This window comes from Microbacterium hydrocarbonoxydans, assembly GCF_900105205.1.
In the GTDB taxonomy this organism is placed as follows: Bacteria; Actinomycetota; Actinomycetes; order Actinomycetales; family Microbacteriaceae; genus Microbacterium; species Microbacterium hydrocarbonoxydans.
Window position 1 is genome coordinate 3336085 of record NZ_FNSQ01000005.1, and the last position, 111548, is coordinate 3447632.

108 protein-coding genes and 2 pseudogenes (2 of these 110 only partly in view) are annotated in these 111548 nt (G+C 69.4%); 44 read left to right on the top strand and 66 right to left on the bottom strand.

The features are described from left to right. Both purF and purM read right to left on the bottom strand, forming a co-directional pair. Positions 1–1174: the 5' portion of an amidophosphoribosyltransferase gene (purF, locus tag BLW44_RS16250; RefSeq protein WP_060927079.1), read on the bottom strand. The gene continues 299 nt to the left of window position 1, outside the view; 1174 of the gene's 1473 nt are visible here — the first part of the coding sequence; it begins with the start codon at positions 1172–1174; the stop codon falls past the left edge of the window. 6 nt (positions 1175–1180) lie between these two features. Beyond that, complete coding sequence (gene purM, locus BLW44_RS16255) at positions 1181–2311, bottom strand: phosphoribosylformylglycinamidine cyclo-ligase (RefSeq protein WP_060927078.1); 1131 nt, start codon at positions 2309–2311, stop codon at positions 1181–1183. A 62-nt stretch (positions 2312–2373) separates the two neighbouring features. Here purM and BLW44_RS16260 point away from each other — a divergent pair, with 62 nt between their 5' ends. Then, the gene (locus tag BLW44_RS16260) at positions 2374–3006 is read left to right on the top strand and encodes a hypothetical protein (protein ID WP_060927077.1); all 633 of its coding nucleotides are present in this window, start codon (positions 2374–2376) and stop codon (positions 3004–3006) included. A 15-nt stretch (positions 3007–3021) separates the two neighbouring features. On the opposite strand, the gene BLW44_RS16265 is transcribed toward BLW44_RS16260, so the two are convergent. Both BLW44_RS16265 and BLW44_RS16270 read right to left on the bottom strand, forming a co-directional pair. Then, entirely contained in the window at positions 3022–3336 is a 315-nt protein-coding gene (locus BLW44_RS16265) for a hypothetical protein (protein ID WP_060927076.1), read from the bottom strand. 98 nt (positions 3337–3434) lie between these two features. After that, on the bottom strand, positions 3435–6803 hold the full coding sequence (locus BLW44_RS16270; RefSeq protein ID WP_139305300.1) for an HtaA domain-containing protein: 3369 nt from the start codon (positions 6801–6803) through the stop codon (positions 3435–3437). Positions 6804–6964: 161 nt separating this feature from the next. Here BLW44_RS16270 and BLW44_RS16275 point away from each other — a divergent pair, with 161 nt between their 5' ends. The 3 genes from BLW44_RS16275 to BLW44_RS16285 are packed head-to-tail and all read left to right on the top strand — an operon-like array spanning position 6965 to position 10007. Then, positions 6965–8128 carry a heme/hemin ABC transporter substrate-binding protein gene (locus BLW44_RS16275; RefSeq protein WP_060927074.1) on the top strand — a complete coding sequence of 388 codons (1164 nt, stop codon included), beginning with the start codon at positions 6965–6967 and terminating at the stop codon, positions 8126–8128. Then, on the top strand, positions 8125–9198 hold the full coding sequence (locus BLW44_RS16280; protein WP_060927073.1) for a FecCD family ABC transporter permease: 1074 nt from the start codon (positions 8125–8127) through the stop codon (positions 9196–9198). Before BLW44_RS16275 ends, BLW44_RS16280 begins: the two co-directional genes overlap by 4 nt. A gap of 23 nt (positions 9199–9221) precedes the next feature. Continuing rightward, positions 9222–10007, top strand: a complete 786-nt coding sequence (locus BLW44_RS16285) for a heme ABC transporter ATP-binding protein (protein WP_060927107.1) — start codon at positions 9222–9224, stop codon at positions 10005–10007. A 127-nt stretch (positions 10008–10134) separates the two neighbouring features. Here BLW44_RS16285 and BLW44_RS16290 read toward each other — a convergent pair whose 3' ends face one another. Next, positions 10135–10506: a sterol carrier family protein gene (locus tag BLW44_RS16290; RefSeq protein ID WP_060927072.1), complete on the bottom strand. Its 372-nt coding sequence runs from the start codon at positions 10504–10506 to the stop codon at positions 10135–10137. 181 nt (positions 10507–10687) lie between these two features. Here BLW44_RS16290 and BLW44_RS16295 point away from each other — a divergent pair, with 181 nt between their 5' ends. Both BLW44_RS16295 and purD read left to right on the top strand, forming a co-directional pair. Further along, positions 10688–11368 carry an NUDIX hydrolase gene (locus tag BLW44_RS16295; protein WP_060927071.1) on the top strand — a complete coding sequence of 227 codons (681 nt, stop codon included), beginning with the start codon at positions 10688–10690 and terminating at the stop codon, positions 11366–11368. A gap of 468 nt (positions 11369–11836) precedes the next feature. Further along, positions 11837–13113 (top strand): annotated as a pseudogene (gene purD, locus BLW44_RS16300) (phosphoribosylamine--glycine ligase). 579 nt (positions 13114–13692) lie between these two features. Here the strand turns inward: purD and BLW44_RS16305 are convergent. From BLW44_RS16305 to BLW44_RS16335, 7 genes are all read right to left on the bottom strand, one after another. Next, entirely contained in the window at positions 13693–14421 is a 729-nt protein-coding gene (locus tag BLW44_RS16305; protein WP_060927069.1) for an amino acid ABC transporter ATP-binding protein, read from the bottom strand. Next, positions 14418–15833 (bottom strand): amino acid ABC transporter substrate-binding protein/permease, encoded by a 1416-nt coding sequence (locus tag BLW44_RS16310; RefSeq protein WP_420811383.1) that lies wholly within the window; start codon positions 15831–15833, stop codon positions 14418–14420. The genes BLW44_RS16305 and BLW44_RS16310 overlap by 4 nt, the downstream gene beginning before the upstream one ends. A 232-nt stretch (positions 15834–16065) precedes the next feature. Continuing rightward, a complete protein-coding gene (locus tag BLW44_RS16315; RefSeq protein ID WP_060927067.1) occupies positions 16066–16596 on the bottom strand; it encodes a GNAT family N-acetyltransferase in 531 nt (176 codons plus the stop codon). Between the two features lie 110 nt (positions 16597–16706). Beyond that, complete coding sequence (locus BLW44_RS16320; RefSeq protein ID WP_060927066.1) at positions 16707–18281, bottom strand: DHA2 family efflux MFS transporter permease subunit; 1575 nt, start codon at positions 18279–18281, stop codon at positions 16707–16709. Continuing rightward, positions 18278–18904, bottom strand: a complete 627-nt coding sequence (locus BLW44_RS16325) for a PadR family transcriptional regulator (protein ID WP_245647408.1) — start codon at positions 18902–18904, stop codon at positions 18278–18280. The genes BLW44_RS16320 and BLW44_RS16325 overlap by 4 nt, the downstream gene beginning before the upstream one ends. Before the next feature lie 81 nt (positions 18905–18985). Next, positions 18986–19489, bottom strand: a complete 504-nt coding sequence (locus BLW44_RS16330; RefSeq protein ID WP_139305301.1) for a GNAT family N-acetyltransferase — start codon at positions 19487–19489, stop codon at positions 18986–18988. 95 nt (positions 19490–19584) lie between these two features. Next, positions 19585–19800 (bottom strand): hypervirulence associated TUDOR domain-containing protein, encoded by a 216-nt coding sequence (locus tag BLW44_RS16335; RefSeq protein ID WP_060927063.1) that lies wholly within the window; start codon positions 19798–19800, stop codon positions 19585–19587. Positions 19801–19937: 137 nt separating this feature from the next. Between BLW44_RS16335 and BLW44_RS16340 the strand changes: the two genes are divergently transcribed. Both BLW44_RS16340 and BLW44_RS16345 read left to right on the top strand, forming a co-directional pair. Next, on the top strand, positions 19938–20816 hold the full coding sequence (locus BLW44_RS16340; protein ID WP_060927062.1) for a phosphoribosylaminoimidazolesuccinocarboxamide synthase: 879 nt from the start codon (positions 19938–19940) through the stop codon (positions 20814–20816). Positions 20817–20999: 183 nt separating this feature from the next. Beyond that, on the top strand, positions 21000–22355 hold the full coding sequence (locus BLW44_RS16345) for a uracil-xanthine permease family protein (protein ID WP_060927061.1): 1356 nt from the start codon (positions 21000–21002) through the stop codon (positions 22353–22355). 157 nt (positions 22356–22512) lie between these two features. On the opposite strand, the gene BLW44_RS16350 is transcribed toward BLW44_RS16345, so the two are convergent. From BLW44_RS16350 to BLW44_RS16370, 5 genes are read right to left on the bottom strand one after another with little or no spacing between them, the layout of a single operon-like run. After that, on the bottom strand, positions 22513–24225 hold the full coding sequence (locus tag BLW44_RS16350) for an acetyl/propionyl/methylcrotonyl-CoA carboxylase subunit alpha (RefSeq protein WP_060927060.1): 1713 nt from the start codon (positions 24223–24225) through the stop codon (positions 22513–22515). Then, complete coding sequence (locus BLW44_RS16355; protein WP_074731927.1) at positions 24222–25817, bottom strand: 5-oxoprolinase subunit B/C family protein; 1596 nt, start codon at positions 25815–25817, stop codon at positions 24222–24224. Before BLW44_RS16355 ends, BLW44_RS16350 begins: the two co-directional genes overlap by 4 nt. After that, positions 25817–26617, bottom strand: coding sequence for a putative hydro-lyase (locus BLW44_RS16360; RefSeq protein ID WP_060927602.1), 801 nt, complete (start codon positions 26615–26617; stop codon positions 25817–25819). Before BLW44_RS16360 ends, BLW44_RS16355 begins: the two co-directional genes overlap by 1 nt. Before the next feature lies 1 nt (position 26618). After that, entirely contained in the window at positions 26619–27383 is a 765-nt protein-coding gene (locus BLW44_RS16365; protein ID WP_060927603.1) for a LamB/YcsF family protein, read from the bottom strand. A 4-nt stretch (positions 27384–27387) separates the two neighbouring features. Further along, positions 27388–28665 carry an NRAMP family divalent metal transporter gene (locus BLW44_RS16370; RefSeq protein ID WP_060927604.1) on the bottom strand — a complete coding sequence of 426 codons (1278 nt, stop codon included), beginning with the start codon at positions 28663–28665 and terminating at the stop codon, positions 27388–27390. 173 nt (positions 28666–28838) lie between these two features. Between BLW44_RS16370 and BLW44_RS16375 the strand changes: the two genes are divergently transcribed. Then, positions 28839–29495, top strand: coding sequence for a GntR family transcriptional regulator (locus tag BLW44_RS16375; protein ID WP_060927642.1), 657 nt, complete (start codon positions 28839–28841; stop codon positions 29493–29495). Positions 29496–29529: 34 nt separating this feature from the next. Here BLW44_RS16375 and BLW44_RS16380 read toward each other — a convergent pair whose 3' ends face one another. Beyond that, positions 29530–30195, bottom strand: a complete 666-nt coding sequence (locus BLW44_RS16380) for a TetR/AcrR family transcriptional regulator (protein WP_060927605.1) — start codon at positions 30193–30195, stop codon at positions 29530–29532. A 117-nt stretch (positions 30196–30312) separates the two neighbouring features. Here BLW44_RS16380 and BLW44_RS16385 point away from each other — a divergent pair, with 117 nt between their 5' ends. Beyond that, positions 30313–31110: a DUF1266 domain-containing protein gene (locus BLW44_RS16385; protein ID WP_082724576.1), complete on the top strand. Its 798-nt coding sequence runs from the start codon at positions 30313–30315 to the stop codon at positions 31108–31110. Positions 31111–31203: 93 nt separating this feature from the next. Here the strand turns inward: BLW44_RS16385 and BLW44_RS16390 are convergent, their stop codons facing one another. The 5 genes from BLW44_RS16390 to BLW44_RS16410 form a co-directional block, all read right to left on the bottom strand. Then, complete coding sequence (locus BLW44_RS16390; RefSeq protein WP_060927607.1) at positions 31204–32199, bottom strand: LacI family DNA-binding transcriptional regulator; 996 nt, start codon at positions 32197–32199, stop codon at positions 31204–31206. Positions 32200–32254: 55 nt separating this feature from the next. Further along, positions 32255–33685 carry a glycoside hydrolase family 1 protein gene (locus tag BLW44_RS16395; protein ID WP_174521369.1) on the bottom strand — a complete coding sequence of 477 codons (1431 nt, stop codon included), beginning with the start codon at positions 33683–33685 and terminating at the stop codon, positions 32255–32257. 5 nt (positions 33686–33690) lie between these two features. Then, entirely contained in the window at positions 33691–34581 is an 891-nt protein-coding gene (locus tag BLW44_RS16400) for a carbohydrate ABC transporter permease (RefSeq protein ID WP_060927609.1), read from the bottom strand. Further along, on the bottom strand, positions 34578–35702 hold the full coding sequence (locus BLW44_RS16405; protein WP_060927610.1) for a carbohydrate ABC transporter permease: 1125 nt from the start codon (positions 35700–35702) through the stop codon (positions 34578–34580). Before BLW44_RS16405 ends, BLW44_RS16400 begins: the two co-directional genes overlap by 4 nt. A gap of 115 nt (positions 35703–35817) precedes the next feature. Further along, positions 35818–37134: an ABC transporter substrate-binding protein gene (locus tag BLW44_RS16410; RefSeq protein WP_060927611.1), complete on the bottom strand. Its 1317-nt coding sequence runs from the start codon at positions 37132–37134 to the stop codon at positions 35818–35820. A gap of 291 nt (positions 37135–37425) precedes the next feature. Between BLW44_RS16410 and BLW44_RS16415 the strand changes: the two genes are divergently transcribed. From BLW44_RS16415 to purQ, 3 genes are all read left to right on the top strand, one after another. Then, positions 37426–37956 (top strand): adenine phosphoribosyltransferase, encoded by a 531-nt coding sequence (locus tag BLW44_RS16415; RefSeq protein ID WP_060927612.1) that lies wholly within the window; start codon positions 37426–37428, stop codon positions 37954–37956. A gap of 81 nt (positions 37957–38037) precedes the next feature. Beyond that, positions 38038–38286 carry a phosphoribosylformylglycinamidine synthase subunit PurS gene (gene purS / locus BLW44_RS16420; protein ID WP_060927613.1) on the top strand — a complete coding sequence of 83 codons (249 nt, stop codon included), beginning with the start codon at positions 38038–38040 and terminating at the stop codon, positions 38284–38286. Beyond that, complete coding sequence (purQ, locus tag BLW44_RS16425) at positions 38283–38990, top strand: phosphoribosylformylglycinamidine synthase subunit PurQ (RefSeq protein ID WP_060927614.1); 708 nt, start codon at positions 38283–38285, stop codon at positions 38988–38990. Before purS ends, purQ begins: the two co-directional genes overlap by 4 nt. A 316-nt stretch (positions 38991–39306) precedes the next feature. Here the strand turns inward: purQ and BLW44_RS16430 are convergent, their stop codons facing one another. Further along, positions 39307–40572 carry a YyaL domain-containing protein gene (locus BLW44_RS16430; RefSeq protein WP_060927615.1) on the bottom strand — a complete coding sequence of 422 codons (1266 nt, stop codon included), beginning with the start codon at positions 40570–40572 and terminating at the stop codon, positions 39307–39309. Positions 40573–40740: 168 nt separating this feature from the next. Here BLW44_RS16430 and BLW44_RS16435 point away from each other — a divergent pair, with 168 nt between their 5' ends. After that, positions 40741–41187: a VOC family protein gene (locus tag BLW44_RS16435; RefSeq protein ID WP_060927643.1), complete on the top strand. Its 447-nt coding sequence runs from the start codon at positions 40741–40743 to the stop codon at positions 41185–41187. Here the strand turns inward: BLW44_RS16435 and BLW44_RS16440 are convergent. Further along, the gene (locus BLW44_RS16440; RefSeq protein ID WP_060927616.1) at positions 41184–41612 is read right to left on the bottom strand and encodes a DUF1761 domain-containing protein; all 429 of its coding nucleotides are present in this window, start codon (positions 41610–41612) and stop codon (positions 41184–41186) included. The two genes, BLW44_RS16435 and BLW44_RS16440, sit on opposite strands and share 4 nt — an antisense overlap. A gap of 139 nt (positions 41613–41751) precedes the next feature. Between BLW44_RS16440 and BLW44_RS16445 the strand changes: the two genes are divergently transcribed. From BLW44_RS16445 to BLW44_RS16455, 3 genes are all read left to right on the top strand, one after another. Next, positions 41752–43413: a glycoside hydrolase family 13 protein gene (locus BLW44_RS16445; protein ID WP_060927617.1), complete on the top strand. Its 1662-nt coding sequence runs from the start codon at positions 41752–41754 to the stop codon at positions 43411–43413. Between the two features lie 67 nt (positions 43414–43480). Continuing rightward, on the top strand, positions 43481–44488 hold the full coding sequence (locus BLW44_RS16450) for a LacI family DNA-binding transcriptional regulator (RefSeq protein WP_060927618.1): 1008 nt from the start codon (positions 43481–43483) through the stop codon (positions 44486–44488). A 46-nt stretch (positions 44489–44534) separates the two neighbouring features. Beyond that, positions 44535–46007, top strand: a complete 1473-nt coding sequence (locus BLW44_RS16455; protein ID WP_060927619.1) for an alanine/glycine:cation symporter family protein — start codon at positions 44535–44537, stop codon at positions 46005–46007. A gap of 39 nt (positions 46008–46046) precedes the next feature. Here BLW44_RS16455 and nhaA read toward each other — a convergent pair whose 3' ends face one another. The 3 genes from nhaA to BLW44_RS16465 all read right to left on the bottom strand — a co-directional run bounded on the left by nhaA (position 46047) and on the right by BLW44_RS16465 (position 47940). After that, the gene (gene nhaA / locus BLW44_RS16460; RefSeq protein ID WP_060927620.1) at positions 46047–47327 is read right to left on the bottom strand and encodes a Na+/H+ antiporter NhaA; all 1281 of its coding nucleotides are present in this window, start codon (positions 47325–47327) and stop codon (positions 46047–46049) included. Between the two features lie 62 nt (positions 47328–47389). After that, positions 47390–47563, bottom strand: a complete 174-nt coding sequence (locus tag BLW44_RS18045; protein ID WP_167347480.1) for a hypothetical protein — start codon at positions 47561–47563, stop codon at positions 47390–47392. A gap of 35 nt (positions 47564–47598) precedes the next feature. Continuing rightward, positions 47599–47940, bottom strand: a complete 342-nt coding sequence (locus BLW44_RS16465; RefSeq protein ID WP_060927621.1) for an ArsR/SmtB family transcription factor — start codon at positions 47938–47940, stop codon at positions 47599–47601. 84 nt (positions 47941–48024) lie between these two features. On the opposite strand from BLW44_RS16465, the gene BLW44_RS16470 reads away from it, so the two are divergent. Together BLW44_RS16470 and BLW44_RS16475 are read left to right on the top strand one after the other, a co-directional pair. Further along, complete coding sequence (locus BLW44_RS16470) at positions 48025–49359, top strand: FAD-dependent oxidoreductase (protein ID WP_060927622.1); 1335 nt, start codon at positions 48025–48027, stop codon at positions 49357–49359. Continuing rightward, positions 49356–49760, top strand: coding sequence for an arsenate reductase ArsC (locus tag BLW44_RS16475; protein ID WP_060927623.1), 405 nt, complete (start codon positions 49356–49358; stop codon positions 49758–49760). Before BLW44_RS16470 ends, BLW44_RS16475 begins: the two co-directional genes overlap by 4 nt. A 154-nt stretch (positions 49761–49914) precedes the next feature. On the opposite strand, the gene BLW44_RS16480 is transcribed toward BLW44_RS16475, so the two are convergent. The 5 genes from BLW44_RS16480 to fdxA all read right to left on the bottom strand — a co-directional run bounded on the left by BLW44_RS16480 (position 49915) and on the right by fdxA (position 52420). Next, a complete protein-coding gene (locus BLW44_RS16480) occupies positions 49915–50343 on the bottom strand; it encodes a DUF6855 family protein (RefSeq protein ID WP_060927644.1) in 429 nt (142 codons plus the stop codon). A gap of 15 nt (positions 50344–50358) precedes the next feature. Continuing rightward, entirely contained in the window at positions 50359–50673 is a 315-nt protein-coding gene (locus tag BLW44_RS16485) for a YciI family protein (RefSeq protein WP_175473397.1), read from the bottom strand. Between the two features lie 259 nt (positions 50674–50932). Next, the gene (locus BLW44_RS16490) at positions 50933–51562 is read right to left on the bottom strand and encodes a superoxide dismutase (protein WP_053098575.1); all 630 of its coding nucleotides are present in this window, start codon (positions 51560–51562) and stop codon (positions 50933–50935) included. Between the two features lie 10 nt (positions 51563–51572). Further along, positions 51573–52097: a flavin reductase family protein gene (locus tag BLW44_RS16495; RefSeq protein ID WP_060927625.1), complete on the bottom strand. Its 525-nt coding sequence runs from the start codon at positions 52095–52097 to the stop codon at positions 51573–51575. After that, positions 52094–52420, bottom strand: a complete 327-nt coding sequence (gene fdxA / locus BLW44_RS16500; RefSeq protein WP_060927626.1) for a ferredoxin — start codon at positions 52418–52420, stop codon at positions 52094–52096. Before fdxA ends, BLW44_RS16495 begins: the two co-directional genes overlap by 4 nt. A 79-nt stretch (positions 52421–52499) precedes the next feature. On the opposite strand from fdxA, the gene soxR reads away from it, so the two are divergent. Beyond that, complete coding sequence (soxR, locus tag BLW44_RS16505) at positions 52500–52982, top strand: redox-sensitive transcriptional activator SoxR (RefSeq protein ID WP_060927627.1); 483 nt, start codon at positions 52500–52502, stop codon at positions 52980–52982. A 36-nt stretch (positions 52983–53018) separates the two neighbouring features. Here the strand turns inward: soxR and BLW44_RS16510 are convergent, their stop codons facing one another. The 6 genes from BLW44_RS16510 to BLW44_RS16535 all read right to left on the bottom strand — a co-directional run bounded on the left by BLW44_RS16510 (position 53019) and on the right by BLW44_RS16535 (position 60861). Beyond that, positions 53019–55265 carry an exo-beta-d-1,3/1,6-glucosidase gene (locus BLW44_RS16510; RefSeq protein WP_060927628.1) on the bottom strand — a complete coding sequence of 749 codons (2247 nt, stop codon included), beginning with the start codon at positions 55263–55265 and terminating at the stop codon, positions 53019–53021. Beyond that, complete coding sequence (locus BLW44_RS16515; protein WP_060927629.1) at positions 55265–56404, bottom strand: ABC transporter permease; 1140 nt, start codon at positions 56402–56404, stop codon at positions 55265–55267. The genes BLW44_RS16510 and BLW44_RS16515 overlap by 1 nt, the downstream gene beginning before the upstream one ends. 1 nt (position 56405) lies before the next feature. Next, complete coding sequence (locus BLW44_RS16520) at positions 56406–57494, bottom strand: ABC transporter permease (protein ID WP_060927630.1); 1089 nt, start codon at positions 57492–57494, stop codon at positions 56406–56408. Next, a complete protein-coding gene (locus BLW44_RS16525) occupies positions 57491–58297 on the bottom strand; it encodes an ABC transporter ATP-binding protein (protein WP_060927631.1) in 807 nt (268 codons plus the stop codon). The genes BLW44_RS16520 and BLW44_RS16525 overlap by 4 nt, the downstream gene beginning before the upstream one ends. Continuing rightward, positions 58294–59118 carry an ABC transporter ATP-binding protein gene (locus BLW44_RS16530; RefSeq protein ID WP_060927632.1) on the bottom strand — a complete coding sequence of 275 codons (825 nt, stop codon included), beginning with the start codon at positions 59116–59118 and terminating at the stop codon, positions 58294–58296. Before BLW44_RS16530 ends, BLW44_RS16525 begins: the two co-directional genes overlap by 4 nt. Before the next feature lie 72 nt (positions 59119–59190). After that, positions 59191–60861 carry an ABC transporter substrate-binding protein gene (locus BLW44_RS16535; protein ID WP_060927633.1) on the bottom strand — a complete coding sequence of 557 codons (1671 nt, stop codon included), beginning with the start codon at positions 60859–60861 and terminating at the stop codon, positions 59191–59193. Positions 60862–61028: 167 nt separating this feature from the next. On the opposite strand from BLW44_RS16535, the gene BLW44_RS16540 reads away from it, so the two are divergent. Together BLW44_RS16540 and BLW44_RS16545 are read left to right on the top strand one after the other, a co-directional pair. Further along, positions 61029–61676 (top strand): TetR/AcrR family transcriptional regulator, encoded by a 648-nt coding sequence (locus tag BLW44_RS16540; RefSeq protein ID WP_060927634.1) that lies wholly within the window; start codon positions 61029–61031, stop codon positions 61674–61676. Positions 61677–61686: 10 nt separating this feature from the next. Further along, positions 61687–62901 carry an amidohydrolase gene (locus tag BLW44_RS16545; RefSeq protein ID WP_060927635.1) on the top strand — a complete coding sequence of 405 codons (1215 nt, stop codon included), beginning with the start codon at positions 61687–61689 and terminating at the stop codon, positions 62899–62901. A 256-nt stretch (positions 62902–63157) separates the two neighbouring features. Here the strand turns inward: BLW44_RS16545 and moaA are convergent, their stop codons facing one another. The 5 genes from moaA to BLW44_RS16570 form a co-directional block, all read right to left on the bottom strand. Then, positions 63158–64243: a GTP 3',8-cyclase MoaA gene (gene moaA / locus BLW44_RS16550; protein WP_060927636.1), complete on the bottom strand. Its 1086-nt coding sequence runs from the start codon at positions 64241–64243 to the stop codon at positions 63158–63160. Positions 64244–64447: 204 nt separating this feature from the next. Then, entirely contained in the window at positions 64448–65488 is a 1041-nt protein-coding gene (locus BLW44_RS16555; protein ID WP_060927637.1) for a sulfate/molybdate ABC transporter ATP-binding protein, read from the bottom strand. Then, the gene (gene modB / locus BLW44_RS16560) at positions 65485–66273 is read right to left on the bottom strand and encodes a molybdate ABC transporter permease subunit (protein WP_060927638.1); all 789 of its coding nucleotides are present in this window, start codon (positions 66271–66273) and stop codon (positions 65485–65487) included. Before modB ends, BLW44_RS16555 begins: the two co-directional genes overlap by 4 nt. Continuing rightward, the gene (gene modA, locus BLW44_RS16565; protein WP_060927639.1) at positions 66270–67049 is read right to left on the bottom strand and encodes a molybdate ABC transporter substrate-binding protein; all 780 of its coding nucleotides are present in this window, start codon (positions 67047–67049) and stop codon (positions 66270–66272) included. The genes modB and modA overlap by 4 nt, the downstream gene beginning before the upstream one ends. Position 67050: 1 nt before the next feature. Further along, the gene (locus tag BLW44_RS16570) at positions 67051–67443 is read right to left on the bottom strand and encodes a TOBE domain-containing protein (RefSeq protein ID WP_060927640.1); all 393 of its coding nucleotides are present in this window, start codon (positions 67441–67443) and stop codon (positions 67051–67053) included. 149 nt (positions 67444–67592) lie between these two features. Between BLW44_RS16570 and BLW44_RS16575 the strand changes: the two genes are divergently transcribed. The 4 genes from BLW44_RS16575 to BLW44_RS16590 are packed head-to-tail and all read left to right on the top strand — an operon-like array spanning position 67593 to position 70316. Then, a complete protein-coding gene (locus tag BLW44_RS16575) occupies positions 67593–68363 on the top strand; it encodes a HesA/MoeB/ThiF family protein (protein WP_060927641.1) in 771 nt (256 codons plus the stop codon). Next, positions 68360–69607: a molybdopterin molybdotransferase MoeA gene (locus BLW44_RS16580; RefSeq protein WP_074731934.1), complete on the top strand. Its 1248-nt coding sequence runs from the start codon at positions 68360–68362 to the stop codon at positions 69605–69607. The genes BLW44_RS16575 and BLW44_RS16580 overlap by 4 nt, the downstream gene beginning before the upstream one ends. Continuing rightward, positions 69604–70080, top strand: a complete 477-nt coding sequence (gene moaC, locus BLW44_RS16585) for a cyclic pyranopterin monophosphate synthase MoaC (RefSeq protein WP_060928272.1) — start codon at positions 69604–69606, stop codon at positions 70078–70080. Before BLW44_RS16580 ends, moaC begins: the two co-directional genes overlap by 4 nt. Continuing rightward, positions 70080–70316, top strand: a complete 237-nt coding sequence (locus BLW44_RS16590) for a MoaD/ThiS family protein (RefSeq protein WP_060928273.1) — start codon at positions 70080–70082, stop codon at positions 70314–70316. The genes moaC and BLW44_RS16590 overlap by 1 nt, the downstream gene beginning before the upstream one ends. Positions 70317–70681: 365 nt before the next feature. On the opposite strand, the gene BLW44_RS16595 is transcribed toward BLW44_RS16590, so the two are convergent. The 5 genes from BLW44_RS16595 to BLW44_RS16615 form a co-directional block, all read right to left on the bottom strand. Continuing rightward, a complete protein-coding gene (locus tag BLW44_RS16595; RefSeq protein ID WP_060928274.1) occupies positions 70682–71122 on the bottom strand; it encodes a molybdenum cofactor biosynthesis protein MoaE in 441 nt (146 codons plus the stop codon). Further along, a complete protein-coding gene (locus tag BLW44_RS16600) occupies positions 71119–71607 on the bottom strand; it encodes a MogA/MoaB family molybdenum cofactor biosynthesis protein (RefSeq protein WP_060928275.1) in 489 nt (162 codons plus the stop codon). The genes BLW44_RS16595 and BLW44_RS16600 overlap by 4 nt, the downstream gene beginning before the upstream one ends. Positions 71608–71647: 40 nt before the next feature. Further along, on the bottom strand, positions 71648–73297 hold the full coding sequence (locus BLW44_RS16605) for a molybdopterin-dependent oxidoreductase (RefSeq protein ID WP_060928276.1): 1650 nt from the start codon (positions 73295–73297) through the stop codon (positions 71648–71650). Between the two features lie 115 nt (positions 73298–73412). Further along, on the bottom strand, positions 73413–73682 hold the full coding sequence (locus BLW44_RS16610; protein WP_060928277.1) for a hypothetical protein: 270 nt from the start codon (positions 73680–73682) through the stop codon (positions 73413–73415). A 376-nt stretch (positions 73683–74058) separates the two neighbouring features. Continuing rightward, positions 74059–74757 carry a GTP pyrophosphokinase gene (locus BLW44_RS16615; RefSeq protein WP_060928278.1) on the bottom strand — a complete coding sequence of 233 codons (699 nt, stop codon included), beginning with the start codon at positions 74755–74757 and terminating at the stop codon, positions 74059–74061. A 105-nt stretch (positions 74758–74862) separates the two neighbouring features. Between BLW44_RS16615 and BLW44_RS16620 the strand changes: the two genes are divergently transcribed. Beyond that, positions 74863–75222: a nuclear transport factor 2 family protein gene (locus BLW44_RS16620; RefSeq protein WP_060928279.1), complete on the top strand. Its 360-nt coding sequence runs from the start codon at positions 74863–74865 to the stop codon at positions 75220–75222. Between the two features lie 33 nt (positions 75223–75255). On the opposite strand, the gene BLW44_RS16625 is transcribed toward BLW44_RS16620, so the two are convergent. Continuing rightward, entirely contained in the window at positions 75256–76353 is a 1098-nt protein-coding gene (locus tag BLW44_RS16625; protein WP_060928280.1) for a VanZ family protein, read from the bottom strand. A gap of 225 nt (positions 76354–76578) precedes the next feature. Here BLW44_RS16625 and BLW44_RS16630 point away from each other — a divergent pair, with 225 nt between their 5' ends. After that, complete coding sequence (locus BLW44_RS16630) at positions 76579–78543, top strand: APC family permease (RefSeq protein WP_245647473.1); 1965 nt, start codon at positions 76579–76581, stop codon at positions 78541–78543. Between the two features lie 7 nt (positions 78544–78550). On the opposite strand, the gene BLW44_RS16635 is transcribed toward BLW44_RS16630, so the two are convergent. Further along, entirely contained in the window at positions 78551–79954 is a 1404-nt protein-coding gene (locus tag BLW44_RS16635) for an aminotransferase-like domain-containing protein (protein ID WP_060928282.1), read from the bottom strand. On the opposite strand from BLW44_RS16635, the gene BLW44_RS16640 reads away from it, so the two are divergent. From BLW44_RS16640 to BLW44_RS16650, 3 genes are all read left to right on the top strand, one after another. Beyond that, the gene (locus BLW44_RS16640; RefSeq protein WP_074731937.1) at positions 79953–80903 is read left to right on the top strand and encodes a DMT family transporter; all 951 of its coding nucleotides are present in this window, start codon (positions 79953–79955) and stop codon (positions 80901–80903) included. The genes BLW44_RS16635 and BLW44_RS16640 overlap by 2 nt on opposite strands. Next, a complete protein-coding gene (locus BLW44_RS16645) occupies positions 80903–81496 on the top strand; it encodes an FMN-binding negative transcriptional regulator (RefSeq protein ID WP_060928284.1) in 594 nt (197 codons plus the stop codon). The genes BLW44_RS16640 and BLW44_RS16645 overlap by 1 nt, the downstream gene beginning before the upstream one ends. A gap of 358 nt (positions 81497–81854) precedes the next feature. Then, positions 81855–82445 carry a GNAT family N-acetyltransferase gene (locus BLW44_RS16650; RefSeq protein ID WP_060928285.1) on the top strand — a complete coding sequence of 197 codons (591 nt, stop codon included), beginning with the start codon at positions 81855–81857 and terminating at the stop codon, positions 82443–82445. A 49-nt stretch (positions 82446–82494) separates the two neighbouring features. Here the strand turns inward: BLW44_RS16650 and BLW44_RS16655 are convergent, their stop codons facing one another. After that, positions 82495–82851 (bottom strand): YciI family protein, encoded by a 357-nt coding sequence (locus tag BLW44_RS16655; RefSeq protein WP_060928286.1) that lies wholly within the window; start codon positions 82849–82851, stop codon positions 82495–82497. Next, a complete protein-coding gene (locus BLW44_RS16660; protein ID WP_082724632.1) occupies positions 82848–84218 on the bottom strand; it encodes an RNA polymerase sigma factor in 1371 nt (456 codons plus the stop codon). Before BLW44_RS16660 ends, BLW44_RS16655 begins: the two co-directional genes overlap by 4 nt. Positions 84219–84304: 86 nt before the next feature. Between BLW44_RS16660 and BLW44_RS17825 the strand changes: the two genes are divergently transcribed. The 7 genes and pseudogenes from BLW44_RS17825 (at position 84305) to BLW44_RS16690 (ending at position 92473) form a co-directional block, all read left to right on the top strand. Continuing rightward, on the top strand, positions 84305–84520 hold the full coding sequence (locus BLW44_RS17825) for a hypothetical protein (protein WP_139305303.1): 216 nt from the start codon (positions 84305–84307) through the stop codon (positions 84518–84520). A gap of 166 nt (positions 84521–84686) precedes the next feature. Next, entirely contained in the window at positions 84687–84776 is a 90-nt protein-coding gene (locus tag BLW44_RS16665) for a potassium-transporting ATPase subunit F (protein WP_056276367.1), read from the top strand. Then, positions 84776–86460, top strand: a pseudogene (gene kdpA, locus BLW44_RS16670) (potassium-transporting ATPase subunit KdpA). The gene BLW44_RS16665 and the pseudogene kdpA overlap by 1 nt, the downstream one beginning before the upstream one ends. A gap of 1 nt (position 86461) precedes the next feature. Next, positions 86462–88606, top strand: a complete 2145-nt coding sequence (kdpB, locus tag BLW44_RS16675; RefSeq protein WP_060928288.1) for a potassium-transporting ATPase subunit KdpB — start codon at positions 86462–86464, stop codon at positions 88604–88606. A gap of 41 nt (positions 88607–88647) precedes the next feature. Then, on the top strand, positions 88648–89247 hold the full coding sequence (kdpC, locus tag BLW44_RS16680; protein WP_060928289.1) for a potassium-transporting ATPase subunit KdpC: 600 nt from the start codon (positions 88648–88650) through the stop codon (positions 89245–89247). A gap of 14 nt (positions 89248–89261) precedes the next feature. Next, a complete protein-coding gene (locus BLW44_RS16685) occupies positions 89262–91805 on the top strand; it encodes an ATP-binding protein (RefSeq protein WP_074732128.1) in 2544 nt (847 codons plus the stop codon). After that, a complete protein-coding gene (locus tag BLW44_RS16690; protein ID WP_060928666.1) occupies positions 91802–92473 on the top strand; it encodes a response regulator in 672 nt (223 codons plus the stop codon). Before BLW44_RS16685 ends, BLW44_RS16690 begins: the two co-directional genes overlap by 4 nt. 350 nt (positions 92474–92823) lie before the next feature. Here the strand turns inward: BLW44_RS16690 and BLW44_RS16695 are convergent, their stop codons facing one another. Both BLW44_RS16695 and BLW44_RS16700 read right to left on the bottom strand, forming a co-directional pair. Then, positions 92824–93618 carry a tryptophan-rich sensory protein gene (locus BLW44_RS16695; protein ID WP_060928665.1) on the bottom strand — a complete coding sequence of 265 codons (795 nt, stop codon included), beginning with the start codon at positions 93616–93618 and terminating at the stop codon, positions 92824–92826. A 277-nt stretch (positions 93619–93895) separates the two neighbouring features. Then, on the bottom strand, positions 93896–94459 hold the full coding sequence (locus BLW44_RS16700; RefSeq protein ID WP_060928664.1) for a TetR/AcrR family transcriptional regulator: 564 nt from the start codon (positions 94457–94459) through the stop codon (positions 93896–93898). A 94-nt stretch (positions 94460–94553) separates the two neighbouring features. Here BLW44_RS16700 and BLW44_RS16705 point away from each other — a divergent pair, with 94 nt between their 5' ends. Both BLW44_RS16705 and BLW44_RS16710 read left to right on the top strand, forming a co-directional pair. Continuing rightward, positions 94554–95396: an alpha/beta fold hydrolase gene (locus BLW44_RS16705; RefSeq protein WP_060928663.1), complete on the top strand. Its 843-nt coding sequence runs from the start codon at positions 94554–94556 to the stop codon at positions 95394–95396. Between the two features lie 241 nt (positions 95397–95637). After that, a complete protein-coding gene (locus BLW44_RS16710; protein WP_060928662.1) occupies positions 95638–96039 on the top strand; it encodes a hypothetical protein in 402 nt (133 codons plus the stop codon). A gap of 139 nt (positions 96040–96178) precedes the next feature. On the opposite strand, the gene BLW44_RS16715 is transcribed toward BLW44_RS16710, so the two are convergent. From BLW44_RS16715 to BLW44_RS16755, 9 genes are all read right to left on the bottom strand, one after another. Next, positions 96179–97135, bottom strand: coding sequence for a siderophore-interacting protein (locus BLW44_RS16715; protein WP_060928661.1), 957 nt, complete (start codon positions 97133–97135; stop codon positions 96179–96181). Next, positions 97125–97925 (bottom strand): ABC transporter ATP-binding protein, encoded by an 801-nt coding sequence (locus tag BLW44_RS16720; RefSeq protein WP_060928660.1) that lies wholly within the window; start codon positions 97923–97925, stop codon positions 97125–97127. The genes BLW44_RS16715 and BLW44_RS16720 overlap by 11 nt, the downstream gene beginning before the upstream one ends. After that, a complete protein-coding gene (locus BLW44_RS16725; RefSeq protein ID WP_060928667.1) occupies positions 97922–98998 on the bottom strand; it encodes a FecCD family ABC transporter permease in 1077 nt (358 codons plus the stop codon). Before BLW44_RS16725 ends, BLW44_RS16720 begins: the two co-directional genes overlap by 4 nt. A 5-nt stretch (positions 98999–99003) precedes the next feature. Beyond that, positions 99004–100047 carry a FecCD family ABC transporter permease gene (locus BLW44_RS16730; protein WP_060928659.1) on the bottom strand — a complete coding sequence of 348 codons (1044 nt, stop codon included), beginning with the start codon at positions 100045–100047 and terminating at the stop codon, positions 99004–99006. 32 nt (positions 100048–100079) lie between these two features. After that, complete coding sequence (locus BLW44_RS16735) at positions 100080–101114, bottom strand: iron-siderophore ABC transporter substrate-binding protein (protein WP_060928658.1); 1035 nt, start codon at positions 101112–101114, stop codon at positions 100080–100082. A 541-nt stretch (positions 101115–101655) separates the two neighbouring features. Then, positions 101656–101859: a cold-shock protein gene (locus tag BLW44_RS16740; RefSeq protein ID WP_056310329.1), complete on the bottom strand. Its 204-nt coding sequence runs from the start codon at positions 101857–101859 to the stop codon at positions 101656–101658. Between the two features lie 76 nt (positions 101860–101935). Beyond that, positions 101936–104827: a helix-turn-helix transcriptional regulator gene (locus tag BLW44_RS16745; RefSeq protein WP_139305305.1), complete on the bottom strand. Its 2892-nt coding sequence runs from the start codon at positions 104825–104827 to the stop codon at positions 101936–101938. A gap of 68 nt (positions 104828–104895) precedes the next feature. Further along, positions 104896–105228 carry a hypothetical protein gene (locus BLW44_RS16750; protein ID WP_060928016.1) on the bottom strand — a complete coding sequence of 111 codons (333 nt, stop codon included), beginning with the start codon at positions 105226–105228 and terminating at the stop codon, positions 104896–104898. Between the two features lie 174 nt (positions 105229–105402). Beyond that, complete coding sequence (locus BLW44_RS16755; RefSeq protein WP_060928017.1) at positions 105403–105858, bottom strand: SRPBCC family protein; 456 nt, start codon at positions 105856–105858, stop codon at positions 105403–105405. Positions 105859–105977: 119 nt separating this feature from the next. Between BLW44_RS16755 and BLW44_RS16760 the strand changes: the two genes are divergently transcribed. After that, positions 105978–107012: an FUSC family protein gene (locus tag BLW44_RS16760; protein WP_060928018.1), complete on the top strand. Its 1035-nt coding sequence runs from the start codon at positions 105978–105980 to the stop codon at positions 107010–107012. A 275-nt stretch (positions 107013–107287) separates the two neighbouring features. Here the strand turns inward: BLW44_RS16760 and BLW44_RS16765 are convergent, their stop codons facing one another. Beyond that, positions 107288–107476, bottom strand: a complete 189-nt coding sequence (locus BLW44_RS16765) for a hypothetical protein (RefSeq protein WP_060928019.1) — start codon at positions 107474–107476, stop codon at positions 107288–107290. Between the two features lie 102 nt (positions 107477–107578). On the opposite strand from BLW44_RS16765, the gene BLW44_RS16770 reads away from it, so the two are divergent. Continuing rightward, a complete protein-coding gene (locus BLW44_RS16770; RefSeq protein ID WP_060928020.1) occupies positions 107579–108247 on the top strand; it encodes a DNA alkylation repair protein in 669 nt (222 codons plus the stop codon). A 46-nt stretch (positions 108248–108293) separates the two neighbouring features. On the opposite strand, the gene putP is transcribed toward BLW44_RS16770, so the two are convergent. Further along, entirely contained in the window at positions 108294–109808 is a 1515-nt protein-coding gene (gene putP, locus BLW44_RS16775; RefSeq protein WP_060928040.1) for a sodium/proline symporter PutP, read from the bottom strand. A 119-nt stretch (positions 109809–109927) separates the two neighbouring features. Here putP and deoD point away from each other — a divergent pair, with 119 nt between their 5' ends. After that, positions 109928–110641: a purine-nucleoside phosphorylase gene (gene deoD, locus BLW44_RS16780; RefSeq protein ID WP_060928021.1), complete on the top strand. Its 714-nt coding sequence runs from the start codon at positions 109928–109930 to the stop codon at positions 110639–110641. A 129-nt stretch (positions 110642–110770) separates the two neighbouring features. After that, a protein-coding gene (locus BLW44_RS16785; RefSeq protein WP_060928022.1) for a DEAD/DEAH box helicase crosses the window boundary here: on the top strand, positions 110771–111548 show its start. 1736 nt of this gene lie beyond the right edge of the window; only the first 778 of its 2514 coding nucleotides appear in the window; its start codon is at positions 110771–110773; its stop codon lies off the right edge, out of view.

Below are 111548 nucleotides of genomic sequence, written 5' to 3' on the forward strand. Positions count from 1 at the left end.
CATCCCTGGCCATCTGGATGATCTGCTTCGAGGTCGTGCCGCGCACGATCGAGTCGTCGATCAGGAGCACGTTCTTGCCCTGGAACTCGGTCGACATGGCGTTGAGCTTCTGGCGCACGCTCTTCTTGCGCACCGCCTGCCCCGGCATGATGAACGTGCGTCCCACGTAGCGGTTCTTATAGAAGCCCTCGCGGTACTCGATGCCCAGCTTGCGGGCGACCTCCATGGCCGCGGGGCGCGCGGAGTCCGGAATCGGCATGACGACGTCGATCTTGTCCATCGGCACGTGCTTGGCGATGGTGTCGGCGAGCCGGTCGCCCATGCGCAGCCGCGACTCGTACACGGAGACGCCGTTCATGACGGAGTCGGGACGAGCGAGGTAGACGTACTCGAACGCGCACGGCGCGAGCGTGGCATCCTTCGCGCACTGACGGCTGTGCAGCTCGCCCTCGTTCGTGATGAAGATCGCCTCGCCGGGCTCGACCTCGCGGACGACCTCGTAGTCGGCGTTCTCGAGCACGAGGGACTCGCTGGTCACGACCCACTCGTCACGGCCTTCGGCCCCGGCGACGGTCGAGGGGCGGCGCCCGAGGATCAGCGGACGGATGCCGAACGGATCCCGGAACGCGAGCAGACCGTAGCCGGCGATCACCGCGATGACCGCGTACGCGCCCTCGATGCGCTCGTGCGTGCGCTCGACGGCCTCGAAGATGCGCTCGGAGTCGAGGTCGACGGTCGAGGTGGTGTTCTGCAGCTCACCGGCGAGCACGTTCAGCAGCAGCTCGGTGTCGCTCGACGAGTTGAGGTGCCGACGGTCGCGCTTGGCCATGTCGGCCGTGAGCTCCCGCGTGTTGGTGAGGTTGCCGTTGTGGATGAGGATGATGCCGTAGGGCGCGTTCACGTAGAACGGCTGCATCTCCTCCTCGTTCGAGGCCGTGCCCTTGGTCGCGTAGCGCACATGACCGAGTCCGACGTTGCCGAGCAGCGCGCGCATGTCGCGGGTGCGGAACGCCTCGCGCACCATGCCCTGCGCCTTGGCGTTGTGCATCACACCGTTCGCCTCAGCGGTGGCGATGCCTGTCGCATCCTGACCGCGGTGCTGCAGCAGCAGGAGTGCGTCGTAGATGTCCTGATTGACCGGGGCAGAGCCCACCATTCCGACGATGCCGCACATGGACTCTTACTTCGCTCCGTCCGCGTAGGCGCCGACCAGGCGCACCGCTCCACCGTCGACGCCCTTGGCGCCCTGTTCGAACTCTCCGGCCGGACGTGCGCCGAAGCCCACCGTGCCGACCTGCCACGCCGGCATGCCCTCGGCCTCGAGGGCCGCGATCGCGGCATCCTTCGTCTCCGCCGAGATCACCGCGAGGAATCCGATGCCGAGGTTCCAGGTGCCCTCGGCGGATTCGAGCGTCGACCCGGCGATGTCGCTGAGCACGCGGAAGACCGGGCTCGGCGACCAGGTGCTGCGGTCGACCTCGGCCCAGCTGCCCTGTGGGAGCACACGGGCGAGGTTCGCCGCGATGCCGCCGCCGGTGACGTGGCTGAGCGAGTGGACGCCACCCGCCCCCGTCGCACCGCCGAGCTTCTCGATGAGACGCAGCAGCGGCAGCGTGTAGAGGCGCGTCGGCTCGAGAAGAGCCTCTCCCCAGGTCATGCCGAAGTCGGCGGCGTTGTCGCCGTAGCCGATGCCCGCGTTCGTGACGATGTGACGCACGAGCGAGTAGCCGTTGGAGTGCAGCCCGCTGGATGCGACCGCCAGCACGACGTCGCCGTCCTGCACCCGGTCGGCACCGAGGATGCCGTCGGCCTCGACCACGCCGGTCGCCGCACCGGCGACGTCGTAGTCGCGCGGGCCGAGCAGACCGGGGTGCTCTGCCGTCTCGCCGCCGACGAGGGCTGTGCCCGTGGCGGAGCACGCCTCGGCGATGCCCCGCACGATGTCGGCGATGCGCTGCGGGAAGACCTTGCCGCAGGCGATGTAGTCGGTCATGAAGAGCGGCTTCGCCCCCACGACGACGATGTCGTCGACGACCATGCCGACCAGATCCTGGCCGATCGTGTCGTGCTTGTCGATGGCCTGCGCGATGGCGACCTTCGTGCCGACGCCGTCGGTGCTCGTCGCCAGCAGTGGGCGACGGAAGTCGCGCAGCGCACTCGCGTCGAACAGTCCGGCGAATCCGCCGACACCGCCCAGCACTTCAGGGCCGTGCGTCGCGCGCACGGAGGACTTCATCAGCTCGACGGCGAGATCGCCTGCAGCGGTATCGACGCCGGCTTCGGAATAGGGATTGGTGGGGGAGGCAGCCACCCCTCCAGCCTACCGCGCGCCCGGGCCTCCTCTCCCCTCCCCGAATCTCCTACGATGGGGCCATGGCCGACAAGCCGCAGTGGTTGATCCGCGAAGACGCCAGCGTCCCGGTGCTCGTCGCGCTCGCGCTGCGCCAATCGCTCGGCATCCGGGCCCCCGAGGACCTGCCGAGCCTGCGAGACCTGCCGGTCAGAGCACCGGATGCCGCCGAGGTGACGCCCGAGCTCGAGAAGCAGTGGCGCGACTACTGGGACATGACGGTCGAGCCGCGAGCGCATCCGTCGGGGGTTCCGCTGGAGCTGATCGACGGCTTCGACACGCTGGTCGCGCTGCCGGCCACCGGAGCGGAGGAGCTGGCTCAGGCGATCGCGCCGCACGCGGCATCCGCCATGCACTTCGCCCGTGTCGCGCACGACCGCTACGTGTCGTCGATCCGCAGCTCGATGGCGAGCAGATCGGGTGGGGGGACGATCGGCGGCGAGGCCTATCGGGCCTACGCCAGCGCCATCGCCGAGTTCGAACGGGAGATCGGCCGGCGCGCGCACTCGTTCGAGCTGAACGTGCAGGTGCTGCCGTTCTCGCAGCGCGGCATCTGGTGGATCGGCGCCCTCACGGTCGCCGTCACCGACGGGCTGCGTCGCGATGTCGTGTCGTTCGACGCGGCGATCCGGCCGGTGATCGCCGAACTGGCGTGACGTCGGTCGGCGGGGTCAGTCGCGCTCGATGATGGTCTCGTGCTCGACCCTGACGACGTGGTCATGCCGGCGCGCGACCCGCTCGAGGATGAGAGCGACGACGCTCGCGAGGGCGAAGCCGATCGGCACGGTCCACAGCAGCAGGAACCCGAACACCTGACCGGGCGGGTAGACGACGTTGACGGCCTCGGACGGCTCGTAGCTGCCCACCATCGTCAGGATGCCGGCGGCGATGATCCCGAGCACGACGCCGATGGCCATGAACACGCCGAAGCGCGGCACGCGACGGACGGTCGCCTCGACCGTCTGGGAGGAATCGTGGGAGGACATGCATCCATTCTCCCACCGTTGGCCACAGGTCGCTCCCCTCGTCTGCACAGCGCACCGCCCTCCCCGCAGTTGCGAGGAGGGCGGTGCGGTCCAGCGCGTCAGACCTCCGTCGCGAGCTCGCTCGACTCGTCGCCCCGAGCGCCGCGTGCGGTGCGCCGGCCGATCAGCACGCCGCCTCCCACGCCCAGCGCCACGATCAGCAGTCCGCCGACGATCCACGGCCAGATCGGCGCGCCGTCCGGCACGGTCGCTGCCGTGACGGATGCCGCGGCCGCCGTACCCTCCGACTCATCGGGGACGTCCGCGGGCGCGGTCACGCCGCACTCGGAATCGACGGGGAGCACCGCGGTGAGGGGATCGAGCTCCTCGCCCGCGGCATAGGTGCCGAAGGCCGCTGCTCCCGCCTCGGTGAGAGAGGTCGGGACCTCGTCGAGCGAGAGGCTGCCGTCGACAACCACGGCATCCGCCAGGTCGAACTCGGCGAGACGCACGCCCTTCTGGTCGACGCTCTGGCCGTCCTGCGTGGTGCCGAGCACGTCGAAGACGATGTACCCGGTGTCGCCGGCGAGTTCGAGCCGCGCGTTCACGAGAGTGGTATCGAGTGCGCCGCCGTGACCGGTGAACCGGATGCTGCCGCCGAAGGTGACGAGACCCGTGCGCGTCTCGTCGTCGAAGGAGCCGGCGCCACCGGTCCACACGTAGTCCGGGTAGTCGTAGGTCACGTCGGTGAGAGTCCAGCCGCCCGCGGCGATGCCCTCGATGTAGGTGCGGAACGATTCCTTGTAGCCCCACTCGAGCGTCGCGCCCTCGACCGTGCAGGCGCCGAGTGCCGCGGTCTGCCTGGTCAGAGTGAACGCCAGTCCGCGGTCGACGGATCCCTGCAGGGTCAGCGTGTGGGCGCCGTCCTCGAGCCCTGCGGGCAGCGTGCCCGTCCAGGTCGCGACGCCTGCGGCATCCGCTGTCACGGTGTCGAGCAGCACCGGCGTGGAGTACACCACGACCCGGATGCCGGTCTCGTTCGGCTCGAACCCGGATGCCGTGAACGTCGCAGACCGCCCGGCCTGCAGTGCCGCGAGCTCGCCCTCGGCGATCTCGATGCCGTCGGTCGCCGGAGGCGTCGAGGGGATCTCCCGCTTGACCTTCACGACCGCGGCCGCGACCGTGCCGGTGGTGCCGGAGGGCGCTGCCGCGACCGACCCGATCGTGAACGAGACCGGGTCGAGGTTCGTCGAGAAGCCCGAGAGCACCGTGTCGCGACCGGCTGCCGTGAGGCTGGCCGGCGCCGCCGCGTATGTGACCGCTCCGTTGGACTTCACGACGGTGGCCTTCGACAGATCGAGCGTCGCGAACGGGACGGTCGCACCCGCGTGCGTCACGGAGAGGGTCGCCGACTGCGCGGAGGTGATGCGGATCTGCGGGTTCGAGACCGTGACGTCGAGCACGCCGCCGTGGCCGGTGAAGCGCACCGCCCCGCGGTAGACGACGCTGCCGAGTCCGCTCGCGCGGTCGTAGTCGCCGCCGACGGTCTGCCCGAACTGGAACCGTCCGCCCGACCGGGTCGCGCCGCCGGACACGTCGATCGCGCCCTTCGCGATGTCGCCGACCACATACTCCGTGAACGACGTCGAGATGCCCCACCGCAGGAGGCCGCCGGGCACGGTGGCCGCGGGCTTGGCGGGTGTCGTGGGCTTCGTCGGAGGCTTCGGAGTCTCCGGCTTCTTGCCCGTGATCGCATCCCACTGCGCGGGGGTGACGGCCACCGTCGATCGGGCGTAGATGGTGCCGGCATTCGGCATCGTGTGCTGCTGCCACGCGATGACCTCATAGGTCTTGGTGCGGTCGAGCGTGTCGGCCGGGGCCGTCAGGTCGACGCTGAAGGCGCCACCGGTGATACCGCGCACGTACTGCATCGCGAGGAACCCGCCCCCGGCGGTGACGTCCGCCTCCGTCCCCTTCTCGATCAGGGCGACGTAGGCGCCCGTGACGGCGCCGAGATCGGTGCCTGCCGCCGCGACCGTCAGCCCCTCGGCCGCGGTCGCGGACTTCACCGTCGTCGTGACGGCGGGTGCGGGGGCTGGCAGCAGAGCGTTCCATTGGGCGTCGCTGATCGCGACCGTCGAACGCGCGTAGATCGTGCCGGCATTCGGCATCGTGTGCTGCTGCCACGCGATGACCTCATAGGTCTTGGTGCGGTCGAGCGTGTCGGCCGGGGCCGTCAGGTCGACGCTGAAGGCGCCACCGGTGATACCGCGCACGTACTGCATCGCGAGGAACCCGCCCCCGGCGGTGACGTCCGCCTCCGTCCCCTTCTCGATCAGGGCGACGTACGCCCCGGTGACGCTGCCGAGCTTCGAGCCCGCCGCCGTGACGGTCAGGCCGTCGGCTGCGGTGGCCGCTGTGACGGTCGCGGTGAGGGTCGGGGTCGGGCCGTAGGCGAGCGGGACGCTCTTCTCCTGGGCGGCGTTGGTGACGCCGCCGGCACCGTACGTGTAGATGCCGTAGGAGCCGGGGGTGGCTGCGGCGTCCTTCAGCGTCAGCGTCGCCCGGAAGGTGCCGTCGGCCGCGATGTCGACCCACTGCCCGCGGATCGCGGCCTGGTACTGCGCCGGGACCTGGTTGAGCACGGTCTCGGACAGCGCCCATGCCTGCGCCCCGATCGAACGAGTCGAGCTCGCGGCCCCTGACGACGGCTGCCAGGTGGCGGCGAAGTTGCCGAACACGACGTACGTGCCCTGCGGGAGGTTCGCCGGGATCGGCACCCCTCGTCCGCCCACGTTCGCGGTCGGGTCGTAGCCGGAGCCCTTCACGACGACCTTGTCGCCCGCCTTCAGAGGGGTCGTGCCCACGGGCGTCGAGCCATCGGCCAGGAACACCGCGATCGACGGCTCGGTCGGCTGCTTCGTGCCTGGGTCAGTGCCGGGATCCGTGCCGGGATCGGTGCCTGGGTCCGTGCCGGGGTCGGTGCCGGGGTCGGTGCCGGGGTCCGTCGGTGCCGCGCCCAAGACCGAGTCCCACTGGGCGGCGGAGACCGCGACGTCGCCGCGGGCGTAGATCGTCTCCGCGTTCGGGATGGAGTGCTGCTGCCAGATCAGCACCTCGTACACCTGGGCGCGGTCGAGCGAGCCGGCCGGCGCAGTCAGGGTGAACGAGGTCGCTCCGGCGCTCACCGTCGGGAACGGCTGTGCGAACGCGGCGTATCCGCCACCCGGACCGGACAGCCCGCCCTCGGTGCCCTTCACGATGAGCGCCGCGTAGACGCTCGGGACTCCGGGGAGACCAGTCGCCTCGACCTGCACGGTGAGACCCGCGCTACCCGCCGAGGTCACCGAGGCCGTGACGGAGCCGTCGGCCGCGTGCGCCGGCGGGACGATCACCGCGCCGGCCGCGATCAGGAGGAACGAGAGGAAGGCGGCGAGCAGCACGCGTATGCGGCGACTCTCCGTGGGTGCTGAGGCTGTGGCGTTCACGATTCTCCAGGCACCGGGCACGCAGAGCAGACGCGCGCCGGCGGTGCCGCTGTGCAGTCGGGCGAGGGGGTGAGTGTTGGTTAGGCTTGGCTAAGTAAGCCGCCCTCTCGACCATAGGGGCGACGTCGAGAGCGCGTCAAGTTTTAGGATAGCCTTGCCTAATGCGTCGCCTTCCCGCCGTCCTCGTCTCCGCCGTGCTCGCGGTCGCCCTGGCCGGCTGCGCGGGGTCTGCCGCGACCGGATCACCCCCGGCAGCGAGTGCAGAGGAGAGCTGCCCGCAGGCATCCGTTCCCCTCTCCGACCTCGATCTCGTGGACGACGTCCGCGCCGTGACGGGCGGCTCCACGGCCTGCCTGTCGAGCCAGGCGATCGACCCCGTCGACGACGACAGCGCCCCCCAGCTGCCGGTCACCGTCACCGACAGCGAAGGCCGGACGGTCGAGATCAGCGACGTCGACCGCATCCTGCCCATCGACATCTCGGGCACCATCGCCTCGACCGTTTTCGCTCTCGGACTCGGCGATCAGGTGGTCGGACGCGATTCGTCGACCCGGTTCGCCGGGACAGAGGACCTGCCCGTGGTCACGAAGACCGGCCACACCCTCAACGCCGAGGCGATCCTCGAGCTCGCACCCACGGTCATCCTCACCGACACCACGATCGGGCCGAAGGAGATCCGCCAGCAGCTGCGCGACGCCGGCATCGCGATCGTCGTGATCTCGAGCGACCGACGCCTCGACACCACGGATGAGCTGGTGACCGAGATCGCCGCCGCACTGGGGGTCCCCCGCCGCGGTGCCGCACTGATCGAGCGCCTCGACACCGACCTCGAGGCGACGCGGGCCGAGATCGCCGAGGTCGTGCCGGCCGACGTCGACGACCGAGCGCGGATGCTCTTCCTCTATGTGCGCGGCAACGCCAACATCTACTACATGTTCGGCGAGGACTCCGGCGCTGATTCCCTCATCGACGCGGTCGGCGGAGTCGACGTCGCCGCTGAGATCGGGTGGGAGGGGATGAAGCCGATGACCGCCGAGGCGCTCGTCGCCGCGAAGCCCGATGTGCTCGTCATGATGACCGACGGGCTCGAGTCCGTCGACGGGATCGACGGTCTCATCGAGCGCATCCCGGCGATCGCCGAGACGCCGGCGGGCGCCCACCGTCGCGTCATCGACATGGAGGACAGCGAGATCCTGAGCTTCGGTCCGCGCTCGGCCGACGTGATCGCCGCCATCGCTCGCGCACTCTACGCCCCGGCATCCGGCTCGGCGTCCGGCTCTGCCTCCGACCCCGCGCCCTCCGAGCCCTCCGAGCCCGCGACGTGAGCGGCGAGGTCGTCACCCGCGTGCCGACCCGGCACCGCGGGCTCCGCTTCACGCTCGTCGTGGCCGGTCTGACTGTCGCGCTCCTCGCGACCTGCATCCTCTCGATCACGAGCGGGCAGTACTCGCTCTCCCCGACCGACCTGATCGGCGTGCTGCTGCGCGGGATCGGCATCGACACCGCCTGGGCTCCCGCCGAGGCGACCGATTACGGCGTGATCAACAACCTGCGCCTCCCCCGACTGGTGCTCGGCCTGCTCGTCGGCGTCGCTCTCGCCGTCTCGGGCGTGCTCATGCAGGCGATCTTCGGCAACCCGCTGGCGGATGCCGGGGTCGTCGGCGTCTCCTCGGGCGCGGCGCTCGGAGCGGCCGCGAGCATCACCCTCGGCCTGGCCTCGTTCGGCATGTGGACGACACCCGCCTTCGCATTCCTGGGCGGACTCGCCGCCGTGCTCGCTGTCTACTTCATCAGCCGATCCGGTGGACGCACCGAGGTCGTCACGCTGCTCCTGACGGGCATCGCGATCAATGCGATCGCCGGCGCCGGCATGGCGTTCCTGACCTTCCTCGGCACGACGTCGACCCGCGAGCAGATCGTGTTCTGGCAGCTCGGATCACTGAACGGAGCGCTCTGGTCGAACGTCGCGCTGGTCGCCCCGCTCGTCGCGATCGGCGTCGTCGTCGCCGTGGTCGTCTCCGCGCAGCTCGATCTCTTCGCCCTCGGCGAGCGCACCGCCCGACACCTCGGCGTTCGCGTCGAGCTGCTGCGGATGGCCGTGATCGTCACTGTCGCGGTGCTCGTCTGCGCGGCCGTCGCGTTCGCTGGGATCATCGGATTCGCCGGGCTCGTGGTGCCGCACCTCATGCGCATGCTCATCGGCCCCGCCCACCTGCCGCTCATGATCGCCTCGGCCCTCGGCGGAGCGCTCCTGATCGCGGTCGCCGACCTCGTCGCCCGCACTGCCGTGCCGCTCGCCGACCTGCCCATCGGCATGATCACCTCGCTGGTGGGCGGCCCGTTCTTCCTGTGGCTGCTGGTGCGCACGCGACGCAGGTCCGGAGGATGGGCATGAGCCGCGTGTCCGCCGCGACGCGGATGCAGGCGACCGGCGTGACCGTGCTCGTCGGCGGCGAGCGCGCGATCCTCCACGACGCGTCCATCGAGGTCAGGGCGGGCGAGGTCCATGCGCTCGTCGGACCCAACGGTGCCGGCAAGTCGACCCTGTTCGGGGTCTTGTCCGGCGACGTGATCCCTCGCTCGGGGGAGGTCGTGCTGGATGGGGTGCCGATCGGCGGCATCCGTCCCGCGGCACTGGCGCGCGCGCGGGCGGTGCTGCTGCAGGAGAATGCGGTGTCCTTCCCCTTCACCGTCGAGCAGGTCGTGCGCATGGGGCGCGCGCCGTGGGCGCGCACCGGTTCGGCGGCCGATGACGACGAGATCGTCGCGGCGGCGATGGAGGCGACCGAAGTGCAGGCACTGGCCTCCCGTGCGGTCACCTCGCTGTCCGGCGGCGAGCGGGCCAGGGGCGCGCTCGCGCGAGTGATCGCGCAGAGCACCGGCATTCTGCTGTTGGACGAGCCGACGGCCGCGCTCGACCTGAAGCACCATGAGGACGTCATGCGGCTGATCCGCGGCCGGGCGGATGCCGGCATGGCCGTCGCCATCGTGCTGCACGACCTCAACGCGGCGCTGGCCCACGCCGATCGGGTCACACTCCTGTCGGAGGGGCGGGTCGCCGCCACGGGGTCTCCGTCGGAGGTGCTCACCGCCGGGCGGATCGAAGCCGTCTACGGTCAGGCCGTCGACGTGTTCCCGCATCCGTCCACCGGGGTTCCGCTCATCGTGGCTCGGCGCGGCTCTGCTCTCGCACCGCTCGATTGATCCGATTCGGGGGCAGGGTGCGCCGTCCGACTGATCCGATCCCGGGTCGGCCTGCGTCGTCGCCGGCGAGCTGAAGTCCCAGAAGCGACAATGCAGGGACTGCGTCGTCCGCGAGCATCCCCCGGGGTCAGGGGCGCAGCGGCAGTACGGCGGCCAGATCGGCGCGGGTGCCGGAGGCGCTGACGCGGCCGGAGGTGGCGGCATCCGTCCAGTGCTCGGTTCCGGTGGCCACGGCGATCCAGGTCGCGGCATCCATCTCCACCACGTTCGGAGGAGTGCCACGGGTATGGCGGGGACCCTGGATCACCTGCACGGCACCGAACGGCGGCACGCGCACCTCGACGCTGTTGCCCGGAGCCTTCTCGTCGAGCAGCTGCAGCAGGTAGCGCACAGCGGTGGCGAGCGCGGTGCGCGGTGGCTTCTCGCCGGCGGCATCCGCTCGTCGCACCACGTCGAGAGCGGCCCGGCCGTCGACGATGTCGATCTTCCTCGGGGGCATGGGATCCAGGGTACGCGCGCCGGTCGCCGGCGGCGGGCGGTGTGGTGGGCGGTGCGGCGTGCGGCTGCGAAGGCGATGTGCTCTTGCGAAGGCCGAATCCCCCGCATCCTGCCTTCGCACGCGCATTTCGACTGCGCAGGCGCACGCCGCGCCCCCGGTTCGCAGGCATAGGCTCAGGGTGATGAGCCAGAATCCCGAGACACTGCACGGAGCGCGAGCCGAACTGCTCGCCGCCGCCGGGCGCCGCGAGAGGTGGGCGCGGCCATTCCCCCCGGTCGTCGGGACGGCACATGCGGCATCCGTCCTCGTCCTGTTCGGACGCCTCGACAGCAAGCCTGCTCAGACCGACGAGCTGACCGTCGCGGCCGACCTCGACGTGCTGCTGCAGCGCCGCGCGGCGACCCTGTCGTCGCATCCAGGACAGGTCTCCTTCCCCGGCGGCAGACGCGAGGATGCCGACGCGGATGCCGTCGCCACCGCCCTGCGCGAGGCCGAGGAGGAGACCGGGCTCGATCCGGCCGGAGTCGAGATCCTGGCGACGCTCGACGAGCTGCCTCTCGCGGCCAGCAATCACGTCGTGACTCCGGTGCTCGCCTGGTGGCGGTCGCCGTCTCGCGTCGCGGCGGTCGACCACGCCGAGACGGTCGACGTGTTCCGGGTGCCGGTGGCGCAACTGCTCGATCCCGACCGCCGGTTCACGTCGACGATCCACCGGATGGGTCGCACCTGGCGCGGCCCCGCCTTCGACATCGACGGCACGATCGTGTGGGGATTCACCGCGATGGTGCTTGACGCCCTGTTCGATGCGACCGGGTGGACGCTGCCGTGGGACCCGTCGATCGAGCGGCCGATCGAGCTCTGACCCAGTCGTCCGACCCCCGGCCCTCGTCAGCTTCCCGGCCTCCCGGTCTCCCCGACCCCCGGCCCCCCGGCCCTCGTCAGCTTCCCGGCCTCCCGGCCTCCCCGGTTTCCCGTTCACAACTCAGCACCGATGCGGCGCGCGTCCCGGAAGAAGCCCCAGAACCACCCCCCGGCGCGGTTCTGTGCTGAGTTCTGAACCCGCTCGGGTGCAGAACCCCCCAGCGACCACCCGTGGAGATCCGGCGACCGCCCCCACCCGCTTCCCGCAACCCGCCGAAACCCGTACCCGACTCTCCCCTGCTTCTGCTCCACAACTCCGGAGATCTGACCACGGATGGACGCGCAGCGCCCGATCTGCCCGCAAGCAGCCCAGTTCTCCGGAGTTATGAATCGCCGCGCGGCGAGAACCCGCCGGGAACCCACTCGCAACCCGCCGAAACCCGCGCCCGCGCGTCGGTAGTCTGGACACGTGAAGATCCTCGTCCTCGGTTCCGGTGCCCGTGAGCACGCGATCATCCTCGCCCTGCGGGCAGAGCAGGCGGAGCACGAGCTCATCGTCGCCCCCGGCAATGCCGGCATGGCGCAGGATGCCACTCCCGTCACTCTCGACATGCTCGACGGGGCCGCTGTCACCGCCTTCGCGAACGAGCATGCCGTCGACCTCGTCGTCGTCGGGCCCGAGGCTCCCCTCGTCGCCGGAGTGGCCGACGTGCTGCGCGCCCACGGCATCCCCGTGTTCGGCCCCGGCAAGGCGGCGGCGCAGCTCGAGGGATCCAAGTCGTTCGCCAAGCGCATCATGGATGCCGCGGGCGTACCCACTGGTCGCGCCGTGCGCGCCACCACCGTCGCCGAGGTCGAGGCCGCGTTCGACGAGCTCGGTGCCCCTCATGTGGTGAAGGCCGACGGACTCGCGGCGGGCAAGGGCGTCGTCGTGACCTCCGACCGCGCCGAGGCGCTCGCGCACGCCGAGCAGTACCTGCCCTCAGGTCCGGTGCTCATCGAGGAGTTCCTGTCCGGCCCCGAGGTGTCGCTGTTCTTCCTGAGCGACGGCGACACGGTCCGCGCCCTGAGCCCCGCCCAGGACTTCAAGCGCGCATTCGACGGCGACGAAGGACCCAACACCGGCGGCATGGGCGCCTACTCGCCGCTGCCGTGGCTCGCCGACCGGTTCGGCAGCGAGAAGGCGTTCGTCGACGAGGTCACCCGCGACGTCGCCCTGCCGGTGATCCGCCAGCTCGACGGTGAGGGCACCCCGTTCATCGGCCTGCTCTACGCGGGTCTCATCCTCACCCCCGCAGGTGTGCGCGTGATCGAGTTCAACGCCCGCTTCGGCGACCCCGAGACGCAGATCGTGCTGCCGCGCCTGGTGACCCCACTGTCGGAACTGCTGTTCGCCGCGGCATCCGGCACCCTCGAGGACCAGCCGGACCCGGTATTCAGCGACGACGTCGCCATCACGGTCGTGCTCGCCAGCGAGGGCTACCCCGAGGCGCCGCAGACCGGTCGTCCGATCGAGGGGCTCGCCGATGCGGCCGCGATCGAGGGCGTCCGTCTCGTGCATGCGGCGACGGCGAGTCCGGATGCTCCGGGGGCTCTCTCGTCGCCACGGGCGGGCGCGTGCTGAACGTCGTGGCCGTGGCATCCGACTTCCGCACCGCACGTGAGCGCGCCTATCAGGCCATCGGACGAATCACGCTCGAGGGGTCGCACTTCCGCACGGACATCGCCGCGCGCGTCGCCGAATAGCCCGCCGCCCCTTCCCCCGGCGTCTCCCGTTTCCCGGGCACCCCTTCACCGCCCCACCCTTCATCCGCACACCCCTTCACCGGGCACCCCTTCACCCGCACACCCCTTCACCGGGCACAGCTTCACCGGGCACGGCTTCGGATTCCGCGCGCGCCACGCCGCAGCATCCGCCCCTCACCCGGCGCGCCGCGCCGCATCTCCGAAGTTGCGCGCACCGGTCGGGACATCAGACCCGGCACACCAGACCCGACACCCCACACCCTTCACCCTTCACCGGGCACAGCTTCGGATGCGGGGCGCGCCGCGCCGCATCATCCGCCCCTCACCCGGCGCGCCGCGCCGCATCTCCGAAGCTGTCCCACCAGACCCGACACACCCAGACCCGACACACTCAGACCCGACACACATCGGACGGGACATCAGACCCGACACACCCAGACCCGACACACCCAGACCCGACACACCAGACCCGAGACACCACACCCGACACACCACACCCGACACACCACGCCGAACACACCATCCCGGCACGACGAAGGCCCCCACCCGACACCGGATGGGGGCCTTCGACACAACCCGTCAGAGCACCTTCGAGAGGAAGTCCTTGAGGCGCTCGTTCTTGGGGGCGCCGAACAGCTCGGCGGGCGGTGCCTCCTCGACGACGACGCCGCCGTCCATGAACACCGTGCGCCCGGAGACCTCGCGCGCGAAGCCCATCTCGTGCGTCACGAGCACCATCGTCATGCCGCCGGACGCGAGGTCGCGGATGACCTGCAGCACCTCGCCCACCATCTCGGGGTCGAGGGCGCTGGTGGCCTCGTCGAACAGCATGATCTCGGGATCCATGGCGAGGGCGCGGGCGATCGCGACGCGCTGCTTCTGACCACCGGAGAGGGATGCCGGCTTCGCGTCCGCCTTCTCGGCGAGGCCGACGCGATCGAGCAGCGCCAGCGCGCGCTCCTTCGCCTGAGCCTTCGACAGCTTGCCGAGTTCCACCGGGGCGAGCGTGATGTTCTCGAGCACGGTCATGTGCGGGAACAGGTTGAAGTGCTGGAACACCATGCCGATCCGCTGGCGCACCTCGTCGAGCTTCACGCTCTTGTCGGTGAGGTCGACGCCGTCGACGATCACATGGCCGGACGTCGGCTCCTCGAGCTTGTTGAGGCAGCGCAGCAGGGTCGACTTGCCGGAACCCGACGGGCCGATGACCGCGACGACCTCGCCGTCCTCGACCGTGAGATCGATGCCCTTGAGCACGTGGTTGTCGCCGAACGACTTGTGCAGGTCCCTGACCTCGATCTTGCTCATGCGTTGAACTTCCTCTCCAGGCGGTTCGCGAGCAGCGTCAGCAGCGTGATCACGACGAAGTAGATGATGGCGACGATCGTCAGCACCTGAGCCGACAGGTACGTTGAGGCGATGATCTGACGCGACACGAACGTGAGTTCGGCGAGGCCGATGACGCTGATCAGCGACGTGTCCTTGAGGGTGATGATGCCCTGGTTCACGAACGACGGGATCATGATGCGGAACGCCTGCGGCAGCACGACCTTGCGCATGGTCTTCCAGTGTCCGAGCCCCAGCGAGCGCGACGCCTCCGCCTGACCGGGGTCGACGGCCTGGATGCCACCGCGGATGATCTCGGTCATGTAGGCGCCGGTGTTCAGCGAGAGCGTGATCGCTCCGGCGACGAACGGGTTGAACGTCAGACCGGGGAACAGCTGCGGGATGGCGAAGAAGACGAAGAAGGCCTGCACCAGGATCGGGGTGCCGCGGAAGACGTAGACGTACGCCGTGGCGACCCAGCGGAACGGCGCGAAGGCCGAGACGCGTCCGAACCCGAAGATGAGGCCGAGGATGAACGCCGCGACGATCGCGACGAGCGTCGCGAGGATGGTGAGCCATAGACCCTCCATCAGTGCGGGCCAGTACTTGACCGCGACCGAGAAGATGTCCGTCGCCTGCGTCGACTCCTCGCCGCCGGACAGATAGCTGTCGACGATCTTGTCGTACTCGCCCGACTCCTGCAGGTTCGCGAGGCCCTCGTTGAACATCTCGACCAGCTCGGGGTTCTGCCCCTTGTTGACGGCGAAGCCGTACTCGCCGCCGAGCTCGGGGTCGCCGATCAGACGGAAGCCCGAGCCCTGCTGGATCCCGTAGGCGAGCACCGGGAAGTCCTCGAAGTAGCCGACGGCCTGGCCGGCCTTGACGGCATCCACCATGTCGGTGGTGTCCTGGTACGGGGTGATGCGGAACCCGAACTCGTCCTGGTTCTCTTCGGCGAACGTCTGGCCCTGGGTGCCGGTCTTGACGGCGACGGCCTCGCCGTCGAGGTCGTCGAGCGACTCGATGTCGCTGGACTCGAGCACGCCGAGCTGGATGCCGCTGGTGAAGTACGGGTCGCTGAAGTCGAACGTCTTCTGGCGCTCCTCGGTGATCGACATGCCCGCCATGACCGCGTCGACCTGGTTGGCCTGCAGCGCCTGCACGGCGGCGTCGAACCCGAGCTGACGGATCTCGACCTCGAAGCCCTGGTCCTTCGCGATCGCACGCAGCAGGTCCATGTCGATGCCGACGAGGTCGCCGTTCGCGTCGGTGAACTCGAACGGCGCGAACGTCGTGTCGGTGCCGATGACGTAGGTCTCGCTGTCGTCGGCCGCGGTGGCGGCGGATGCGCCGCCGAGCAGGCTGCCGGCCGCGACGAGCGCCGTGAGCGCCATCGCCCCGACGGTGCGTCCGAGCGTGCGCAGGCGCGCAGACGCAGAGGTGGGATGTGGGATCACGACGGATGCTCCTCGGATCGGATGGGCGGCAGGATGCTGCCACCGGGACGGTCGTCGACCATCCACCCTAACCGGCGGCGGCGTATCGGCCGTGCTCGGGCTGGGCCGGTCGGGCCGGCCCGAGCGGGCGGACAGGCCGGGCGACCGGAGGGGTCAGAGGGTCAGAGGGTCAGAGGGTGATCCAGTACCGGCGCAGCATCGCGTGGCCCCTGGCGGACTGATCGCTGACATCCTGCAGCACGCCGTCGGCCCCTTCGATGGTCCGGTACGAGCCGACGTTGTCGTCGTCGCAGGTGACCAGCACCCGGTCGAGTCCGATCTCGCGCGCGCGCTCGAGTCCGAGCCGCAGGGCCGCCGAGGCATACCCCCGACGTCGCCGCGATTCCCGCACCGAGTATCCGATGTGTCCGCCCGCTTCGCGCAGCCACTCGTTGAGGTCGTGGCGGAACGACAGGAATCCGACGACCTCGCCGTCGTCGACGACCCAGTAGAGGTCGTTGTGCACGGCGTCGTCAGGCAGGTCGGCGGTCGTGTCGGCGAGCAGCGTCGCCTTCTCGATCAGAGCGTCGAGTGTGGCGCGATCCGGGGTGACCGGCGCCTGCAGTCCCGACCCGTCGATGTGACTCTCGCCGAACTCGGCGACCGCCTCCGCCCAGCTGTCGAAGAGGTCGGTCGTGGGCCTGGTGAGCTCGATCGTCATCGCCCGATGAGATCACACCGACCGTCGCGGTCGCAAACCGGGCCTTCCGCACGGTCGTGCGGAAGGCCCGGCTCGCGTCGCGGTCCACGCGGCGGCGGGTCAGCGGCGGGTCACGCCGCGGGGGCCGGAGCCTCCGCGGGGGCGGATGCCGCGGCATCCGCCTTGTCGTACCGACCGAGGAAGAGCGATGCGACGAGCGCGACGACCATCACGCAGGCGGGAAGCAGGATCGCCTGCGACATGCCGGCGGCGAAGCCCTCCGCGACCTCCGGCGGCAGCGAGCCTCCGCTGATGCCGGACGGCGCGTCGGACAGCCCTGGCAGGTTCGCCTCGAGGCGCGACTGCATGAACGTCGCGATGGATGCCGAGCCGATGACCGATCCGATCGTGCGAGTGGTGTTGTAGATACCCGCGCCGGCGCCGGCCTGGCGAGGCGGCAGCTTGCGGGTGGCGGTGGTCGCCAGCGGCCCCCACATCCCCGCGTTTCCGATGCCCATGAGGGCCGAGGGGAGCAGGAACATCCAGATCGGGGTGTCCATGTTGATCAGCGCCGAGTACCAGATGAGGGCCACGACGACGCACAGGAGGCCGGGGATGAGGATGATGCGCGGGTCGACGCGGTCGAGCAGCTTGCCGGCGAAAGGGGCCAGCACGCCCGACAGCACGGCCATCGGGATGAGGAGCAGCGCCGCCTCGGTCGGAGTGAGGCCTCGCGCGGTCTGCAGGAAGAACATCATCGGCAGCGACATGCTCGTCACCGTGAAGCCGACGGCCGCGATAGCGACGTTCGCGCCGGAGAAGTTGCGGTCGCGGAAGAGTGCCAGCGGCACGAGCGCCTCGCTCCGGGTGCGCGCCTGCTGGACGATGAAGAGGGCGAGCACGACGAGTCCGGTGATGATGAGGCCCCACACCGAGATCGGCCCCCAGATCACGCCCCAGTCGAACTTCTCACCCTCCTGCAGTCCGAAGACCAGCAGGAACAGGGCGACGGCACTGAGGATGACGCCCAGGATGTCGAAGCGGTGCGGGCTGGTCTGCAGCTTCGGCACCAGCCGCCACGCGAGCACGAACGCGACGATCCCGACGGGGATGTTGACGAAGAAGATCCACTCCCAGCCGAACCCGTCGACGAGCAGACCGCCGACGAGCGGTCCGACCAGAGTCGCGACACCCGCGGTGGCACCCCAGAGCCCCATCGCCGCACCCCGACGCTCGGGCGGGAAGGTGCGGGTGATCACGGCCATCGTCTGCGGGGTCATGAACGCGGCGCCGAGGCCCTGCACGGCGCGGGCCGCGATCAGCATCTCGAGCGAGTTCGACAGACCGCACCAGAGGGAGGCGAGCGTGAAGATCGCGAGTCCGATGAGGTAGATGTTCTTCGGGCCGAAGCGGTCGCCGAGGCGGCCGGTGATCAGCAGCGGCACCGCGTAAGCGAGCAGGTACGCGCTGGTAACCCACACGACGTTGTCGAGGTTGTTGGTGGTCGGGTCGAGGGCGGCCTTGATCGCCGGGTTCGCCACCGAGACGATCGTCGTGTCGACGAGGATCATGAAGAACCCGATCACCAGCGCCCAGAGCGCCGGCCAGGGGCTCGCCGGGCGATGCCCTGCGGCGAAGGTCCCGGTCGATGGACCTGAGGAGGCGGATGCCGGGGGCCGGCCGTCCGTCCGAGAGGAATCGGTCATTGCTGTGCAGCCTTTCGCTGTGCGCGGTAGCGGTCTGAGTATTCGAAGGCGTCGGGCCCCCAGGGGAACGACTCGGATGCGAGGCGGTCGAGGAGCGAGTCGAGCCAGCGCAGCTCGGCCTCGAGCAGCACCTCCTGACGCTCGAACTCGACGAGCACCTGCTCGGGCACGTTCTTGTGCCGCGCGCCGGTCAGCCCGTCGCGGTGCGAGACGTGCGCCTCGGCGAGGGCGTCGCGACGCACCCGCAGATTCTCGATCACGTCGCGGCGTTCGAGATTGTGGGCCTCGGCGAGCGCGATCCGGAACTCCGTGGGCCGATCGATGCTCGACAGCTCGCGGCGTAGCCAGCGGAGCAGCGCATCCTTGCCGGCATCCGTCAGCGTGTAGGTGGTGCGCTCGGGGCGGTTGCCCTCGCGATCGGTGCCGACCTCTTCGAGGAGACCCGACCGCTGGAGGCGTCCGACCGTGTGATAGAGCGTGCCGTTGGTGATCGAGAGCAGGCGCTCGTCGCGGCGGGCGCGCATCAGCCGCACCATCTCATAGGGATGCATGTCGCCCTCGCTCAGCAGCGCGAGCACCATGACCCCCATCGGGGTCAGGCGGTCGGTGGTGTCGTTCGGCACGCGCATCCTCTCTCAAATAGTCCATGTGGACTATACGCCCGCGATGAGCGCTCCGACAACACCGCCGAGGTGTCCATTCGGCTACTGCAGGGTGGCCTGGAGCTGCGCCGGTGAGAGTGGCCGGTCTGCGTACACCAGCCGCATCGCAGCCGGGTCGGGATTGCCGACGTCCGGCGCCCGATGCACGAGCTCGAGTCCGAGCTTCTCGGCCACGCGCGCCGACCCGGTGTTGTGTTCGACCAGGTACGCGATCACCGGCCGGTCGGGGTCGATCTCGCGCGCCCGCGCGACACCGGCGCGGGCGAGCTCGGTCGCGAAACCGCTTCCGTGGTGGTCGGCGGCGATCCGGTAGCCCACGTTCCAGACCTCTCCGCCGAGCAGCGTGCATCCGCCGTTGCCGATCACCTCCCCGGTGTCCCGCAGCCGAGCGACCCGCGACCCGAGTCCAGCGGTGCTCCAGCTGCGCTCCCAGCGCTCCATCATTCGCACCGTCTCGTCGCGGGTCGTGTGGCGGAGGCTCGGATAGTGCGTCCAGACCCGCGGATCGCGCTGGATCGCGAAGACCTCGTCGAGGTCGGTCGGCACCGGTCGTGCCGTCGCAGGCGGTCGGTGAAGGTGTCGTCGGTCACGCGTCAAGGGTAGGGAGGGTCGCCGACACTGCGCGTCTCGGCACGGTCGAGTCAGCGGCGCAACTTCCGGAGGGCTGACCCCTTGTGCGCGGCCTCGTCGCCACTCTTCTCGGACTTCACGATGTACGCGGGCTCATCCTCGGATGCAGTGAAGCTCTGCCCGGCGAACCGGAAGTCCTTCGTGCGCTTCTCCTGCACCGTGCCCCTGGTCCGCCCCTGCGGGGTGTTCCAGCTCACACGGTCGCCTTCTGACAGCTCCGTCGCCATGTCTCCTCCACTCGATCGGGTCCAGCGTCGTCGATGACGGGTGAAAGGTGGCGGGCCTTGACACGGGCGGATGGGGGTGTGGGGGATGCTCCCGGCGATCGACACGGACGCTCACGAGGACCCGCGATAATGGGCGGGTGAGCACACCTTCCGAAAACAACGCGCAGACCATCCCCGGCTGGCGCCACATCTACTCGGGCAAGGTCCGCGACCTCTACGCCTCGGATGACGCCGACGACACCCGCATCCTCGTGGTCGCCTCCGACCGCGTGAGCGCGTTCGATTTCGTGCTCTCCCCCGGCATCCCCGACAAGGGTGCGCTGCTCACCCGCCTCAGCCGCTGGTGGTTCAGCCAACTCGGCGATGTCCCCAACCACCTCGCTGACGGAGAGCTGCCGGTGAGCGTCGCCGACCGCGCGATGCTCGCGCAGTCGCTCGACATGCTGCCGATCGAATGCGTCGTGCGCGGCTACATCACCGGATCCGGATGGGCGGAGTACACCGAGAGCGGCACCGTCTGCGGCATCCCGCTGCCTGCCGGATTGCAGAACGGCGACCGCCTGCCCGAACCGCTGTTCACCCCGGCCTACAAGGCGCCGATGGGCGAGCACGACGAGAACATCACCTTCGAACAGACCGTCGAGCTCGTCGGCGCCGAGCGCGCGGCCGAGCTCCGCGACGCCTCCCTCTCGCTCTACACACGCGCCGCCGCGATCGCCGAGGAGAAGGGCCTGATCCTCGCCGACACGAAGTTCGAGTTCGGGACGGATGCCGACGGCATCCTGCACCTGGCCGACGAGGTGCTCACCAGCGACTCCTCGCGGTACTGGGATGCCGAGGACTGGCGTACCGGTTCGACGCCGAGCGAGCGCATGGCGAGCTTCGACAAGCAGATCGTCCGCGACTGGCTGGCCGCGAACTGGGACAAGCAGGGCGAGCCGCCCGCATTGCCCGAGGATGTCGTCGAGCGGACCGCTGCCCGGTACCGCGAGCTGATCGAGCGCCTCGGGGCCTGACCAGCGCGATTCGTCACCCTGACTGGAGGAGAACTCCCTGTCGGGCGGAGTGAACCTCGGGTTTCGTCCGCCCAAAGCGGCGAAGTCCGCCCCGGAGGGCGACGCCCCGGAGCACCCAGGCAACACTCAGGAATCGGTAGTGTTGCTCCAGCACTCCCACTCCCCCGATCCTGAGGAGCCCGCATGCCCCTGTGGAAGACCCACGGCGACGGTCGGACCGTCGCACCCGGCGCCGTCGTCGCGCCCGACGAGCGCCTGAACTGGCCGGCCACGATCGCGATCGGCGCGCAGCACGTCGTCGCGATGTTCGGAGCCACGTTCCTGGTGCCGACGCTGACCGGCTTCCCGGTCTCGACCACGCTGCTGTTCAGCGGCCTCGGCACGCTGATCTTCCTGCTGATCACGAAGAACCAGCTGCCCAGCTACCTCGGGTCGTCGTTCGCGTTCATCGCTCCCATCACCGCCGCCGTCGCGGCGGGCGGCACCGGTTCGGCCCTGGCCGGAGTCGTCGCGGTGGGCCTCCTGCTCACCGTCGTCGGCCTGGTCGTGCAGTTCGCCGGCCTCCGCTGGGTCGACGCGCTGATGCCCCCGGTGGTCGCGGGCGCGATCGTCGCGCTGATCGGCTTCAACCTGGCCCCCACCGCCTGGAACAACTTCAAGATCGACCCGGTGACGGCGACCATCACGCTCGTCGCGATCATCCTGTTCGCGGTCCTGTTCCGCGGATTCCTCGGACGCATCTCGATCTTCCTCGGCGTCGCGGTGGGCTTCATCTACGCCGCGTTCACCGGCTCGTTCGACGTGCCCAACGCCCTGCGCGGAGGCAAGACTCCCGCTGAGCTCATCGCCGACGCCCCCTGGGTCGGACTGCCGACGTTCCAGCTTCCCGACTTCATCGCCCCCGGCACCTGGTCGACCATCGCGATGTTCCTGCCGGTCGTGCTGGTGCTCGTCGCCGAGAACGTCGGCCACGTGCGCGGCGTCGCGACGATGACCGAGGACCCGGCCATCAACAAGCACACCGGGCGCGCGCTCATCGCGGACGGTGTCGCCACGACGATCGCGGGTGGCTTCGGCGGCTCGGGCACGACGACCTACGGCGAGAACATCGGCGTCATGGCCGCCACCCGCGTCTACTCGACCGCGGTCTACTGGGTGGCCGGACTCTTCGCGATCCTGCTGGCCTTCTCGCCCAAGGTCGGCGAGGTCTTCAACTCGATCCCCGCCGGCGTGCTGGGCGGCGCGACCACCGCGCTCTACGGCCTGATCGGCATCATCGGCATCAAGATCTGGGTCGACAGCAAGGTCGACTTCTCCCGTCCGGTGAACCAGTACACCGCAGCCGTCTCACTCGTGATCGGCATCGCCGGCTTCTCGATGCAGCTCGGCGACTTCTCGTTCGGCGGCATCGTGCTCGGCACGGTCGCAGCTCTCCTGATCTACCACCTGGGCAACCTCATCGCCCGGGCGCGCAAGACCGGCGCCGACGACCCTCGCCCGCTCGAGCCCGTGGGACCGCTGGGCGGCGACCCGGCGTAGAGACCGACGCCAGCCGTGCACAACTCAGCATGGACTCACCCGATCTCGGCCGCAGGGGCAGCCTGCGCCTGATCTGTCCGGTTCGTGCTGAGTTGTGCACCGCGCCGCGGGCTGACCGCGCGGCGCTGACCGCCTCGCGCCGCGACGGTGACGGCCTTCAGACGATGACGGCGAGCACCCCGTCGGCCGCGATCGTGGCCGAGAGCTCGGCCCGGTGTGACAGGATGCCGGCGCGGTGAGCTGTGACCGTCGTCTCCATCTTCATCGCGTCGAGCGCGGCGACCGGATCGCCCTCCGCCACGCTCGCCCCGTCGTCGACCAGCCACCGCACGATCGTCCCCGGGGTCGGAGAGCGCAGCTCGGTCGGGTCGGACACGGATGCCGCGGCACCGCCCTCCGCCAGCCCGCCGAGTCCCGCGAGCAGGGCCATCGGCAGTCCGAGCACGACCCGACGCCCGTCGATCTCGACCGGGAAGCGCTGCAGCGCCGCATCCGGTGCGGGGGCGGGCCGCAGCTGCGGTTCCAGCCGAGGCAGCAGGGTGCTCTCGATCCACTGCGTGTGCACCGCGAAGGTCTCGGTGGCGAACGCCTCGTCGTCGAGTGCGAGCAGGTCGAACGGGATGACGGTGGCCGGGCCCCCGACGGAGAGCTCGCGCAGCGCTCGCCGCGCCCGCACGAGCGCCGCGTCACGATCGTCCGCGCGCACGATGAGCTTCGCGATCATCGAGTCGAAGGCCGGCTGCACGACGTCGCCAGCCTCGATGCCGCTGTCCCAGCGCACGCCTGGTCCGCCGGGGATCCGCAGCGCGTCGACGCGGCCCGGACTCGGCAGGAAGCCGCGGCCCGGATCCTCCGCGTTGAGACGGAACTCGAACGCGTGCCCCTTCGGGGCCGGAGTCGCCGAGAACGAGATCCCCTCCCCGAACGCGATGCGGAACTGCTCGCGCACGAGATCGATGCCGGTGACCTCCTCCGTCACGGGATGCTCCACCTGCAGCCGGGTGTTCACCTCGAGGAAGGAGATCGTCCCGTCGGCCGCGAGGAGGAACTCCACCGTGCCCGCCCCGCGATACTGCACCTCGGCGCAGATCGCCCTGGCCGCATCATGGAAGCGCGTGCGCTGATCGCCTGTGAGTCCCGGCGCCGGCGCCTCCTCGATGAGCTTCTGGTTGCGTCGCTGCATCGAGCAGTCGCGGTCTCCGACGACCACGATGCCGCCCTGACCGTCGCCCAGCACCTGCACCTCGATGTGGCGCGGGCTCTCGAGGAACCGCTCGACGAAGCACTCGCCCCGGCCGAAGGCGGCGATGGCCTCGCGGGTCGCGGCGTCGAACGCATCCGCGACCTCGGAGAGCGCTCGCACGACCTTCAGGCCTCGACCGCCTCCGCCGAACGCGGCCTTGATGGCGATCGGGAGCCCGTGCTCCTCCGCGAACGCGACGGCCTCCTCGGGGCCGCTCAGCGGCTCGTCCGTACCGGCGGCCAAGGGCGCTCCCACGCGCTGCGCGATGCGGCGGGCGGTCATCTTGTCGCCCAGCGCGTCGATGCTGTCGGGCGACGGGCCGATCCAGATGAGACCGGCGGCCTCGACGGCACGCGCGAACTCGGCGCTCTCCGAGAGGAATCCGTAGCCGGGGTGCACGGCATCCGCTCCGCTCGTCCGAGCCGCTTCGAGTAGCGCGTCGATCGAGAGGTATGTCGTCGCAGCCGTGTCGCCGCCGAGCCCCACGGCCTGATCCGCGAGCCTTACATGCAATGCATCGGCATCCTGGTCGGCGTAGACCGCGACCGAGGTGTACCCGGCTTCCGCGCAGGCGCGGATGACGCGCACGGCGATCTCCCCGCGATTGGCGATCAGCACCGTGGTCATGAGGTCTCCTTGATGGTGAAGCGGATGCGCGCGCCCGGCGGCAGCTGGCCCGCGAGGTCGAGACTGCGATCCGTGAGGGCGCCGATGATCGGGTATCCGCCGGTGAGGGGGTGGTCGGGGAGAAACAGCACGGGCTGGCCGTCCGGAGGCACCTGGATGGCGCCCGTGACCGCGCCCTCGCTCGGCAGTTCTCCGCTGATCGACCGCTCCAGAGGCACGTCGCCTTCGAGTCGGATGCCGACCCGATCGGAGCGGGGCGTCACCGTCCAGTCCTGAGAGGTGAGGGTGTCGAGCGCCGTCGCCGTGAACCAGTCGTCACGGGGGCCGAGCGTGAGCTCGAGGTCGACGAGATCGCCGGGCTCCGGGAGGGTGCGCGGAGACACCTCGGGCTCGACCGGATGCGGCGCGACGTTCCCCACTCGGAGCACGTCGCCGGTCGCCAGCGGCGCAGGTCCCAGCCCGGCGAGGGTGTCGCTCGCACGGCTGTCGAGCGCCGATTCCGTCGCCACGCCGCCTCGGACGGCGATGACGTAGCGCAGCCCGCTGACCGGATGCGCGAGAGTGAGTTCGTCGCCGTCCACCGTCGCGAAGGGCGCGCCGTGCGCGATGCGCCGACTGACGCCGTCGGCGTCGACCAGGTCGAGAGAGCCGACAGCGCCCGTGACGGCGGCGACCCCGGCTCCGCGGAAGCGCAGCACCGCACCGCCGACGCTCTCGAGCACGGCCGCGCCCGTCGCGTTGCCCACGGCGCGGTTCGCGTCGCGCATGGCCCGTCGATCGGCCGCCCCGGACGCCGAGACGCCGAGCGCCGCGAAGCCCGGCCGACCGGCATCCTGCACCAGCAACTGCATCGACGGACGCACGACCTCGATCGCAGCCTCAGCGGCAGTCGAAGAACCCGGGTCCGTCGCGCTCGCGCCGGCGTGCCGCTCGGTGACGCGCCGTGCGTCGGCGCGGTCATCTGCGCTCTCCGCCATCACGGCCTGCGCCCGCACCTGCTCGAACCGGACCGTCGTGCCGGGCGACAGCAGCGCCGGCGGGTCACGGTCGATGTCCCACATCAGAGCATCCGTGCGTCCGATGAGCTGCCATCCACCCGGGCTCTCGCGCGGATACACGCCGGTGAAAGGACCGGCGAGCGCGACGGATCCGGCCGGCACGCGCGTGCGGGGCGACGAGCGGCGGGGCACGTCGAACAGCGGATCGCTGCTCACCACATAGCCGAATCCCGGGGCGAAGCCCGAGAAGGCGACCTTCCAGTCCGCCGCGAGGTGGCGGCTGACGAGCTCGTCCGCAGAAACCCCGAGCAAGGATGCCGCCTCGTCGAGGTCCTCGCCGTCGTACCGCACCGGCACGGTGACCTCGCCGGTGGCCGGCAGCTGCGCGGCGTCGATCTCGGTCGCGGCGAGCGCGTGGGCCAGCTCGGCCGCCGACACCACCAGGGGATCGAAGCGCACGAGCACGGTGCGGGCGCCGGGAATCCGCTCGACCACGCCGCGCACGCCGTCCCAGGCGAGGTTCAGACGCATCGCCTCGTCGAGGTCGGCCGCCTCGACGAGAAGTGCGCGGTCGGATGCCGTGAGGATGCGCATCAGACGAGGTACTCCGCATCCGGCACATCGGTGATGAACATGTACCCGGGAGCGTGCGTGATGGCGAACGGCGGCCTCGACGCCATGATCGCGGCCTGCGGGGTGACGCCGCACGCCCAGAACACCGGCACCTCACCCTCGCGCACCTCTGGAGCATCGCCGAAATCGGGACGAGCCAGGTCGGCGATACCGAGGGAGGCAGGATCGCCGATGTGCACCGGGGCGCCGTGCACGGCGGGGGTGCGCCCCGAGATCTGCACGGCATCCGCCACCCGGTCCGCCGGGATCGGCCGCATGGACACGACCATCTCGCCGCTCAGGCGGCCGGCCGGAGTGCAGGCCACGGCGGTGCGGTACATCGGCACATTGCGACCGAGCTCCTGGTGGCGGATCGGGATGCCGGCCTGCACGAGTCCGGATTCGAAGGTGAAGCTGCATCCGATGAGGAAGGAGACGAGGTCCGGATGCACCGCCCATGCCGCCGTCGCGTCGGAGACCTCCTCGACCAGTTCGCCGTCGCGCCAGATGCGGTACCGGCCGATGTCGGTGCGGATATCGCTGCCCGGCGCGAGCGCCGACTCCACCTGACCCTGCTCGATGACCTCGAGCACGGGGCACGGCTTCGGGTTGCGCTGCGCGAAGAGCAGGGTCTCGAAGGCCCAGTCCGCCGGCACCGAGATGAGGTTCGCCTGCGTCAGCCCGGCGGCGACACCGCTGGTCGGCTCGGCGTGCCCCGCCCGGATGGCGGCACGGGCCGCACGCGAGGCGGCCAGCTGGTCGGGGGTGGCGAGCACGGTCATGTCAGACTCCCGCGAACGGCGCGATCGTGATGCCGGCTTCCTGCAGCAGCCGCTTCGTCTCCGCCGCCATCGCGACGGATCCGGGGCTGTCTCCGTGCACGCAGATCGACTGCGCGCTGACGGGCACGTCGGTGCCGTCGATCGCCTGGATCACGCCGTCTGCGGCGAGGCGCACCATGCGCTCGGCGACGGCGGTCGGGTCGTGCAGCACCGACCCCGGCTCGGTGCGCGAGACGAGCTGGCCGTCGGGCTGATACGCGCGATCGGCGAAGGCCTCCGCCGCGGTCTGGAGCCCGGCGCGCTCGGCGACGGCGAGCACGACGCCTCCGGCCAGGCCCAGGAGCACCAGGTTCGGATCGATCGCGCGGATCGCCGCCACGACATCCTTCGACTGCCGCTCGTCGCGCGCGATGGTGTTGTAGAGCGCCCCATGCGGCTTGACGTACGAGACCGTGCCCCCGACGGCCGCGGCGAGACCCATCAGCGCTCCGAGCTGGTACTCGACGTGCGCCTGCAGAGTGGCCGAGTCGATGTCGACCTTCGTACGACCGAAGTTCTCGTAGTCGCGGTAGCCGGGGTGCGCGCCGATCACGACGCCTCCGGCCACGGCGCTGGCGAGCGTCGAGCGGATGCCCTCCGGACTCCCCGCGTGGAACCCGCATGCCACATTCGCGCTCGTCACGAGACGGAGCATGCTCTCGTCGTCGCTGACGATGCGGTCGGGGACGTTCTCGCCGAGATCGGAGTTCAGATCGATCGATGTCATGGGGTCACGCTCCGATTCCGAGGAAGGCGAAGATGGGGCCGACCGAGACGATCCCCATGTACCAGGTCAGCAGCGTCACGAGCGTACCGGCGATGAGCAGCACCAGCGGGTACTTCTTCGTGCCGAGCAGGTCGCGACGGAACCAGCCGATGTACATGAAGACCGTGAGGCCGATCGGAAGGATGAGTCCGTTGAATCCGCCGACGAAGACGAGGATGGCGGCCGGTGCGGTGCCGATCGACAGGTAGACGATCAGCGACACGACGATGAAGGCGACGGTGGCGAGCTGCAGAGGCCATCCGCCCCGGAGCTTCTTCGTGAAGGTCGAGAGGAAGGTCGCCGAGGTGTAGGCGGCACCGATGACGGAGCTGATCGCCGCGGCCCAGAAGATCGCGCCGAAGATGCGCAGCCCCGCGTCGCCGAGGACGGCGCCGAAGGCCTGCCCTGCGGGGTTCGCTGCCTGGCTCGACAGGTCGAGCGAGACTCCGGAGGCGACCACGCCGAGGATCGCCAGGAACAGCACGTACCGCATCACACCCGTGACGAGGATGCCGTTCGCCGCGGCGCGCATCACGGGACCGGCCTGCTCGGGACCGGTGTGACCGGAGTCGAGGTACCGGTGGGCGCCGGAGTAGGTGATGTATCCGCCGACCGTTCCGCCGACGATCGTGGTGATGGTGGCGAAGTTGAGCTCGTCGGGCACGAAGGTCTGTCGCAGCGCTTCGCCGATCGGCGGCTGCGCGATCACCGCGACGACCACGGTCATCACGATCATGCCGACACCGAGCACGACGAGCACGATGTCCATGACCGGCCCGGCCTTCTTGATGAGGAAGATGATGATCGCGAGGCCCGCGGTGAGCGCACCGCCGAGCTTGGGGTCGATGCCGAGCAGCGCGTTCATCCCCAGTCCGCCACCGGCGATGTTGCCGATATTGAAGGCCAGACCGCCGATGACGACGAGCACGGCGATGACGTGGCCGGAGAACGGGATGGCCCTGTTCGCGAGTTCCCCGGCGCGCATGCCGGAGGAGGTGATCATCCGCCACACGTTCAGCTGCACGGCGATGTCGACGAGGATCGAGACGAGGATCGCGAAGGCGAACGCCGCCCCCATCGTCGCGGTGAAGGTGGCGGTCTGGGTGATGAATCCGGGGCCGATGGCGCTGGTAGCCATCAGGAAGATGGCGCCGATCACGGCGCTGCGGCCGGCGCGTCTCTTCGCGGCGGAGAGCCGGACTTCGTCTTCGGCGGACAGCGGGGCTGCGGTGTTCTCTGACATTGCGGGGGATTTCCCATCGTCGTTGGTGGGTGTCGAGTGACCCCCAGTGTAGAACGGAATGAGCAACATTGTTCAACAACTTTGTTTCCGCTGTGCTACGGAGACGTTGCTTTCACATGTTCGGAACGCCCGATCCTCGAACGATCCGCCGCTCCGCGACCTACGATGAAGGCATGAACCAGCAGGGCATGCTCGCCGACGCGCTCCGTCAGCAGATCATCGACGGCGCCTTCGCCCCCGGTTCGCGACTGTCGGAATCCGCGATCGCCGAGCACTTCGGCGTCGCCAGGAACACGCTGCGCGAGGCGTTCCGGGCCCTCTCCGAGCAGGGGCTTCTCGAGCACATCCCGCACCGCGGCGTCTCGGTCGCCTCCCCGTCGATCGCCGACGTCATCGACATCTACCGCGCGAGGCGGATCATCGAATGCACCGCGCTCCTGCAGTCGGAGCCGGAGCACCCTGCCGTCCAGCGCATGCAGGAGGCGGTCCTCGCCGCAGAGGCCGCCGCTCGGGATGCACTCCTCGACGACACCGAGACGTGGCGCGCGGTCGGCAGCGCCAACATGGCGTTCCACGTCGCCCTGGTCGACCTCGCCGATAGTCCTCGGCTCGCGCGCACGTATCGCGACCTGGCGGCGGAGCTGAGACTCGCCTTCCTGAAGATCGACGACCCTCGATCGCTGCACGAGCCGTTCGTCCGCAAGAACCGCGCCGTGCTCGACACCTTCCTCGCCCGCGGTGCACAGGCGGGTGCCGCAGAGCTCGAGCGCTACCTCGTGCAGTCGGAGCGCGTCGTGCTCGGGGCTTTCGCCCGGATGCAGCTGGGCTGAGCCCGCCGACCGACCGCAGGCGCGGGAGGCATCCTCACTCCTCGGGGCGCAGCGCCCCCATCGCACGGAGGCGGACGTCCGCGGCGCGAGGCGCCAGGGGCAGCGGCAGATCGTTCTCGGGCTCCGGCAGCCCGTAGAGCCGATGCATCCAGCGGCGAGCGTCCTCGAGGGGGAAGGTGCCGCCGTAGACGGCGAACTTCATGAAGATCCCCTCCAGGGTGCTGCGCAGCATGATCTCCTCGAGCGCCGGGTCGGCGGCGCCTCGCGCTGCGAACACGGCACGCACCCGGTCCTCCGCGATCCTCGCCTGCTCGCCGTGGCGCTCCTCGGACTCCGCGAACAGCCGGTGCGTCTTCGGCTGCTGCTGCAGTGAGAAGACCGCGCGCTGCACGGGCAGGGCGTACCCGGTCGCGAGCAGCGCTCCGTCGATGATGCCGGCGAGGCGCTCATCGGCCGAACCCTCGGCCTCGGGGATGCCGAACAGCGTCTCGAACCACCGATCGACGACGGCCGAGACGAGGTGATCCTTGCCCCCGAAGTGGTAGCTGACCAGGCCCTGGGCGACGCCTGCACGCTGCGTGATCGCCGCGATGCTCGCCCCGGAGACGCCGTGCTCCGCGAACAGCGCGGTGGCAGCGTCGAGGATGGCCTCCCTCGATCGCTCGCGGGCGGTCCGGTTCTGATCGTCTGAACGTGCCATGGTGTGTCCGCTCCCCAGCATTGGACGACTTCGGTTTCCGCCCGGGACGCTATATATTACTGACTGAACGGCTATTCAAGCTATGAGCGGCCTCCGCGCCACAGCCCCGGGAGAGTGATGAGCCCCACGCGATGGTTCGCCCGGTCTCACGGGTTGACGCCGTCCGAGCAGTTCTCCGACTCGGACCTCGACGCGAACGCGCTCGCCCTCGGCCTGATGCAGATCCGCACCCTCCCCTCCGGCGCCTGGAACGATCCGACCGCCCCGTACCTCAGCAGCAGCGGACTCGAGGTGCTGGTGGATCAGTGGGGCGTCGGCACGCGCGGCGAGTGGTTGAACATGATCGACTTCCTCGCCACCGCTCGTCGGCGGCGGCACGCCCGGGAGCAGCACCTGGGAGTGCGAAATCACCTCGCCACCACCTCGGGGCGGACACCGACGGCGAGGGAATGGCTCGCCGCGATCGCCGCAGACGGAGGGGACGCGCGGGATGCCGGCCCGTTCGTCGCCGGCATCGAGCGGGTCGAGCACGAGGTGCGCGCTCACGTCGGCGCGGATGTCGTCACGCCGGAGCTGTTCGTGCGCACGCTCGATGCCTACGCACTCGGACAGGCGGTCGCGATGGCGACCTGGGGCGTCGCTCTCGGATATGCCGATGTCGGGGAGGCCCGACTGATCATCCATCGCGTCAACGGCGACGCCAGACGGTCCTTCGTGTCCTGGGCGGACTTCGGCCTCAGCTACCTCACCGGGCGGGTCATGCACTGGAGCGACGGCGACGTCGATGACACGGCCTTCGACAGGTTCGGCGACGGGTGGGAGACCTTCCGGGCAGCGACCCGCCGAGGAGCCCCCTGGGCGGCCCTGCCCTGGCATGTTCCCACCGAGGCCAGATCCTCCTCGCGGATGAGGTGAGCACAGACCCGTCGATGCGGGCCGACCCGGAGGGGGCGTCAGGTCCGCATCGACGTCCTCCCTGCGGCTGCCTTCTGCGGCTGCGTTCTGCGACTACGACGAGGCGCGCACCACGAGCTCGGTCGGCAGGATCGTCGTGTGCGCGGGGTCGCGACCGGCCAGGCGCGACAGCAGCACGGCCGCCATCGCCTCGCCCTGTGCGTACATGGGCTGGCGCATCGTGGTCAGCGGCGGATCGGTGCTCACCGCCACGGACGAATCGTCGAAGCCGACGAGCGCGACGTCTTCGGGCACCCGGATGCCGGCGGCACGCAGAGCCGTCAGAGCGCCACGAGCCATCAGGTCGCTCGCCACGAAGATCGCGTCGGGGCGACCGGCCGCGAGGATGCGGCGCGCGGCATCCGCTCCGCTCGTCTCGCTGTAGTCGCCCGCCTCCTCGGCGAAGGGCGAGAGCCCAGCCTCGGCGAGCGCCCCACGGAAGCCCTGCACTCGGTCGACGGACGAGACCATGGTCATCGGCCCCGAGATCGTCGCGATCCGCGTGCGGCCCGTCTCGATGAGATGGGCGGTGGCTGCTCGGGCGCCGGCGACATTGTCGACGTCGACTACGTAGTCGCCCTCGCGGATCCGCACCGGACGACCACCCCAGACGACCGGCACGGCGTCGGCGACGCGGTCGATGAACGCATCGCTCGTGTGGTGGGAGACGATGAGCGCGCCGTCGACCCCGCCGTTGCGCACGAAGCTCGTCATCTTGTCGCCGGGGTCGTCGCTCGCGATGAGCAGGTTCAGCAGGTAGTCGGAGCCGCGCAGAGCGCCGGTGATGCCCGCGACGATCGCCGCGAAGAACGGGTCGCCGAAGAAACGCGTCGTGTCCTCGGGGACGATCAGCGCGATCGCGTGCGTCTGCCTCGAAGCGAGGGAGCGCGCTGCGCGGTTGGGGACGTAGCTGAGCTCCTCGATCGCGCGCTTGACGGCGACGAGAGCCTCGGGGCTCACGGCCGTCGAGCCGTTCACGACGCGCGACACCGTCGACCGCGATACCCCGGCAGCGGATGCCACCTCTTCGATGGTCGCTCGTGACGACACGACTCTCCCTCCGTCCGGCAGCGACGCCGGATGCGCCCCGTGCCGCCGACCGGCGTCAGAGAGCCCGGGCGGCGATGATGCGAGCGTACTCCCGACCGGAGTCCTTGAGGCTCCGCTCCTGCGTGTCGTAGTCGACGCGGACGATGCCGAACCGCTTGTCATAGCCCCACGCCCACTCGAAGTTGTCGAACATCGACCAGTAGAAGTAGCCGCGCACGTCGACCCCGGCATCCGCGGCATCCAGCACCGCTCCGAGGTGCAGGCGCAGGAACTCGGTGCGGTCCTCGTCGTGCACCCGCGTCTCGCCGTCCTCGATCACGGCGACGTCGTCGTAGGCTGCGCCGTTCTCGGTCATGTAGAGCACGGTCCCTGCGGGCTCGGCGTAGTCGGTCCACACGCGCTGCAGCAGACGGGTGAGGCCCTCGGGCTGCACCTCCCAGTTCTGGGCGGTGCGAGGCAGGCCGCGCTCGACCGCGTGGATGCCGTCGCTCGAGGGGTAGGGACTGCGCCCCGGCCTGCTGGTCGCCGGGCCGCCGCTGACCGGCGCCACCTCGGGAGCAGCCCCCGCGACGAGGTCGCCGTGGTAGTAGTTGACGCCCTGCGTGTCGATGCGCTGCGAGATCACGTCGAGGTCGCCGTCGTGCACGGCCTCCGCGAATCGCGCCACGGCGCCGGCATCCACCGCTCTGATGTCCCTGATGATGTCGTCGGGGTACACGCCTCGGTAGATCGGGTCGAGGAACCAGCGGTTGAACTGTCCGTCGACGCGGCGAGCAGCGTCGACGTCGGCCGGGTTGTCGGGATCGGCGGGGTCTGCGACCGTGTGGTTCAGCGTGATGCCGAGGTTGAGGCTCTCATCGCGCCCCCGGAGCTCGCGGACGGTCTCGCCGTGGGCGAGCAGCAGGTGGTGCGCCGACAGAAGTCCTTCGGCGACGCTCGTGTGACCTGGCGCGTGCTCCCCGCCTGTATAGGAGAGGAACGACGAGCACCACGGCTCGTTCAGGGTCGTCCACACGTTCACGCGGTCGCCCAGAGCGTCGTGCATCGTGCCGGCGTACTCGAGGAAGCGTCCGACGGTGTCACGGTTGGTCCACCCGCCGGTCTCCTGCAGCGCCTGCGGCATGTCCCAGTGATACAGCGTCAGCCAGGGCAGGATGTCGTTCGCGAGCAGCTCGTCGACCAGGCGCTCGTAGAAGTCCACGCCCTTCGCGTTCACCGCGCCGCCGTCGGGCCGGACGCGCGACCACGAGGTCGAGAAGCGGTACGTCTGCAGCCCGAGCTCCTTCATGAGGGCGACGTCCTGCGGGTAGCGGTGGTAGTGGTCGCACGCGACGTCGCCGTTGTCTCCCCCGATCACTGCGCCGGGCTCGCGGCTGAAGGCGTCCCAGATCGAGGCCGTGCGTCCGTCTTCGAAGGCCGCCCCCTCGATCTGATACGCCGCTGTCGCGGCTCCGAACAGGAAGTTCTCGGGGAAGGCGCGGGTCATAGAGGTCATCCTTTCACCGCGCCCGCCATGATGCCACTGACCAGCTGCCGGCCCGCCACGACGAACAGGACGAGCAGCGGAAGGGTCGCGAGCACCGCGCCGGCGAGCACGATGGAGTAGTCGATGTAGTAGCCGGACTGCAACTGGCTGAGCGCCGTCTGCAGCGTCGGGTTCTGCGGGGAGAGCACGATCAGGGGCCAGAGGTAGTCGGTCCACGCCGTCATGAAGGTGAAGAGGCCGAGGATCGCCATGGCAGGACGAGCGGCCGGGATGCCGACGGTGAGGAACGTGCGGAACTGGTTGGCTCCGTCCATCCGCGCCGCCTCGATCAGCTCGTCGGGGATCACGTCGACCAGGTACTGCCGCATGAAGAAGACGCCGAAGGCCGTCACCAGTGTCGGCACGATGACCGCACCGATCGATCCGGTCCAGCCGAGCTCGCGCATCAGCATGAACAGCGGGATGATGCCCAGCTGGGTCGGGATCGCCATCGTCGCGATCACGAAGATCATCAGTCCATCACGACCCTTGAAGCGCAGCTTGGCGAACGCGTAGCCGGCGAGGGTCGAGAACGTCACCACCGACACCGTGATGATCCCGGAGATGAGGAACGAGTTTCCCAGAGCGAGCCAGAACGGGATCGCGTCGAACACCTTGGCGGCGTTGGCGAAGAAGTTCCCGCCGGGGAACAGGGGCAGGGTCTCGCCCCTCGTCGCGTTCGTGCCGCTCGCCACGACGACCGACCACCACAGCGGGTAGACGCTGCCGATGATGAACGCGGCCAGCAGGCCGTAGGTGAGGAAGCCGGGGCGGCTGCCGATGCCGGCGTTGCCGCCGACGGCCGCGCGGCGCTTCCGGATCTTCTCGGGGACGCTCAGCGCCTGGGTGGCGGTCATCGCGCGTTCTCCTCGGTCGTGGTGGCGATCGTCCTGCCGGCGGCTGACGTGTCGGTGGCGCTGCCGGTGGTGGCGCTGCCGGTGGTGGCGCTGCGCGCACGTCGGCGCGCAGCGCGGCTCTTCGGAGCATCCCCTGTCGAGATGCGCTGCGAGATGAGGAAGTTGATCAGCCCGATCCCGACGATCAGCACGAACAGCAGGATCGCGACGGCGGATGCCTGGCCGAGATCGCGGCGGAAGAATGCGAGGTCCCACAGGAACAGCACCGTCGTCTGGAACTGCCTGTCGCTGCCGCCGATGCCGCCGGCGGAAGACACGTCGAACAGGCGTGGCTCGGCGAAGATCTGCAGACCGCCGATGGTGGCGGTGATGATCACGAAGATGAGCGTCGGTCGGATCGTCGGGATCGTGATCGAGAAGAAGCGACGGGCGGCTCCCGCCCCGTCGAGGGCGGCCGATTCATAGAGGTCGCGCGGCACGGCCTGCATGGCGGCGAGCAGGATCAGGGCGTTGTACCCGGTCCAGCGGAAGTTCACCATCACGGCGATCGCGATGTGCGACAGGGCGGTGTCCTCCTTCCACTGCTGGTCGGCGATGCCGACGAGGTTGAGGAGATTGTTGGCGAGGCCGTCAGCCTCGTTGAAGATGCTCGAGAAGATGATGGCGATCGCGACGGGGGTCACCACGAACGGGATCAGCACACTCATCCGCCAGAACGTGGGAGCGCGAAGGCCTCTGTCGAGGAGGTAGGCGATGAAGAGGGCGACGGCCAGCTGCGGCACCGCGGACAGCAGGAAGATGCTCAGCGTGTTGAAGATCGAGTTCCAGAACATCGAATCGGCCAGGATCGCGGCGAAGTTCCCGAGACCGATGAACTCGCCTTCGCCTCTGAGCAGATCCCATTCGTGGACGGCCACCCAGACGGTGTAGATCAGGGGGAAGAGACCGAACAACCCGAACAGCAGGAAGAAGGGCGAGATGTAGAAGTACGGAGAAGCGTTCTGGTCGAACCGCGAGAGGCGGTGCCGCCAGGGACGCCGCGATGCGGCATCCGCTGTCGCGGTCTTCGCGCGCTTCGACGACGCCACCGTCGTCTCCGAGCGCTCATGGGTGAGGGTCATGGCTCTTCCTTGGTCCTGGTCCGGGGCGTCTGAGGTGCTCCGGTCGCAATCCGTGTCGCCCGCCCGTGAGGGCGACGCGGCACGAACTGCGACCGGAGCGGATGCGGTGGCTGGTTCAGTCGACCAGCTTGTTCAGGAGCGCGATCGCGGCGTCCCAGGCGCCCTGAGTGTCGGTCTCGCCTCGGTCCAACCCGCTGAGGGCGGGGCCGAAGACGTTCTCCTGGATGATGGAGTCGTCTGCGCCCTTGAACTGCGCGACGACGCCCTTGGCCCGCTCCGCGAGGATGGCACCCGTGGGCGCACCGTTGAAGAACTCATTCGGCGTCGCGTCGGCCGCGAGGGTCTCCTGCGCCTTGATCGTCGAGGGGAAGTTGCCAGCCGCGGCGGACTGCTTCACCTGCTGCTCAGGCTGCGTCAGCCAGTCGGCGAGGTCGGCCGCAGCCTCCTGGTGCTGCGAGGACTCCGAGATCGACAGCCACGCGCCGCCCCAGTTGGCCTGGCCACCGGGGAAGACGTCGGCGAAGTCCCACCCGGTCGACGCGTCGCCGCCACCGGCCTCGACCTGACCCTGAACGATGCCGAGCATCCATCCGGGGCAGACGAAGGTGGCGAAGGATCCGTCGACGAACGACTTGCCGCCGTTCCAGTCCCATGCCTTCTGTGCGGCCGACTGACCGCCCTCGGTCGCAGCCCCGAGCATCTCGAAGCGCTCCTTGAGCTCGTCGTTGCCCTCGACGTTGAGCTCGCCGTCAGCGGTGTAGTAGCCCTCGTCGAGCTGGTTGACCATGGCGTTCCAGACGAAACCGGAGTGGTCGTACCAGGCCTTGCCGGTCTTGTCGGTGTACTCCTGGCCCACGGCGAAGTAGTTCTCCCAGTCGCCGTTCAGCAGTTCTGCGACGGACTCGCGGTCGCTCGGCATCCCGGCGGCCTCGAATGCGGCGCCGTTGTAGCAGATGCCGCTGGGGCCGATGTCGGTGCCGTAGCCGATGACGCGCCCGTCAGGGTCGGTGACCTGGTCGTACTTCCATTCGAGCCAGTCGCCCTTGCGGTCCTCGATGCCGTGGTCGCGCAGGTCGATGAAGGTGTCTGGCGCGTCCGCCATGATCGCTCCGAGCCAGCCCTCCTCGATGGCGACGATGTCGCTGAGGCCGGAGCCTGCGCCGATCTTGGTGAAGACGTCGGTGCGCGCGTTGCCACCGGTGTCGATGTTGGTCGCCTCGATCGTGACGTTCGGGTGCGCCTTCTCGTACTCCTTGTAGAGGTCTTCGTATCCGAAGGTGCCGAACGTGGTGATCGTCAGGGTCACCTTCTCGTCGCTGGCGGCGCCGTCGCCGCTCTCAGGGCCGGAAGCTGCGCAGCCGGCGAGAGCCAGGGCGGAGACGGATGCCGCGGCTGCTGCCGTGAGGATCCGCTTGCGGGCACGTGTGTTCACAGTTCACTCCTTTGTGGTGGGTCGTGCGGTGGTGGTGCGGGTGGTGCTCGGGGTCGTGCGTGGTGACTCCTGTGGTGATTCCCCGGTGGTTCCCTCGTGGAACCCGGTGAATCTTCATGGGAGCGCTCCCACGCACTGTTGAGTGACTCTATGGGAGCGCTCCCACGGTGTCAAGCCCGAGACTTGGCGTGCATACCTCAGCACGAGAACGCTCGATACGGCCGCTCGGCCCCGATTTCAGCGATTCCCGCCTGATTCTGCTGAGTTGTGAACGCGGCGTACCCTTGACCGGTGCCCGACACCGAACTCTCCCCCGCTCTCGTCCGCGCCGCATCGCTGATCCGCAGCATCCCGGACTATCCGGAACCGGGCATCGTCTTCCGCGACATCACGCCCCTCCTCGCCGACGCCGAGGCGCTGCAGGCCACCACCGAGGCGATCATCGCTCCGTTCGCCGGCCAGTTCGACGTGGTCGCCGGAATCGAGGCGCGCGGGTTCATCCTCGCCGGGACTGCGGCGATCGCCGCCGGGGTCGGACTCATCCCGATCCGCAAGGCCGGCAAGCTGCCCCGACCCGCAGCATCCGTCGACTACGCCCTCGAATACGGCACAGCCACGATCGAGATGCACGACGACCTTCCCGCCGGATCCCGGGTCCTGCTGATCGACGACGTCCTCGCCACGGGCGGCACGTTGGCAGCCGGGCGCGAGCTGGTCGAGCGCCTCGGCAGCCACGTCATCGGCATCTCGGTGCTGTTCGAGATCGACGGCCTCGGCGGCCGCGATGCGATCGGCGACCTGCACACGGTCTTCCACGCCTGAGGCCCGAACCACCGCGTCGTCCGACTCACGCGAGCCGGTAGACTGGACACGCCCGTCCGCCCGCGACTTCCGGAGCCGTTCATGCCCACCATCGTCGTCGACGTCATGCCCAAGCCCGAACTGCTCGACCCGCAGGGGAAGGCTGTGTCCGGCGCATTCACCCGTCTCGGCGTCGAGGGATTCTCCGATGTGCGCATCGGCAAGCGTTTCGAACTCACGGTCGACGGCGAGGTCACCGACGAGGTGCTCGCCGAGGCCCGTCGCATCGCCGACGAGGTGCTCTCCAACTCCGTGATCGAGGATGTCGTCGGCATCGAGGTCGCCGAGTGACCGTGCGCATCGGCGTCGTCACCTTCCCCGGCTCGCTCGACGACCGCGACGCCCAGCGCGCCGTGCGCATCGCCGGTGCCGAGCCGGTCGCGCTGTGGCACGGTTCGCACGACCTCGAGGGCGTCGACGCCCTCGTGCTCCCCGGCGGCTTCAGCTACGGCGACTACCTGCGCGCCGGCGCGATCGCCGCACTCTCGCCGATCATGAGCGAGGTCAAGGATGCCGCAGCCAAGGGCATGCCGATCCTCGGGATCTGCAACGGCTTCCAGATGCTGGTCGAAGCGCACCTGCTGCCCGGCGGATTGATCCGCAACGACCACCAGCACTTCGTCCGTCGCGACCAGAAGCTCACGGTCGAGAACTCCGACACGGCCTGGACGAACCGGTTCCGCACCGGCCAGGAGATCACGATCCCTCTCAAGAACGCCGACGGCGGGTACATCGCCGACGAGGAGACGCTCGACCGCCTCGAGGGCGAGGGGCTCGTGGCATTCCGCTACGCAGGCGTCAACCCCAACGGCTCGCTGCGCGACATCGCCGGACTCACGAACGAGGCCGGCAACGTCGTGGGGCTGATGCCGCATCCGGAGCACGCGACCGAGGCCGGGTTCGGTCCGGACACGACCGTCGCAATGCGGTCGGGCGTCGACGGGCTGGACTTCTTCACGAGTGCGATCGCCGCAGTAGCGCGCGTCGCGGCGTAAGCGCCGCACGCGCTCGTGTGCGCGGCTGGCGTGTGCGCGGCTGGCGGGGTCAAAAGAGCATCCGAAACGGGCCTGCCGCGTGCGTAACTGACCCCGCACGGCCTGCGAGGTGCACTATCGACCCCGCACCGATGAGCCACCCCGCGCCCGTGGCGGCGACGGTACGTGCCCGCGGGCGTGGCCAGGCGTGGTCAAAAACGCATCCAAAACGGGCGCTTCCGATGCGTTACTGACCACGCACCGCGCCCATGATGCGTTACTGACCACGCACCGCGCACACGGCGGAGCTCACGGCGGCAGAGGTTTCGGCGCCCGGTCAGTCGGCGGGCAGCTGGAACGGGTTGTCCCCCGCGGCGGCGAGCAGGTACCAGGCGGTCGCACCGGTGTGCAGGCTCGCGTAGTAGAGGTCTCCGAACCCCGAGTCCAGGCCGTCCGTCGATGTCGCGACGATTCCCTTGCCGTCGCCGTTCGCGGCATCGCGCTGACCGAGGCGGATGCTGCTCAGCAGCGCCTCGGCGCGGTCGGCGTCACCGGGCGCATCCCGCAGTCGGAGCGCCAGCGCCAGGTGACCGCTGCCCTCGAACCAGACCTTGGACACATCGGTGTCGCTGATCGACGGCCCCTGATACGGACCGTCCGTCGCGATCAGGTTGTCGAGCGTCCAGTCCAACGACGTGTCGTACCGGGGGTCGCCCGTGGCGAGCGAACTCCATGTCTGCGCATCGAGGGGGATCGGTCGCGTGTTGACCGTCGAGCCGTCGAGCAGCGTTCCGGTGTCGACATGGCCGTCTGCGCTCTGCATCGCCGCGACGAAGCCGCTCGCGACAGCCGCGCGCTCGCCCCACACCGGGTCGCCGGTCAGTTCCGCGAGCTGGGTGAAGAATCCGGCGAGGTCGCTGTTGTGCTCGGTGGACTTCCACTCCAGCGACGAGCCGTTCTCGAGCTGTCCACCCGTGTACCCGAAGGGCGCGCGCACCATGTCCGCCGTGTTCGTCTGGATCCACTGCGCGAGCTGCAGCGCGCCGTCGAGGTACTTCTGTTCCCCGGTCGCGTGGAAGAGCCGCGCGAGAGCCATGCCAACCCAGGCCTGGTTGCCGGTGAACGTGCCGGGGCCGGTGATCTCGACACGTCCCTGACGGATGCCGTGCGGCTCGTACGACGTCCGGACGCGCCCATCGCCGATCGGGTCGTTCTCCTGCACGAACAGGAGAGTGTCGCCGACAGCCTGTGCGCGGCGGATGTCGTCGGGCAGCCCGCGGGCGGTGTACGCGATCACCACGAGGGCGTCGTCGTAGACGAACGAGGGGGTGAAGTCCCAGGTCGGCAGGTCGGTGAAGAAGCCGCCCTCGTAGCTGCGCGGCAGGCAGTGCCCCGCACCGTCGCAGAACTGGTCGACGCGGGCATCGAGGAACTCGTACGCCAGCGAGACGGAGAGCGTCGGATCGGGGGCTGCGCCGTCGGCCGTCGGGTCGTCGGTCGAGGCATCACCGGAGGCCGCGGTCGCCGCCCCCGCGAACAGCGCGGCCGCGACGAGCGCAGCGGCGACGACCCACGGAGCTGAGCGGCGCGACGGACCCGACATGAAGACCCCCTCGGTCTGAACCGCGATCCGAGCGCGCGGCTCGCGGGCGACCAGCAGGTCACAACCGAAATGCTGGCATACCAGGAAGTACGGGCGGAAGTGGCAAAGGTCTACATCTTCGTCGTGCGCGCGCATGCCCTGTCACGCCCCGCGAGTAACATGCGAGCCATGCCCATCACCCTGGAGAACGTCGGCATCGCCGTCCGCGACCTGGAGGCCACGATCGCCTTCTTCACCGACCTCGGGCTCAGCGTGCTCGGTCGCGACGAAGTCAGCGGCGAATGGGCCGACACGGCGGTCGGCCTCGACGGCAACCATGCGAAGATCGCCGTCCTGCAGACACCGGACGGCCACGGGCAGATCGAGCTGTTCGAGTACATCCATCCGGATGCGATCGAGACCGAGCCCACCCTGCCGAATGAGATCGGGATGCATCGGATCGCGTTCGCGGTCGACGACATCGACGAGTCCCTCGCGATCGCGGCTCGGCACGGATGCCACCCGTTGCGCGGCGTCGCCGACTATCAGGGCGTGTACAAGCTGACCTATCTGCGCGGTCCGAGCGGGATCCTGGTGATGCTCGCGCAGGACCTCACGAAGACGACGTCGGGTTAGCCCAGCGCCGGGGGCCACACCCCGATGATCAGCGACATCACCACGATGGTGACGAGCTCATGGGCGATGTTCATCGTCGTCAACGCCGTCGGGCGCCCCTCGAACGCGTCGTGCGTGATGAACCGGGCCGCGGTGAATCCCGCCCACAGCAGGACGCCGGTGACGACCGCCGCCCAGAAGAACGATCCGTCATAGAAGTGCCAGGCGATGGCGGATGCTCCGGCCAGCACCCACGCCGTCGCGAAGCTGACGAACACCGTGGTGATGATCGCCATCGTGGCGCTCGAACCCGACCGATCCATGTCGACGTTCGCGAGCTTCGACCAGCGCGTGCCGAACACCTTCGGCGCGTACCAGATCGAGCCGACGATCATGCTCGAGGCCGTGGCCAGCAGCACCGCCCAGTAGTTGATCTCGGGAACCATGACAGCCTCCAGTCGTCGGATGCCCGAAGCATACTCCCGGCCTGCAAGCAGCCAGCGGCGCGACGTGGGATATCGCGTCCCCGAATCGATTCGATCACGGTTATGGCAATCATGTAAGCGTTTGCACTAATCTGATGCCATGGCACAGCTTGAGCAGATCGCAGCCCCCGGTTCCGAGTGGTGGCGCAGTGCGGTCATCTACCAGATCTACCCCCGTTCGTTCGCCGACGCCTCGGGCGACGGCATCGGCGACCTGCCGGGCATCACGAGTCGGCTCGACTCGCTGAAGGAGCTCGGCGTCGACGCGATCTGGCTGAGCCCGTTCATGACGAGCCCGCAGCGGGATGCCGGCTACGACGTGGCGGACTACCGCGATGTCGACCCGCTGTTCGGCACGCTCGACGACTTCGACACCATGCTGAACGAGGCGCACACCCGCGGCATCCGTGTCGTGGTCGACCTGGTCCCGAACCACTCGTCCGCTCAGCACGCCTGGTTCCAGGCGGCGCTGAAGGCCGCGCCTGGAAGCCCTGAGCGCGCGCGCTACATCTTCCGCGACGGCAAGGGCGAGAACGGCGAGCTGCCCCCGAACAACTGGGAGTCCGTCTTCGGCGGCGGCATGTGGGAGCGCATCACCGAGGCCGACGGCACGCCCGGCCAGTGGTACCTGCACATCTTCGATCCCACCCAGCCCGACTTCGACTGGAACAACGAAGAGGTCCGCGAGGAGTTCCGCTCGATCCTGCGCTTCTGGCTCGACCGCGGCGTCGACGGCTTCCGCGTCGACGTGGCCCACGGCATGATCAAGGCCGAAGGCCTGCCCGACTACACCCCGCCGGCCGACGCCGACTCGATGGGTGGCGGCGAGGCGAACGTGCCGTACTGGGGACAGGACGGCGTGCACGACATCTACCGCGACTGGCACAAGGTGCTGGCCGAGTACGACGGCGACCGCGCACTGTGCGGCGAGGCCTGGATGCCGACGCTGAAGCAGACCGCCCTGTGGGTGCGCCCCGACGAGATGCACCAGACCTTCAACTTCCCGTACCTCATGACCGAGTGGGATGCGAAGGCCCTGGGCGACGTCATCCGCGAGTCGCTCGACGCGTTCGGCGCGGTCGGCGCACCGAGCACCTGGGTGCTGTCGAACCACGACGTGGTCCGCCACGCCTCGCGTCTCGCGCTCACCGCCGAGAACCCCCAGGGTGAGGGCATCGGCCCGAACACCCCGGACAAGCCCGACACCGCGATCGGCCTGGCCCGTGCTCGCGCAGCGACGACCGTCATGCTCGCCCTGCCCGGATCCGCCTACCTGTACCAGGGCGAGGAGCTGGGTCTGCCCGAGGCGATGGAGATCCCCGACGCGTTCCGTCAGGACCCGACCTGGTTCCGCACCAACGGCGAGCGCTACGGCCGTGACGGATGCCGCGTCCCGCTGCCGTGGGAGGCGGATGCTCCGGCATTCGGCTTCAACGAGACCGGCGCCTCCTGGCTCCCGCAGCCCGCGGACTGGGCCGCCTACTCCCGCGAGGTCGAGGAGAAGGACGAGACCTCCACCCTCTCGCTCTACAAGCAGCTGCTCTCCGGGCGCCGCGAGCACGACTTCGGCAGCGGTTCGCTGGTCTGGGAGGATGCCGGCGCGCACGCCGTCGCCTTCCGTCGTGGTGCCGTGCACGTCGTCGCGAACCTGGGCACCGAGCCGATCGAGCTGCCGGCCGACGCGACGGTGCTGGTCCGCAGCCAGCCGTTCGAGGGCACGTCGCTGCCGGTCGATTCGGCCGTCTGGTACATCACGGCGTAAGCCGCACGCGGTGGGGCCACGGCATCCGATCCGGTGTCGCGGCCCCTCCGCCGCAGAGAGGATCACCATGGCGAGCATCGATGAGGTCGCCCGGCTCGCCGGGGTGTCGACCGCGACGGTCTCCCGCGCGCTGAGCGGTCGCGGTCACGTCTCGGAATCGGCGCGCTCGCGCGTGCAGGAGGCCGCGGCAGCGCTCGGCTACGTCGTCTCGTCGCGGGCGTCGAGCCTGGCATCCGGTCGCACCCGCAACGTCGGCGTGGTGGTGCCCTTCCTCGATCGCTGGTTCTTCAGCACGGTGCTCTCGGGGGTCTCGTCCGCACTGATGCGTGAGGGATACGACATCACGCTCTACAACATCACCGCCGACAAGGACGTGCGTCGGCACGTGTTCGACACCTTCCTGCGTCGCCAGCGGGTGGATGCCGTGATCGCCGTCTCGATCGAGCTCGACGACGACGAGACGCAGTATCTGCTCGACCTGGGGCTTCCCGTGATCGCGATCGGCGGACCGAACCCGAAGCTCGACACGCTCACGGTCGACGACGTCGCCGTCGCCCAGTTGGCGACCGAGCACCTGATCGGCCTCGGCCATCGCGACATCGCCCACATCGGCGCGAACCCCGAATTCGACATCGACTTCCACATCCCGACCAACCGTCGTCAGGGCTTCGAGAAGGCGCTGGCGAAAGCCGGCATCCCGTTGAATCCCGCCTTCCTCGAACCGGCCGACTTCACGGTCGAGGGTGGCTACCGGGCCGCGAAGCAGCTGCTCGGCAGGCCGGGCCCCCGCCCGACGGCGGTGTTCGCCGCGTCGGACGAGATGGCCATCGGCGCGATCCTCGCCGCCCGCGACCTCGGCTTCGCCGTGCCGGAGGACCTGTCGATCGTCGGCATCGACGGCCACGAGCTCGGCGAGTTCTTCCGCCTGACCACGGTCGACCAGTTCCCGCTCGGGCAGGGCGAGAGGGCTGCGGATGCCGTGCTCGCCAAGCTCACGGACGGGGATGCCGCGGGCATCCCTGCCGCTCTGCCGTACGAATTGAACGTGCGCGGCACGACAGCTCGGCGCGTGTAGCGAGAGATTCTCCCCGCTCAGGGCGCCATGCCGCCATACTGATGCGATGGACGCGCTCAACGATTTCGTGCTCTCTGCCGGCGATGGGCTGTGGACGTGGGTGGTGCTGCCGATCCTGGTGCTCCTCGGTCTGTACTTCACCCTGCGATCGGGCGTGGTGCAGTTCCGCCTCATCCCCGAGATGTTCCGGACCCTCACGGACCGCACGCCCCGCAAGGAGAACGGCGAGCCGCAGTCCGTCTCCGCGTTCCAGGCGTTCACGATCTCAGCGGCCTCCCGGGTCGGCGTGGGCAACATCGCGGGCGTCGGCACCGCGATCGCCATCGGCGGTCCGGGCGCGATCTTCTGGATGTGGACGATGGCGTTCATCGGCGGGGCGTCGAGCTTCATCGAGTCGACGCTCGGCCAGGCGTTCAAGGTCCGCGACAAGGACGGCTTCCGCGGCGGCCCCGCGTACTACATGCAGCACGGACTCAAAGCGCGCTGGATGGGCATCCTCTTCGCCGTCATCCTGATCGTCTGCTTCCCCTTCGCGTTCAGCTCCCTGCAGGCGAACACGATCAGCGCCACGGTGTCATCGAGCTTCGGCGGCGAAGTGGCCTGGATCCCGTGGGTGGTCGGCATCGTCCTCGCCATCCTGACCGCACTCGTCGTCTTCGGGGGCATCCGTCGCATCGCCAGCGTCACGCAGGCGGTCGTGCCCGCCATGGCCCTGGGGTACCTGCTGCTCGGCCTCGTGATCGTCGGCCTGAACTTCGAGCGGCTTCCTGAGGTCTTCGCCTCCATCTACACCCAGGCGTTCGGATTCAACGAGGTGGTCGGCGCCGCACTGGGGACGATCATCATGACGGGCGTCAAGCGCGGCATGTTCTCCAACGAGGCCGGCCTCGGATCGGCGCCGAACGCAGGGGCGAGCGCGGCGGTCACGCATCCGGTCAAGCAGGGGCTCGTCCAGACGCTCGGCGTCTACTTCGACACGTTCCTCGTCTGCTCGATCACGGCGTTCATCATCCTCGTCTCCACACCGGATCTCGCGAACGCGACTCGCGGCATCGGCCTCACGCAGAACGCGATCGTGAGCAACCTCGGCGAGTGGTCGAACATCCTCCTCAGCATCATCATCTTCCTGCTGGCGTTCAGCTCGATCCTCGGCAACTACTACTACGGCGAATCCAACATCGAGTTCATCAGCAGCCGGCCCTCGATCCTCACCGCCTACCGCGTGCTCGTCGTCGCGATCATCTTCCTCGGATCGATCGCCTCGGCGGACATCATCTGGAACACGGCCGACGGCATCATGGGGCTCATGGCGATCGTGAACCTCGTGGCGATCGCGCTCCTGTCCGGCATCGCCTTCAAGCTGCTGCGCGACTACTCCGAGCAGCGCCGCGCGGGCCTCGATCCGGTGTTCACCCGTGCGCGGATGCCCGAGGTCACCGGCATCCAGTGCTGGGAGGACGAGTTGAGCGTCACCGGCCCGATCCCGGTGCAGGGCGAGCAGCGCTCGCGACGCCGCTGACCCTGCTCACGCGGGCCGTCTCGGCCGGCCCCCGTGGATTCAGACGTCGAGCCGCTCCCGTCGGGCCAGCGCGCTCCGCCGTGCGAGGACGAGTCCGCCCACCATCGCGGCGATAAGAGATCCGAGGAGCACGCCGATCTTGACGTGCTCGTCGGCGACCGAACTCGATCCGTAGGCGAGCTCTCCGACGAGAAGCGAGACGGTGAATCCGATGCCGGCGAGGAAGGCCATCCCGGCGAGATCCGGCCATCGCAGCGACTCGTCGAGGCGCAGCGCCGGCACGCGGCTCAGGAGGAACGTCGTCGTCAGGATCCCGATCGGCTTGCCCAGCACGAGTCCCACAATGATGCCGATCGCGATCGGATCGGTCAGCGCCGACCGCAGTCCGTCGACGCCGCCGATCGTGACCCCCGCCGCGAAGAAGGCGAAGACAGGCACGGCGAACAGCGTCGCCACGACACCCCAGCGGTCGGCGAAGTGCGGGGCGAGGCCGTCGAAGAGCGGCTCGCCGTCGGCATCCGTCCCTCGCGGCACCCGAGCGCGCTCGGTCGGGATGACAGGAACGACGAAGCCGAGCAGCACGCCGGCGACGGTCGCGTGGATGCCGGCGGCGTGGATGCAGACCCACACCGCGATCGCGAGAGGCAGCAGGATCCACCACGCCCGCACGCCCTTCTGAACGAGCAGCGCGAATCCCGCGAGCGGCAGCAGAGCGAGCGTCAGCCACGGGAGGCTGATCGAGTCGGTGTAGAACGTCGCGATGATCGTGATGGCGATCAGGTCGTCGATGATCGCCAAGGTGAGGAGGAAGACGCGGAGCGCCGGCGGGAGGAACCGTCCGACCACCGCGATCACCGCCACGGCGAAGGCGATGTCGGTCGCGGTCGGGATGGCCCACCCCCGCAGGGCGTCGGCATCACCGGCGTTGATGAGAGCGAAGATCACCGCGGGCACGATGACGCCGCCGACGGCCGCGGCGATCGGCAGGGCGGCCTGACGCGGGTCTCGCAGGCGGCCGGTGACGAACTCCTCCTTCAGCTCGAGACCCACGACGAAGAAGAAGATCGCGAGCAGGCCGTCGGCTGCCCAGGTGCCGATGCTCAGGTCGAGATGCAGCGCAGGGATGCCGACGGTGGCGTCGCGGACGGACTCGTACCACGACACCGCGGGCGTGTTCGCGAGGATCAGCGCGGCGACCGTGGCGGCGAGCAGGAGCGCCCCGCCGAAGGCGTCGCTGCGGGCGGTGGAGCGGATGCCGCGCCACAGCTCATGCGGAGCGAGACGGAGACGGGATCGGGTACGGACAGGGGAAGCGGACATGACGAGACCTCACGCGGGAGAAGGGTGGACGGCGCGGAAGACCGCACCCTTCGAGGCGCGGTCTAGCAGCGTGGTGGCGGGCAGCCCGCGATCTCACCGTGCGAGAGCGTGCCCCACACGCTGGTCCAGCCGTTCGTGCCCGGGTGCAGCACGACACGCATCCATTCCCTCATCGGCGTCGCCGATCGCAGCTCATGCGGAGCACGCGTCGAGCCGGCGATCGAGAGGAGGGCCATGATGCCCAGCCTATCGACCGCGGCTGCGCGACCGATCAGAGCCCGCGCAACGCCTCGCCGGCGGCGTCCAGCGCGCCATCGGCCAGGGCGAAGTACGCCCACTTGCCGCGCTGCTCGCGGGTGACGAGGCCCGCATCGGTCAGGAGCTTCATGTGGTGCGAGACCGTGCCCTGCGACAGTCCGACCGGGTCGGTGAGGTCGCAGATGCAGGCCTCACCACCCTCGGCGGACGAGATCATCGACAGCAGCCGCACCCTCGTGGGATCCCCGAGCGCCTTGAAGAGTCGCGCGATCCGCTCAGCCTCTGCGAGGGGCAGCGAGGGCGCGGTGCCCGACGTGCAGCACGCCGTCTGATCGATCGTCACCGGAAGCGTCATGACCCAATCCTCTCACGTATTGACATTCTTCGATACGTGAGCGACGCTTTCTCATATTGAAGATTCTCGATCTGAGGAGTGCTGATGTCTGAGCTTCCCGTCGTCGTCATCGGAGCAGGGCCGCAGGGCCTCGCCGCAGCGGCGCATCTCGTCGAGCGTGGCGAGGAGGTCATCGTCGTGGAGCGCGGGAGTGGTCCTGCATCCGCCGTCGCGGAATGGGGTCACGTGCGCCTGTTCTCGGCGTGGCCCGAACTCACCGACGCTGCGGCCCGTCGCCTGCTCGAGCCGACCGGGTGGAGCGCACCGACCTCCGGATACCCGACCGGTGCGGAGTGGGTGAGCGACTACCTGGCGCCTCTCGCCGACGCTCTGGGCGAGCGGATCCAATACCTGACGACCGTCACCGGAGTCGCCCGCCAGGGCCGCGACAAGGCCGTCGACGCAGGCCGCAGGAGCCAGCCGTTCGTCGTGCACACGGTCGATGCCGCGAACCGCGAATCCCGACTCCTCGCCCGTGCGGTCGTCGATGCGAGCGGCACCTGGGGTCTTCCCAACCCGGCGGGTGCCGACGGCTACCCGGCGGTCGGCGAGGCCGAGGCGTCGGACCTGATCTCGTACCGCATCCCAGCCGATGTCTCGGAGCTCGCGGGTGCGCACATCGTCGTCGTCGGAGCGGGACATTCCGCCACGCATACCGTGTTGCGCCTGAGCGAACTGGCCCGGCGGTCGCCGGGAACCCGCGTCACCTGGCTGCTGCGCCGAGGGAGCGCCGCGAACGTCTTCGGTGGCGGTGCGGGAGACGGGCTGCCCGAACGCGCCGCACTCGGCTCACGTGCGCGCACGATGATCGACGACGGCGTGGTGGAACTCGTGACCGGGTTCCGTGTCGCTGAGATCCATCGGACCGAAGCCGGCTTGACGGTCGTCGCTGAAGACGGACGCGAGGTGACGGCTGTCGGGCGGGTGTTCGCGCTGACGGGCTTCCGGCCCGACACCGGGATTCTGCGCGAACTCAGAATCGATCTCGACCGCGCGCTCGAGGCGGTCGCCGGTATCGCTTCCGAGATCGATCCGAACGTCCACTCCTGCGGCTCCGTCGCTGCGACCGGTGCCCGCCAGCTCGCCCAGCCCGAGGCGGATCTCTTCATCGTCGGCGCGAAGTCGTACGGTCGCGCACCGACCTTCCTCGCCTTGACCGGATACGAGCAGGTCCGCAGCGTCGCCGCCCACCTCGCCGGGGATCAGGACGCAGCCGCACGCAATGAGCTCACTCTCCCCGAGACCGGCGTATGCGGCGGGTCCGGAGAATTCGATGACGCCTCGAGCGGATGCTGCGCCGCCCCCACTCTTCTGCAGATCGGCAGCGCGCCTGCGCGACCCCTGGCACCCGCCCTCTCGCTTACCCTGGAGACATCATGACCACCGCAAAGCCCTCCGTCCTGTTCGTGTGCGTGCACAACGCCGGTCGCTCGCAGATGGCCGCCGGGTTCCTCCGGGACATCGCCGGCGACCGCATCGAGGTGCGGTCGGCGGGTTCCGTGCCCGCCGATCAGATCAACCCGGTCGCGGTCGACGCGATGAGCGAACTCGGCATCGACATCACCGCCGAGCAGCCCAAGGTGCTCACGACCGAGGCCGTGCAGGCATCCGACGTCGTCATCACGATGGGATGCGGCGACGCCTGCCCGTTCTTCCCCGGCAAGCGCTACGAGGATTGGAAGCTCGACGACCCGGCAGGGCAGGGCATCGAGGCCGTACGGCCGATCCGCGACGACATCCGGCAGCGCATCGAGGCTCTCGCGGGCGAGCTGCTCGGCTGACGCGGGCTCGCTCGTCCGCTCCGGCACCCCATTCGGCGGATAACGCCGCGATGGGCGGACGGATGCTGCGGCATCCTCCGCCCGACAGGGAGAAGTCCGCCCGACGCGGTGCTGCGCGCCGGAAGCGCGACCTCCGGCGCTCGATTCGGCTCGCTCATGCCTCAGGCAAAGCCCGGATGCGGTTGTTTCGGGCGTTGTGCTCGAGCTCGACGAGGCCGAGAGCCTCGAGGAGCGGGGGAAGGTACATGCCGAACCGCCCGCGGTACCCCTTGCGCTGCCCGTACCACCCGCCGACGGGATTGTCCGCTGCCCGCCCCCATGCCTCGACGGTCCCCGCAGCGGGTTCCTTCTTCTCGTCGGCGGCTCCGAGTGCGACCCAGTCGCCGCGACGCAGCAACTCCGCGTGCAGGTCGTCCACTGCGCGGGCGAGGTAGGTGAGCCTGGTCGAGCCGACCTGACAGATCAGCAGCGCCGGGTCGCTCTCATCGTCGCGGTGGATCGTGTACGTCGAAGACAGCGGTGGCGTCTTCAGGACCCAGGGGTCCTCGACCGTCCCCGTTCCGGACCAATGCTGCTCGGTCACCTCGCTCCCTCGCACTCACATACCCGGGATCTCGAGCATCTCGAGAATCTCGATCGTCCCGCCCCAGGTGACGTGCGGGTGCCCGTCGAGCGCACGCTGTACGGCATCCAGATCGTCCGCCTGCAGCACCGAGTAGCCGCCGATGAACGAACCGGGCTCACCGCCCGCGACGGTCTGGGTGGGAGACCCGAGATCGACGATCGACTCGCCCGCGCGCTCGGACCACTCCATCCACGCCTTCATCGACTCTGCGCCCGAATCCGGATCGGCCGTGGCCATCTGCTCGGCGGCGCTCACCGCGGAACGGTACAGCACCAGGAATCTACTCATCATCGACCTCTTCGTCTTCTGGGCGAGTGCCCAATGCACTCATCTCCACATGGCAAGACGTCGGCGCGGGTGTTTCATGACGAACCGGCCGGAATCCTGGTCACACACGGATCGTCGATGCTCGCTCTCGCTCCACCTTGCCCGGCGGAGAACGCCGCGATGGGCGGACGGATGCTGCGGCATCTCCCTCCCGACAGGGAGAAGTCCGCCCCACGCGGCGCTGCCGAGCGCGGCGTGGGACGGACTTCGATGCGACAGGTCAGCGAGCGACGATGAGTCCAGCGGTCTTCTCCTGCACAGCCTGGAACCGGCGCTGCACGTCGGACCAGTTGACGAGTTCCCAGAACGCCTTGACGTAGTCGGCGCGCACGTTGAGGTAGTCGAGGTAGTAGGCGTGCTCCCAGACGTCGAGCTGCAGCAGCGGCGTCACGCCGAGGGGGGCGTTGCCCTGCTGGTCGAACAGCTGGAAGATGACCGGTCGGGCACCGACGCTGTCCCACGCGAGCACGGCCCATCCGGAGCCCTGCACGCCGAGCGCGGTCGCGGTGAAGTGCGCGCGGAACGCGTCAATCGAACCGAACGCGTCGGTCAGCGCGGCCTCCAGCTCGCCCTCGGGGTTGCCGCCGCCGTCGGGCGACAGGTTCTCCCAGAACACCGAGTGGTTGATGTGACCGCCGAGGTTGAACGCGAGGTCCTTCTCGAGCTTGTTCACGGCGGCGAAGTCGCCGGACTCGCGGGCGGCACCGAGCTGCTCGAGAGCCGTGTTGGCTCCGGTCACGTAGGCCTGGTGGTGCTTGGAGTGGTGCAGCTCCATGATCTTGCCGGAGATGTGCGGGGCGAGCGCCGAGTAGTCGTACGGCAGCTCGGGGAGGGTGTACGGAGTGGGCATGCTGTTCCTTTCAGTCGTTCTGATCGGTGGGGAGTGAGTGGAATCGGCGGTCGAGGTAGACGAGCGGGCGGCCCGGCCGCCCGAGCAGAACCTCATCGATCTCGGCGACCACGACGGTCGATGAGCCGACCGCGACCGTCGACATCGTGTGACCGCGCATCGCGGCGCGCGCCTCGGCGAGGTAGGGCTCACCGGTCGGAAGCGTGCTCCACCCCTGCTCGGGGGTGAAGCGGTCTGCGCCGCTCACCGCGAAGCTCTGCGCGAGAGCCGAGTGCTCGTCGTCGATCAGGTGCACGACGAACGACTCGGCGTTGAGGATCGAGCCTGCGCTGCCGGTGGCCCTGGTCACCGAGAACACGATCGCCGCCGGGTCGACCGCGACGGATGCGACGCTCGACGCCGTGAGGCCGACCGGACCGGCAGGGGTCATCGCCGTGATGATGGCGACACCCGCCGGATGCGCGCGGAACGCGGCCTTGAGCCCTTCACCGACTTCGGACGGAACCGGTGCGGCGGGATGCGGCTGAGTGCTCATTCGGGTGTCTCCTGGGGCGGAAGGGCTGCGATGATCGGGTGGTCGTGCTCGATGACGCCGAGCTTCGCGGCGCCTCCTGGCGAGCCGAGGTCGTCGAAGAACTCGACGTTGGCCTTGTAGTAGTCCTGCCATTCGTCGGGGAGGTCGTCTTCGTAATAGATCGCCTCGACCGGGCAGACGGGCTCGCAGGCGCCGCAGTCGACGCACTCGTCGGGGTGGATGTACAGCGAGCGTTCGCCTTCATAGATGCAGTCAACGGGACATTCGTCGATGCACGCACGATCCTTGACATCGACGCACGGGAGGGCGATCACATAGGTCATCGGGGGGCGGTCTCCGTTCGGGTCTCGGTAGCCACCGTATGACCTCAAGTACACTTGAGGTCAAATCGAGGAGATCCGGATGAGCTCTGACACCGACGCGGGACGCGCCGTGCACGGCCCTGACGAGCCGCTGACCATCGGCGAGATGAGCCGACGCACCGGCGTCGCCCCCTCCGCGCTGCACTTCTACGAGACCCTCGGACTCATCGCCTCGACCCGGACGGCCGGCAACCAGCGCCGCTACGCGCGGCACATGCTGCGGCGGGTGTCGCTCATCACCGTGGCGAAGCGCCTCGGCATCCCGCTCTCGGACGTGCAGGACGCCTTCGCGGACGTCCCGCTCGCCGAGACCCCGAGCCACGCGGACTGGCAGCGGGCCTCGCGGCGCTGGAAGCGCGAACTCGAGAAGCGGCGCGAGGGCATCGAACGGCTGGAGCGCGAGCTGACCGGATGCATCGGCTGCGGCTGCCTGTCGATGAAGGCGTGCGGGCTGCTCAACCCCGACGACGCGCTCGGCAGTCAGGGGGCTGGACCCCAGCGCCTGCGCGACGAAGACGCCTGAGCCGGGAGACCCCGCCCGCCTCAGACGCCCGCCGACTCAAACCACCGTGAAGGGCGCGCTCAGCAGCACCTCGTCGCGCGACGACGGACCGACGAGCAGCTCGAACGCTCCCGCCTCCACTCGGCGCACCCCCGCGGCATCCACGATCGAGCACTCGGCGACCGGCACGGCCAGACGCACGCGCGCCGACTCCCCCGGAGCGAGGTCGACCTGCCGGTAGGCCTTCAGCTCCCTGTCCGCCCAGCTGACGCTCGTCACGGCATCGCGCACATACACCTGCACGGTCTCGCGCACGGGCCTGGAGCCGGTGTTCGTGACGGTCACGTCGGCCTCGACCGTGTCGTCGACACCGAGCGAATCCGAGACGACTGCGAGGTCCGCGTACGACACGGTCGAGTACGACAGTCCCTCGCCGAACGCCCACGCCGGAGACTGCGTGAGGTCCGCGTAGCGGTCGCCGTGCTGGCCGCGAATCTGGTTGTAGTACGTCGGCTGCTGGCCGACGTGGCGGGCGAACGAGATCGGCAGGCGCCCGGACGGTTCGACGGCACCCGAGATGATCTCGGCGAGCGCGCGGCCGCCCTGCATCCCGGGGTTGGCCGCCCAGATCACGGCGGCGGCACGCGAGACGGATGCCGGCAGCACGAGCGGCTTCGACGCGAGCAGCACCACGACGACGGGCTTCCCCGTCGCGATCAGTGCGTCGAGCAGCGCGTTCTGTCCGCCGATCAGCTCGAGGGTCGCGGTCGACCGCCCCTCTCCGATGAGTTCGATCCGGTCGCCCACGACCGCGACCACGACGTCGGATGCCTCGGCTGCCGCGACGGCCTCCGCGATCATCGTCTCGTCGGGTGCGCTCGGCACCACGACCGACGGCCGGGGCTGACCGTCGGGGAACTTCGCCCCGCGCGGGTCCTCCTCGAGTGTGAGGATGTCGGCACCACGCGCATGCGTGACCGACCAGCCGTCGACGCCGACCAGACCGTCGAGCACGGTCGTGATCATCTCGCGCGGCTGTCCGTCGAGCCAGCCGGCCTGTCCGGAGCCACCGGCCCAGTCGCCCAGCTGCGTCTGCGCGTCGTCCGCCAGCGGGCCGACCACCGCGACCTTCAGCGGCGCGGACGCATCCAGCGGCAGCAGGCCGTCGTTCTCGAGCAGCACGATCGAACGACGGGCGGTCTCGAGGTTCAGTTCGGCGTGCACGGCGCTGCCGACCACGGCATCCAGATCCGCCTGCGGAAGACGCGGGTTCTCGAACAGACCGAGTTCGAACTTCAGGGTCAGGATGCGGGCGACGGCGTCGTCGAAGGCGTCCTCGGCGAGCAGCCCGTTCGCCACCGCCTCGAGCGCGCCCTCGAAGAACCCTGGCGTGTTCATGACCATGTCGTTGCCGGCGCTCACGGCGGCGGCCGAGGCGTGCGCGTAGTCCGGCTGCACATGCTGCTCCCAGACCATGCGGCCGACGTTGTCCCAGTCGGTGATGAGGGTGCCGGTGTAGCCCCACTCGCCGCGCAGCACATCGCTGAGCAGCCAGTCGTTCACCGTGATCGGCACGCCGTCCGTGGTCTGGTAGCCGAGCATGAAGGTGCGGCACCCCTCACGGGCGACGCGCTCGAACGGCGGCAGGAACCACGACCGCAGCTTGCGTCGCGAGATGTCGGCCTCGCTGGCATCCCGCCCGCCCTGCGTCTCGGAGTAGCCGGCGAAGTGCTTGGCGGTCGCGAGGATCGCCGTCGGGTCGTCCAGCCCCTCGCCCTGATACCCGCGCACCATCGCGGCGGCGAGTTCGCCGATCAGGAACGGGTCCTCGCCGAACGTCTCGTCGATGCGCCCCCAGCGCAGATCCCGTGCGATGCACAGCACCGGCGAGAACGTCCAGTGCACGCCGGTGGCCGCGACCTCGATCGCGGTCGCCCTGGCGACCTTCTCGACCAGTGCGGCGTCCCACGTCGCCGCCATCCCGAGTTGGGTGGGATAGATCGTCGCGCCGGGCCAGAACGAGTGCCCGTGGATGCAGTCCTCGGCCACGAGCAGCGGGATCCGCAGCCGGGTCTGCGACGTCAGCTCGTTCGCACGCAGGATGCGCTCGGGCGAGGTGTGCAGGATCGAGCCGACGTGCTTGCCCAGCACGTGGTCGTCGAGGTCGTCGCGGGCGTCGAGCTGCAGCATCTGACCGATCTTCTCCTCGACCGTCATGCGGTCGAGGAGGTCGGCGACGCGGGCGGCGATCGGCAGTTCGGGGTCGAGGTAGGGCAGGGCTTCGGTCAGGGTCTGAGAGGTCATCACTTCGTGTTCTGTGTCTTCGTGTTCTGTGTCTTCGTGTGCTGTGTCTTCGGAGGAGTCGTCGTGTCGTCCGCGGCGCTCTGCACCGTACCCGACTCGGTTGTCGGCACGCTCCGCACCGCCGTCACTGGCGCATTCACGTCGAGCCCCTTCTTCTTCATCGCGCGGGCGCGCTCACCTGCCGACCGCAGCCTCGGGTTGACGTACTCGTCGATCCCGAAGTTGATGAGCGACAGGGCGACGCCGATGATCGCGATGCAGAGACCTGCGGGGACGTACCACCACCACAGCCGTGGGAAGGCGCCGTTCTGCTGCGCCCAGAACAGGATCGTGCCCCAGTTGAGGTTGCTCACCGGGATCACGCCGATGAAGGCGAGGGTCGTGAGTCCGAGGATCGCCGCGGTGACGGTGCCGACGAAGCTCGACGCGATGAGCGCCATCAGGTTCGGCAGCATCTCGACGGTGATGATGCGATGCAGCGGTTCGCCGTTCGCCCGCGCCGCCTGGATGAAGTCGCGATTGCGCAGCGACATGGTCTGGGCGCGCAGCACCCGCGCTCCCCACGCCCAGCCCGTGAGGCCCAGCACTGCGGCGATCACGATGAGCGGCGGGTTCTCGAACTGCGACGCGACGATGATGATGAGCGGGATGCCGGGGATCACCAGGAACACATTCGTCAGGGCCGAGAGCGACTCGCTCTTCCAGCCGCGCACGTAGCCGGCGATGACGCCGATCGTGATCGCGATGACGGTGGCGATGATGGCGGAGAGGAACCCGACCACGACCACGCCTCGCGTGCCGAAGATGAGCTGGCTGAGCACGTCCTCGCCCATGTGGGTGGTACCGAGCCAGTGGTCGAGCGACGGAGCCTGGCGCAACGCCGTGCGGTCCTTCTGCGTGGGCCCGTACGGCGCGAGCAGCGGGGCGAAGATCGCCACCAGCACGAACGCGCCGAGGATGATCAGTCCCGCGATCGACTTCGGGTTGCGGAACATCGCGAACGACTGCGCGAGCTGCGACCAGAACGTCTTGCGGGTGGGCGCGGCATCCGATGCGGTGCGGAACGTCGCCGTCTCCGGCATCCCGGTGGGGATGGTGCTGCCGTCCGGCGCTGTGCCGGTCGAGGTGGGAACGCTCATGTCAGGCCTCCGTCTGGCGCGTGCGCGGGTCGAGGTATGCGTAGACGATGTCGGCGATGATGTTCGCGACGAGCACCGACAGCGTGATCACGAGGAAGACACCCTGCATCAGGGCGAAGTCCTTCGCGTTGGTGGCGTCGAGCAGCAGCTTGCCGACACCCGGGTAGCTGAAGACCATCTCCATGACGATCGTCCCGCCGACGATGAAGCCGATCGACAGCGCGAAGCTCTGGATCTGCGGCAGCACCGCGTTGCGGGCGGCGTACGCCCAGAGCACCCGGCGGTTCGGCATGCCCTTGGCCTGGGCGACGGTGATGTAGTCCTCGTCGAGCACTGTGAGCATCATGTTGCGCATGCCCAGCATCCATCCGCCGAGCGAGGCGATGATGATCGTCACCGCCGGCAGCGTGCCGTGCATGATCACCTGCCCGATGAAGTCGAGACTCCACTCCGGCGACTGCCCTTTGTCGTAGGCGTGCGACGACGGGAACCACTTCAGGGTCGACGAGAAGATCGCGATGGCGATCAGCCCGAGCCAGAAGTACGGGATCGTGTTGAAGAACGTGGTGATCGGGATGAGCGCGTCGAGCCTGCTGCCGCGCTTCCAGCCGACGATCGCGCCGCCGACCGTGCCGAGCGCGAAGGAGATGATCGTCGCGAGACCGACGAGGCCGAGAGTCCAGGGCAGCGCGGATGCCAGCACCTCCCCCACCGGCCGCAGACCGTGCAGCGTCGAGATGCCGAGGTCGCCGCGGAAGAGCATCGCCCAGTAGTCGATGTACTGCTGCCACATCGACTTGTCGGTGTCGATGCCGAGCAGCACGCGCAGCGAGTCCGCCGCCTCCGGGCTGATGTTGCGGTTGCGCGCGAGGTACGAGCTGACCGCATCGCCCTTCATGAAGCGCGGCAGGAAGAAGTTGATCGTGATGGCGGCCCACAGGGTGAACAGGTAGAAACCCGCCCGCCCGGCGAAGAAGCGCCACGGTACGAGGGCGCGCCCCTTCTGCGCCGTGGTGGCCGTCGTGCCGACCTCGAGCGCGTCACGCTGCTCGTCGTCGACCTGGTCGAGGCGGGGGGATGCGGTGGTCACTGGGCACCTCCGTGCGAGCCGGTCGTGGCGAAGTGCTTGTCGGGGTCGGGGGATGCCGCCCGCAGTTCGCGGGTGTAGGGATCCTGCGGGGTGAGGATGACGTCGTCGGCATCGCCGTACTCGACGACGCGCCCCTGGTTGAGCACCATGATCTTGTCGCTGAAGTGGCGAGCGGTCGCGAGGTCGTGGGTGATGTAGAGCACTCCGAGGCCCTCTTCGCGTTGCAGGTCGGCGAGCAGGTTCAGCACCCCGAGGCGGATCGAGACGTCGAGCATCGACACCGGCTCATCGGCCACGAGGAGCGACGGCCGGGAGGCGAGGGCGCGGGCGATCGCCACGCGCTGACGCTGTCCGCCCGAGAGCTCGTGCGGGCGGCGGTCGATCACGGCATCCGGGTCGAGGCGCACGCGCTCGAGAAGCCTGCGCACCTCCGCTTCGGTCTCCTTCTTGGGCACGACGTCGTCGAGGCGGAGCGGGCGCTCGAGGTGATACCTGATCGAGTGGTACGGGTTGAGTGAGGCGAACGGGTCCTGGAACACCATCCGCAGCTGCTGGCGATACGCGCGCAGTCCCTTGCCTCGGCGCGGGATGGGCTTGCCGTCCAGGCGCACCGCGCCGCTGGTGGGCGTCTCGAGCTGGGTGAGGATCTTCGCGATCGTGGACTTGCCACTGCCGGACTGGCCGACGAGGCCGATCGTCTGGCCGGACTCCAGGGTGAAGCTGACCCGGTCGAGGGCCTTGAGCTGACCGGCTCCTCTGACGTTGTAGATCTTGGTGACGTCGGCGAACTCGAGTGTCGTCATCGGGTCAGCACTCCTCTCGCACCGGTGAGACGGGGGAACGAGGACAACAGCGTCTTCGTGTAGTCGTTCTGAGGGTTCGTCCAGATCTGCTCGGCCGGGGCGAGCTCGACGATCTCGCCTTCGCGCATGATCGCGATGCGGTCGCTGATCTCGAGGAGCAGCGGAAGGTCGTGGGTGATGAAGATCACCGAGAACCCGAACTCGTGGCGCAGCTGGGAGATCTGCTTCAGGATCTCGCGCTGCACCAGTACGTCGAGCGCGGTCGTCGGCTCATCCATCACCATGAGCTGCGGGCGAAGGGCCAGCGCCATCGCGATCATGACGCGCTGGCGCATGCCGCCGGACAGCTCGTGCGGGAATGAGCGGGTGCGCTGGCGGCCGACCTTGACGATCTCGAGCAGTTCCTCGGCCTCAGCCCTGCGCTGGCGTCGAGTCATCTGCGGTCGGTGGATCTCGAAGACGTCCTCGAGCTGCGATCCGATCGTGGCGACCGGGTTGAGCGCGTTCATGGCGCCCTGGAACACCATCGACACCTTGTCCCAGCGGAACTTCTGCATGGCATCCACGTCGAGCGCGTTGATGTCGACGTCGACACCGGATGCGTCGTGGAACGTCACGCTGCCGCCGGCGATGACGGCCGGCGCCCGCAGCAGCCGCTGCACTCCGTAGGCGAGCGTGGTCTTGCCGCATCCGCTCTCCCCGGCGAGACCGAGGATCTCTCCCCGCTGCAGTTCGAGCGTCACGTTCTTCACCGCCTCGACGGGCGGATCGACGTCGTACACGACGGAGAAGTCGCGCACGCTGAGGAGAGGTTCTGACATGAGGGGTCCTTCGTCGGTCGGGAGGTCGGTGGGAGGGGCGGATGCGGTCGCATCCGCCCCTCCGTGGACTGCTTACTCGGCCGGCTTCAGCTTCGTGAGGATCATCACGATGTTCTGCTGGGTCGGGTCGCCCGACGCGTAGGGGTCGTCCTCCGACGGCCATCCGACGTAGTTGCGGGTGTTGTACTGGCCGAGAAGCGGGTGCGCGCCCAGCGGGATGGCGGGCACCTGTTCGACGAAGATCTGCTCGAGCGTCGCGATCGCCTCGGTGCGCTCCTCATCGGATGATGCGTTGGCGTAGGTGTTCAGCGCCTCGGTCGCGGCCGGGTCCTCGAAGCGTCCGAAGTTGAATCCGGCGATGCCCTCGGGCGAGATCCAGCGCGGATCCATGGTCGAGGTGTAGAGGCCGTATGCCGTGCCGCTGTCCTCGAGCCAGTGGATGATGGCCGAGAACGAGCCGTCGTCGCGGGGGCCTGCCCAGCCGCCCCAGTCGGGCATGTCGATCTTGACCTCGGCGCCGATCGACTCGGTGATGTCCTCGGCGATCAGCTCCTGTGCGGTGTTCCAGTCGCTCCAGCCCGAGGGCACGGAGAGGGTGAACGAGACGGGCGTGCCGTCCGGATCGATGAGCGCGTCGCCGTCCCAGGTGTAGCCGGCTTCTTCGAGGATGCCGCGGGCCTTGTCAGCGTCGACCGAGTACTCCTCACCCTCGAACTCGGGCTGGATCTCGTCCTCGAGGATCGAGGAGAGACCGGTGACCGACCAGACCGGCTCGCTCGCACCCTCGCGGGCGATGTCGACGTAGGCGTCGCGGTCGATGACCCACGCGAGCGCCTGGCGGAACGCCACATCGTCGAACGGCTTCTGCTGGAGGTTCATGAACAGCGTCGCCGAACCCGTGGTCGGAGCCACGAAGTACTTGTTGTGCTCGGGGTCGGCGTCGAGGAACTGCTCCTGGATCTGCGGGATGAACGCCTGCGCCCAGTCGGCCTCGCCCTGCGCGAGAGCGGTGGTCAGCGCGGTGTTGTCGCCGTACGAGACGTAGTGCAGCTCAGGCACGGCGAGGTCGCCGCCCCAGTAGTCGTCGCGCGCCTCGAGGGTGACCGACTCGGTCGACCAGTTGGACATCGCGTAGGGACCGGTGCCGACGAGGTCGTCGCCCTTGACGGGGTCGGTCGCCGGCTCGTCGAGGTTCTCCCAGATGTGCTTCGGCACGATCGGCACGTGCAGCACGCGCGCCTGGTTCACGTACTTCGACTCGCCGAAGGTGAGGGTGACGGCGTCGCCGTCGACGGTCGCACCCTCGAACTTGAGGCCGGCGGTGTCGAGCGCCGGGGTCGAGACGAGCTCGTAGGTGAAGACGATGTCGTCGGCGGTGAAGGGCTCGCCGTCGCTCCAGGTGACATCCTTGCGGGGCACCACGGTGACTGCGGTGTAGTCGTCGTTCCACTCGATGCTCTCGGCGAGCCAGGGGGTGACCTCGCGGTCGCCGGTCTGGTTCACGAGACCGAGGGTCTCGAAGATGACCTTGCCGTAGCCGTACTTCGACGCCGCGGAATCGCCGACGTAGGGGTTGTTGGATTCGGTGGTGATCGCACCGTCGGGCTTGGCGATAGTCAGGGCGGGCGAGTCGCCCGCGCCTGCGTCGCCGTCGTTCGATCCGCCGGCTGCGCAGCCGGCGAGGACCGAGACGCTGAAGGCGGAGACCGCTGCGACGGCGATCAGGGACTTTCTGAGCTTCATTGCTTCTCCTTGGGCACGGGTCGTTGTGCTGTGTGGTCGTCGGTTGCGCGGGCATCCGGCGAAGTTTGCTTACTGGCGAGAAAGTAAGCTGGTGCGAGGTTACTCGTTGGTAAGTAGAGTTGGCAAGTACGATCCAGTGCAGGATGCGACAGGGAGAGGAGGGGACCATGGCCAAGGATGCCGACGGCAACACGACCGTCCGCCCGGCGACGAGGGAGAAGCGCGAGCAGATCCTCAAGGCCGCCGTCGAGATCTTCGGCAACAAGGGCTCGACCAACGGCACCCTCGCCGACGTCGCCGAGCAGGTCGGCATCACGCACGCCGGCGTGCTGCACCACTTCGGCTCGAAGCAGAAGCTGCTGCTCGAGGTCCTCGCCTACCGCGACCAGGCCGATGTCGCCGAGCTCGCCGAGAAGCACATCCCCGGAGGTCCAGAGCTCTTCCTGCACCTCGTGCGCACCGCGATCGCGAACGAGCGACGTCCAGGGATCGTGCAGGCGTACACCGTGCTCTCCTCCGAATCGGTGACCGACAACCACCCCGGTCGCGACTACTTCGAAGACCGCTACACGACGCTCCGCCGCGAGGTCACCGACGCGTTCCACCTGCTGTGCGCGCAGGAGGGCGTGACCGAACCCGACACCATCGCCGCCGCGGCCGCCAGCATCCTCGCCGTGATGGACGGACTCCAGCTGCAGTGGCTGCTGCACCGCGACGTGTTCGGCCTGGGCGAGGCGAGCGAGTTCGCGATCCGCTCCATCGTCAACGGCGTGCTGCACCCGGGGCCCACACTGGAGTCGTACCGCCACGACTAGGCTCGGGGCCATGACGATCGACCTCGAAGCGCTCTACACCGACCTGCACCAGCATCCGGAGCTCTCGTTCCAGGAGACGCGCACCGCCGGCATCGCCGCCGGCCATCTGCGCGACCTCGGCCTCGAGGTGCACGAGGGGATCGGCGTGACCGGTGTGGTCGGCATCCTGCGCAACGGCGACGGCCCCGTCGTCTGGGCGCGCGCCGACATGGACGCCCTGCCCGTCGCGGAGGAGACCGGCCTGGCGTACGCGAGCACCGCGACCGGCATCGATCCCGCCGGCAACACGGTGCCCGTCATGCACGCCTGCGGCCACGACATGCACGTCACCGCGATGATCGGCGCCGTCGAGAAGCTGGTCGCCGAGAAGGCGGACTGGTCCGGGACAGTGGTCGTGCTGATCCAGCCCGCCGAGGAGTACGGCGCCGGATCCAGGGCCATGCTCGACGCCGGACTGCGCGACCTCGTGCCGCACCCCGACATCGTGCTCGGCCAGCACGTCACCCCGCTTCCCGCCGGCACCATCGGCGTGCGCCCGGGGACGCAGATGGCGGCATCCGACGGGCTGACGGTCGTGCTGCACGGTCGCGGAGGCCACGGCTCGCGCCCGCACTCGACGATCGACCCCGTGGTCATGGCCGCCGCGACAGTCATGCGGCTGCAGACCATCACCTCGCGCGAGGTCGACCCGCGCGACGTCGCGGTGGTGACGGTCGGCTCGATCCACGCGGGCCTGAAGAACAACATCATCCCGGCCGAGGCGAAGCTCGAGCTGAGCCTGCGCTACCCGAACGACGAGATGCGCGACAAGGTGCTCGCGAGCGTCGAGCGCATCGTCCGTGCTGAGGCGGCGGCATCGGGAGCCGAGCGCGAGCCAGAGATCCGCACCGACCACACTCTGCCGCCCACGATCAACGACGTCGACGCCACCGCTCGGGTGACCTCGGCGCTGCAGCGCGCGCTCGGCGAAACCTCGGTCATCGATCCCGGCATGTTCACCGGCAGCGAGGACGTCTCCTGGTTCGCCCGCGACACGGGCGCGCCGCTCGTGTTCTGGTTCTGGGGCGGCATCGATGCGGCGAAGTTCGCGGCATCCGCCGCCGCCGGGACGCTCGACAAGGACATCCCGACCAACCACTCGCCGTTCTTCGCCCCCGAGATCCACCCGACGATCGAGGTCGGCGTCACGGCGCTGTCGGCCGCCGCGCGGGAGTTCCTGGGCTGAGCCGCTCCTTCGCCGTTCACAATTCAGCACGAACAACTGGAACCGGGCCAGAATCGCGGCCTGAGTCCCGGGAACGCACGTTCTCTGCTGAGTTGTGAACGCGAAGGGACGACTCGGTCACGCGAGCGAGGTCGCGCCGTGGCAGCGGCCTCCCGTTCACAATTCAGCACGAACGCCCGGGACCGGGTCGGAACCGCGGCCTGAGTCCCGGGAACGCGCGTTCTCTGCTGAGTCGTGAACGCGAAGGGACGCTGACTCAGCCGCCGATGGCGTTCATGCCGCGGGCGGGCTGCAGGAAGGACGGGTCGTTGATCGCGTGCCCGGGCAGCTTGCCGTGCACGCAGGAGCGCAGCATCGCACCGATCGCGTCGGCGCGCTGACCGGGAACGGATGCCTCCGCACCCCGGAGCACCCCGATCAGGTCGTACTCGGCATTGGAGAAGAGGCAGTTGCGCAGCTGACCGTCGGCGGTGAGCCGCAGCCGGTCGCAGGCGCCGCAGAACGGTGCGGTGACCGACGCGATCACTCCCACCTCGTGCGGCCCGCCGTCGATCCGCCACTTCTCGGCCGGCGCACCACCGCGTCCGGGAACAGGCTCGAGGCTCCATCGCGCGCTGAGCTTCTCGAGGATCTCCTCGCGGGTGACCATCGAGGCCCGGTCCCACGTGTGGCCAGCGTCGAGCGGCATCTGCTCGATGAAGCGCAGCTGCGCGCCGACCTCCATCGCGAACGCGACCAGGTCGGGCAGTTCGTCATCGTTCACGCCGCGCATCGCGACGGCGTTGAGCTTGAGGGGACGGAGCTCGGATGCCGCCGCTGCCGCGATGCCCTCGAAAACGTCGTCGATGCGATCACGACGCGTGAGGTCGGCGAAGCGCTGCCGGTCGACCGTGTCGATGCTGATGTTCAGCCGCGTGAGGCCGGCGTCGATGAGCGCGGGCAGCTTCTGCGCGAGGCTGATGCCGTTCGTCGTCATCGCGACCTCGACAGGGCCGTCCTCACCCTCGATCCGCGAGATCCGTCGGACGACCTCGACGATGTCCGCGCGCAGCAGAGGCTCACCACCGGTGAGCCGGAACGTGCGAATGCCGAGCCCCGCCGCAGCCTCCGCGACCTCGACGATCTCATCCGTCGACAGGATGCTGGTGCGAGCGAGCCACTCGTTGCCCTGCTCCGGCATGCAGTACGTGCACCGCAGGGAGCACCTGTCCGTCAACGAGATGCGCAGGTCGCGGTGGATGCGGCCATGCGTGTCGACGAGGCCGCTCGTTGCGGGCGCGGCGTCGGCAGCGTACACCGGATTCGGGGCGCGCACTCCGATCACGACCGGCACGGCCGTCATCGCTGTCTCCCGCTCCCCGACATGTTCCGAGACTATCCCGCGTGTCGTGCCGCCGGGCCGTTCGTCGCCTCATCCAGCTGACGATCTCCTGGCAGGTCGGCACCTCAAGCAAATCGTCCGCGGATCGGATACCGGTCACCCCGGCCATGGTTGCTCATCTCAGCTGCCCGGCCTACCGCCATGCCTTATCGGCCCGGCGGACGGTCAGCCGACCGCGACGAACCGCACCAGCGCCGGGTCGATCCCCAGCCGTACGACGTCTCCCGCACCCGCGCCCGCATCGAGCGAGAGGTCGACGGCGCCCGCGTCGGTGTGGACCCGCACCCCGCCCAGGGTCGGCTCGACCCTGGTCACGACGGCCGACCACGACTGCTCACCGCCATCGACCCGCGCATCCCCCGGGCGGAACACCGCGGCGATCGCTGCACCGTCGACAAGGGCGAGCGCACGCGACGCAGCGTCCGCGCTGGTCAGCCGCATCTCTCCGCGCCGCCAGCCTCCGCCGTCCGCCACGCCCACCAGACGATTCACGCCGGCGATCGAGGCGACGAACCCGGATGCCGGGGCGGCGAGCACCTCGCGCACCGACCCCGACTGCGCGATGCGCCCCGACTCGATCACGATGAGCCGCTCGGCGAGCGCGACGGCGTCCGCGGCATCGTGCGTGACCGCGACGGTGGTCGTCGATGCGAGCTGTTCGCGCAGCATCCGCCTGATGTCCCCTGCCGTCTCGGGATCGAGGGCGACGAGCGGTTCGTCGAGCAGCACGACACGAGGGGATGCGGCGAGTGCTCTGGCGACCGCCACCCGCTGCTGCTCCCCTCCGGAGAGGTCGCGCGGCATCCGATCGCCGGCACCGGGCAGACCGACGCGTGCGAGCCAGTCGTCTGCTCCGCTCCTCGCCGCGCGGACGTCTGCGCCTGCGGCGCGCGGCCCGAAGGCGACGTTCTCCCGCACGGTCAGGTGCGGGAAGAGCCGCGGCTCCTGCCCGAGCAGCACCACGCCCCGATCCATCGGCGGCGTCCGCACCCGCGGCTTCGAGACCCGGTCGACGACCCGGCCCTCGACCGCGATCTCGCCGGCATCCAGGGATTGGAGTCCTGCGAGCGCCTGCAGCAGCGTCGACTTGCCGGCGCCGCTGGGACCCATCACGGCGACCGTCTCACCGACGGCCACCTGCAGCGCGACCTCCACAGTGAAATGCTCCCGCTGCACGACGACGTGGGCGTGCAGGCCAGCGCTCATCGGGCGGCCCCCGGTCGCCAGCCGCGCACCAGCAGCAGCACGACGATCGCCGCGGCGAGCAGGAGCAGTGCGAGCGCGACGGCGGTTCCCTGCGTCACCCCGGCCCCGTTGAAGGCGGTGTAGATCGCGAGCGGCATCGTCTGGGTGACCCCCGGGCGGTTGCCGGCGAAGAGGGCGGTGGCCCCGAACTCGCCGATGGCCCTGGCGAAGCACAGCACCACTCCGGCGACGATCCCCGGTGCTGCGAGTGGGAGCGTGATGCGGCGCAGGATCGTCCAGCGTCCGGCGCCGAGCGCGGCAGCGGTGCGTTCGTAGTCGACCCCCGAGGTGCGCACGGCGCCCTCCACGGCGAGCACGAGGAACGGCAGCGCCACGAAGGTCTGCGCGAGGACGACGGCCGGGGTGCTGAAGGCGATGCCGAGTCCGCCGAGCCAGCCGGCACGTCCGAACAGGTAGAGCAGCGCCACGCCGCCCACCATCGGGGGCAGGACGAGCGGCACCGTGACGACCGCTCGCAGCAGGGCGGCGGTCCGCGGCCCTGACCTGGCGATGGTCAACGCGAGCGGCACTCCGATGAGGATGCAGAGCAGCGTGGCGACCATGCCGGTGCCGAGCGACAGCAGCAGCGCCGACCTCGCCACCTCCGACGTCACGTCGGCGAGGAAGGTGGACCACTCGACGCGAGCGACGAGGGCTGCAAGCGGCAGGAGGAGGAACGCGAGTCCGATCAGCGCGGGAACGGCCAGGCTCCGTGGCGCGTAACCCGGCGCTCCGGCGGTGCTCACGGCGCCCCGAAACCGAAGTCGGCGAGGATCCGCTGACCCTCATCCGACAGCACATACGCGACGAAGGCGTCGGCCGCCTCGGTGTTCGCAGCCTCGGACAGGGTCGCGATCGGGTAGTGGTTGACGACCTCGTCTGCGCCGTCGGGCACGATCACGTCGACGTCGTCACGGCCGATCGCATCGGTGGCGTAGACGAGCCCGGCGTCCGCCTCGTCGGCTGCGACCTTGGTCAGCACCGCGGTGACGTTCTGCTCGAGGCTCGCGGCATCGACCGTGACCTCGCCATTCGAGAGCAGCGTCGCCGAGGCGGCGCCGCACGGCACCTCACGGGCGCACAGCACGGTGGTGACGTCCGCCAGGTCGGCGAGGGTCTCGACGCGGCCCGGGTTGCCCGAAGGCACGACGATCACGAGGGTGTTGGATGCGAACAGGGTCGGATCGACCGCGGCATCCTCGAGCTTGTCCATGTTCGCCTCGTCGGCCGAGGCGAAGACGTCGGCCGGGGCGCCCTCCAGCAACTGGGTGACCAGCGTCGACGATCCGTCGTAGACCGGGCTGAATCGCACGTCCGGATGCTCGGCGATGAACGCGTCTCCGAGAGCGTCGAAGGCCGCCGACAGAGAGGCCGCGGCGTACACCGTGAGCTCCCCGGCCACAGTGCTCTCGGATGCCGCACCGGGCGCGGCCGGAGCGGGCGACTCGGACGCGCACCCGGTCAGCATGAGCGCCGCCATGGCGGCGACGGCGGTGAGGGTTCGGCGCAGGGACGTGCGCATGTCAGGACTTCGGCACTTCGACGACGACCTGCGTCGCCTTGACGGATGCGGTGGCGAGCGAGCCGACCTCCAGGCGCAGCTCCCTCGCGGCCTCGGCGGACATGAGGGACACGACCCGGTGCGGCCCGGACTGCACATCGATCTGTGCCATCAACCCGTCGATCTGCACACGGGTCACGATGCCGACGAACCGGTTCCGGGCACTCGAGAGCGCATCATCCGACGCCTGTGCCTCCTCGGCGAGTTCCACAGCGCGCGCGGCGAGCGCGTCACCGGGGATCTCGGCCGGCACGGCGTGGGTGGTCGGCAGGAGACCCTGGTCGATCCAGCGCCGGACGGTGTCGTCACTCACGCCGAGCAGTTCGGCGGCACGGGCGATGCGAAAAGTCTGCATATGGCAGGTTACCGCAGATGCGGATGCAGATGGCCGATGAATCCTCATCCGCGGATCGCCGCCCTGCTGTGCGGCGCACACCCCGGACGCCAGCGGTCGGAACCCGACTCGCAGGCCGCACGGGCGCTCGCCGGGCATAGCCTGGTGCCATGCAGCCGATCGTCGCTCCCACGCCCGCTCTCGATCCGGCTGAGCTCGTGCGCACCGCCCGGCATGCGGTGCTGGCAGGCATCGGCGAAGAAGGGCAGCGTCGCCTGGCCGCCGCCCACGTCGCGGTCGTCGGGGCAGGCGGGATCGGTTCCCCGGTGCTGCTCGCGCTCGCGGCTGCCGGTGTCGGCAGCATCACCGTGATCGACGACGACATCGTCGAGCTCACCAATCTGCAGCGCCAGCTCGCCCACCGTGTCGAGGACATCGGCCGCCCCAAGACCGCGTCGGCCGCCCGGGCGATCACCGCGTTGTCGCCCGGCGCCGAGGTCGTGACGGCATCCGAGCGACTCGACTCCGAGAACGCGGAGCGCCTGTTCGCCGGCGCCGACATCGTCGTCGACACGAGCGACTCCTTCGCGACCCGGCGCGACGTCGCCACCGCGACCGAAGCCCTCGGCATCCCACTCGTGTGGGGCGCCGTGCAGGAGTGGCACGCGCAAGCCACGGTGTTCTGGTCGAATCCCCCCGAGGGCCACTCACCCGTCGTCCTCGCCGATCTCTTCCCCCTCGGCACCGAGGGCGAGCCACCCAGCTGCGCGCAGGTCGGAGTGCTGGGGGCGATGTGCGTGCAGGTCGGCGGGATGCTGGCCGGCGAGGTCGTGAAGCTCATCACCGGGGCGGGAGAACCGCTGCTCGGACGCCTCGCGATCATCGACTCTCTCGCGGCGCGACAGCACGAGATCGCGATCCGATCGGCGGTGTCGGCATGAGCGCCGCGAACGGACTGCGCCGGTCGGTCGAGGAGCAGCTCGCGCTGGTGCTCGCCGCCCTCCGCCCGCTGCCGACAGAGGCGCGCGCGATCCGGGACGCCGCCCACCGCACGCTCGCCGAACCCGCCACGGCGGCGCACGACATCCCGCTCTTCGACAACTCGGCCATGGACGGCTTCGCCGTGCGAGCAACGGATGTCGCCGCGGCATCCCCCGAGAACCCGGTCGTCCTGCGGGTGGTGGCCGACCTTCCCGCCGGGGTCTCCGACGACCCGGCACTGGCCGCGGGCGAAGCGGCGCGCATCATGACCGGCTCCCCCACGCCGACCGATGCCGACGCGATCGTGCCCTTCGAGGACACCGCCGGCGGTCTCGCCGACTCGCTCGGCGAGGTGCGCGTGCTGCACGCGCCGGCGAAACCCGGTGCGTTCGTCCGCCGCCGCGGTGCCGACCTGCACGCCGGCGACGCGGTGGTGCTCGCCGGCGAGCGGCTCGGCGCCTTCCAGCTGTCCGCCGCCGTCGCCGCCGGGGTCGAGACCGTCACGGTGACCCGCGCACCCCGGGTGGCCGTCGTATCGACCGGCAGCGAACTGCTGGAGCCGGGCGAAGCGGCACAACGCGGGCGCATCCCGGATTCGAACGGACCTCTGCTGGAGCTCCTCGTCGCGGATGCCGACGCCGAGGTCGTGCTCGTCGCGCGGGTCGCCGACGATGCGGATGCCGTCCGAGCCGTCACCGAGACAGCCGTCGAGCGCGGCGCCGACGTGATCGTGTTCACCGGCGGTGTCAGCGCGGGAGCCTACGAGCCCGTGCGCGGGGCGTTCGACGGACGGGGCGAGGTCGAGTTCGCAAGTGTCGCCATGCAACCGGGCAAGCCCCAGGCCTTCGGCGTGCTCGACACCGGCACTCTGGTGTTCGGGCTGCCCGGTAACCCCGTGAGTGTGGCGGTGTCGTTCGAGGTGTTCGTGCGCCCCGCGCTGCTGGCGCTGCAGGGTCGCTCCGAGATCCATCGGCCGCGTGCACCCTTCACCGCGGATGCCGCGTGGACCACCCCACCCGGACGACGCCAGTACCTGCCCGCCGTCGTCGACCTCGCGCGTCGGACGGTGCGTCCAGCCACCGCGGGCGGCTCGGGGTCGCACCTCGCCGGAGGCCTGGCCCGCGCTCAGGCCTTCGCGATCGTGCCCGCCGAGATCGACGCCGTCGCCGAGGGCGACGTGATCGATGTCATGCTGGTCGGATGAGCTTCACGCACCTCGATTCGGCCGGCCATGCCCACATGGTCGACGTGACCGGCAAGCAGCCGACCGTCCGCACCGCCACGGCCCGCGGATTCGTGCGCTGCAGTCCCGAGGTCATCGCGGCGCTGCGTGACGGCACCGCGCCCAAGGGCGACGTGCTCGCGGTCGCCCGCATCGCCGGCATCCAGGGCGCCAAGTCGACACCCGCTCTGCTGCCCCTCGCCCATGTGATCGGCGTGCACCGCGCCTCGGTCGAACTCGACATCGTCGACGACGGCGTGCACGTCGAGGCGACCGTCGGCACCGCCGACCGCACCGGTGTCGAGATGGAAGCCCTCACGGCCGTCTCGGTGAGCGCCCTCGCGATCGTCGACATGATCAAGGGCCTCGACCGCTCGGTCGTGATCGAAGACGTGCGCATCGTCGCGAAGTCGGGCGGGCGCTCGGGCGACTGGGTGCGCGAGGGAGAGTCGTGATGACCACCCGCGTCCGCTATTTCGCTGCGGCCGCCGAGGCCGCGGGCACCGACGCCGAGGACCGCGGCGAGCGCTCACTGGCGGAGTTGCGGGCCGCCGTCGTCGCCGACCATCCGGCGCTCGCCGACATCCTGCCGCGATGCGCGGTGATGGTCGACGGCGTGCGCAGCGACGACGACCGGCCGCTGGATGACGCGCAGCTGATCGACGTGCTGCCGCCGTTCGCCGGGGGCTGAGCCGGCGCCCCACTCGGCGGGCGCCCCGCGGGTGACTCAGCCGCGCTCGCGGACACCCCAGAAGTCCGATTGCGCTTCACAAGTCCACGGACGCCGCAAACGGACTCCGGGAGCGCATGCGGACTTCGGAAGCGCACGCAGGCGCTTCACAAGTCACATTGCGCTTCACACGTCCACGGACGCCGCAAACGGACTCCGCAAGCGCATACGGACTTCGGAAGCGCACGCGGGCGCCCCGCAAGTCCCATTGCGCTTCACAAGTCCGCAGACGCCGCAAACGGACTGCGGAAGCGCACACGGACTCCAAAAGCGCACACGGACTGCGAAAGCGCACACGCCGCCACCCGGCTGACTCGAACCGCGGCTCAGCCCCCGATGCCCTTCCACGACGTGGACCCGTCGGACTCGACCTGTCGCTTCCACACCGGCAGCGACTGCTTGATGTCCTCGATCACCGCGCGGCACACCTCGAAGGCCTCGGCCCGATGCTCGGCGGCGACCGCGATCACGACGGCCGCATCTCCGACGTCGAGGCGACCGACGCGGTGGCTCACAGCGACGACCACCCTGGCATCGCCGACGGCATCCGCCCCCGCCTGCTCGGCGAGGCCACGCAGCGCGATCTCCGCATCGGGATGCGCGCTGTATTCGAGGCCGACCACGGCCGTCGTCGCATCCGGGTCGTTGTCGCGCACACGGCCGATGAATGTCGTGACGCCGCCCAGGGCCGGGTCATCGACCGCCGCGAGGTGGGCCTCGACGTCGAGCGGCTCCTCGGAGATAGCCGCGATCCGCACCTCGTTCACGAGTGATCACCGCCCTCGACCTGGTCGACGACATGTCGGGCGACGGTGAGCACGACAGGGATCCCGGATGCCACGGCACGCGGCGATCCGGGCAGGTTCACCACGAGTGCACCCGCGGGGTCGACGATCCCGGCAAGACCGCGGGAGAGCACCGACAGCGGGGTGTCGGCGAGGCCGCTGCGGCGCAGCTCTTCGGCGAGACCCGGAACCTCCCGGGTGATCACCCGACGGGTTCCCTCCGGTGTCTCATCCCGCGGACCGACACCCGTGCCGCCGGTCGTCACGATCAGCCGCACGCCGCGGGCGACGGCCCGACGCAGGGCGTCGGCGACCGAGGTCGCTCCGTCGGCGATGACCTCGGCATCCGGGCAGTGCCACCCGGCATCCCGTAGCAGACCGACCGCGATCGGCCCGCCCCTGTCCTCTCGTTCTCCGGCGAAGGAGCGGTCCGAGACGGTGATCACGCAGGCGGGGAGCGACGTCATGGCTCCACCCTAGGTGCTCGCCCTGCCCCTCGCACCGGCATCAGGAGACGCGGATCAGCGACCGCTGCCACCCGGATGAGCCGTTCGGCGCGATCGGCGCGCGCTCCTCGATCTGCAGGTCGCCGTTCTTGTTGATCGCCCGCACGGCCACGTAGTGCGTGCCGGGGGTGGCATCCCACTCGAGGAACCACTGCACCCAGGTGTCCTCATTGATCGGCGCCGACAACGTGGCCGGCACCCAGTCGCCCTCGTCGATGCGGACCTCCACCCGCTCGATGCCGACCGACTGCGCCCACGCGACTCCGGCGATCGGGATGCGACCGGCCTCGACCGCCTCGCCGACCTTCGGGGTGTCGACCCGGGACGCGAACTTGATCGGCGCCTCGGCACTGTACCCGCGGGGCGTCCAGTAGGCCTCGTCCTTGTCGAACGTCGTCACCTTGAGCTCGGTCAGCCACTTGGTGGCGGAGACGTATCCGTAGAGTCCCGGCACCACCATGCGCACCGGGAAGCCGTGTTCGAGCGGCAGCGGCTCGCCGTTCATCCCGACCGCCAGGATCGCGTCGAGATTGTCATCGGTCAGTGCCGAGAGCGGGGTGCTCGCGGTGTACCCGTCGACGCTCTTCGACAGCACCATGTCGGCCCCCGACTTCACCCCGGCCTTCTTGAGCACGTCGCGCAGCGGAACCCCGAGCCACTTCGCGTTGCCGACGAGCTCCCCGCCGACCTCGTTCGAGACGCAGGTCAACGTGATGACGTACTCGTCGAGTCCCATGTCGAGGATGTCCTGGAAGCTCATCTCCACCCGCTGATCGACCATGCCGTCGATCACGAGCCGCCAGGTGCTCGGGTCGATCGTCGGCACGGTCAGTGCCGTGTCGACCCGGTAGAAGTCCTTGTTGGGAGTGAACAAGGTGCTGAGTCCGGGGATGTCGAGCTCGGCGCCCTTCGGCACCGCCACGGTGGACTTCGGGGACGGGAGCTTCAGGGCATCGCGGATGTTCGCGACCGAGGCGACGGTCATGCTCACGGTGCGCGAGGCGATGCCGACGATCACGGCCGACACCCCGGCGATCCCGGCGAGGAGGAAGAACTGCCGACGACCCAGCGCCTTCGGGGTCTGCTCTGTGGCGTCTTGGCCGGTGGCATCCTGGCCGGTGGCGTCCTGGCCGGTGGCATCCTGGCTGGTGGCGGCAGCCGCCTTCCACGTCTGCAGCCGACGGATCAGGAGGACGATGAGGATCGACCCGGCGATCGTCCCGAGCACGGGCGGCAGGAAGGCGAGGGCGGTGACGCCTGCCCTGGTGACGATGGCCGCAGTGGAGAGGGCTCCCGCGACCACCAGAGCGATCACGCCGAGAGGGGGCCGCAGCAGCTGCAGGATGCCGGCGATCGCCGACGCGATCACCACCGCGAGGCCGAGTCCGGCCAGCAGGGCGATCTTGTCGTACTCGCCGAATGTGGCGATCGCGAACTCCTTGAACGGCTGCGGCACGATGTCGATCACGAATCCGCCGACGGCGAGGATCGGGCTGGCTGAGCGCGCGAAGATAAACGCGAAGAGCTCGGCCGTGGCGAGGAAGACGAGTCCGCTGATCACACCCGAGAGGGCAGCCCAGAAGAAGAACCTCTTGCCCCTGCTCTGCCGTGTGCCTGTGCCGCGCTCGTCTGCGGTGCTGCGCTGTGCCATGGTCTGCTCCTTCGCACCGAGGACGGTGTGGTCTCGGGTTGTTCGGAGCAGACACGCGAACGGATGGTCGCGGCATCGGAGGCGGCGCGACGGGAAGTGGACCTGAGAGGCGGTGCTAGAGGCGACGTGCGGTGATCGTGTCGCGATCCTGTAGCTGGCGCAGTGTGCGCAGGCAGCGCGAGCAGAGGATCTCGACCCGGCGAGGGTGGTTCTCCCCGCACACGCAGTCGACCGTCACCCGCCACTTGGCCTTGCGGCCGCACGCGGCGTAGGCCTCGTCGTCGCCGTGGTCGCACTCGCACAGCTGTCGTCCGCGATCGAGGCCAGGGATCTCGACGAGGCTTCGCTCGAGATCCGAGACCGGGGGCAGCTGTGTTTTCACCACCTGCCCATGCTCCAGGGTCGCGCGACCGCGCGCAACACCGGGGCTCTCGCGCGTGGCCGCTCCAGAACTCCGGAGATCGGGCAACGACTGCGCAGAAAGAGCCCCTCAGCCCGGTTGTCGACGCGGTTCTCCGGAGTTATGGCGCCCCGGCCGTTCACAACTCAGCACGAACGGTCGAGAACCGACAGTTCAGCACCGAATACGGGCCCGGCACCGGCGTTCGTGCTGAGTTGTGAACGAGCGGCGTCCGGAACCGGCAGGCGCAGCGCGCTGCAGCTCCAGAACTCCGGAGATCCGGCAGCGACAGCACCGGCACAGCCACTCAGACGGGTTGTCGGCTCGATTCTCCGGAGTTTGGCGCGCGACGGAACGCGGGTCAGACCTGGACGATACGCGGAGGCGGCGGCGGGGCGAGCTGTCGCTGGGGGACGCCGTGCGCCTCGCGGTGCAGACGCTCCATGCGGCTGTCGAGCTCGGCGGCGGCCTCGGCGGCGTCGGTCAGGCTCTCCACGAGGTGCGAGGGGACCTGGTTGGAGAACTTGTAGTAGATCTTGTGCTCCAGGCTCGCCCAGAAGTCCATCGCGATCGTGCGGAACTGCACCTCGACCGGCACCGACAGCGCTCCGGTGGAGAGGAACACGGGCACCTCGATGATGGCGTGCAGGCTCTTGTACCCGTTGTCCTTCGGGGTCGCGATGTAGTCCTTGACCGTGCGCACCGTGACGTCGTCCTGCGCGGTGAGCAGATCGAACAGCCGGTACACGTCGGCGACGAAGCTGCAGGTCACGCGGACGCCCGCGATGTCGGTGATCTCGGAGCGAATGCGCTCGAAGTCGGGCTCGGCGATCCCCTTGCGGGCGATCTTCTCGACGATACTGTCGGGCGTCTTCAGCCGGCTCTTGACGTGCTCGATCGGGTTGTACGCGTGGTGGTGGGTGAACTCGTCACGAAGGATCGAGATCTTGGTCTCGACCTCCCGCATCCCGAACTCGTACTCGCGCAGGAAGCGCTGGAACTCATCGCGGAGCTCCCGAGTCTGCTGGATGGCGTCGTCGGTGACCTGAAGGGACGTCATGCCTCCGACGTTACGCGTCCGTGATCGGAACGGGCTGTGGATCGCCGATGAGAAATCGGCGGGCGATCCTTGACGATGTCGGAGGCCGGGTCTACAACGGAGCACATGACCAGCGCAGGCGAGAAGTGGACCGAGGCGTACATCGAGGCGTGGCGGTCGAACGATCCGGAGCGCATCGGCGCGCTCTTCACCGAGGACGCCAGGTACCTGACGAGCCCAGACTCGGAGCCGCGCGTCGGTCGACAGGCGATCGTCGACGGCTGGCTCGAGGATCTCGACGATCCCGGGACCTGGACGTTCGAGTGGTCGGTGCTGCATGAGCACGACGACTTCGTCGCCGTGCAGGGCCGCACCGAGTACCCCGCCGAACGCGACTACCTCAATCTCTGGATGATCCGACTGGATGCCGAGGGGCGGGCGACCGAGTTCACCGAGTGGTACATGCCACGCCCGCACAGCCCGTGAAAGGGCCGCACCCGCTAATTCGGCGCGCAGGGATCACGACGGCTGAGCGCGGCCGACGCGGGGAGTAGGGCGGGCTGCGGCATCCGTCCTGGCGTCCACGAGGTCCTGACCCGACAGCACGCCTGGCAGGCCGCGTCCGTGACGCGTGGTGAACAGCAGCACGATGGCGAGGAGGATCAGGAGCGACGAGGCGACGCCGAACAGCCCGCCCAACAGTGACAGCGCCGAGAGCCCGCCGATCCCGCCCGCCCAGCGCAGCACCCGGGCGAGCGGTGCCGGCAGCCGCGACCCGGTGTACCGCAGTTGGACCGCGATGTCGCCGACCGACCGTCCACCCACCAGGATCACCAGGAGGAAGACACTCGTCGGGACGATCGCGGACAGCGCCGAGGCGAGGGACCCGTCGAGCACGGCGGCCCGGTCGTTCGCGATGTACTGCAGCCACGCCTGCACGCCCACCCCGACCCCGGCGCTCAGGAAGCCGTAGGCCAGCGCGTCGCACAGCATCGCGAGGGCGCGACGCCCCCGGGTGACCGGGCGGGCAAGGTCGGCGTCGGCACTCACCTGAGAGCCCCGCAGCGATCGGGGGACGACGAATGCCAGCGCGCACCCCAGGACCGCCCCGAGCGTGTTGGTCAGGAGGTCGCCCACGTCGAAGAAGCGGTAGGCGCAGGGATACAGTCCCCCGACACCGGTGAGCTGCGTCATCTCGACCAGCAGCGACAGGCCGAGCCCCGCGAGGAGCGCGACCACGACACCGCGCCCCGCGAGCACCCGGACGAACACTCCGAGCGGCAGGAACAGCAGCACATTGAACACCAGCTGGAGCAGGGCCGGATGCCGAAGAGGATTGCCCGACGTGGCGAGCGCGGTCTGCACGTCGCGGACGACGGACATCGGGTCGACGATCGCACCGACGCAGCGGATCGCGTCGGGGTCGGGAAGCGGAAGCAGCGTGTACGTCCAGATCGCCCAGAAGTAGATGAGCGCCGACAGCCACAGCAGCGTCCGGCCGAGACCGAGGCGTCCTCGTCGGCGGTAGCTGATCGCCACGAAGGGCACGAACAGCACGACGCCGAAGGCCACTCCGATCGCGATCGCGATGAACCCGAGCAGCACCTGATCTTCCACAACGTGCCACTGTAGCCGCGCGGCGTGAGGATTCCGTTAGGGACGCCCGAGCGGCCGTAGGGATTCCGTGAGGAAACCGTGAGAGAAGCGTGCGCGCGCGTAACGTCGCCGGACGTGTCAGATGAAACCAGGGACAACACAGACGCTCCCCCTCGCGTGAAGCGCATCCTGATCGGCGACCCTCTGACGAGTGCGCAGGTCGACGACCAGCTGCTCCCGAAGAAGATGGCGCTGCCGATCTTCGCGTCCGACGCTCTGAGCTCGGTCGCCTACGCGCCGCAGGAGCTCGTGATGATCCTGCTCATCGGCGGACTCACCTTCCTGTCGTTCACTCCTCTCGTCGCGATCGCGGTCGTCGTGCTGCTGATCGTCGTCGTGCTGAGCTACCGCCAGCTCATCAAGGCGTACCCCTCGGGCGGTGGTGACTACGAGGTGGCGTCGAAGAACCTCGGCGAGATCCCCGGAGTCATCGTCGCGGCAGCCCTGCTGGTCGACTACGTCCTGACAGTCGCGGTCTCGGTGGCCTCCGGCGTCGACAACATCATCTCGGCCGTGCCGGGACTCGACCCCCTCCGGGTGGAGCTCGCTGTCGGATTCGTGATCCTCATCATCATCGTGAACCTCCGCGGCGTGCGCGAGGCATCCCTCGTCTTCGCGATCCCGACCTACGTGTTCATCGCGTCCGTCGGCTTCATGATCGTCACCGGACTCATCCGCACGTTCCTGGGTGATGCGCCGGTCGCCTCCAGTGCGGAGTTCGCCGTGCACTCCGAAGACCTCGGCCAGGCCGCGGTGATCCTGCTGATCCTGCGGGCGTTCTCGAGCGGATGCTCCGCACTGACCGGCGTCGAGGCGGTGTCGAACGGGGTGCCCGCCTTCCGCACCCCGAAGGTCCGCAACGCCCAGACCACCCTGGTGCTGATGGGCTCGATCGCGGCGTGCCTGTTCGCGGGTCTCACGGCTCTCGCACTGATCACGGGCGTGCACTATGCCGAGAACCCGTGCGACCTGATCGGCTTCGACTGCTCGAACCCGCAGCCGAGCCTGATGGCGCAGATCGCCTCGGCGACGTTCGGCGGCGGTAGCATCCTGTTCTTCATCATCCAGGCCGCGACCGCCTGCGTGCTACTGCTCGCGGCGAACACCGCGTTCAACGGCTTCCCGCTGCTCGGCTCGGTGCTCGCCCGCGACGGCTACGCGCCCAAGTCGCTGAACACCCGCGGCGACCGTCTGGTGTTCTCGAACGGCATGATCGTGCTCGGCATCGCGGCGATCGCCGTGCTCGTCGTGTTCCAGGCGAAGCTGACCACGCTGATCCAGCTGTACATCATCGGCGTCTTCGTGTCGTTCTCCCTGGGGCAGATCGGCATGGTCCGGCACTGGCGACGCGTGCTGCGGGGTCCCGCCGAGACGACCGCCGGTTCGGGGATCGACGGCGCCTCGGCATCCGATCGCCGCTCGGCCAAGATCGGACTCGTCATCAACTCGGCCGGGGCCGTCATGACTGTGCTCGTGCTCCTGATCGTCACGATCACGAAGTTCACCCACGGCGCGTACCTGGTGTTCTTCGCGATCCCGGTGCTCGCCTTCCTGATGATGGGCGTCAAGCGGTACTACCGCGACGTCGAGCATGAGATCGCGATCGACGACACCACCAAGTTCGGCGCGACGGGCGACCTGGCGATCGTGCTCGTCAACCGCCTGCAGAAGCCCGTCATCAAGGCGATCGACTACGCGGTCGCCGCAAAGCATGGCAAGACACTGGCGGTGCACGTGGCCGTCGCCTCCGACGACGCCGCTCACCTGCAGAAGGAGTGGGCAGACCACCTCGTGCCCATCCCGCTGGTGATCGTCGAGTCGCCGTACCGGTCGTTCGCCCAGCCGGTCACGCAGTTCATCAAGCAGTACCGCGAGAAGCACGGCTCGTCCGTCGTGACCGTCTACCTGCCGCAGTACATCGTGGGGCACTGGTGGGAGACGTTCCTGCACAACCGGCGCTCGCGCCGTCTCGCGAACCAGCTGATGCTCGTGCACGGCGTCTCGATCACCCTCGTGCCATGGCTGCTCGACTCGTCTGAGCTGATCTACGGTCGGCGGTCGCGACCCCTCCCCGGCCAGGAGCGCGCCGGTCGCCCCGTCGTGGTGAGCGGACGCCGCGCGCATCGCCCCGAGGGGCCGCCGGAGAGCTGACCCGCGCTCAGCGCGCGAGCACAGCCCCCAGGATGCCGGCAGCCTCTGCGAACCGCGCGGGCTCGGCGTTGGCATAGTTCAGCCGGACGTACGACCCGGATGCCTCGGCCGGGAACCACTCGGAACCCGGCGCGATGATGAGGCCCCGCGAATCGCATTCGCGCACGATCTCGGTCACGTCGCTGCCTTCGGGCAGCCGCACCCACAGGTTGAGCCCACCGAGCGGCACCGTCTCCACGAGCGCGGTGGGAGCGTGCGCGGCGAGAGCCGACACGAGCAGGTCCCGGCGCATCCGCAGCTGCTCGCGGAACGCCCGGAGATGCGAGGTCCACGCCGGCTGCGTCACGACGTCGAGCGCGGCGGCCTGCAGCATCCCGCTGACGTACATCGACTCCGCCGCCCGGTCGGCGAGGATGCGCTCGCGTGCGGGTCCGCGGGCGATCACCGCCGCGACGCGCAGCGCCGGAGACACGCTCTTGGTGAGGGAGCGGAGGTAGACGACGTGGCCGTCGTCGTCCGAGGCGGCGATCGGTCGCGGCTCGGCATCGATCGCGAGGTCGTGCGCCCAGTCGTCCTCGATGAGGAAGGCGCCGTGTCGGCGCATGGTCTCGAGCACCGCGGCGCCCGTCGCCGCCGGCCATTGCGCGCCGGTGGGGTTGGCGAAGGTCGGCTGCGCGTAGAACGCCCGTGCGCCGGAGCGCACGAGGGCGCGCTCGACCTCGTCCGGGTCTGGGCCCTGCGGACCCGAGGGGATCGGCACGAGCACGACTCCCGCCTGCTCGGCCGCGAGCAGGGCTCCCCAGTACGTGGGGGACTCGATGAGCAGCGGCCGCCCCGGGCCGACGACCGCGCGGAAGATCGAGCTGAGGCCGCTCTGGCTGCCCGACACGATCAGCACGTCGCGAGCGGATGCCGGGACGATATCGGCCGGCGTCGACGCGGCGAGCTCGCCGGCGAACCATGCCTGCAGCTCGGGCAGGCCTGCGGCCGGCGATCGGGTGACGGCGGCATCCGTCCTCGCGGCGCGCGCGAGCGCCTGCCGCACCAGACGCTCCGGCAGCAGCTCGACGGCGGGGTAGCCGGAGTGCATGCCGATCGCATCGGGGGCGGTCGTGCGCTGCGTCGAGGAGAGACCGGCCAGACGGGCGGGCGCGGCACCGAGGGCTGAGGTCTGCCAGCCGTAGTCGGCCGGTCGAGCGGTGCGGAGCATCCGGACGAAGGTGCCGGCACCGGGCCGGGACTCGACGAGGCCGAGCCGCGCGAGCTGCCGCATGGCCTTCTGCACCGTCACCGGGCTCGCACCGTACTGCGCGACGAGCGCGCGATTCGACGGGACCCTCGCACCGGGCGGTGCGGTCGTGATCCATTCGCGGACTCCCGCGACGATGCGGTCGGTGCTATCGTTGCTCATGAAAGAACAGAGTAGCGTTATCGCTTCGCCCCGCACAGTGTTATCTACACGCGCCGGACTGTGGTGGGGGCTGCTCGGGGTCGTGGCCTTCTCGTTCACCCTCCCGTTCACACGCATCGCCGTCGGCGGCCTGTCACCGCTGTTCATCGGATCCGCCCGCGCGGTCGTCGCCGCGGTGCTCGCGGCCATCGCGTTGACGGCGACGCGTCAGCATGCGCCCAGCAGGAGGCAGTGGTGGCGTCTCGCCGTCGTCGCCGGCGGAGTGGTCGCCGGGTTCCCGCTGCTGACGTCGTTCGCCATGACGGCGACCCCCGCGAGCCATGGCGCCGTGGTGGTGGGTCTGCTTCCGGCAGCCACGGCGGTGATGGTCGTGCTGCGCACCCGCGAGCGTCCCCGCGGCGCCTTCTGGGTCTTCGCCGCTCTGGGCGCCGCGTGCGCGGTGGCCTTCGCCTCGATGCAGAACGGCGGTCTCGGCGAGCTCCACGCTGCCGATCTGCTGCTGTTCGGCGCGGTGCTGGCCGCGGCGATCGGCTATGCCGAGGGCGGGCTGCTCGCCCGCGAGCTCGGATCGTGGCAGACGGTCTCGTGGGCGCTCGTCCTCGCGGCACCGCTGATGCTCGCCCTGACACTGGCGACCGCCATCCCGCATCCACCGGTCGCCGCGCCCGCACAATGGCTCGCCTTCGCCTACCTCGCCGCCGTCAGCATGTTCCTCGGCTTCTTCGCCTGGTACCGGGGACTCGCGATCGGCCCCATGGCGCAGGTCAGCCAGATCCAACTCGTCCAGCCGGTGATGAGCATCGCCTGGGCGGCCCTGCTGCTCGGCGAGCAGATCGGCTGGGCCACCGCCCTCGGCGGCGTCGCCGTCATCCTCTGCGCCGCGCTCGCGGTGCGCACCCGCCTCGTTCCCTCCCGTTCCACCACCCGCCCCTCACACCAGGAGTCCTGATGCGTCACACGCCCCGTTATCTGATGACCGACCCGCTCGAGGTCAAGCGCCTCATCCGCGCGAACCCCTGGGCGACCTTCGTCTCGCCCGCCCGCAGCGGACTCGTGGCCTCGCACTACCCCGCCCTGCTGGTCGAGGACGAGAGCGGGATCGTGATCGTGAGCCACTTCGGCCGACCGGACGAGCAGCTGCACGAGCTCGGCGAGCATGAGGTGCTGGTCATCATCCAGGGACCGCACGACTACGTCTCCCCGAGCCTGTACGCGCCGGGCGACCTGGTGCCCACCTGGAACCACGTCACCGCCCACCTGTACGGGACGCCCGAGATCCTCAGCGAGGAGGAGAACTACGCGATGCTCTCGCAGCTCACCGACCACTTCGAGAGCGGGTACGCGCACGGCCGCAGCCTTTCCGAGGACGAGGAGGGGACCAGACGTGCCGCGAAGGGGACGGTCGGCCTGCGGCTGCGCGTCGACCGCTTCGACGCCCGCGCCAAGCTGAGCCAGAACAAGGCCCCCGAGGTGCGCGAGCACATCACGAGTCGGTTCGAGGAGACCAACGCGGCGCTCGCCGACGAGATGCGCCGCGTCTGAACCCGGCCGTGCCGTGCCGTCGGGGCCGTGCCGTCGGGGCCGTGCCGTCGCGGCCGTGCCGTCGGGGCCGTGCCGTCGGGGCCGACAAGCCGTACGGTCTGCACAGGGTGCCCCGGATCGCACAGCTTTCGACCACGAGCATGTGCGGTCCGGGACATAGTGTGCAGATCGGGACACCCGATCGGGACACCCGATCGGGACACCCGATCCAGACACCCGATCCAGACACCCGACCAGACACCTTGATCCAGACACCTGATCCAGACACCCGATCCAGACACGGGATCCAGACACGGGATCAGTGACCCACGCGGCGGGAGACGGATGCCGGCAACCGGGCTGCTCGTAGGCTGGGGCGATGACCGATACGCCGCACACCGACGTCTGGCCCCTCCGCACCGCTCGACTGCAGATCCGGCCGATGACCTCGTCAGACATCGACACGATGTGGCAGTGGCGACGGCTCCCCGACGTCAACCGCTGGCTCGGACTCGCCCCCGACACGATCGAGGCTTTCCGGGAGCGCTACCTCGACCCGGAGCGGCTCGCCGCGATGCACATCCTCGAACTGCTGCCGGACGACGGGACTGCGCCGGTGCCGATCGGCGACATCATGATCAAGCTCGGCGATGCGTGGGCGCAGCTCGAGGTGGCTGACGAGGCGAAGGGCGTCGAGGCCGAGCTCGGCTGGGTGCTGGACCCCGCGCACACCGGTCGCGGCTACGCGACGGAGGCGATCAGGGCGGTGATCGACGTGTGCTTCGGGCAGCTGGGCCTGCGCCGCGTGCACGCCGGATGCTTCGCGGACAACGAGCCGTCGTGGCGGCTGATGGAGCGACTCGGCATGCGCCGGGAGGAGTTCAGCCGCAAGACGGCGCTGCACCGCTCGGGCGAGTGGCTCGACGGGATGAGCTACGGCATCCTCGCGGAGGAGTGGCCGACACGCTGATCCGCCCCATCGTCGGCGCCTCGAAGAACGCCGACGACGGGGCGCGCGCTCAGTCCTGGTCCCAGGGCAGCTTCACCACCGGCAGGATGTAGATCCGCCCCATCACGGCGGTCGGATGCTTCGCCATGAAGCTCGCTGCCTCGTCGATCGACTCCGCGGTGACGATGTCATAGCCGGCGAACCACTCCTTGAACTCCGGGAACGGTCCGTCGGTGACGAGCACCTTCCCGTCCCGGACGGCCACCGACTTCGCCTCTTCGGCGCCGGCGACCGGGGCACCCTCGCCGAGGCTTCCGGCCGACCTCCCCTCGTCGGCCCAGTCCTCGAGCAGACGCTGGTCCTCGCCCTGGGGCATCGTGCCGCCGGTCGGGTCGGTCATGTGGATCACGAGGTACTTGCTGGTCATCTGCTCTCTCCGTTCGGTGTGCGCCCGGGCTCTCCGGGAGCGGATGGCGCCGCGATGTCGTCGCGACGCCGGGTCAGGTGGGCGATCTCGGCGGTGTTGTCCGCCAGGGCGATCGCCCGCTCGTACGCGGTACGCGCCTCGGTTGCGCTGCCGGCGGCGCGCAGCAGCTCCGCCCGCGTCACGTGGAAGCCGTGGAAGTCGTCGAGCGAGACGCGCAGGGACTCCACCAGCACGAGCGCCTCCTCGGGCGAGTCCCGCTCCGCGAGGGCGACCGCCTTGGCGAGGGTGACGGCCGGGCTCGGGTCGATGCGCTCCATCCGCTCGTACAGGTCGACGATCCGTGCCCAGTCGGTGTCGGCCACGAGCGCCGCCCCGACGTGCACGGCGTTGATCGCGGCGAGCAGCGCGTACCGTCCGCGCCCGGAGTCCGGCATCCGCTCGAGGAGGGTTGCGCCCTCGTCGATGAGCGCCCGATCCCACCTCGTCCGGTCCTGCTCGTCCAACCGCACGAGCTCGCCGTGGGCGGAGAGCCGGGCCGCGGCGCGCGACTGCGTGAGCAGCATCAGCGCCAGCAGACCGGTGACCTCGGCGTCGTCGGGCAGGAGCTCGCGCACCAGGCGCGTGAGTCGGATCGCCTCGGTGGTCAGTTCGTCGCGCAGCGGCGGCGTATCGGGACCCGAGGCGAAGTGGCCCTCGGTGAAGATGAGATAGAGCACCGCGAGCACGCCGTCGATCCGGGCGCGCAGATCCTCGGCGGCCGGCACCCGATACGGGATCCGGTCGTTCTTGATCTTCGCCTTCGCGCGGGTGATCCGCTGCCGGACGGCGGATTCCCTGATGAGGAAGGCGCGCGCGATCTCCTCGACCGTGAGACCGCCGACGATCCGCAGGGTCAGGGCGACGCGCGCCTCGAGGGACAGGGTCGGGTGGCAGCACGTGAACAGCAGCCGGAGGCGGTCATCCTCGATGGCTCCGGTCGGCTCGGCCGGCTCGGGATCGTGCAGCATCAGCGCCTCCCGGTGCTTGGCGTCGCGGAACGACTCGCGGCGGAGCCGATCGATCGCCTTGCGATAGGCGGTGGTGGTGATCCAGCCGGCCGGGTTCGGCGGCACGCCTTCCTCCGGCCAGCGCTCCGCTGCCGCGGCGAACGCGTCGGCGGTCATCTCCTCGGCGAGATCGAGGTCGCCGCACCGTCGCGTGAGGCCCGCCACGATCCGCGTCCACTCCTCCCGGTACACCTGCGTGACGCGTGCGTCGACGTCGAGGCTCACGAAGGCCTCTCCGTCGAGTCCCGTCTCCGCGGCATCCGTGATCTCCTCCGCCCGCTCCCGCAGGGTCTGCTCCGGCCCTGCCTCCAGGACGATCATCCCGGTTCCCCGTTCCCACGGGAAGCGATGCGGGCCCACAGGCGGCGAACGCGTGTCCTGAGGGGCGGCCGCCGGACGAGTCCCGGATGCGCGAGCGCCGCGCGCCGTCGCGCGACCTGCTCGTCGGCCTCCTCCGCCTCGAGCCGGTAGATCAGGTTCGCCACCATCGGATCGTTGTACACGTCATCCCCCTGCCGTCGTGGTCGAGGACGGCCGATCGGCCGCCCTTCACCTTCACCACGAACGGCAGGGGGCGGATGCGACAGCAGGGCGGAAAGATCTTCGCAGGAGCGCAATCGTGAGCATCCCGTATGCATCCCGCACGGTCCCGTAGGCAAAGCGTGAGGATCGATATTCTGCGCCCGGGGAGAGAGTTGTATCGAGTCTCGTGCTCGACATCTTCTACATCGCGCTGACTCTCGCGCTGTTCGCCCTGGTCTCCCTGATCGCTGCGGGGGTGGAGCGACGATGATCGTCTTCGAGATCATCGCCGCCGCCCTCGCCGTGGCCGCCGTCGTCTACCTGGTCGTGGCGCTCGTCGCCCCGGAGAAGTTCTGATGGGCGCCGGCACCGAACTGTGGTTCGGCATCCTGCAGGCCGCCGTCCTCATCGTCGCCCTCGTGCTGCTGTACCGCCCGATGGGCGACTACATGGCGCACGTCTTCCGCACGCCGCGTGACTTGAGAGTCGAGCGGGGCTGTACCGTCTGATCGGCGTCGACCCGGCATCCGAGCAGACCTGGCGAGCCTACGCTCGCAGCGTCCTCGCGTTCTCGGTGGTCGGCCTGCTGCTCGTCTATGGGCTGCAGCGACTGCAGGGCTTCCTGCCCGAGTCGCTCGGACTCCCCGCGGTTCCCGAGGGCCTGGCCTTCAACACCGCGGCGTCGTTCGTCGCCAACACCAACTGGCAGTCCTACTCACCCGAGCAGACCATGGGCTACACCGTCCAGCTCGCGGGACTCACCGTGCAGAACTTCGTCTCGGCCGCCGTCGGCCTGGCCGTGGCCGTCGCGCTGATCCGGGGTCTCGCCCGCCGCGGGTCGACCACGATCGGCAACTTCTGGGTCGACCTGATCCGCGGTCTCGGACGCATCCTGCTGACGATCGCCCTGATCGCCGCCATCGCGCTGATCGCGGGCGGTGTGGTGCAGAACTTCGCCGGCTTCACCGACGTGACCACTGTGTCCGGCGGCACACAGACCATCCCCGGCGGTCCCGTCGCCTCGCAGGAGGCCATCAAGCTGCTCGGCACGAACGGCGGCGGGTTCTTCAACGCCAACTCGGCGCATCCGTTCGAGAACCCGACCGGCTGGACCAACCTGCTGCAGATCCTGCTCATCCTCGTGATCCCGTTCTCGCTCCCTCGCACCTTCGGCCGCCTGATCGGCGATGACCGTCAGGGCTACGCGATCGCCGCGGTGATGGGAACGATCTTCCTGATCTCGACCTTCGCCCTGTCGGCCCTGGAGCTCGCGGGGCGTGGCTCCGCTCCGGAGCTCGCCGGCGCGGCGATGGAGGGCAAGGAGATGCGCTTCGGCATCCTGGGCTCCACCGTGTTCGGCAGCGCGAGCACCCTGACATCGACCGGTGCGGTGAACTCGATGCACGACTCGTACACGGCGCTCGGCGGCATGATGCCGATGCTCAACATGATGCTCGGCGAGGTCGCCCCCGGCGGTGTCGGCTCCGGCCTCTACGGCATGCTCGTGCTCGCGATCATCGCGGTGTTCGTCGGCGGGCTGCTCGTGGGTCGCACGCCCGAGTACCTCGGCAAGCGCATCGGCCCGAAGGAGATCACGCTCGCGAGCCTGTACATCCTCGTGACGCCGACGCTCGTGCTGATCGGCACGGCGCTGAGCTTCGCGATCCCCGGCATCCGGGCGGACGTCGAGGCCACCAGCATCCTCAATCCAGGGGTGCACGGCATGAGCGAGGTGCTCTACGCCTTCACCTCGGCGGCGAACAACAACGGCTCCGCTTTCGCCGGGCTGACCGCGAACACCCCTTGGTTCAACACCGCACTGGGCGTCGCGATGCTGCTCGGCCGGTTCCTCCCGATCGTGCTCGTCCTGGCTCTCGCCGGATCCTTCGCCGCGCAGCAGCGTGTGCCCGAGAACACCGGGACACTGCCCACGCACCGACCGCAGTTCGTCGGCCTCCTGGCCGCCGTCACGGTCATCATCACGGCACTCACCTACTTCCCCGTGCTCGCACTGGGACCCCTCGCTGAAGGACTCGTCTGACATGACCCTCACCACCACCCCCTCCGAACAGCAGGATGCCGCGGCATCCACGCCCTCCTCCACCGAACCGCCCCGCTCGTTCGGCTGGGCGCAGCTGACCCAGGCACTGCCCGGCGCCCTGCGCAAGCTCAACCCGGCGTCGCTCGTGCGCAACCCCGTGATGCTCCTCGTCTGGGTCGGCGCCGCGTTCACCACGGTGCTCGCGATCGCCGAGCCGTTCCTCGGCGGCCCGGCAGACTCCGGCGGCACACCCGTGCCCGCCCCCTTCACCTGGGGCATCGCGATCTGGCTGTGGCTGACGGTGCTGTTCGCGAACGTCGCCGAGTCGGTCGCCGAGGGGCGCGGCAAAGCTCAGGCCGCGAGCCTGCGCAAGACCCGCACCAGCACGATGGCCCGCCGCGTCGTCGGATACGACGCGGGTGCGGATGCCGCGGCCGACCGCACCGAGACGGTCGACGTCTCGTCGGCCGAGCTGCAGCGCGACGACATCGTGATCGTCACCGCGGGCGAGCTGATCCCGGGCGACGGCGACATCATCGCGGGCATCGCGACCGTCGACGAGTCGGCGATCACGGGCGAGAGCGCCCCGGTCATCCGCGAGTCCGGCGGCGACCGCAGCGCCGTCACCGGAGGCACCCGGGTGCTGTCGGACCGCATCGTGGTGCGCATCACCTCGAAGCCCGGCGAGACCTTCGTCGACAGGATGATCGCCCTCGTCGAGGGCGCCAGCCGCCAGCGCACACCCAACGAGATCGCGCTGAACATCCTGCTCGCGAGCCTGTCGATCGTGTTCGTCGTGGTCGTGCTCGCCCTCAACCCGATCGCCTCGTACGCGGCCTCGCCCGTCAGCATCCCGGTGCTCATCGCCCTGCTGGTCTGCCTGATCCCGACGACGATCGGCGCCCTGCTCTCGGCGATCGGCATCGCCGGGATGGACCGTCTCGTGCAGCGCAACGTGCTCGCGATGTCGGGCCGCGCGGTCGAGGCCGCAGGTGACGTCACGACCCTGCTGCTCGACAAGACCGGCACCATCACCTACGGCAACCGCCGCGCCCACGAGGTGCTGCCCCTCGCAGGGGTCGACCCCGACGAGCTGCTGCGCGTCGCCGCTCTGTCGTCGCTCGCCGACCCCACGCCCGAGGGCGCCTCGATCGTCGAGCTGGCGACCGTGCACGGCATCCGCGTCGAGGAACCGGCGGATGCGGTCATCGTGCCGTTCACCGCGCAGACCCGCATGTCGGGCCTCGACCTGCCGAGCGGCACGCAGATCCGGAAGGGCGCGGGGTCGGCGGTCAGCGCCTGGCTCGGGCTCGGAGCGGATGCCGAGCTCACGGGCCTGACCGACGGCGTCGCCTCGAGCGGCGGCACCCCGCTCGTGGTCGCCGTGAAGCGTGCGGCGGGAACCGGCGAGGTGCTCGGCGTCGTGCATCTCAAGGACATCGTCAAGGACGGCCTGCGCGAGCGGTTCGAGGAACTGCGCAGCATGGGCATCCGCACGGTCATGATCACGGGCGACAACCCGCTGACGGCCGCCGCGATCGCGAAGGAGGCCGGAGTCGACGACTTCCTCGCGGAGGCGACGCCCGAGCAGAAACTTGAGCTGATCAAGCGCGAGCAGGAGGGCGGCCGACTCGTCGCCATGACCGGCGACGGCACGAATGACGCTCCGGCGCTGGCTCAGGCCGACGTCGGCGTCGCGATGAACACCGGCACGTCGGCCGCGAAGGAGGCCGGCAACATGGTCGACCTCGACTCCGACCCGACCAAGCTCATCGACATCGTGCGCATCGGCAAGCAGCTCCTCATCACCCGCGGCGCCCTCACGACGTTCTCCCTCGCGAACGACATCGCCAAGTACTTCGCCATCATCCCGGCGATGTTCATGGGCGTCTTCCCCGGGCTCGCGGTGCTCAACATCATGCAGCTGCATTCGCCGGCATCCGCCGTGACCAGCGCGATCATCTTCAACGCCATCGTGATCGTCTTCCTCATCCCGCTCGCCCTGCGCGGCGTCAAGTACCGGCCGGCGAGCGCCTCGCAGATCCTGCAGCGCAACCTGCTCGTCTACGGCCTCGGCGGAGTGATCGCGCCGTTCATCGGCATCAAGCTGATCGATCTCCTCATCACCCTCATCCCCGGCTTCTGACCGGCATCCGTCCTCGTCCTTCTCGCATCGAAAGGCCTCCCATGTCCTCCTCCCGCACCGCCGTCCGCACGGCCGGCGTCGCCATCCGCGCGATGCTCGTGTTCACCCTCGTGCTCGGCGTCGGCTACACGCTCGTCGTCACCGGCATCGGCCAGCTGCTGCTGCCGTTCCAGGCGAACGGCTCGCCGCTGGGCGACGACAAGGGCAGCGCGCTGATCGGTCAGTCCTTCACGGATGCCGACGGCGAGGCGCTGCCCGAGTACTTCCAGTCGCGCCCGTCCGCCGCCGGCGAGGGCTACGACGGAGCCGCGTCCAGCGGCAGCAACCTGGGCCCGGAGAACCCCGACCTCGTCGCGTCGATCGGCGAGCGCCGGGCGGCCATCGCCGAGCGCGAGGGCGTGAGCACGGATGCCGTGCCGGCGGACGCCGTGACGGCATCCGCATCCGGCCTCGACCCGCACGTCAGCGTCGCGTACGCGCTGCTGCAGGTGCCGCGGGTGGCCGCCGAGCGCGACCTGCCCGAGCAGCAGGTGCGAGATTTGGTGGAGTCTAGGATTCAAGGGCGGGATCTGGGATTCCTCGGCACTGAGCGCATCAACGTCGCCGAACTCAATCTCGCGCTCGATGAGCAGGAGGGCTGATGACGGCAGAGCGGATGCCGCGGCGCGGCCGACTCCGCGTGCTGCTCGGCGCAGCCCCCGGCGTGGGCAAGACGTTCGAGATGCTCGTCGAGGGCCGCCGCCTTCTCGATGAGGGCCGCGACGTCGTGATCGCGATCGTCGAGACGCATGATCGCGCGGCGACCGCGGCGCAGACCATCGGCATCCCCGAGGTCCCCCGCCGCACCGATCTGCATCGAGGCGTGCCGCTGAGCGAGATGGATCTGGATGCCGTGCTCGCTCGCCGCCCCCAGATCGCGCTGGTCGACGAGCTGGCCCATACGAACACCCCCGGGTCCGCTCATCCGAAGCGCTGGCAGGACGTGCGCGCCCTGCTGGATGCGGGCATCGACGTCGTCACCACGGTGAACGTCCAGCACATCGAATCGCTCAACGCCGTGGTCGAGAAGATCACCGGCATCGCGCAGCAGGAGACGATCCCGGATGCCGTGGTGCGCGCGGCCGACGAGATCGAGGTCGTCGACCTCGCACCGCAGTCGCTGCGCGACCGCCTGTCCGCCGGTCTCGTCTACCCGGCCGAGCGGATCGACGCCGCGCTGTCGAACTACTTCCGCCTCGGCAACCTGACGGCGCTGCGCGAGCTCGCCCTTCTCTGGCTCGCCGACGAGGTCGACAGCGCCCTGCGCAGCTACCGCGCCGACCACGGCATCGAGGGCACCTGGCAGGCCCGCGAGCGCGTGGTCGTCGCCCTCACCGGCGGACCCGAGGGCGAGACGCTGCTGCGACGAGGCGCGCGGATCGCCGCACGATCGGCCGGCGGCGAGCTGCTGGCCGTGCACGTGGCCACTCAGGACGGCCTCCGCGACGAGACCCCTGGTGCGCTCGCCGCCCAGCGGTCCCTGGTCGAGTCGCTCGGCGGCAGCTTCCACCAGATCGTCGGCGACGACATCCCTGGCACGCTCGTTGAGTTCGCGCAGGGGGCGGATGCCACCCAGCTCGTCATCGGCGTCAGCCGGCGCGGCCGACTCGCGGCAGCACTGACCGGGCCGGGCATCGGCTCGGAAGTCATCCGCCGATCCGGCGACATCGACGTGCACATCGTGACGCACGCCGCCGCCGGAGGGAGGGTGGCGCTGCCCCGAATCACCGGCGGCGCCCTGGGGTGGCGACGGCAGGTGCTCGGCTTCGTCATCGCCCTGGTGTTCGGACCGCTGCTCTCGTGGCTGCTGTTCACCTTCCGCAGCCCCGAGTCGATCACCGCCGAGGTGCTCGCGTATCAGCTGCTCGTCGTGGTCGTCGCGCTCATCGGCGGGGTACGACCCGCCGTCTTCGCTGCGGTGCTCTCGGGCATCACCCTGGACTTCCTGTTCGTCGCGCCGCAGTTCACGATCACGATCGCACATCCGCTGCACGTGCTCGCGCTCGCCCTGTACGTCGTGATCGCGGTGCTCGTGAGTATCATCGTCGACCAGGCGGCCCGACGCGCGCGCACAGCTCAGCGCGCTGCGGCCGAGGCCGAGCTGCTCGCCGCCGTGGCCGGCAACGTCCTGCGCGGAGACAACGCCGTGCTCGCTCTCGTCAGCCGCACGCGCGAGGCGTTCGGGCTCACCGGCGTGCGGCTCCTCAGCGCCGACGGCGAGGTGCTGGCCAGCGACGGAGAACCCGTTCCCGACGGGCGGGCCACGTCGATCCCGGTCGGGGCCGGTGGCGCGGCCGGCGGGGCCGGCGGCTCGGCGCCCGCCGTGCTCGAACTGCACGGCGAACCCCTCGACACCCCCGCCCGGCGCCTGCTCGACGCGATCGTCGCGCAGCTGGCGGCGGCGATCGAGCACACCGACCTGCGTGCCACGGCGCGCGAGGTCGCCGCGCTCGCCGAGACCGACCAGGTGCGCAGCGCCCTGCTCTCCGCCGTCAGCCACGACCTGCGTCGCCCGCTCGCCTCGGCCGTCGCCGCGATCGGCGGTCTCCGAGGGGCGCACTCGCTGTCGGCATCCGATCGGGAGGAACTGCTCGCGACCGCCGACGAGAGCCTCGCCACGCTGTCGTCGCTCGTGACCGACCTGCTCGACGTCAGCCGGGTGCAGGCCGGAGTTCTCGCGGTCTCGACCATGCGCCTCGACATCGCAGGCCCCGTGCTCGCGGCGGTCGACGAGCTCGGCCTCGGCCCGTCGGATGTCGAGCTGGCGCTCGACGCCGAGCTGCCCGCCGTGTCGGCCGATCCGGTGCTGCTGCAGCGCGTGCTCGTGAACGTCATCGCGAATGCGCACCGACACGCGCCCGCCGACAGCAGGGTGATCGTGTCGACGAGCACGATCGGCGACCACGCCGAGATCCGCATCATCGACCGCGGTGCCGGCGTTCCCGCCGAGAAACGCGATCAGATCTTCCAGCCCTTCCAGCGGCTCGGCGACACCGACAACACGACGGGGCTGGGGCTCGGTCTCGCTCTGTCGCGCGGATTCGCCGAAGGCATGGGCGGTACCCTGACACCCGAGGACACCCCGGGCGGTGGACTCACCATGGTCATCTCCCTGCCCCTCGCGGGAGACCCCGATCTCACGCAGGAGGAGGCGGAGTGAAGCTCCTCATCGCCGACGACGACCCGCAGATGGTGCGCGCGCTGCGCATCACGCTCGCCGCCCACGGATACGAAGTCGTCGTCGCGCCCGACGGCGCCGCCGCTGTGGCCGCCGCCGCGCAGACGCATCCCGACCTGATCATGCTCGACCTCGGCATGCCGCGTCTCGACGGTATCGAGGTCATCCAGGCACTGCGCGGCTGGACCACAGTCCCGATCATCGTGGTCTCCGGCCGCACCGGGTCTGCCGACAAGGTCGAGGCACTGGATGCCGGAGCCGACGACTTCGTCACCAAGCCGTTCCAGGTCGACGAGCTGCTCGCGCGGCTGCGGGCGCTGTCTCGTCGGGCGGTGCCCGCTGGCGGGGAATCGACCGTCGGCTTCGGCGATGTGGTCGTCGACCTGGCGACGAAGACCGTCACGCGGGCGGGCGCCCGTGTGCACCTCACGCCGACGGAGTGGCGCATGCTCGAGCATCTCGCCCGGCATCCCGGCGCCCTGGTCACGCGGCAGGATCTGCTCAAGGAGATCTGGGGCAGCGAGCAGGTGTCGGACTCCGGGTATCTGCGACTGTACATGTCGCAACTGCGCAAGAAGCTCGAGGCCGAGCCCAGCGCCCCCGCGCATCTGCTGACCGAGTCGGGAATGGGCTACCGGCTGGTGCTCTGAGCCCGTGCGCTCGGCGCGCGAGGACAGGGGAACCGGCCGGTGCTCTGAGCCCGTGCGCCCGGCGCGCGAGGACAGGAGGCCCGGCTGGTGCTCTGAGCCCGTCCGCCCCGCGCGCGAGGACAGGGGAACCGGCTGAGATCAGGACTGATCTCGCCGGATGCTCCTGATCTCGGCCGGTCGTCCTGTTCTCGCGCTGGGGGTGCCACGGTCCACTCCGCCTGCGGGTATCCGGCGTGGCCGACCGGCGCCGTTCACAACTCAGCACGAAACCCGGGTCGGGGTCCGAAAAGGGCAGGTCTCGGGCGTCTGACTCGCATCCATGCTGAGTCGTGAACCTGAAGACGACGGGATCAGAGCGCGATGTCGGCCCGCGGCTTCCGCAGCAGTCCCCACCCGCCCGCGGCGACCAGCGCGACGGCCACCACGATCGCGGTGATTCCCGTGACGGTGCTCTCAGGTTCGCCCGTGAATCGGCCGACAGCCAGCCATCCGAGTCCCCAGGCCGTCGCGAGCGCCGGGGCGATGCGCTTGGTCACCAGGGCGCTGGCGACGCCGATCACGAGAACGACCACGAGCACGGCGACGGCCCAGATCTCGGCCTGCTCCGCCCAGTCAGCAGGAGCGATCTGTGTCAGCCAGGCGGCGGTGTTGGCCACCGCCGCGATGGTGACCCAGCCGAAGTGCAGACCGTTCGCGCCGTCCACGACGATCCGCTCGGGCCAGGTGCGGGCGCGGCTGCGTCCGAGGATCACGATCACGCGGGCGAGGGTTGCGAGCAGCAGGGCGATCACGAGGACCGTCATCGGGAGCGACCAGAACTGCGCGGTCACAAGCCAGAGGCCGTTGAGGATCATGGATGCCGCGGTCCACCCGCCGACCGCGCGCTGCCGTTCGTCGGCACGCTGTGCCGGCAGGGCCTGCCACACCGTGTAGGCGATCAGGCCGAGGTAGATCAGCGACCAGATCGAGAAGGCCGGCCCTGCCGGAGCGAGATAGGAACCCTGCGCCGACAGCGCTCCGTCCTGCAGCTCGCTGACCGACGTGCCGCCGAAGGCGCCGGAACCGACGGCGGCCGCGATCAGCATGAAAACGGCCGAGGCGATGATGATCGTCTGGCGTGCGATGTCCTGCGTCCGGGATTCCATGTTCCGCAACATACGCGCGCGAGCGCTGAAACGCACCAGCCTTGACAGGGCGGTGCCAAAAGACTAGCCAAGCTAGCAAAATCCCAGCCGTCGACGCTGAGGGCTGGCGCGACGCAGCTCCGCAACTCCGGAGATTCGCGTGCAGATCGGTGCCACGTGGGCTTTCTCCGTCACCTCGCGCCGATCTCCGGAGTTATGGAGACAACAGCAGTGCGGGCAGCAGGGACGGACGGAAGGTCGTCCCGTGGGGCTCAACGCAGAGCTGGCTTGCCGCGGGTCAGGCGGCGACGGCCGCGTCGATCAGCACCTCGGCCGCGTTGCGCGCCTGCACGGCGACCTGCGGATCGGCCGCGATCGCCGCCGTGCTCTGTGCGCCCTCGGCGAGGATCGACAGCTGCGCCGCAAGGGATGCGGGTGCGCCGGCGGCGACGACGAGGCTGGCCATGTACGCCTGGAACGACGCTTTGTGGTCGCGCACGATGGTCGCCACCTCGGGGTTCGTGCCCCCGAGCTCGCCGAACGCGTTGATGAAGGCGCAGCCGCGGAAGTCGTCGGTGCAGAACCAGTTCTCGAGGTATCCGTACACGGCGAGCAGGCGATCACGGGGGTCCGCTCCGGCATCCGCCACGGCCCCCGTCAGTCCCGACTCCCATTCCGCATGCTTGCGCGCGAGGACGGCGGTGACGATGTCGGTCTTCGACGGGAAGAGGGCATAGAGCCGACGCAGCGACACGCCGGCCGCCGCACGCAGCTCGTCCATACCGACCGCCGCGTATCCCTTGCGGTAGTAGAGGTCATCTGCTGCCGCAAGGATCTGTTCACGCACCGTTTCCTCGGTCATCCTCCCAGTGTACTTGACATGAGAACGAGCGTTCTCTACAGTGAAGACATTGAGCGAGAACGATCGTTCTCACCGCACCGAAAGGATCAGGACCATGGGCTACATCACCGTCGGAAACGAGAACAGCACACCGATCGAGCTCTACTACGAAGACCAGGGTTCGGGCCAGCCCGTCGTCCTGATCCACGGGTACCCGCTGAACGGCCACAGCTGGGAGCGCCAGACGCGCGAGCTCCTCGCACAGGGCTACCGGGTCATCACCTACGACCGCCGCGGCTTCGGTCAGTCCTCGAAGGTCGGCACCGGATACGACTATGACACCTTCGCCGCCGACCTCAACACGGTGCTCGAGACCCTCGACCTGCGCGACGTCGTGCTCGTCGGCTTCTCGATGGGCACCGGCGAACTCGCCCGCTACGTCGGCACCTACGGCCACGACCGGGTCGCCAAGCTCGCCTTCCTCGCCTCGCTCGAGCCGTTCCTCGTGCAGCGCGACGACAACCCCGAAGGCGTGCCGCAGGATGTCTTCGACGGCATCGAGGCCGCAGCCAAGGGCGACCGCTACGCCTGGTTCACCGACTTCTACAAGAACTTCTACAACCTCGACGAGAACCTCGGCACCCGCATCAGCCAGCAGGTGGTCGACGCGAACTGGAACCTCTCGGTCACGAGCGCCCCGGTAGCCGCGTACGCGGTCGTGCCGAGCTGGATCGAGGACTTCCGCAGCGACGTCGACGCGGTTCGCGACGCCGGCAAGCCCACCCTCATCCTGCACGGCACGAAGGACAACATCCTGCCGATCGACGCCACGGCCCGGCGGTTCCACCAGGCCGTTCCCGCGGCGACGTACGTCGAGGTCGAGGGCGCGCCGCACGGTCTGCTCTGGACGCACGCCGACGAGGTCAACGCCGCGCTGAAGGACTTCCTCAGCAACTAGTCACCGCCGTAAACAGGACGACCGCTCCGCATCAGGACTGGATCACGCAGATCCTCCTGATCCGGGGCGGTCGTCCTGTTCTGGGACTGCCGGCGTCCGGGGCTGTCGTCCTGATCCGGCGCGGTCGTCCTGTTCTGGGGCGGGCGGCGGACGGGGCTGTCGTCCTGTTCCGGGCTGTCGGCAACGGCGGATGCTGCGCGCGGCGCCCCTACGGACCGATCTCGTGCGACAGGATGGGGCGATGAGCCGCCGCACTCGTCTGACAGCATCCGCACTCGCCCTCATCGCCGCCGTGATGCTGACGGGATGCAGCTTCTCATCGCCGAACCTCGCGGTCCTCGAGACCGAGCGGGAGGCCGAGGACGAGCTGCCGCCGCTCGAAGCCGACTCGTACGACCCGGTCGACACGGCGACGAGCCGCTACGTCGGCGAGCACGACGGCGTCTCCCTGTGGGTCGCGAAGGGCACCGAATCCCCGGCCTGTCTCATCGCGATCGCCGACCCGGACGAGGAATGGGGCATCGCGTGCGGGGGCCTGCCGACCCGGCTCAGCAGCTTCGGTCACACGTTCGAGCTCACCCCGGACGGCTCGCCTGCTCCCGAGGGCATGACGCGGGTCTCCGAGAACGTGTACGCCGAGTAGCCTCGGCGTCGGCTGACCCTCGCGCTCCGAAGGAGATCTCGCGCTCCGAAGGACCGCATCCGGCATCCGCTCCTTCGACACGAGAGATCTCCTTCGATCCGAGAGCCCTCCTTCGATCCGAGCGCCGAAGCGGGCGGGTTCAGCCGCGCATCGCGACGCCGCGCCGCCAGTAGCCCATGAAGGCGACCTGCGAGCGGTCGATGCCGAGGTCCTTGACCAGGTGACGACGCAGCGTCGTGACGACGCCGCTCTCCCCCGCGATCCAGAAGTAGCGCTCGGCGGGAGCATCCGCCGCCGCGATCTCCTCCCCCAGGCCGGAGTAGTCCGGCGTCTCCCAGAGCAGGTCCTCGGTGTCGATGTCCTTCACGTCGATCTCGTCCGCAGCATCGGCATCGCCGAGGTACTCGAGCACGGCCGGGATCAGGCGCACGCCGTGCGGCTCGCCGACATCACGCGGCAGCCAGTGCACCTCGACCCCGGCAGGCACGTCGATGCGCAGGATGTCGGCGGGCGATGGCACCTCGATGAATGCGCAGCCCCGCAGGTCGCTCGGGGCGTCTTCGAGGATGCGCGCGATGGCGGGAGCGGCAGTCTCGTCACCGGCGAGCAGCACGGATGACGCGGTGCCAGGCTCGTACTCGGCGCCGCCGTGCGCGGCGGCCGGAACCCCGCGCCGGGGTCCGACGATGAACAGCTCCTGTCCGACGGCGGCCGCATCCGCCCAGCGCGAGGCCGGGCCGGAAAGCCCCGGGGCCAGGTGCAGCACGAAGTCGACATCCAGTTCCGTGCCCGCCTCGGTCACCCGCAGGTCGCGCACCGAGTAGGTGCGCATCGATCCGCGATCCTCCTCCGGCACGGCGAGATACGACCCCCACCAGTCCCCGGTCTCGCGATCGAGGGTGGGAAGGATGCCGGATGCCGGCGGGAAGACGATCTTGATGCGCGAGTCGAAGACGTCGCCCGGCGTGCCGAACTCGAACAGCTCGTCGCCGCCGAGTGTGACCCGCACGAAGTTCGGCGAGACACGGTCGACCGCGCGCACCTCGGCGCGTGCCAGCACGTAGGTCGGGCGTTCGGTGGTGGTCTCAGCGGACATGATGCCTTCCGATCGGGGTGACCATCGGCTTCCCGGAGACCGGGTCGATGGTGATCTGGTTCGCGAGGTCGAAGACCTCTTCGACGAGCTGGGCGGTCACGACATCCTGCGGAGCGCCGGTGGCGTGCACCCTGCCCTCCTTCATCGCGACGAGCTCGTCGGAGTACCGCGCGGCGAGGTTGAGGTCGTGCAGCACCATCACGATGGTGGTGCCGCGCGAGACGCTCAGGTCGGTGAGCAGGTCGAGGACCTCGACCTGGTGGGCGACGTCGAGGAACGTCGTCGGCTCGTCCAGCAGCAGGATGTCGGTCTCCTGCGCGAGTGCCATCGCGATCCACACGCGCTGACGCTGGCCACCCGAGAGCTCGTCGACGCTGCGGTCGGCGAGGTCGGTGGTGCCGGTGGCGGCGAGAGCATCCGCCACGACCTCGTAGTCGTGGGCACTCCACCGCGCGAGCATCTTCTGATGCGGATGCCGGCCGCGGCCGACGAGGTCGGCGACGGCGATCCCCTCGGGGGCGACGGGCGACTGCGGAAGCAGCCCCAGGATGCGTGCGACCTCCTTGGTGGGGCGCGCGTGCACCGACTTGCCGTCGAGCACGATCTGCCCGGCGGTCGGGGAGAGCAGACGGGCGAGCGAGCGCAGCAGGGTCGACTTGCCGCATCCGTTCGCGCCGACGATCGTCGTGATCTTGCCGGGGGCGATCGCGAGGTCGAGACCCTCGATGATCGTGCGGTCGCCGTAGGCGAGGGTGACGGCCTCCGCCGTCAGGGTGTGCGCCTCGGTCACAGTGAGCCTCCCGAGCGGTTGGAGCGGACGAGCAGGTAGATGAGGTACGGGGCACCGAGCACACCGGTGATGACGCCCACCGGGTAGCGCTCGCCGAACGCGAACTGACCGAGCAGATCGCTGCCCAGCACCAGCACCGCACCCACGAAGGCGCTCGGCAGCAGCAGGTTCGCGCCGGGTCCGGTGATGCGCGCGGCGATGGGCCCCGCCATGAAGGCCACGAACGCGATGGGTCCGGTCGCGGCCGTCGCGAACGCGAGCATCGCCACAGCGCCCAGGATGAACAGCAGCCGGGTGACGTTCACGCGCACTCCGAGACCGGATGCCGAGTCGTCGCCGAGCTGCAGCGCGCCCAGCGCCCTGCCCTGCGAGAACATCAGCGGGAGGATGATGACGGCGGCGATCGCGAGGGGCACCACCCGCTCCCAGGATGCGTTGTTGAGGCTGCCCGTGAGCCACTGCATCGCGGTCTGGATGTCCCAGCTCGCCGCGCGCGAGAGCACGTACGAGATCACGCTCTGCAGCATCGCCGCCACCCCGATGCCGATCAGGATGAGCCGGGTCCCGGCGAAGCCGTTCTTGAGGGACAGCAGGTAGATGACGCCGGCGGTGAGGATGGCGCCGCCCAGCGCGAACAGCGAGACCAGCGGGCCGTTCAGGGAGAGGACGACGATGGCGAGGACCGCGGCGGCGCCGGCCCCGTTGGAGATGCCGATGATGTCGGGGGATGCGAGCGGGTTGCGCAGGAGCGTCTGGAACGAGACGCCCGCGATGCCGAACGCGATGCCCGACAGGACCGCGAGCACGGCACGGGGCAGCCGCAGCTCGCCCACCGTGAACGATGCGCCAGGCACCGTCTGGCCGAGGATGACACGGACGACCTCGTCGAGCGGATAGAACGTGTTGCCGATCATCAGCGCCACCGCGAACAGGGCGACGAGCAGGATGCCGAGCACGATGGTCGCGACGGCGTGGCGGCGGTGACGCGCACGGCGACCGGCCACGATCGCGGCGATCCCGTCGGGCGCGCGATCCGGCGCCGCCGGGGTCGGCGATGCGGACGTCGGATGCATGGTGGTCACAGTTCACGCACCTTCTGTCGGCGGACGATCCAGATGAAGAACGGGGCGCCGATGATCGCGGTGATGATGCCGACCTGGATCTCCTCCGAGGTGGGGGCGATCACCCGTCCGATGACGTCGCTCGCGAGCAGGAGCGCGGCCCCGGCCATGGCCGAGAACGGCAGCAGCCACCGGTGGTCGGTGCCGATCAGCATCCGGCAGACGTGCGGGATGACGAGTCCGACGAAGCCGATGGGTCCGGCGATGGCGGTCGCGGCCCCAGCGAGGATCACCGCACCGAGCGCCGACATCAGCCGGGTGCGGAAGACGTGCTCCCCCAGACCCTTGGCCATGTCGTCGCCGAGGGCGAGGGAGTTCATGCCGCGGGCGCTCAGGAAGCAGATGAGCGCACCGAGCGCGAGCACCGGGGCGGTGATCGCGATACGCGGCCATTCGGCCCCGCCGACGCCGCCGATCTGCCACGACTGGAAGGCCTGCAGCAGGTCGACGCGGGGGAGCATGATCGCGCTGATCAATGAGGCGAATGCGGCGGAGGTCGCGGCTCCGGCGAGGGCGAGCTTGAGCGGCGTCGCGCCGCCGCGTCCGAGCGAGCCGACCGTGTAGACGAAGGTGGCGGCGATCGCCGCGCCGACGATCGCGAGGGTCATCTGGCTGTACGGGTCGCTGAGTCCGACGAAGGCGAGGCCGATGACGACGGCGAGCGATGCGCCGTTCGAGACACCGAGGATGCCGGGGTCGGCGATCGGGTTGCGGGTCACCGCCTGCATCGTCGCGCCGGAGAGCGCGAGGGCTGCACCCACGAGAATCGCGAGCAGTGTGCGCGGCAGGCGCTTCACGATGGCCGCCTGCGCGAGTGTGTCATCCTGCCCCGCGAGGGCAGCGAAGATGTCGTCGATGCTCACCGCGCGCACGCCGAAGCAGATCGACAGGATGCAGAGTCCGAGGAGCACGCCGAGTCCGACGAGCAGCCAGAGGGTGCGCGCCCACGCCGGGCGCCGCAGGTCTGCGGTGCCCGGCGTGGGGATGGTGACAGCGGTCACGAGGACTCAGTGCGCGAGGGTGACGCTGACGGTCACTTCGCGGCGAGCGGTGCCGCCAGCAGGCCGAGGTAGTCGGACAGGCCCCACTGGATCGACAGCGGCGACGGGTTCGCCGAAGCGGCGATCGGCGTGGAGTCGGGAAGGATCACGATGTTGCCCTCGGCGATCGCGGGGATCTTCGACAGCAGCGGATCGGCCTGCATGGTGGCGATGAGCGACTCGTCGCCGTAGGTCACGAAGACGTCGACGTCGTCGAACGTATCGGCCTCTTCCGCGCTGACAGAGAGGTAGAACTCCTGGCTGTCGGCGTTCTCCTCGACGATCGAGGGCAACGGCAGCCCGAGGTCATCGTGCAGGTAGCCGGGGCGCGTGTCGATCGCGGTGTAGTAGCCGACCTGGCTGAGGTCGCTCGGGTCGACGTAGGCGAACAGGACCTTCTTGTCCTTGAGCGCGCTGTTCTCCTCGAGCGCGGCTTCGGCGTCGGCGTGCAGATCTTCGATGAGGGCGTCGCCCTCCTCCTCGAGTCCGAGCGCCTTGGAGTTCATCTCGATCATGTCGTCGACGGGGGTGCCCCACTTGACCTCGGGGTAGGCGACGACCGGAGCGATCTTCGAGAGCTGGTCGTACTCCTCCTGCGACAGGCCGGAGTATGCCGCCAGGATGACATCCGGGCGGGTATCGGCGACGGCCTCGTAGTCGATCCCGTCGGACTCGTCGAACAGCACCGGCTCGTCGCCGCCCAGCTCGTCGAGCTTCTCCTCGACCCAGGGCAGGATGCCGTTGTCATCGTCGTCGCCCCAGGTGGCCTTGCTCATGCCGACGGGCACGATGCCCAGTGCCAGCGGCACCTCGTGGTTGGCCCACGCGATGGTCGCGACGCGCTCGGGCTTCTCCTCGATCGTGGTCTCGCCGTACGCGTGCTCGATCGTGACGGGGAACGCGCTGTCGTCGGCCGGGTTGCCCCCGGCAGAGTCGGAGTCGGAGCCGGTCGACGGAGTCGCGCAGGCGGTGAGGCCGACGGCGAGGGCCGCGGCGACGCCGACGGCGAGAAGACGAGAAGTGCGCACAGGCGTTCCCTTCGGGTTGGGATGGGGGTGCGGCGCAGAGAGCGCCCGGCTTTGGTAAGCCTGCCCTAATCTAACAGAAAGTTAGGCGAGCCTCATCTCGGGAGTGCCCGAGCGAGCGGCATGATCGTCCCTCGTGCGGGGCCAGTTGTGCACCGCATCCACCTCGTTCGGCTGCCGTACTGACCCCGCCCGGCATCCCGGCCCGGCATCCCTCGCCTTGCCCCTCCCCGCGCCCCCGCCCGCGGCCCGCCCCGCGGCCCGCCGCCCGCCCCGCGATGCGGGGCCAGTTGCGCACCGCAAACGCCACGTTCCGATGCACAATCGACCCCGCATGGCATCCCCGCCCGGCATCCCCGCACGCCATCCCGCACGGCATCCCCGCCCGCCCCGCGATGCGGGGCCAGTTACACACCGCAAACGCCGCGTTCCGATGCACAATCGACCCCGCACGCCATCCCGTGCAGCCGGCAGTCGCCCCGGGCATACAGAAAGCCGGCCGGATCCGTGAGGATCCGACCGGCTTCAGGAAGTCAGCGCGCGCTCAGAGAGCGCGGATGTTCGCCGCCTGCATGCCCTTGGGGCCACGCTCAGCGTCGAATTCGACCTTCTGGTTCTCGCGGAGCTCCTTGAAACCGGAGCCGGCGATTGCCGAGTAGTGGGCGAAAAGGTCGTCCGTGCCGTCATCGGGAGCGATGAAGCCGAAGCCCTTTTCCGCGTTGAACCATTTCACAGTGCCAGTGGCCATGTGTTTTCTACTTTCTGTTTTCAACGGCCGCTTGCGCGGCCTGCGCCGTGACGGAACGTCCGACACACGCGCCTGATCAACGTACCACGGCAGGCTGACGTTGAGCCGTGAACGGTGGATTCTGCTGCAGAACAGCTGCTTCGGTGCGCGTGCTGACCCCGAGTTTGCGCAGCACGGCGGACACATGCACGCTCACCGTCTTGACGCTGATGAACAGTCGCTCACCGATCTGGCGGTTGCTCAAACCCTCGGAGATCAACTCGAGGACCTGCCTCTCGCGCGCTGTCAGGGACTCGACCTCGGCCGATCCGCCCGCGTCCGATCCGGCAGACGCAGTCGCCAGTCCCGCCGCCGCTGCGAACGCACCGACAATCCTCTGCAGCGGCACGTGTCCGAGTCGCGCGGTCTCGCTCAGAGCATCCTCGAGCAAGGATGCCGCCTCGGCACGTTCCCCCTCGTGGACCAGCAGTCGGGCGAGCTCGAGCCGGACCACCACGCGGAAGATGACGGGCACGTCGTCGCCGTCGACGAGAGCGAGCGCGCCGCGCAGCGTGGGGATCGACCGCGACAGCAGAGCCTCGAGGATCGCCTCCCACGAACCGCCCCGCAGCTGTTCGGGCTGCGACAGCCAGGCTCGACGCACCACCTCCGCCGCGGCATCGACGTCAGCGCCGGAGGCACGAAGCTCGGCGATCATCCATCCGCCTTCGAGGAGCAGACGCCGCTGGTGCAGACAGACCGGACCTGCATCGTCGAGCATTCGCACGATCTCGTCGAGCGCCTCGGCGAGATCGCCCCGACTCTGCGCCACGGAGACGCGCATCATCACCTCGTCGTACCAGATCTGGCGCTCATCCGCGCTCGCCTCGACGAAGGCCGAATGCCACACGCTCAGATTCTCCGCCGCTTCGTCGTGCCGACCTCGCCAGGCGAGCACGCGCACCCTCGTCATGGTCGAATACAGGTGGAAGATGCGCAGAGTCCCCTGGGCGAGCTCGCGTTCGAGCATCCCCTCGACGCGTTCGATCTCACCGAGTTCGAGCAGCGGCACCGCCATGTTCTGGATGATCACGGCGCCGGTCGTGCGCTCGACCCCGAAGGCCCGCGCCCTCGCCATCCCCTCTTCGGCGACGGTCACCGCGTCTCGATAGCGGCCGAGCAGCCCGAGCAGGTCTGAGTAGTTGACCCGGTAGCGCAGCTCGGCGTTGGCGCTCTTCGCCAGACGGAGCGCGGCTTCGTACTCGCGATGGGCCTCGGCGAGATCTCCGAGCTGGGCCCGGGATCCGCCTCGCACGTTCGCGGCGATCGAGGCCTCGTCGTCGGAGCCGGCGCGCGCCGCCCGCGCCCCGGACTCGGTCGCCAGCACGATGGCCTCCTCGAACCGCCCGGCGACCATGTACCGACTGCCGAGCTGATTCTGGATGGACGCACGCAGGCGGTCGTCGTCGACGCGACCCTCGAGGATCGCCAGGGACTCCTGGAGCAGCGGGATCGCACCGCGCCGCGCGAGGTTCATCGTGTAGTACGCCTTGTCGCGCAGCAGTCGCGCGTGCATGCGCGGATCGACGGCAGCCGGATCGAGCTCCTCGAGCGCGAGGTTCACCACGGAGAGCGCCCGCTCCCCGTCGCCTCCGTTGCGCAGCACAGACCCAAGGGCGCGGAGCATCTCGAGACGCTCGATCCCAGCGACGCTCTCGGCATCCGGCACCTGGATCCACAGGTCGAGGGCGAGCTCGCCGAAACGCGCGGCACTCGCGAAGGCGAAACGGGACTTCGCATCGAGCATCGCGGCGACGGCCGCGGCGAGCGCGCGACGGTCGTCTTGCGCGAGCTGCCAGTGGTACGCGAGAGCGGCCGGGTCTGCGACCTCCGTATCGCCGCCGTCGTCGTCCAGCGCCTCCGCGTAGGCCCTGTGCAGGCGCGCCCTCTCGCCGGGAAGGAGGTCGTCGTGCACGGCTTCGCGCAGCAGCGCGTGCCGGAAACGGTAGTCGTCGTCGACCACGACGAGGATGCCGCTGAGCGTCGCCTCGCGGATCGCCTCGTCCAGTCGGACCTCCGGCAGGCCGGCGAGCCGTGTGACCAGGGGATGCGTCAGCGGGCGCTCGGCCCCGGAGACGACCTGCACGACCCGCCTCGCGTCGTCGCCGAGTCGGTCGAATCGCGCCAGCAGGAGGTCGCGCAGCGACCCGGGCAGCGGGCCGGCGGAGCATCCGGCGATCTCCTCGACGAAGAACGGGACGCCCTCGGCGCGCTCGTGGATGCGCTCGAGCGCCGCGTCGGTGACCGGCTGCCCGGTGATCGACTCGACGAGACGGCGCACCGCCACGGTCTCGAGGCGTTCGACCGTGACGCGTTCGAGCAGGCGAGCACGAGTGGACTCGCCGATGAAGCGGCTCACCGCATCGCCGCGGCGCACATCATCGGAGCGGCAGGTGAGCAGGAGCAGGATGCGCCCGTGACCGAGGGTGCGCAGCAGGAAGGACAGCAACGCGAGAGTCGACTCGTCCGCCCAGTGCAGATCTTCGACCACGAGCACCTGCGGCGCATGCTCGGCCGCGGCCTCGATGAGCGAGGCGATCGCGTCGCGCAGGCGGTCGGGGCTCGTCTGCGACCGCTCCGTCGGATTGAGCTCGGGCAGGAGCATCCCCAGCGCCTCGACGCCGACGCCGATCTCGTCTCTCACGCGATCGGCGCCCATGGTCGCGACAATGGATCGCAGGATGCCGGTGAGCGGCCCGAACGGCGTGCGCGACGCCCCCAGGTCGAGGCACCAGCCGACATGCACGTCCGCCCGCGCCGACACCTCTGAGCCGAACTCGCGCAGCAGCCGCGACTTGCCGATGCCGGCCTCTCCCTCGATCAGCGCGGCGACCGGCACGCCCTCGACCGCGCGGCCGAAGAGCTCGCGGACGATCGCGAGTTCGGCGTCACGGCCGACCATCGCGGCGCTGGGAGCGGACGGGGGCATGGATTCATCGTGCCACCGACCACCGACATCCGGGGTGGTCGTCGCGTCTGCCCGGAGCGGAGCGAAGATCACCGGGCGGGCGCCGCTTCGCACCGTGCGGGCACGCGGCGGTCTGCCACGGCATCCGGCAGCGCACTGCCCGACGCGGACGGACTGCGTGATGTGGACGCGCTGCGCGACGCGGACGCACTGCGCGACGCGGACGCACTGCGCGATGCGGAGCCAGCGCGGTCGCCGGTGCGGCCGAGCATCCGGTCGACCAGCCGCCGCATCGGACCGGCGGCGCGCGGGACGATCTGATCGGCATGCTCGATCAGGAACCGCCGCCGTTCCGCGGCCTGTGCGACCTGCTCCTGCTCGAATCCGGTGACCCTGTAGGCGAGGTACGGGTGCTCGTACATGACATCTCCTCGGTGTGTGATGTCCTCAGACTCCGCTCTGAGGCACCCCGTCGACATCGGGAGGATGTCCTATCTTCCGCATCCCCGCACCCTAGAAGGCGCGCCGTGCACGCAACGAGGCCCGGGCGGTGATGGGGGCATCACCGCCCGGACCCCGGGTCTGTGGTCGAGAGGTCAGGCGTCGACGTCGCCGCGCCAGGCACCGGTCTCGGTGCCCCGCTTCTCGATGAACTCCTTGAAGTTCTGCAGGTCCTTCTTCACTGCGTGCGATCCCGCACCCACGAGGGAGCCGACCTTCTCGAGCAGCCCCTCGGGCTCCCAGTCGATCTGCACGGTCACTCGCGTGGTGAGGTCCTCCAACTTGTGGAAGGTCACGACGCCCGCGTGCTCGGTCTCGCCGCCGATGCTGTTCCACGCGACGCGCTCGTCGGGGTGCTGCTCGGTGATCTCCGCGTCGAACTCGCGCGTGGCACCACCCACGTTGACCTTCCAGCGCGTGTGGGTGTCGTCGAGCTGGACGATGGACTCCACCTCGTCGAGGAACTGCGGGAAGCTCTCGAACTGGGTCCACTGGTTGTAGGCGATGTCGATGGGAACGTGTACGTCGATGGTCTCGATGATCTGCACCATGGGATGCTCCTCACTTGTGTCGTCGTTCGTGTGGTCCCATTCAGCGGCAGTCGGCGCGTCTTCGCGACGGGGTTGACATCTCGGCGGACGACAGTCGCTAGCCGAGTAGCGTGGGACTCATGCGCATCCACGCCGCGATCCGCGCCTCGAAGCGCGCACCCCTGCTGCAGGTGGTGAAATCCGCGGCCGCGACGATCGCGGCCTGGATGCTGGCCGGCTGGATCGTGCCGGGACAGCTGCCCGTGTTCGCGGCGATCGCCGCGCTGCTCGTGGTGCAGCCGAGTGTGAACCAGTCGCTGTCCAAGGCGCTCGAACGCAGCATCGGCGTGATCGTCGGGGTCGTCATCGCCGTGGCGCTCGGACTGCTGCTGGGTTCCCCGAGCTGGATCGTGCTGCTCGCCATCGTCGTGGCGATGCTGGTCGCCTGGGCACTCCGTGCGACGCCGGGCACCGGCAACCAGGTCGCGATCTCGGCGATGCTCGTGCTGGCTCTGGGGTCCACCCCCGACTATGCGCTGGCCCGCATCGGCGAGACCCTGATCGGGGTGGTGATCGGCATAGTCGTCAACGCGCTGATCGTGCCGCCGGTGCTCGTCGCTCCCGCGCGACGCGACCTCGGACTCCTCGGCAGCGAGCTCGCGGCGAGCCTCGACCGACTGGCCGACGCCCTGCCCGATGCGCAGACGCCCGCCCAGCTGCAGGAGCTCCTGCTCGAGGCGCGTCTGCTGCGTCCGATGAAGGATGCCGCTGAGGCGTCGATCGCGGCCGGCGAGGAGTCGCTCACCCTGAATCCGCGCCGCTCGACGCACCGCGCGGAGCTCACCGAGATGCGCGCCCTGCTCGAGCGGCTGTCGCCGATCGTGACGCAGACCATCGGCATGACGAGGGCGTACTTCGACCACTACGACGACTCGATCGGCGACGAACCGGCCGTGGCGGCGATCGCCGAGCAGCTGCGACGAGCTGGCCACGACGTGCGTCTGGCGGTGCAGATCGCCGACGTTTCGCCGGAGCCAGAGGCCCTGACCTCGGCGATCCCCGCCCTCACGGCGCCCCTCGTGATCCGCCCGCCGTCATCGGCGCACTGGATCCTGATCGGATCGCTGATGGAGGACTTGCGGCGCATCCGCGGCGTGCTCGTCGAGGAGGAGTGACCCGCGGCGCGGCTCCACAACTCCGGAGATCCGGGCGGTTTCAGCCCGATCGGCGCGATATCAGCCGATCCGACGCGGTTCTTTTGGAGTTCTGGAGCCACCCGGTGGGACTCCACAACGGCGGCGGCGGCGCGTCGCGTTCGCAACTCAGCACGTATGTCGGCTTCCGGGCCGTTGCGGTGCGATTCTCCGCCGCGCGGCGAGGCTCATGCTGAGATGTGAACGCGGAGGCGCCGAGAGCGCGGAGGCGCCGAGAGCGCGGTGCCGCCCGCCGGTCAGTCCTGCTCGGGGTCGTCGGCGAGCACGTCGCCGCCGTCGTCCGAAGCCGGATCGGACGGGACGACCGTCGGCGGCTCGCCCTTGTTGTCCTCCGTGCCGAGGTTGTCGTTCTCCTCAGCCCCGGGGGACGGCTCGCTGCTGATGTCGTTCCGGTCGGTGCTGATGCCGTCGTTGTCGTGGCTCATGACGTTCCCTTCCTCGGCGTGCTTTCGTTCGTGAGCGACGTTACGGCCGGATCCGCACGCCCGCGCGGGCCTTGACAAGCCCCTGAGGCCTACTCTGGGTGCATGTCCGAGACGACCGTCGCCGAAGCCCTGTCCGAGCTCGCCGCGCTCGAGGATCCGAAGATGCGCGCCGCGAACGAGAAGCGCGGCGACGACCACGGCATCAACCTCAGCAGGATGCGCGCCCTCGCGAAGCGCATCAAGACCGATCAGCCGCTCGCGAAGGAGCTCTGGAGAACCGGCGACACCGCTGCCCGTCTGCTGGCGTTGCTCATCTGCACGCCGCGCGCCTTCACGGCCGACGAGCTCGACGGGATGCTGCGCGAGACCGACCCGCCCAAGGTCAACGACTGGTTCGTCAACTACGTCGCGAAGAAGACGCCTCTCGCCGAGGAGCTGCGCCTGCGCTGGTTCGACGACCCCGATCCGACGGTCGCCGCCGCCGCGTGGTCGCTCACGACGGTGCGCGTCGCCAAGGACCCCGTGGGGCTCGACCTCCCGCACTTGCTCGACCTGATCGAGCGCGACCTCCGCGATGCCCCCGGCCGATTGCAGTGGTCGATGAACGAGACCCTCGCGAACATCGGCATCTTCCACCCGCCCCTGCGGCCCCGCGCCCTCGAGATCGGCGAGCGCCTGCAGGTGCTCGCCGACTACCCGACGGCGCCCGGCTGCACCTCGCCGTTCGCCCCGGCGTGGATCGGCGAGATCGTACGGCGCCGCGAGGGCTGAGCGACGGCATCCGCGCGCCCAGCCCTCCCGAACGTCAACGTCAACGTCAGGGGGTGTCGCCCACCGCGTGCGGACGTGGCAGCGCCAGCATCGTGCCGGTGTCGGTGAACTCCTGCTGGATCTCATCGTTGTGCTTGTAGGTGACGAGGCTCACCACGACCGCGGCGATGAAAGCGAGGACGAACGCGGGAAGCAGCTCGTAGAGCTCGGTGTTCAGCGCCTTCCAGATGAACACCGTCGCAGCGCCGACGAACATGCCGGCCAGTGCGCCCCAGTTGGTGAGCTTGCGCCAGAACAGGCTCAGCAGGATGATCGGCCCGAATGCGGCGCCGAACCCTGCCCAGGCGAAGGAGACCAGGCCGAGGATCGAGTCGTTCGGCGTGATCGCGAGCAGGATGGCGATGATCGCGACGACCAGCACCGCCATGCGTCCCATCAGCACCAGGCGCTTGTCCGACGGCGGCGTCTTGCGCACCACCTTGTAGAGGTCCTCGACCAGCGCCGACGAGCAGACCACCAGCTGGCTGGACACCGTGCTCATGATCGCCGCCAGCACCGCGGCGAGCACGAGGCCTGCGACGAACGGATGCAGCAGCGTCTGCGACATCAGCAGCACCACCGTCTCGGGGTTGTCGAGGGTGATCCCGCGCTGCGCCATGTAGGCGATGCCGACGAGACCCGAGACCACTGCTCCGCCCATGGAGAGGACCATCCAGGAGATCCCGATCCGGCGGGCGCTCTTGGCCTCCTGCGGCGAGCGCAACGCCATGAACCGCACGATGATGTGCGGCTGCCCGAAGTACCCGAGGCCCCAGGCGAGGGCCGAGACGATGGCGAGGAAGGTGCCGCCGGTGACGGCACCGCCGCCGAGCAGCGACAGGAAGCCCTCTCCGCCGTTCTCCGTGATCAGCGTCGACGTCGTCTCGAGGCCACCGATCGCGATGATCGCGGCGACGGGCACGACGATCAGCGCGATCACCATCATCAGCCCCTGCACGACGTCGGTGAGGGAGGCTCCGAGGAATCCGCCGAACAGCGTGTACAGCAGCGTGATGCCGCCCACCAGCAGCATCCCGAACAGGTAGTCGCCGTTGAAGGAGCTCTCGAAGAAGACGCCGGCGGCGACCATGCCCGACGAGATGTAAAGGGTGAAGAAGACCAGGATGATGAGCCCCGAGACGATGCGCAGCGACCGGCTCGTGTCGCGCAGTCGGTTCTCGAAGTAGCTCGGGATCGTGATCGAGTTGCGCGACACCTCGGTGTAGGCACGCAGGCGCGGAGCGACCAGCAGCCAGTTGAGGTACGCGCCGATCGTCAGACCGATCGCGATCCAGGCCTCGATGAGACCCGCGGCGTAGATGGCTCCTGGCAGGCCCATCACGAGCCAGCCGGACATGTCGGCGGCGCCGGCGCTGATGGCCGCCACCCACGACGGCAGGTTGCGTCCGCCGAGCATGTAGTCCTCGTGGTCGGACGTGCGCTTGTACGCGAAGTACCCGATGAGCAGCATTCCGGCGAAGTACAAGGCGAGCGCCCCGTACAGGAAGATCTGGTCGGACATCATCGTCCCTCCTGAGCGGTGTCGATCACCCCTCTCGTGCTCCGATGATGCCAGGCGGATGCCGTCGCCGCAGGTGCCACGCACAGAGACACCGTCATACTGCTCGTTACGCTGAGCCCATGAGCACTCACATCGCCGCAGAGCCCGGTCGGATCGCCCCCGTCGTCCTGTTCCCCGGCGATCCGCTGCGCGCGAAGTGGATCGCTGAGACCTTCCTCGACGACGCGGAGTTGTACACCGATACCCGCGGGATGCTGGGCTTCACCGGCACCTGGGAGGGTCACCGCGTCTCGGTGCAGGGGTCGGGTATGGGTCAGCCGTCGATGGCGATCTACGCGACCGAGCTGTTCGAGGAGTACGACGTGCAGACCATCGTGCGCGTCGGCTCGTGCGGAGCGCTGACCGAGAGGCTGGCGGTGCGCGACATCATCATCGCGAACGGCGCGTGCACCGATTCCGGCATCAACCGGGTGCGATTCCACGGCCTCGACTATGCCCCGGTGGCGGACTTCGGGCTGCTCCGCGCCGCCGTCGAGGCGAGCGAGGCCGAGCCGCTGGACTCCGCGGTGCACGTCGGTCTGCTGTTCTCGAGCGACCAGTTCTACAGCACCCGCCCCGAGCTGACGGAGCCGTTCGTGCAGCACGGTGCGCTCGGCGTCGAGATGGAGACCAGCGGGCTCTACACGCTCGCCGCCTTCCACGGGCGTAGGGCGCTGAGTATCTGCACGGTGTCTGATCACATCGTCACGGGCGAGCAGACGACGGCGCAGGAGCGGGAGCAGACGTTCGGCGACATGATCCGCATCGCGCTGCGCGCCGCGACATCGGCCTGAGCCGTTCACTATTCAGCATGGACATGAGCTGATCACCTCGTTCGGCCGGGTGCCGACCGCCCCCGACGATTCCATGCTGAGTACTGAACGCGGTTGGTGCGTGACCGGAGGTGGGATGATCGACAGACCATGCCTGCGATCCTCGACCATACGACGCTGACCGACGGATCCGATGCGGATGCCGTCTACACGGCGTTCGTCGAGTGGGCGGAGTCCACCGGGATCACCCTCTACCCCGCCCAGGACGAGGCGGTCATCGAGATCGTCTCGGGCAACAACCTGATCCTGTCGACACCCACCGGCACCGGAAAGTCGCTCGTCGCCGTGGGCGCGCACTTCGCCGCGCTCGTCGAGGGCCGCCGCTCGTTCTACACGGCCCCGATCAAAGCGCTCGTGAGCGAGAAGTTCTTCGCCCTCGTCGATATGTTCGGCGCCTCGAACGTGGGCATGATCACCGGTGACTCCTCGGTCAACCCCGACGCCCCGATCATCTGCTGCACGGCCGAGATCCTTGCGAACCTCGCGCTGCGCCAGGGCACGGATGCCGCGGTGCATCAGGTCGTCATGGACGAGTTCCACTTCTACGCCGACCCCGACCGCGGGTGGGCGTGGCAGGTGCCGCTGCTGGAGCTTCCGCAGGCGCAGTTCATCCTCATGTCGGCCACGCTCGGCGACGTGTCGCAGCTGTCCAGCGACCTCACCCGCCGGACCGGCCGCGACACGGCATCCGTCACCGGCGTCGAACGTCCCGTTCCCCTGCACTACTTCTACGAGACGACGCCGATCCACGAGACGATCGACGACCTGCTGGGCACCGGCCAGGCTCCGATCTACGTCGTGCACTTCTCGCAGGCGGCCGCCATGGAGCGCGCGCAAGCACTCTCGAGCACCAAGGTCGCCACCCGCG

What these genes read in the sequence shown, in the direction of transcription:
- BLW44_RS16695 (WP_060928665.1), bottom strand. Translation starts at nt 93,618, where the DNA reads ATGGAATCCCGGACGCAGGACATCGCACGCCAGACGATCATCATCGCC.
- BLW44_RS16445 (WP_060927617.1), top strand. Translation starts at nt 41,752, where the DNA reads ATGGCACAGCTTGAGCAGATCGCAGCCCCCGGTTCCGAGTGGTGGCGC.
- BLW44_RS17825 (WP_139305303.1), top strand. Translation starts at nt 84,305, where the DNA reads ATGCGCGAGCGCCGCGCGCCGTCGCGCGACCTGCTCGTCGGCCTCCTC.
- BLW44_RS16580 (WP_074731934.1), top strand. Translation starts at nt 68,360, where the DNA reads ATGAGCGCCGCGAACGGACTGCGCCGGTCGGTCGAGGAGCAGCTCGCG.
- BLW44_RS18045 (WP_167347480.1), bottom strand. Translation starts at nt 47,563, where the DNA reads ATGGCCCTCCTCTCGATCGCCGGCTCGACGCGTGCTCCGCATGAGCTG.
- BLW44_RS16645 (WP_060928284.1), top strand. Translation starts at nt 80,903, where the DNA reads ATGCGTCACACGCCCCGTTATCTGATGACCGACCCGCTCGAGGTCAAG.
- BLW44_RS16450 (WP_060927618.1), top strand. Translation starts at nt 43,481, where the DNA reads ATGGCGAGCATCGATGAGGTCGCCCGGCTCGCCGGGGTGTCGACCGCG.
- BLW44_RS16710 (WP_060928662.1), top strand. Translation starts at nt 95,638, where the DNA reads ATGAGCCGCCGCACTCGTCTGACAGCATCCGCACTCGCCCTCATCGCC.
- BLW44_RS16535 (WP_060927633.1), bottom strand. Translation starts at nt 60,861, where the DNA reads ATGAAGCTCAGAAAGTCCCTGATCGCCGTCGCAGCGGTCTCCGCCTTC.
- BLW44_RS16335 (WP_060927063.1), bottom strand. Translation starts at nt 19,800, where the DNA reads ATGGCGACGGAGCTGTCAGAAGGCGACCGTGTGAGCTGGAACACCCCG.
- BLW44_RS16310 (WP_420811383.1), bottom strand. Translation starts at nt 15,833, where the DNA reads ATGGCGCTCACGGCGCTCGTCGCGGCCGGCAGCCTGCTCGGCGGCGCA.
- deoD (WP_060928021.1), top strand. Translation starts at nt 109,928, where the DNA reads ATGAGCACTCACATCGCCGCAGAGCCCGGTCGGATCGCCCCCGTCGTC.
- kdpC (WP_060928289.1), top strand. Translation starts at nt 88,648, where the DNA reads ATGTCCTCCTCCCGCACCGCCGTCCGCACGGCCGGCGTCGCCATCCGC.
- BLW44_RS16380 (WP_060927605.1), bottom strand. Translation starts at nt 30,195, where the DNA reads ATGGCACGTTCAGACGATCAGAACCGGACCGCCCGCGAGCGATCGAGG.
- BLW44_RS16260 (WP_060927077.1), top strand. Translation starts at nt 2,374, where the DNA reads ATGGCCGACAAGCCGCAGTGGTTGATCCGCGAAGACGCCAGCGTCCCG.
- BLW44_RS16290 (WP_060927072.1), bottom strand. Translation starts at nt 10,506, where the DNA reads ATGCCCCCGAGGAAGATCGACATCGTCGACGGCCGGGCCGCTCTCGAC.
- BLW44_RS16470 (WP_060927622.1), top strand. Translation starts at nt 48,025, where the DNA reads ATGTCTGAGCTTCCCGTCGTCGTCATCGGAGCAGGGCCGCAGGGCCTC.
- BLW44_RS16745 (WP_139305305.1), bottom strand. Translation starts at nt 104,827, where the DNA reads ATGCCCCCGTCCGCTCCCAGCGCCGCGATGGTCGGCCGTGACGCCGAA.
- BLW44_RS16705 (WP_060928663.1), top strand. Translation starts at nt 94,554, where the DNA reads ATGGGCTACATCACCGTCGGAAACGAGAACAGCACACCGATCGAGCTC.
- BLW44_RS16760 (WP_060928018.1), top strand. Translation starts at nt 105,978, where the DNA reads ATGCGCATCCACGCCGCGATCCGCGCCTCGAAGCGCGCACCCCTGCTG.
- BLW44_RS16665 (WP_056276367.1), top strand. Translation starts at nt 84,687, where the DNA reads ATGATCGTCTTCGAGATCATCGCCGCCGCCCTCGCCGTGGCCGCCGTC.
- moaC (WP_060928272.1), top strand. Translation starts at nt 69,604, where the DNA reads ATGAGCTTCACGCACCTCGATTCGGCCGGCCATGCCCACATGGTCGAC.
- BLW44_RS16365 (WP_060927603.1), bottom strand. Translation starts at nt 27,383, where the DNA reads ATGACATCGATCGATCTGAACTCCGATCTCGGCGAGAACGTCCCCGAC.
- moaA (WP_060927636.1), bottom strand. Translation starts at nt 64,243, where the DNA reads ATGACGGCCGTGCCGGTCGTGATCGGAGTGCGCGCCCCGAATCCGGTG.
- BLW44_RS16345 (WP_060927061.1), top strand. Translation starts at nt 21,000, where the DNA reads ATGCCCCTGTGGAAGACCCACGGCGACGGTCGGACCGTCGCACCCGGC.
- BLW44_RS16685 (WP_074732128.1), top strand. Translation starts at nt 89,262, where the DNA reads ATGCCGCGGCGCGGCCGACTCCGCGTGCTGCTCGGCGCAGCCCCCGGC.
- BLW44_RS16495 (WP_060927625.1), bottom strand. Translation starts at nt 52,097, where the DNA reads ATGAGCACTCAGCCGCATCCCGCCGCACCGGTTCCGTCCGAAGTCGGT.
- BLW44_RS16630 (WP_245647473.1), top strand. Translation starts at nt 76,579, where the DNA reads ATGGCGCTGCCGATCTTCGCGTCCGACGCTCTGAGCTCGGTCGCCTAC.
- BLW44_RS16305 (WP_060927069.1), bottom strand. Translation starts at nt 14,421, where the DNA reads ATGAGCAAGATCGAGGTCAGGGACCTGCACAAGTCGTTCGGCGACAAC.
- kdpB (WP_060928288.1), top strand. Translation starts at nt 86,462, where the DNA reads ATGACCCTCACCACCACCCCCTCCGAACAGCAGGATGCCGCGGCATCC.
- BLW44_RS16440 (WP_060927616.1), bottom strand. Translation starts at nt 41,612, where the DNA reads ATGGTTCCCGAGATCAACTACTGGGCGGTGCTGCTGGCCACGGCCTCG.
- BLW44_RS16285 (WP_060927107.1), top strand. Translation starts at nt 9,222, where the DNA reads ATGCAGGCGACCGGCGTGACCGTGCTCGTCGGCGGCGAGCGCGCGATC.
- BLW44_RS16540 (WP_060927634.1), top strand. Translation starts at nt 61,029, where the DNA reads ATGGCCAAGGATGCCGACGGCAACACGACCGTCCGCCCGGCGACGAGG.
- BLW44_RS16590 (WP_060928273.1), top strand. Translation starts at nt 70,080, where the DNA reads ATGACCACCCGCGTCCGCTATTTCGCTGCGGCCGCCGAGGCCGCGGGC.
- modA (WP_060927639.1), bottom strand. Translation starts at nt 67,049, where the DNA reads ATGCGCACGTCCCTGCGCCGAACCCTCACCGCCGTCGCCGCCATGGCG.
- BLW44_RS16750 (WP_060928016.1), bottom strand. Translation starts at nt 105,228, where the DNA reads ATGTACGAGCACCCGTACCTCGCCTACAGGGTCACCGGATTCGAGCAG.
- BLW44_RS16385 (WP_082724576.1), top strand. Translation starts at nt 30,313, where the DNA reads ATGAGCCCCACGCGATGGTTCGCCCGGTCTCACGGGTTGACGCCGTCC.
- putP (WP_060928040.1), bottom strand. Translation starts at nt 109,808, where the DNA reads ATGTCCGACCAGATCTTCCTGTACGGGGCGCTCGCCTTGTACTTCGCC.
- BLW44_RS16465 (WP_060927621.1), bottom strand. Translation starts at nt 47,940, where the DNA reads ATGACGCTTCCGGTGACGATCGATCAGACGGCGTGCTGCACGTCGGGC.
- BLW44_RS16615 (WP_060928278.1), bottom strand. Translation starts at nt 74,757, where the DNA reads ATGACGTCCCTTCAGGTCACCGACGACGCCATCCAGCAGACTCGGGAG.
- BLW44_RS16655 (WP_060928286.1), bottom strand. Translation starts at nt 82,851, where the DNA reads ATGACCAGCAAGTACCTCGTGATCCACATGACCGACCCGACCGGCGGC.
- BLW44_RS16635 (WP_060928282.1), bottom strand. Translation starts at nt 79,954, where the DNA reads ATGAGCAACGATAGCACCGACCGCATCGTCGCGGGAGTCCGCGAATGG.
- BLW44_RS16315 (WP_060927067.1), bottom strand. Translation starts at nt 16,596, where the DNA reads ATGACGATCGAGCTCACCAGGCCCACGACCGACCTCTTCGACAGCTGG.
- BLW44_RS16435 (WP_060927643.1), top strand. Translation starts at nt 40,741, where the DNA reads ATGCCCATCACCCTGGAGAACGTCGGCATCGCCGTCCGCGACCTGGAG.
- BLW44_RS16525 (WP_060927631.1), bottom strand. Translation starts at nt 58,297, where the DNA reads ATGACGACACTCGAGTTCGCCGACGTCACCAAGATCTACAACGTCAGA.
- BLW44_RS16485 (WP_175473397.1), bottom strand. Translation starts at nt 50,673, where the DNA reads ATGAGTAGATTCCTGGTGCTGTACCGTTCCGCGGTGAGCGCCGCCGAG.
- BLW44_RS16700 (WP_060928664.1), bottom strand. Translation starts at nt 94,459, where the DNA reads ATGACCGAGGAAACGGTGCGTGAACAGATCCTTGCGGCAGCAGATGAC.
- BLW44_RS16545 (WP_060927635.1), top strand. Translation starts at nt 61,687, where the DNA reads ATGACGATCGACCTCGAAGCGCTCTACACCGACCTGCACCAGCATCCG.
- BLW44_RS16575 (WP_060927641.1), top strand. Translation starts at nt 67,593, where the DNA reads ATGCAGCCGATCGTCGCTCCCACGCCCGCTCTCGATCCGGCTGAGCTC.
- BLW44_RS16650 (WP_060928285.1), top strand. Translation starts at nt 81,855, where the DNA reads ATGACCGATACGCCGCACACCGACGTCTGGCCCCTCCGCACCGCTCGA.
- BLW44_RS16725 (WP_060928667.1), bottom strand. Translation starts at nt 98,998, where the DNA reads ATGCATCCGACGTCCGCATCGCCGACCCCGGCGGCGCCGGATCGCGCG.
- BLW44_RS16355 (WP_074731927.1), bottom strand. Translation starts at nt 25,817, where the DNA reads ATGCGCATCCTCACGGCATCCGACCGCGCACTTCTCGTCGAGGCGGCC.
- BLW44_RS16555 (WP_060927637.1), bottom strand. Translation starts at nt 65,488, where the DNA reads ATGAGCGCTGGCCTGCACGCCCACGTCGTCGTGCAGCGGGAGCATTTC.
- BLW44_RS16490 (WP_053098575.1), bottom strand. Translation starts at nt 51,562, where the DNA reads ATGCCCACTCCGTACACCCTCCCCGAGCTGCCGTACGACTACTCGGCG.
- BLW44_RS16360 (WP_060927602.1), bottom strand. Translation starts at nt 26,617, where the DNA reads ATGACCGTGCTCGCCACCCCCGACCAGCTGGCCGCCTCGCGTGCGGCC.
- BLW44_RS16570 (WP_060927640.1), bottom strand. Translation starts at nt 67,443, where the DNA reads ATGCAGACTTTTCGCATCGCCCGTGCCGCCGAACTGCTCGGCGTGAGT.
- BLW44_RS16400 (WP_060927609.1), bottom strand. Translation starts at nt 34,581, where the DNA reads ATGACCGCCACCCAGGCGCTGAGCGTCCCCGAGAAGATCCGGAAGCGC.
- BLW44_RS16265 (WP_060927076.1), bottom strand. Translation starts at nt 3,336, where the DNA reads ATGTCCTCCCACGATTCCTCCCAGACGGTCGAGGCGACCGTCCGTCGC.
- BLW44_RS16620 (WP_060928279.1), top strand. Translation starts at nt 74,863, where the DNA reads ATGACCAGCGCAGGCGAGAAGTGGACCGAGGCGTACATCGAGGCGTGG.
- fdxA (WP_060927626.1), bottom strand. Translation starts at nt 52,420, where the DNA reads ATGACCTATGTGATCGCCCTCCCGTGCGTCGATGTCAAGGATCGTGCG.
- BLW44_RS16295 (WP_060927071.1), top strand. Translation starts at nt 10,688, where the DNA reads ATGAGCCAGAATCCCGAGACACTGCACGGAGCGCGAGCCGAACTGCTC.
- BLW44_RS16510 (WP_060927628.1), bottom strand. Translation starts at nt 55,265, where the DNA reads ATGACCTCTCAGACCCTGACCGAAGCCCTGCCCTACCTCGACCCCGAA.
- soxR (WP_060927627.1), top strand. Translation starts at nt 52,500, where the DNA reads ATGAGCTCTGACACCGACGCGGGACGCGCCGTGCACGGCCCTGACGAG.
- BLW44_RS16375 (WP_060927642.1), top strand. Translation starts at nt 28,839, where the DNA reads ATGAACCAGCAGGGCATGCTCGCCGACGCGCTCCGTCAGCAGATCATC.
- nhaA (WP_060927620.1), bottom strand. Translation starts at nt 47,327, where the DNA reads ATGTCCGCTTCCCCTGTCCGTACCCGATCCCGTCTCCGTCTCGCTCCG.
- BLW44_RS16605 (WP_060928276.1), bottom strand. Translation starts at nt 73,297, where the DNA reads ATGGCACAGCGCAGCACCGCAGACGAGCGCGGCACAGGCACACGGCAG.
- purS (WP_060927613.1), top strand. Translation starts at nt 38,038, where the DNA reads ATGCCCACCATCGTCGTCGACGTCATGCCCAAGCCCGAACTGCTCGAC.
- BLW44_RS16430 (WP_060927615.1), bottom strand. Translation starts at nt 40,572, where the DNA reads ATGTCGGGTCCGTCGCGCCGCTCAGCTCCGTGGGTCGTCGCCGCTGCG.
- BLW44_RS16275 (WP_060927074.1), top strand. Translation starts at nt 6,965, where the DNA reads ATGCGTCGCCTTCCCGCCGTCCTCGTCTCCGCCGTGCTCGCGGTCGCC.
- BLW44_RS16515 (WP_060927629.1), bottom strand. Translation starts at nt 56,404, where the DNA reads ATGAGCGTTCCCACCTCGACCGGCACAGCGCCGGACGGCAGCACCATC.
- BLW44_RS16350 (WP_060927060.1), bottom strand. Translation starts at nt 24,225, where the DNA reads ATGACCACGGTGCTGATCGCCAATCGCGGGGAGATCGCCGTGCGCGTC.
- BLW44_RS16405 (WP_060927610.1), bottom strand. Translation starts at nt 35,702, where the DNA reads ATGACCCTCACCCATGAGCGCTCGGAGACGACGGTGGCGTCGTCGAAG.
- BLW44_RS16640 (WP_074731937.1), top strand. Translation starts at nt 79,953, where the DNA reads ATGAAAGAACAGAGTAGCGTTATCGCTTCGCCCCGCACAGTGTTATCT.
- BLW44_RS16715 (WP_060928661.1), bottom strand. Translation starts at nt 97,135, where the DNA reads ATGTCCGCTGAGACCACCACCGAACGCCCGACCTACGTGCTGGCACGC.
- BLW44_RS16475 (WP_060927623.1), top strand. Translation starts at nt 49,356, where the DNA reads ATGACCACCGCAAAGCCCTCCGTCCTGTTCGTGTGCGTGCACAACGCC.
- BLW44_RS16370 (WP_060927604.1), bottom strand. Translation starts at nt 28,665, where the DNA reads ATGTCAGAGAACACCGCAGCCCCGCTGTCCGCCGAAGACGAAGTCCGG.
- BLW44_RS16740 (WP_056310329.1), bottom strand. Translation starts at nt 101,859, where the DNA reads ATGGCCACTGGCACTGTGAAATGGTTCAACGCGGAAAAGGGCTTCGGC.
- BLW44_RS16660 (WP_082724632.1), bottom strand. Translation starts at nt 84,218, where the DNA reads ATGATCGTCCTGGAGGCAGGGCCGGAGCAGACCCTGCGGGAGCGGGCG.
- BLW44_RS16770 (WP_060928020.1), top strand. Translation starts at nt 107,579, where the DNA reads ATGTCCGAGACGACCGTCGCCGAAGCCCTGTCCGAGCTCGCCGCGCTC.
- BLW44_RS16765 (WP_060928019.1), bottom strand. Translation starts at nt 107,476, where the DNA reads ATGAGCCACGACAACGACGGCATCAGCACCGACCGGAACGACATCAGC.
- BLW44_RS16755 (WP_060928017.1), bottom strand. Translation starts at nt 105,858, where the DNA reads ATGGTGCAGATCATCGAGACCATCGACGTACACGTTCCCATCGACATC.
- BLW44_RS16395 (WP_174521369.1), bottom strand. Translation starts at nt 33,685, where the DNA reads ATGACCCGCGCCTTCCCCGAGAACTTCCTGTTCGGAGCCGCGACAGCG.
- BLW44_RS16600 (WP_060928275.1), bottom strand. Translation starts at nt 71,607, where the DNA reads ATGACGTCGCTCCCCGCCTGCGTGATCACCGTCTCGGACCGCTCCTTC.
- BLW44_RS16320 (WP_060927066.1), bottom strand. Translation starts at nt 18,281, where the DNA reads ATGACCGATTCCTCTCGGACGGACGGCCGGCCCCCGGCATCCGCCTCC.
- BLW44_RS16530 (WP_060927632.1), bottom strand. Translation starts at nt 59,118, where the DNA reads ATGTCAGAACCTCTCCTCAGCGTGCGCGACTTCTCCGTCGTGTACGAC.
- BLW44_RS16455 (WP_060927619.1), top strand. Translation starts at nt 44,535, where the DNA reads ATGGACGCGCTCAACGATTTCGTGCTCTCTGCCGGCGATGGGCTGTGG.